Annotated in this window: 99 protein-coding genes, 7 tRNA genes, 1 other RNA gene and 2 pseudogenes (1 of these 109 running past the window's edge); 35 read left to right on the plus strand and 74 right to left on the minus strand. The window is 40.1% G+C overall.

Annotation, left to right across the window (positions count from 1 at the left end; genetic code table 11):
* Positions 1-493 precede the first annotated feature (493 nt).
* The 3 genes from BG00_RS00780 (at position 494) to BG00_RS00790 (ending at position 3,046) form a co-directional block, all read left to right on the plus strand.
* Positions 494-925, plus strand: coding sequence for an acyl-CoA thioesterase (locus tag BG00_RS00780; protein ID WP_024601547.1), 432 nt, complete (start codon positions 494-496; stop codon positions 923-925).
* 12 nt (positions 926-937) lie between these two features.
* Positions 938-1,990, plus strand: a complete 1,053-nt coding sequence (locus BG00_RS00785) for an aldo/keto reductase (protein ID WP_036979928.1) — start codon at positions 938-940, stop codon at positions 1,988-1,990.
* A 123-nt stretch (positions 1,991-2,113) separates the two neighbouring features.
* A complete protein-coding gene (locus BG00_RS00790) occupies positions 2,114-3,046 on the plus strand; it encodes an ABC transporter substrate-binding protein (protein WP_036983301.1) in 933 nt (310 codons plus the stop codon).
* Here the strand turns inward: BG00_RS00790 and BG00_RS00795 are convergent.
* The 5 genes and pseudogenes from BG00_RS00795 to tnpA form a co-directional block, all read right to left on the minus strand.
* Positions 2,979-3,599: a fumarylacetoacetate hydrolase family protein gene (locus BG00_RS00795; protein ID WP_036979931.1), complete on the minus strand. Its 621-nt coding sequence runs from the start codon at positions 3,597-3,599 to the stop codon at positions 2,979-2,981. The genes BG00_RS00790 and BG00_RS00795 overlap by 68 nt on opposite strands.
* Positions 3,600-3,842: 243 nt before the next feature.
* Positions 3,843-4,817, minus strand: a complete 975-nt coding sequence (locus BG00_RS00800; protein ID WP_051498215.1) for a putative glycoside hydrolase — start codon at positions 4,815-4,817, stop codon at positions 3,843-3,845.
* A gap of 3 nt (positions 4,818-4,820) precedes the next feature.
* Positions 4,821-6,344 (minus strand): annotated as a pseudogene (tnpC, locus tag BG00_RS00805) (IS66 family transposase).
* A gap of 119 nt (positions 6,345-6,463) precedes the next feature.
* Positions 6,464-6,601, minus strand: coding sequence for an IS66 family insertion sequence element accessory protein TnpB (tnpB, locus tag BG00_RS18515; protein WP_445322838.1), 138 nt, complete (start codon positions 6,599-6,601; stop codon positions 6,464-6,466).
* A complete protein-coding gene (gene tnpA, locus BG00_RS17590; protein WP_036979937.1) occupies positions 6,550-6,783 on the minus strand; it encodes an IS66 family insertion sequence element accessory protein TnpA in 234 nt (77 codons plus the stop codon). Before tnpA ends, tnpB begins: the two co-directional genes overlap by 52 nt.
* Positions 6,784-7,058: 275 nt before the next feature.
* On the opposite strand from tnpA, the gene BG00_RS17920 reads away from it, so the two are divergent.
* A complete protein-coding gene (locus tag BG00_RS17920) occupies positions 7,059-7,319 on the plus strand; it encodes a substrate-binding domain-containing protein (RefSeq protein WP_253861343.1) in 261 nt (86 codons plus the stop codon).
* Positions 7,320-7,351: 32 nt separating this feature from the next.
* On the opposite strand, the gene BG00_RS00820 is transcribed toward BG00_RS17920, so the two are convergent.
* From BG00_RS00820 to BG00_RS00840, 5 genes are read right to left on the minus strand one after another with little or no spacing between them, the layout of a single operon-like run.
* Positions 7,352-9,313, minus strand: coding sequence for an ATP-binding response regulator (locus BG00_RS00820; protein ID WP_036979940.1), 1,962 nt, complete (start codon positions 9,311-9,313; stop codon positions 7,352-7,354).
* Positions 9,314-9,338: 25 nt separating this feature from the next.
* Positions 9,339-9,800, minus strand: a complete 462-nt coding sequence (locus BG00_RS00825) for a response regulator (RefSeq protein ID WP_036979943.1) — start codon at positions 9,798-9,800, stop codon at positions 9,339-9,341.
* A gap of 1 nt (position 9,801) precedes the next feature.
* Positions 9,802-11,286 (minus strand): sensor histidine kinase, encoded by a 1,485-nt coding sequence (locus BG00_RS00830; RefSeq protein ID WP_036979946.1) that lies wholly within the window; start codon positions 11,284-11,286, stop codon positions 9,802-9,804.
* An 18-nt stretch (positions 11,287-11,304) separates the two neighbouring features.
* Entirely contained in the window at positions 11,305-11,514 is a 210-nt protein-coding gene (locus BG00_RS00835) for a hypothetical protein (protein WP_028834349.1), read from the minus strand.
* 17 nt (positions 11,515-11,531) lie between these two features.
* Complete coding sequence (locus tag BG00_RS00840; RefSeq protein WP_036979949.1) at positions 11,532-12,872, minus strand: sigma-54-dependent transcriptional regulator; 1,341 nt, start codon at positions 12,870-12,872, stop codon at positions 11,532-11,534.
* 226 nt (positions 12,873-13,098) lie between these two features.
* On the opposite strand from BG00_RS00840, the gene BG00_RS00845 reads away from it, so the two are divergent.
* The gene (locus tag BG00_RS00845; RefSeq protein WP_036979951.1) at positions 13,099-13,614 is read left to right on the plus strand and encodes an NUDIX hydrolase; all 516 of its coding nucleotides are present in this window, start codon (positions 13,099-13,101) and stop codon (positions 13,612-13,614) included.
* 39 nt (positions 13,615-13,653) lie between these two features.
* Here the strand turns inward: BG00_RS00845 and BG00_RS00850 are convergent, their stop codons facing one another.
* From BG00_RS00850 to BG00_RS00860, 3 genes are all read right to left on the minus strand, one after another.
* The gene (locus BG00_RS00850; RefSeq protein ID WP_036979954.1) at positions 13,654-14,151 is read right to left on the minus strand and encodes a YgjV family protein; all 498 of its coding nucleotides are present in this window, start codon (positions 14,149-14,151) and stop codon (positions 13,654-13,656) included.
* A 62-nt stretch (positions 14,152-14,213) separates the two neighbouring features.
* Complete coding sequence (locus tag BG00_RS00855) at positions 14,214-14,780, minus strand: Crp/Fnr family transcriptional regulator (protein WP_036979957.1); 567 nt, start codon at positions 14,778-14,780, stop codon at positions 14,214-14,216.
* Positions 14,781-14,786: 6 nt separating this feature from the next.
* Positions 14,787-15,821, minus strand: coding sequence for an NAD(P)H-dependent flavin oxidoreductase (locus BG00_RS00860; RefSeq protein ID WP_036979959.1), 1,035 nt, complete (start codon positions 15,819-15,821; stop codon positions 14,787-14,789).
* A 200-nt stretch (positions 15,822-16,021) separates the two neighbouring features.
* Here BG00_RS00860 and BG00_RS00865 point away from each other — a divergent pair, with 200 nt between their 5' ends.
* A complete protein-coding gene (locus tag BG00_RS00865; RefSeq protein WP_036979962.1) occupies positions 16,022-17,398 on the plus strand; it encodes an NAD-dependent succinate-semialdehyde dehydrogenase in 1,377 nt (458 codons plus the stop codon).
* A gap of 70 nt (positions 17,399-17,468) precedes the next feature.
* Here BG00_RS00865 and BG00_RS00870 read toward each other — a convergent pair whose 3' ends face one another.
* The 4 genes from BG00_RS00870 to BG00_RS00885 form a co-directional block, all read right to left on the minus strand.
* Positions 17,469-18,005, minus strand: a complete 537-nt coding sequence (locus BG00_RS00870) for a DUF924 family protein (protein ID WP_036979965.1) — start codon at positions 18,003-18,005, stop codon at positions 17,469-17,471.
* A 130-nt stretch (positions 18,006-18,135) separates the two neighbouring features.
* Positions 18,136-19,215: an endonuclease/exonuclease/phosphatase family protein gene (locus BG00_RS00875; protein ID WP_036979968.1), complete on the minus strand. Its 1,080-nt coding sequence runs from the start codon at positions 19,213-19,215 to the stop codon at positions 18,136-18,138.
* A 9-nt stretch (positions 19,216-19,224) separates the two neighbouring features.
* The gene (locus BG00_RS00880; RefSeq protein ID WP_036979971.1) at positions 19,225-19,608 is read right to left on the minus strand and encodes a hypothetical protein; all 384 of its coding nucleotides are present in this window, start codon (positions 19,606-19,608) and stop codon (positions 19,225-19,227) included.
* A 72-nt stretch (positions 19,609-19,680) separates the two neighbouring features.
* Positions 19,681-19,929, minus strand: coding sequence for a TIGR03643 family protein (locus tag BG00_RS00885; protein ID WP_013464176.1), 249 nt, complete (start codon positions 19,927-19,929; stop codon positions 19,681-19,683).
* Positions 19,930-20,072: 143 nt separating this feature from the next.
* Here BG00_RS00885 and BG00_RS00890 point away from each other — a divergent pair, with 143 nt between their 5' ends.
* Together BG00_RS00890 and BG00_RS00895 are read left to right on the plus strand one after the other, a co-directional pair.
* Positions 20,073-20,729: a YoaK family protein gene (locus BG00_RS00890; protein ID WP_036979974.1), complete on the plus strand. Its 657-nt coding sequence runs from the start codon at positions 20,073-20,075 to the stop codon at positions 20,727-20,729.
* A gap of 56 nt (positions 20,730-20,785) precedes the next feature.
* The gene (locus BG00_RS00895; RefSeq protein ID WP_036979976.1) at positions 20,786-22,855 is read left to right on the plus strand and encodes a TonB-dependent receptor; all 2,070 of its coding nucleotides are present in this window, start codon (positions 20,786-20,788) and stop codon (positions 22,853-22,855) included.
* On the opposite strand, the gene BG00_RS00900 is transcribed toward BG00_RS00895, so the two are convergent.
* Positions 22,843-23,637 carry an AraC family transcriptional regulator gene (locus BG00_RS00900; RefSeq protein WP_036979979.1) on the minus strand — a complete coding sequence of 265 codons (795 nt, stop codon included), beginning with the start codon at positions 23,635-23,637 and terminating at the stop codon, positions 22,843-22,845. The two genes, BG00_RS00895 and BG00_RS00900, sit on opposite strands and share 13 nt — an antisense overlap.
* A gap of 114 nt (positions 23,638-23,751) precedes the next feature.
* Here BG00_RS00900 and BG00_RS00905 point away from each other — a divergent pair, with 114 nt between their 5' ends.
* A complete protein-coding gene (locus BG00_RS00905) occupies positions 23,752-24,945 on the plus strand; it encodes an MFS transporter (protein ID WP_036979982.1) in 1,194 nt (397 codons plus the stop codon).
* A gap of 48 nt (positions 24,946-24,993) precedes the next feature.
* On the opposite strand, the gene tyrS (BG00_RS00910) is transcribed toward BG00_RS00905, so the two are convergent.
* The 4 genes from tyrS (BG00_RS00910) to BG00_RS00925 form a co-directional block, all read right to left on the minus strand.
* Positions 24,994-26,256 (minus strand): tyrosine--tRNA ligase, encoded by a 1,263-nt coding sequence (gene tyrS, locus BG00_RS00910; protein WP_036979985.1) that lies wholly within the window; start codon positions 26,254-26,256, stop codon positions 24,994-24,996.
* Positions 26,257-26,340: 84 nt separating this feature from the next.
* Positions 26,341-27,147: a LuxR C-terminal-related transcriptional regulator gene (locus BG00_RS00915; RefSeq protein ID WP_036979987.1), complete on the minus strand. Its 807-nt coding sequence runs from the start codon at positions 27,145-27,147 to the stop codon at positions 26,341-26,343.
* Positions 27,148-27,171: 24 nt separating this feature from the next.
* On the minus strand, positions 27,172-28,161 hold the full coding sequence (locus BG00_RS00920; RefSeq protein WP_036979989.1) for a fatty acid desaturase: 990 nt from the start codon (positions 28,159-28,161) through the stop codon (positions 27,172-27,174).
* Positions 28,162-28,480: 319 nt separating this feature from the next.
* Positions 28,481-28,565, minus strand: a tRNA-Leu gene (locus tag BG00_RS00925).
* A gap of 271 nt (positions 28,566-28,836) precedes the next feature.
* On the opposite strand from BG00_RS00925, the gene BG00_RS00930 reads away from it, so the two are divergent.
* Positions 28,837-29,334: an RDD family protein gene (locus tag BG00_RS00930; protein WP_036979992.1), complete on the plus strand. Its 498-nt coding sequence runs from the start codon at positions 28,837-28,839 to the stop codon at positions 29,332-29,334.
* A 108-nt stretch (positions 29,335-29,442) separates the two neighbouring features.
* On the opposite strand, the gene lptG is transcribed toward BG00_RS00930, so the two are convergent.
* Together lptG and lptF are read right to left on the minus strand one after the other, a co-directional pair.
* A complete protein-coding gene (gene lptG / locus BG00_RS00935; RefSeq protein WP_036979994.1) occupies positions 29,443-30,510 on the minus strand; it encodes an LPS export ABC transporter permease LptG in 1,068 nt (355 codons plus the stop codon).
* Positions 30,507-31,619 carry an LPS export ABC transporter permease LptF gene (lptF, locus tag BG00_RS00940; RefSeq protein WP_036983304.1) on the minus strand — a complete coding sequence of 371 codons (1,113 nt, stop codon included), beginning with the start codon at positions 31,617-31,619 and terminating at the stop codon, positions 30,507-30,509. Before lptF ends, lptG begins: the two co-directional genes overlap by 4 nt.
* Positions 31,620-31,926: 307 nt before the next feature.
* On the opposite strand from lptF, the gene pepA reads away from it, so the two are divergent.
* The 3 genes from pepA to BG00_RS00955 all read left to right on the plus strand — a co-directional run bounded on the left by pepA (position 31,927) and on the right by BG00_RS00955 (position 36,971).
* Complete coding sequence (gene pepA / locus BG00_RS00945; protein WP_036979996.1) at positions 31,927-33,438, plus strand: leucyl aminopeptidase; 1,512 nt, start codon at positions 31,927-31,929, stop codon at positions 33,436-33,438.
* A 172-nt stretch (positions 33,439-33,610) separates the two neighbouring features.
* Positions 33,611-34,057, plus strand: a complete 447-nt coding sequence (locus BG00_RS00950; RefSeq protein WP_036979998.1) for a DNA polymerase III subunit chi — start codon at positions 33,611-33,613, stop codon at positions 34,055-34,057.
* Between the two features lie 58 nt (positions 34,058-34,115).
* Positions 34,116-36,971, plus strand: a complete 2,856-nt coding sequence (locus tag BG00_RS00955; protein WP_036980001.1) for a valine--tRNA ligase — start codon at positions 34,116-34,118, stop codon at positions 36,969-36,971.
* A 113-nt stretch (positions 36,972-37,084) separates the two neighbouring features.
* Here the strand turns inward: BG00_RS00955 and BG00_RS00960 are convergent, their stop codons facing one another.
* Positions 37,085-38,338, minus strand: a complete 1,254-nt coding sequence (locus BG00_RS00960; RefSeq protein ID WP_036980005.1) for an outer membrane protein transport protein — start codon at positions 38,336-38,338, stop codon at positions 37,085-37,087.
* Positions 38,339-38,620: 282 nt separating this feature from the next.
* On the opposite strand from BG00_RS00960, the gene BG00_RS00965 reads away from it, so the two are divergent.
* Positions 38,621-38,944 (plus strand): hypothetical protein, encoded by a 324-nt coding sequence (locus BG00_RS00965; protein WP_036980007.1) that lies wholly within the window; start codon positions 38,621-38,623, stop codon positions 38,942-38,944.
* A 991-nt stretch (positions 38,945-39,935) separates the two neighbouring features.
* Here BG00_RS00965 and BG00_RS00975 read toward each other — a convergent pair.
* From BG00_RS00975 to BG00_RS01010, 8 genes are all read right to left on the minus strand, one after another.
* Positions 39,936-40,883 carry a bifunctional Delta(1)-pyrroline-2-carboxylate/Delta(1)-piperideine-2-carboxylate reductase gene (locus tag BG00_RS00975; RefSeq protein WP_036980012.1) on the minus strand — a complete coding sequence of 316 codons (948 nt, stop codon included), beginning with the start codon at positions 40,881-40,883 and terminating at the stop codon, positions 39,936-39,938.
* A gap of 1 nt (position 40,884) precedes the next feature.
* Complete coding sequence (locus BG00_RS00980) at positions 40,885-41,970, minus strand: M24 family metallopeptidase (RefSeq protein ID WP_036980015.1); 1,086 nt, start codon at positions 41,968-41,970, stop codon at positions 40,885-40,887.
* Positions 41,967-43,013 carry a proline racemase family protein gene (locus BG00_RS00985; RefSeq protein WP_036980018.1) on the minus strand — a complete coding sequence of 349 codons (1,047 nt, stop codon included), beginning with the start codon at positions 43,011-43,013 and terminating at the stop codon, positions 41,967-41,969. The genes BG00_RS00980 and BG00_RS00985 overlap by 4 nt, the downstream gene beginning before the upstream one ends.
* Before the next feature lie 165 nt (positions 43,014-43,178).
* On the minus strand, positions 43,179-46,172 hold the full coding sequence (locus tag BG00_RS00990) for a TonB-dependent receptor (RefSeq protein ID WP_036980020.1): 2,994 nt from the start codon (positions 46,170-46,172) through the stop codon (positions 43,179-43,181).
* Positions 46,173-46,486: 314 nt separating this feature from the next.
* Positions 46,487-47,158, minus strand: a complete 672-nt coding sequence (locus BG00_RS00995; RefSeq protein WP_036983306.1) for a GntR family transcriptional regulator — start codon at positions 47,156-47,158, stop codon at positions 46,487-46,489.
* 120 nt (positions 47,159-47,278) lie between these two features.
* A complete protein-coding gene (locus BG00_RS01000; protein ID WP_036980022.1) occupies positions 47,279-48,775 on the minus strand; it encodes an aldehyde dehydrogenase (NADP(+)) in 1,497 nt (498 codons plus the stop codon).
* A gap of 13 nt (positions 48,776-48,788) precedes the next feature.
* Positions 48,789-49,790: a 4-hydroxyproline epimerase gene (locus BG00_RS01005; protein WP_036980025.1), complete on the minus strand. Its 1,002-nt coding sequence runs from the start codon at positions 49,788-49,790 to the stop codon at positions 48,789-48,791.
* 3 nt (positions 49,791-49,793) lie between these two features.
* Positions 49,794-50,009 (minus strand): hypothetical protein, encoded by a 216-nt coding sequence (locus BG00_RS01010; protein WP_036980028.1) that lies wholly within the window; start codon positions 50,007-50,009, stop codon positions 49,794-49,796.
* Positions 50,010-50,277: 268 nt separating this feature from the next.
* On the opposite strand from BG00_RS01010, the gene BG00_RS01015 reads away from it, so the two are divergent.
* Both BG00_RS01015 and BG00_RS01020 read left to right on the plus strand, forming a co-directional pair.
* Positions 50,278-51,525, plus strand: a complete 1,248-nt coding sequence (locus BG00_RS01015; protein WP_036980031.1) for an NAD(P)/FAD-dependent oxidoreductase — start codon at positions 50,278-50,280, stop codon at positions 51,523-51,525.
* 42 nt (positions 51,526-51,567) lie between these two features.
* Positions 51,568-52,782, plus strand: a complete 1,215-nt coding sequence (locus BG00_RS01020) for a M24 family metallopeptidase (protein ID WP_036980034.1) — start codon at positions 51,568-51,570, stop codon at positions 52,780-52,782.
* Between the two features lie 75 nt (positions 52,783-52,857).
* On the opposite strand, the gene BG00_RS01025 is transcribed toward BG00_RS01020, so the two are convergent.
* From BG00_RS01025 to BG00_RS01035, 3 genes are all read right to left on the minus strand, one after another.
* Positions 52,858-53,826: a dihydrodipicolinate synthase family protein gene (locus tag BG00_RS01025; protein ID WP_036980036.1), complete on the minus strand. Its 969-nt coding sequence runs from the start codon at positions 53,824-53,826 to the stop codon at positions 52,858-52,860.
* Between the two features lie 169 nt (positions 53,827-53,995).
* Positions 53,996-56,365 carry an alpha-glucosidase gene (gene ygjK / locus BG00_RS01030; RefSeq protein ID WP_036980038.1) on the minus strand — a complete coding sequence of 790 codons (2,370 nt, stop codon included), beginning with the start codon at positions 56,363-56,365 and terminating at the stop codon, positions 53,996-53,998.
* Positions 56,366-56,369: 4 nt separating this feature from the next.
* Entirely contained in the window at positions 56,370-58,118 is a 1,749-nt protein-coding gene (locus BG00_RS01035) for an MFS transporter (RefSeq protein ID WP_036980041.1), read from the minus strand.
* A gap of 65 nt (positions 58,119-58,183) precedes the next feature.
* Between BG00_RS01035 and BG00_RS01040 the strand changes: the two genes are divergently transcribed.
* A complete protein-coding gene (locus tag BG00_RS01040) occupies positions 58,184-60,664 on the plus strand; it encodes a hypothetical protein (RefSeq protein WP_036980044.1) in 2,481 nt (826 codons plus the stop codon).
* 384 nt (positions 60,665-61,048) lie between these two features.
* Here the strand turns inward: BG00_RS01040 and BG00_RS01045 are convergent, their stop codons facing one another.
* Together BG00_RS01045 and BG00_RS01050 are read right to left on the minus strand one after the other, a co-directional pair.
* Complete coding sequence (locus BG00_RS01045) at positions 61,049-63,823, minus strand: collagenase (protein WP_036980046.1); 2,775 nt, start codon at positions 63,821-63,823, stop codon at positions 61,049-61,051.
* A gap of 400 nt (positions 63,824-64,223) precedes the next feature.
* Positions 64,224-64,298: transfer RNA gene (locus tag BG00_RS01050), tRNA-Arg, on the minus strand.
* Positions 64,299-64,534: 236 nt separating this feature from the next.
* On the opposite strand from BG00_RS01050, the gene BG00_RS01055 reads away from it, so the two are divergent.
* Positions 64,535-64,717, plus strand: coding sequence for a hypothetical protein (locus tag BG00_RS01055; protein WP_036980049.1), 183 nt, complete (start codon positions 64,535-64,537; stop codon positions 64,715-64,717).
* On the opposite strand, the gene BG00_RS01060 is transcribed toward BG00_RS01055, so the two are convergent.
* From BG00_RS01060 to BG00_RS01070, 3 genes are read right to left on the minus strand one after another with little or no spacing between them, the layout of a single operon-like run.
* On the minus strand, positions 64,714-65,517 hold the full coding sequence (locus tag BG00_RS01060; protein ID WP_036980052.1) for a phosphotransferase family protein: 804 nt from the start codon (positions 65,515-65,517) through the stop codon (positions 64,714-64,716). The two genes, BG00_RS01055 and BG00_RS01060, sit on opposite strands and share 4 nt — an antisense overlap.
* A gap of 3 nt (positions 65,518-65,520) precedes the next feature.
* Positions 65,521-66,144 carry a nicotinamide riboside transporter PnuC gene (gene pnuC / locus BG00_RS01065; protein WP_036983308.1) on the minus strand — a complete coding sequence of 208 codons (624 nt, stop codon included), beginning with the start codon at positions 66,142-66,144 and terminating at the stop codon, positions 65,521-65,523.
* Positions 66,145-66,174: 30 nt separating this feature from the next.
* A complete protein-coding gene (locus tag BG00_RS01070; RefSeq protein WP_008110382.1) occupies positions 66,175-66,426 on the minus strand; it encodes a hypothetical protein in 252 nt (83 codons plus the stop codon).
* A 100-nt stretch (positions 66,427-66,526) separates the two neighbouring features.
* Here BG00_RS01070 and BG00_RS01075 point away from each other — a divergent pair, with 100 nt between their 5' ends.
* The gene (locus BG00_RS01075; RefSeq protein WP_004588463.1) at positions 66,527-66,766 is read left to right on the plus strand and encodes a DUF2960 domain-containing protein; all 240 of its coding nucleotides are present in this window, start codon (positions 66,527-66,529) and stop codon (positions 66,764-66,766) included.
* Positions 66,767-66,836: 70 nt separating this feature from the next.
* Here the strand turns inward: BG00_RS01075 and alr are convergent, their stop codons facing one another.
* From alr to rpsF, 9 genes are all read right to left on the minus strand, one after another.
* Positions 66,837-67,916 (minus strand): alanine racemase, encoded by a 1,080-nt coding sequence (alr, locus tag BG00_RS01080; RefSeq protein ID WP_036980054.1) that lies wholly within the window; start codon positions 67,914-67,916, stop codon positions 66,837-66,839.
* The gene (gene dnaB, locus BG00_RS01085; RefSeq protein WP_016900130.1) at positions 67,916-69,295 is read right to left on the minus strand and encodes a replicative DNA helicase; all 1,380 of its coding nucleotides are present in this window, start codon (positions 69,293-69,295) and stop codon (positions 67,916-67,918) included. The genes alr and dnaB overlap by 1 nt, the downstream gene beginning before the upstream one ends.
* A 112-nt stretch (positions 69,296-69,407) precedes the next feature.
* Positions 69,408-70,346, minus strand: a complete 939-nt coding sequence (locus BG00_RS01090) for a DUF4097 family beta strand repeat-containing protein (protein WP_036980056.1) — start codon at positions 70,344-70,346, stop codon at positions 69,408-69,410.
* Between the two features lie 9 nt (positions 70,347-70,355).
* Entirely contained in the window at positions 70,356-70,835 is a 480-nt protein-coding gene (locus tag BG00_RS01095; protein ID WP_036980058.1) for a hypothetical protein, read from the minus strand.
* A complete protein-coding gene (locus BG00_RS01100; protein WP_036980059.1) occupies positions 70,828-71,379 on the minus strand; it encodes an RNA polymerase sigma factor in 552 nt (183 codons plus the stop codon). The genes BG00_RS01095 and BG00_RS01100 overlap by 8 nt, the downstream gene beginning before the upstream one ends.
* A gap of 221 nt (positions 71,380-71,600) precedes the next feature.
* A complete protein-coding gene (gene rplI / locus BG00_RS01105; RefSeq protein WP_008110407.1) occupies positions 71,601-72,053 on the minus strand; it encodes a 50S ribosomal protein L9 in 453 nt (150 codons plus the stop codon).
* Positions 72,054-72,089: 36 nt separating this feature from the next.
* The gene (gene rpsR, locus BG00_RS01110; protein WP_002962753.1) at positions 72,090-72,317 is read right to left on the minus strand and encodes a 30S ribosomal protein S18; all 228 of its coding nucleotides are present in this window, start codon (positions 72,315-72,317) and stop codon (positions 72,090-72,092) included.
* 12 nt (positions 72,318-72,329) lie between these two features.
* A complete protein-coding gene (gene priB / locus BG00_RS01115; protein ID WP_008466122.1) occupies positions 72,330-72,647 on the minus strand; it encodes a primosomal replication protein N in 318 nt (105 codons plus the stop codon).
* Between the two features lie 43 nt (positions 72,648-72,690).
* Entirely contained in the window at positions 72,691-73,032 is a 342-nt protein-coding gene (rpsF, locus tag BG00_RS01120) for a 30S ribosomal protein S6 (RefSeq protein ID WP_036980061.1), read from the minus strand.
* Between the two features lie 367 nt (positions 73,033-73,399).
* Between rpsF and BG00_RS18445 the strand changes: the two are divergent.
* Positions 73,400-74,589 (plus strand): annotated as a pseudogene (locus BG00_RS18445) (alpha/beta hydrolase).
* 160 nt (positions 74,590-74,749) lie between these two features.
* Here the strand turns inward: BG00_RS18445 and BG00_RS01130 are convergent.
* From BG00_RS01130 to BG00_RS01145, 4 genes are read right to left on the minus strand one after another with little or no spacing between them, the layout of a single operon-like run.
* Positions 74,750-75,916, minus strand: coding sequence for an FAD-dependent monooxygenase (locus tag BG00_RS01130; protein ID WP_036980063.1), 1,167 nt, complete (start codon positions 75,914-75,916; stop codon positions 74,750-74,752).
* Entirely contained in the window at positions 75,913-77,100 is a 1,188-nt protein-coding gene (gene ubiH, locus BG00_RS01135; protein WP_036980065.1) for a 2-octaprenyl-6-methoxyphenyl hydroxylase, read from the minus strand. Before ubiH ends, BG00_RS01130 begins: the two co-directional genes overlap by 4 nt.
* Positions 77,101-77,114: 14 nt before the next feature.
* Positions 77,115-78,437, minus strand: coding sequence for a Xaa-Pro aminopeptidase (gene pepP / locus BG00_RS01140; protein ID WP_036980067.1), 1,323 nt, complete (start codon positions 78,435-78,437; stop codon positions 77,115-77,117).
* 36 nt (positions 78,438-78,473) lie between these two features.
* Positions 78,474-79,037 carry a UPF0149 family protein gene (locus BG00_RS01145; protein ID WP_036980068.1) on the minus strand — a complete coding sequence of 188 codons (564 nt, stop codon included), beginning with the start codon at positions 79,035-79,037 and terminating at the stop codon, positions 78,474-78,476.
* A gap of 225 nt (positions 79,038-79,262) precedes the next feature.
* Between BG00_RS01145 and ssrS the strand changes: the two genes are divergently transcribed.
* Positions 79,263-79,446, plus strand: a non-coding RNA gene (gene ssrS / locus BG00_RS17215) — 6S RNA.
* A gap of 164 nt (positions 79,447-79,610) precedes the next feature.
* Here ssrS and BG00_RS01150 read toward each other — a convergent pair.
* From BG00_RS01150 to BG00_RS01185, 8 genes are all read right to left on the minus strand, one after another.
* A complete protein-coding gene (locus tag BG00_RS01150) occupies positions 79,611-82,694 on the minus strand; it encodes an efflux RND transporter permease subunit (RefSeq protein ID WP_036980070.1) in 3,084 nt (1,027 codons plus the stop codon).
* Positions 82,691-83,887 carry an efflux RND transporter periplasmic adaptor subunit gene (locus tag BG00_RS01155; protein ID WP_036980072.1) on the minus strand — a complete coding sequence of 399 codons (1,197 nt, stop codon included), beginning with the start codon at positions 83,885-83,887 and terminating at the stop codon, positions 82,691-82,693. Before BG00_RS01155 ends, BG00_RS01150 begins: the two co-directional genes overlap by 4 nt.
* The gene (locus tag BG00_RS01160; RefSeq protein WP_036980074.1) at positions 83,884-85,293 is read right to left on the minus strand and encodes a TolC family protein; all 1,410 of its coding nucleotides are present in this window, start codon (positions 85,291-85,293) and stop codon (positions 83,884-83,886) included. The genes BG00_RS01155 and BG00_RS01160 overlap by 4 nt, the downstream gene beginning before the upstream one ends.
* 306 nt (positions 85,294-85,599) lie before the next feature.
* Positions 85,600-85,675 (minus strand) — tRNA-Phe (locus tag BG00_RS01165).
* 48 nt (positions 85,676-85,723) lie between these two features.
* Positions 85,724-85,799 (minus strand) — tRNA-Thr (locus BG00_RS01170).
* A 60-nt stretch (positions 85,800-85,859) separates the two neighbouring features.
* Positions 85,860-85,935: transfer RNA gene (locus tag BG00_RS01175), tRNA-Phe, on the minus strand.
* A gap of 48 nt (positions 85,936-85,983) precedes the next feature.
* A tRNA-Thr gene (locus tag BG00_RS01180) sits at positions 85,984-86,059 on the minus strand.
* Between the two features lie 72 nt (positions 86,060-86,131).
* Positions 86,132-86,207 (minus strand) — tRNA-Phe (locus BG00_RS01185).
* Between the two features lie 306 nt (positions 86,208-86,513).
* On the opposite strand from BG00_RS01185, the gene BG00_RS01190 reads away from it, so the two are divergent.
* A complete protein-coding gene (locus BG00_RS01190) occupies positions 86,514-89,297 on the plus strand; it encodes an ATP-binding protein (RefSeq protein WP_036980075.1) in 2,784 nt (927 codons plus the stop codon).
* 57 nt (positions 89,298-89,354) lie between these two features.
* Here the strand turns inward: BG00_RS01190 and BG00_RS01195 are convergent, their stop codons facing one another.
* The gene (locus BG00_RS01195) at positions 89,355-89,627 is read right to left on the minus strand and encodes an oxidative damage protection protein (RefSeq protein WP_013464143.1); all 273 of its coding nucleotides are present in this window, start codon (positions 89,625-89,627) and stop codon (positions 89,355-89,357) included.
* Positions 89,628-89,660: 33 nt separating this feature from the next.
* On the minus strand, positions 89,661-90,722 hold the full coding sequence (mutY, locus tag BG00_RS01200) for an A/G-specific adenine glycosylase (protein ID WP_036980077.1): 1,062 nt from the start codon (positions 90,720-90,722) through the stop codon (positions 89,661-89,663).
* Positions 90,723-90,872: 150 nt separating this feature from the next.
* On the opposite strand from mutY, the gene trmB reads away from it, so the two are divergent.
* From trmB to arcA, 4 genes are all read left to right on the plus strand, one after another.
* A complete protein-coding gene (gene trmB / locus BG00_RS01205; RefSeq protein ID WP_036980079.1) occupies positions 90,873-91,598 on the plus strand; it encodes a tRNA (guanosine(46)-N7)-methyltransferase TrmB in 726 nt (241 codons plus the stop codon).
* A gap of 36 nt (positions 91,599-91,634) precedes the next feature.
* Positions 91,635-92,660, plus strand: coding sequence for a methyltransferase (locus tag BG00_RS01210; RefSeq protein ID WP_024601261.1), 1,026 nt, complete (start codon positions 91,635-91,637; stop codon positions 92,658-92,660).
* Between the two features lie 183 nt (positions 92,661-92,843).
* Positions 92,844-94,448 carry an ATP-binding protein gene (locus BG00_RS01215; RefSeq protein WP_036980081.1) on the plus strand — a complete coding sequence of 535 codons (1,605 nt, stop codon included), beginning with the start codon at positions 92,844-92,846 and terminating at the stop codon, positions 94,446-94,448.
* Between the two features lie 447 nt (positions 94,449-94,895).
* Entirely contained in the window at positions 94,896-95,612 is a 717-nt protein-coding gene (gene arcA, locus BG00_RS01220; RefSeq protein WP_008110444.1) for a two-component system response regulator ArcA, read from the plus strand.
* A 7-nt stretch (positions 95,613-95,619) separates the two neighbouring features.
* On the opposite strand, the gene arcB is transcribed toward arcA, so the two are convergent.
* The gene (arcB, locus tag BG00_RS01225; protein WP_036980083.1) at positions 95,620-97,938 is read right to left on the minus strand and encodes an aerobic respiration two-component sensor histidine kinase ArcB; all 2,319 of its coding nucleotides are present in this window, start codon (positions 97,936-97,938) and stop codon (positions 95,620-95,622) included.
* A 207-nt stretch (positions 97,939-98,145) separates the two neighbouring features.
* On the opposite strand from arcB, the gene folE2 reads away from it, so the two are divergent.
* The 5 genes from folE2 (at position 98,146) to BG00_RS01250 (ending at position 102,984) form a co-directional block, all read left to right on the plus strand.
* Positions 98,146-99,066, plus strand: a complete 921-nt coding sequence (folE2, locus tag BG00_RS01230) for a GTP cyclohydrolase FolE2 (protein ID WP_036980085.1) — start codon at positions 98,146-98,148, stop codon at positions 99,064-99,066.
* A 102-nt stretch (positions 99,067-99,168) separates the two neighbouring features.
* Entirely contained in the window at positions 99,169-99,765 is a 597-nt protein-coding gene (locus tag BG00_RS01235; RefSeq protein WP_036980088.1) for a DUF2726 domain-containing protein, read from the plus strand.
* Between the two features lie 109 nt (positions 99,766-99,874).
* A complete protein-coding gene (mtnN, locus tag BG00_RS01240; protein ID WP_016900621.1) occupies positions 99,875-100,582 on the plus strand; it encodes a 5'-methylthioadenosine/S-adenosylhomocysteine nucleosidase in 708 nt (235 codons plus the stop codon).
* The gene (locus BG00_RS01245) at positions 100,583-101,545 is read left to right on the plus strand and encodes a cobalamin biosynthesis protein CobD/CbiB (RefSeq protein WP_036980089.1); all 963 of its coding nucleotides are present in this window, start codon (positions 100,583-100,585) and stop codon (positions 101,543-101,545) included.
* A gap of 110 nt (positions 101,546-101,655) precedes the next feature.
* Positions 101,656-102,984, plus strand: a complete 1,329-nt coding sequence (locus BG00_RS01250) for an IS4 family transposase (protein ID WP_051498217.1) — start codon at positions 101,656-101,658, stop codon at positions 102,982-102,984.
* Positions 102,985-103,025: 41 nt separating this feature from the next.
* Here BG00_RS01250 and tyrS (BG00_RS01255) read toward each other — a convergent pair whose 3' ends face one another.
* Entirely contained in the window at positions 103,026-104,225 is a 1,200-nt protein-coding gene (tyrS, locus tag BG00_RS01255; protein ID WP_036980091.1) for a tyrosine--tRNA ligase, read from the minus strand.
* Between the two features lie 489 nt (positions 104,226-104,714).
* Here tyrS (BG00_RS01255) and BG00_RS01260 point away from each other — a divergent pair, with 489 nt between their 5' ends.
* On the plus strand, positions 104,715-106,028 hold the full coding sequence (locus BG00_RS01260) for a peptidoglycan DD-metalloendopeptidase family protein (RefSeq protein WP_036980092.1): 1,314 nt from the start codon (positions 104,715-104,717) through the stop codon (positions 106,026-106,028).
* 81 nt (positions 106,029-106,109) lie between these two features.
* Here the strand turns inward: BG00_RS01260 and BG00_RS17755 are convergent, their stop codons facing one another.
* From BG00_RS17755 to BG00_RS01280, 5 genes are all read right to left on the minus strand, one after another.
* Positions 106,110-106,286: a hypothetical protein gene (locus BG00_RS17755; RefSeq protein ID WP_171034712.1), complete on the minus strand. Its 177-nt coding sequence runs from the start codon at positions 106,284-106,286 to the stop codon at positions 106,110-106,112.
* Positions 106,287-106,342: 56 nt separating this feature from the next.
* Entirely contained in the window at positions 106,343-107,314 is a 972-nt protein-coding gene (locus tag BG00_RS01265) for an aldo/keto reductase (RefSeq protein WP_036980094.1), read from the minus strand.
* Between the two features lie 136 nt (positions 107,315-107,450).
* Positions 107,451-108,581, minus strand: coding sequence for a sodium ion-translocating decarboxylase subunit beta (locus BG00_RS01270; RefSeq protein ID WP_013464130.1), 1,131 nt, complete (start codon positions 108,579-108,581; stop codon positions 107,451-107,453).
* Between the two features lie 14 nt (positions 108,582-108,595).
* On the minus strand, positions 108,596-110,377 hold the full coding sequence (oadA, locus tag BG00_RS01275; RefSeq protein ID WP_036980096.1) for a sodium-extruding oxaloacetate decarboxylase subunit alpha: 1,782 nt from the start codon (positions 110,375-110,377) through the stop codon (positions 108,596-108,598).
* 12 nt (positions 110,378-110,389) lie between these two features.
* Positions 110,390-110,635, minus strand: coding sequence for an OadG family protein (locus BG00_RS01280; RefSeq protein ID WP_013464128.1), 246 nt, complete (start codon positions 110,633-110,635; stop codon positions 110,390-110,392).
* A gap of 522 nt (positions 110,636-111,157) precedes the next feature.
* Between BG00_RS01280 and BG00_RS17220 the strand changes: the two genes are divergently transcribed.
* The 3 genes from BG00_RS17220 (at position 111,158) to BG00_RS01295 (ending at position 112,208) form a co-directional block, all read left to right on the plus strand.
* Positions 111,158-111,331, plus strand: coding sequence for a DUF1328 family protein (locus BG00_RS17220; protein WP_036980098.1), 174 nt, complete (start codon positions 111,158-111,160; stop codon positions 111,329-111,331).
* A 46-nt stretch (positions 111,332-111,377) separates the two neighbouring features.
* Complete coding sequence (locus tag BG00_RS01290; RefSeq protein WP_013464127.1) at positions 111,378-111,569, plus strand: hypothetical protein; 192 nt, start codon at positions 111,378-111,380, stop codon at positions 111,567-111,569.
* 171 nt (positions 111,570-111,740) lie between these two features.
* On the plus strand, positions 111,741-112,208 hold the full coding sequence (locus BG00_RS01295; RefSeq protein WP_008115132.1) for a YcxB family protein: 468 nt from the start codon (positions 111,741-111,743) through the stop codon (positions 112,206-112,208).
* 55 nt (positions 112,209-112,263) lie between these two features.
* Here the strand turns inward: BG00_RS01295 and csrA are convergent, their stop codons facing one another.
* The 3 genes from csrA to alaS form a co-directional block, all read right to left on the minus strand.
* The gene (csrA, locus tag BG00_RS01300) at positions 112,264-112,455 is read right to left on the minus strand and encodes a carbon storage regulator CsrA (RefSeq protein ID WP_004587515.1); all 192 of its coding nucleotides are present in this window, start codon (positions 112,453-112,455) and stop codon (positions 112,264-112,266) included.
* A 90-nt stretch (positions 112,456-112,545) separates the two neighbouring features.
* Positions 112,546-113,763 carry an aspartate kinase gene (locus BG00_RS01305; protein WP_036980100.1) on the minus strand — a complete coding sequence of 406 codons (1,218 nt, stop codon included), beginning with the start codon at positions 113,761-113,763 and terminating at the stop codon, positions 112,546-112,548.
* A 6-nt stretch (positions 113,764-113,769) separates the two neighbouring features.
* Positions 113,770-115,343 carry the 3' portion of an alanine--tRNA ligase gene (alaS, locus tag BG00_RS01310; protein WP_036980102.1) on the minus strand. Its footprint extends 1,027 nt past the window's final position, so only the last 1,574 of its 2,601 coding nucleotides appear in the window; its start codon lies beyond the right edge, outside the window; its stop codon occupies positions 113,770-113,772.

Below are 115,343 nucleotides of genomic sequence, written 5' to 3' on the forward strand. Positions count from 1 at the left end.
TTAAAAAGAGCGTTTACTTTTCTTTGGCTTATTAAAACAATACATCCAAAATAAAATTTCTAAAGAAAAGCCTAATAAAATCAAAACAATTGCCCCAGCCTCATTACCCATAGCGTAACAAGTAAACGACGCTATAAAAACGGTGCATGCCAATAACCAATTAATTATATCCTGCATAGTTATCTCCTTGTGTGTTAATAGTTACTATAGCCATGAATTTAAAGAGGTACAATTTTTACTCAAGGGTTTTTATTTAGCACTGTTGTTCTTTTAAGGTTAAGGTTTGTTCAATCTGAGGCAGTTTACCCGCGGCGCAAGGTTTATAGCCTAATGGTTTAAATAAAAAAGGCGCAAAGCTTCCATGTTCTGCTTACGTCCCTTATTTACATCCATGAGGGCAATACAGAGTAGCTCCACCCCTAGTTATAATTCCCTTGAGCTCATCCGACCATATTGCTAATCTAAATGCTTTAAAACTAAGAGCAATAAATACATGGAAACGTTTAAACAACAACACCCTATTCATACCGACATTACTGTAGCATGGGGCGATATGGATGCCCTACAGCATGTTAATAACTGTGTTTATCTTCGTTATTTTGAAATAGCCAGAATCGACTTTTTAAATAAATTAAATTTATTTGATACTATCAATGCTAAAGCCACAGGCCCTGTGATCAGTGAAAATAATATTCGTTATAAGCGTCCCGTTACCTTTCCCGACACATTAAGCGTAGGTATTACCATTAGTGATATTAAATCTGACCGCTTTGTAATGAACTACAGTGTGTTTAGTCATGCGCAAAACGCGATAACAACCACCGGCATGTCAAAAGTGGTGATGTTTGACTTTAAAACAGGCCAAAAAGCCACGATCACTGAGCCATTGTTATCGGCTTTAAAAGCAAACTCTCAAACCGAATAATTAGGATTAGCAATGCAATATAGTCAATTAGGCAGCAGTGGGGTTAGCGTTTCAAGAGTGTGTTTAGGTAGCATGACCTGGGGAGTACAAAACACCCAATATGATGCCGACCAACAGATAGCCTATGCGCTTGAGCAGGGTGTGAACTTTATTGACACAGCAGAAATGTATGCTGTTCCTCCCTCTCCCGATACCTACGGTAAAACAGAAGAAATTATAGGCAATTGGATAGCACGTAATTCACAAAAACGAAAAGACATTGTTATTGCAACTAAAATTGCCGGTAATGGGCTTTCTTGGATCCGTGATGGCGGCAATATTACCCGCCAAGCTGTTATTGATGCGGTTGATCATTCTCTAAAACGCCTACAAACCGACTATATTGATTTATACCAGCTACACTGGCCAAATCGCCGTACCCCTCACTTTGCTAGGCAATGGCCTGGTATGCTTAAATTTACCGAGGTAGATGCAAAACAACACACCGCTGATATGCTTGATATTTTAGAGGGGTTAGATGCGTGTGTTAAAGCAGGAAAAATTAAACATTGTGGGCTTTCTGATGATACGCCTTGGGGAATTAGCCAATTTTTAAATTTATCAAAAGAGCATAACTTGCCAAAAATGGTGTCTATCCAAAACGAGTTTAGCCTAGTACATGCCAAAGATTGGCCTTATTTAATAGAACAATGTGTACATGAAGATATTGCTTATTTACCTTGGTCACCATTAGCCGCAGGGCTATTAACCGGTAAATACCTAAATGGATCGCGCCCTGAAGGCTCTCGCTGGACATTTATGCAGCGTAACGGTATTTTTCGTGATACGCCACAATCACAAAAGGCGACCAAAGAGTATGTTGAACTTGCCCATGCACACGCTATCACCCCAGCTCAATTAGCGCTGGCTTGGTGTAATCAAGTTGATGGAGTGACATCATCTATTATTGGTGCCACTACTATGGCGCAATTAAAGGAAGACATTGATGCGTTTGACCTAACACTGAGCGATGACGTGTTATCAGCGATTGATATCATATTTAGAAATAATCCAATGCCTTACTAATGAAATCAAGCAAAGGGTAAATGTTATTCAATAATGTTGATTCTTTGCTATTTTTTATGTTTATTTTTTAAGCGCCAAGGTATAATTAAATACAGTCATTTAATAAAGAATTATCAGCTTTTTATGGATACAGCTCGTTATTTCTGCCTGCTATTTTTAATATTCTCGAGTAACAGTATTAGCCAATCTAAAAATCAGCTCACTGAAATTTTATGGCTACAAAGCAACACACCGCCTTTTCACTTAAACTCAGAGAATACTCAAATGGGCTTGTGTGACAATTTAACTAAGCAACTAATCAGTAGTATAAAGGATGTAAAACATACTCGATTATTTGTTCCACAAAAACGAATTAATAAATATATCAAAGAAGGCAAAAATGTCTGCTTTCCATGCGTAATCCATAAAAAGAGCACCAACGAAGTCTATACATACTCACGTCCTACCTCTATTTACCCTGAGTTTAGTATTATTACAACTAACCAAAAAGCAAAAACACTTACTAAAGCACATGGTAATCCTATAAATTTAATTAGTTTACTTAGCGATGAACGCTTTACCTATGGACAAGCCGCAGCACGACGTTTTTCACCACACATAAATATGATTATTGAAAACTCTTTGAGCCATCATAACGTGTCCTTGAGCTTAAGTAGTGATAATGAGAGTGGCGTTGTGATCGATAGGTTGAGGCATGGCTTTTTAGACTACTCGCTCGATTACCCTTTTATGGCCAGTTACTTTAACCAGCAACAACACCCTATAAAAATAGTTAGTATACCCATAGCTCAAAATACGCGCTCATTAATCAAAGGAGCTGTAGGCTGTGCGACTAATGCGCCTAATGATTTTGCTAATCAGGCAATTAAGAAAATTAATGCGGCATTAGAAAGTACCATACTAGAATCAGCTGCTCATCAACTAAGCCAGCGACACTGGCTAAGTGAACATATCGATAATTTTGATAAACAATATTATCAACACATAATTAACTTTGACTCACAGACCAATGATGCTCCAATAAACACTGCTGACCAGAATAAAGAGCAACGTTAAACTCTCGTCCAGTATTAACCATCCCTACGCCAGCAGGCGTGCCAGTCATAATAATGTCGCCTTCTTCGAGGCTCATAAACTGACTAACCTCAGCCAATATTTGTGCAGGTTGGTGCAACATAAGTTGGCTATCACCATGTTGAACCGGCTTGCCATCAATATGTAATTCAAATATAAACGATGTCATCTCTGGCGTTAATTCAATAAACTCACTAAATAAAACTGAACCGTCAAATGCTTTAGCACGCTCCCACGGCAGGCCTTTTTCTTTTAAGCTGCTTTGCAAAGCGCGTTTAGTCAAATCAAGTCCAATGCCCACGCCCACAAGTTGTTTATTTTTAACCGCAAAGCATAACTCTGTTTCGTAGTGCAATGTATCGCCAAGATGAGTAGCGAGTAAGGTATCAGTGATCGCGCTATTAGGCTTATTAAAAACCACCATTTGCTCTGGGTGTTCGTTGTTTAATTCAGCTATATGCGCACTGTAATTACGCCCCACACAGACTATTTTTGAAGGTTGTATGCTCTGCGAAGCCAGCTTTATTTGATTCATTTTCTCACCTGTTAATTACAAAACGCGTTTAATATTTTGGCATACTCTCAAATTATTAACGCAAAAGCGAATACAGTTTTATCATGCTTTTATGACTACTACTGAGCTAAATATAATCAATGATACAGACTGAAATAAAAAGTAGACGTGTATAATTTGGTAGGTTTTTGTATACCCGTTTTTAAAGCAATAAACAGGTACATTTAGTACCTGCTTATTGATAGATTATTAATAGGTTATTGACTACTTACAAGTAACACTACTTTGCTCGGCAGCATTTGCTGTAATAGCCAGCTTAGCAATAGATACATGCCAATCACCTTGCGAGCTTAACTGCCAAGGGGGGAACACTTGTGCTAAATCAACACCTTGCTCTGCAAAACAACTTAAGTTGATGTTTAATGTTTGCCATTGACCTGATTGCTCAAGGTTATCAGCAATATCAAACTTACCCTGACAATTCTCACCACACCCCATACCAACCCATAACGGACTAGCTGCGGCTTTATCTACTTTAATTTGCATTTGCAGTTGGCCATTGTTTTCAACGTATGAACGTAAGTCAGATGGAAACGCAGCCGCTAAATTAACCCCAGCCATCGCTTGGCCATTAAAACGAATTGCACGGGCATCTTCTTGCACCTCTTTATCAAATGTTTGGATGCTCACCGCACCTAATGACTCGCGACTGCTCGCCACCGTTTTTTGTTGCTCACCACTTTTTAAAACCAGTGACCACGGTGCTTTAATTGCACGCTCAAACAATACTAAATCATCCAGTTTTTCAGTCTGTTGAGTTTGCTCCACCAGGTCATCTTTTAAGACATTACTATCGTTGTAAGTTAAACCAAAACCATAAGGAAGTAATGGACTGTAACCTCCGTCGTTACGGTTTTCATTATCGATTGGATTATTCGGCCAGGAAAACGATAGCTTGCTTTTAAAGTCATGATTAATTGAACCGTCTGCATTTTTAAACAAGACATCACTAATTGCATCGCCTTCACTACCTAGAAGCCAAATAGCAACGAACGCATCACTGGCGTTAAGCTCAGCATTAACCCACATAGGGCGACCGCTTATAAATAATGAAACAACAGGGATTCCCGCATCTTTAAACTTACGCAGTAGCGCTAAGTCGCTTTTATTACCGCGCTGGTATTCGAGGTTATCAACATCACCATTAACTTCTGCGTATGGTAAACGTCCGGTGATCATCACCTAGATATTGACATTCCAAGGCAATAATTGTTCTATGTCTGGCTCAGGCTGACAAAGCTCATCGAGGCAATGCATGATGTAATCAAATGGCGTTAAGCCGTTGGATCTTGCAGTTTCGATGATGCTGTATAGGTGAGCGCTTGCTATTGCGCCGCGTGAGGTTTGGCTAAACATCCAGTTCTTACGGCCAATAACAAATGGTTTGATAGCGCGCTCGGCGCGGTTATTGTCGATATTAAGCTGACCATTTTCAATGGTAAACTATAAGCTTATGCCATTGATTAGCGAGATAGGTTGCTGCCTCTGCTAACTTGTTTTTCCCGACTAAACGTGGCTGATTTTGCTCTAGCTATTTATGCAGTTTATCGATAATAGATTTCGCTTGCTCTTGCCTTATTTCATGCTTTTGTGCTGGTGTTTTATCGTTGAGTTTTGATTCAATGCCGTACAGTTTTTGAATAAGACTCAAGACTACGTCGGCTTTGCCTGTCTTGTTTTTACCCTGCACGTGTTTTGCTTCTATAAATTTACGACGTGCATGGGCCCAGCAACCAACGAGTGTTGATTGCGTTTGTGTATACGCTTGATAACCATCAACCTGTAAATAGCCCGAATAGCCATCCAGATAATTAACCACACAGGAAGCAGCCCGGCTGGTTTGATAGTCGTAAAGCACAATGTTTGGTATTGGGTTGTGTTTATTTATAGCCGATGGCGAATCCGTGCCGGTACAATATAGTCACATGTAACTTTTTACTTTGTCGGCGTTGAGCACATTGACCGTCGTTTCATCGGCATGTATCGCAGGCTGTTTAAGTAACGCGTGTTTCAGTCGTTGTATCAGCGGTTCAAACAAGGTAGCGGATGCGAGTACCCAGTCACTCAGGGTTTTACGGCTAAGCTCAATGACGTATTGCTTGAACATCGACTCTTGTCTGTGCAGTGGCAGTGCATATTGATATTGGCTGGTGATGATTTGACTTAACAAACTGGACGTGGCCATGCCTTTGTTGATGGCCATGTTTGGCATCTTGGCTTGTTTAATACTGTTATTCGACCCTGACTTATCACATTCACGACACGCGTACTTTGGGCGAATATGCTCAATGACTTTTATCTTTGCGGGGACGAAGTCGAGCTTTTCGCTGACGTCTTCACCCATTTTATACAACTCATTACCACAGCAGTTACACACCTTGTCTTCTTCGGCAATGTCATGAATCACTTGCTCACGGGGTAAGTCTTTGGGTAATGGTTTGCGCTTTGGTGTTTTGCGAGTGTAGCTAATCTCTTGTGTAGCAAGCTATCAGGTTGCTCAATGATGTCTTCGGCTTCATTAAACAATTCACTTTGTGCGTCAAAGACTTCGGCACTTTTACCAAATTGTTTTTGTTGCGCTAGGCGGAACTGTTCCTCTAGATAACGGTTTCTTGCAGTCGCTTGCGCTAATTTTTCAGCGTGCTCTGCCAGCAGCTTTTTAAGCAAAGCCGGATCGTCTGCAAGGCAGTTAACATCAATATTCATCCTTTTATTTTATAATGTTTTTTACCGTAAACTAGCGTAATGCAATGGTTAATATTGATCCCGCGACGATCTAAATAATGCTAGCGTTTTCGATGTTGATTTGTTGATGCCCTATGACATCATACCCAGATAATAACCAGTGTAATTGTTGCTCGGTTAAGTTTAGGGTACAGGGCAAAGCCTGTGTTATCCCAATACAATATCTTCAGCTTATCTCGGCTTTTATTACAAAAAACAAACACGGCACCGGATAGCACTGACAGTTCGAGTTCACTTTCAACAATTTAGGTGCTTTTGCAGCGTCTTGTAACTTAGACCGATATTTATAAAAGTTTGAAGTGGGTAACATGTTTTCTTTACAAAATGCGACAATAGATAAGCCGCTGGTTTGTTGCTGCTCAATCAATTTTTGCCAGTCATTAAGGGTTCTTTTTTGCATAATACCTCCAGTAGAAACTGACGGTATTTTCAATTAATTAAATCCACTCAGGTGTCGTTGCTCGGACGCTTACCTTACATTAGCGGTCCTTTATGAAAAAAAGACGCTCAAGAGCGTTTAAACGGACATAAACAAGCACTTGCTGAACACGACATTGAGTTTAATGAAAACAGTTTGTATGAAGGCGACTTTATAGAGGACAGCGGCTACGAAGGATTTACTGCTCTTTATAAAAAAATCCCTCCATTACCGCCTTAGTGTGCGCCAATGACGAAATGGCAACGGGTGCAATGGTCAGTGCCAGAGATCATGGCATTGAACTACCCGCACAACTTTCAAGAATAGGCTACGATAACGTGTTCTTTACCCGCCATGTATACCCCCTTTTAAGCACTATTAATTACCCAATAGATGAAATGGGTAAAGTAGCTGCACAGTGGGTACTGAGCCATGTATATCAAAAAAGCGTACAGCCTATTCAAACTTTATTTCAGCCCGAATTAGTCATACGCCAATCGGTCGTTAATATTACCTAGCTAATTATTATATAAATTGGCAAATAGTGGCGTTAAACAAGTTTACTTAATAGCGCCAAGTTTATTGGTTTAAGCAAAACTTGCTCTATTTCTAGCTGCCTAATGTGTACGGCATCAGGCTCCATTCCACTAATAATAACTCGTTGAATATCGGGATAGTGTTCTTTAATAAACCCAGCAAGCTCTAAACCTGAACCATCGGGTAAATGCATATCGAGTAATACTTTGTCGTAATTACTGTCTTGTTTAAGCGCTGTACAACACGCCTCTATACTAGTTGCAATAGTGGTTTCTACATCCAAGCTTTCTAATAAAAGCTGAGTTATTTGTGCGGCATCAGCATCGTCTTCCACTAATAAAAAACGCTTTATGCTAGTATTATGTTTTGGCGTTGGTTGTATCGATGAAACACGCTGTGTTTTTTTCCCCAGCGCTGACTCTAAGCATTGGTAAAGTAAGTTGGAATCCACAGGTTTAGCAATCATATCATCAAACCCTAGCGCGGTTAGTTCGTTATGAATACCTTTCATGGTGGCCGCGGTTAAAGCAATAATCGCCCCTTTAAACCCTAACTTTCTAAGTTCAATGGCAGCTTCTTTTCCACCCATCACCGGCATATGAATATCTAAAAATATAATATCGTAAGCGGCGCGCCCCTCTGCGAGTTGCTTTTTAACCTTATCAAGCGCTTGTTTGCCATTATCAGCATAATCTACATCAGCACCCGCTGAGCCAATTAAATGGCCAACCAACACGCGTAAATCGCGTAAGTCATCCACCACCAACACTTTACCACTTACTTCGCATGGCGCTACTTTTTGCTGCATGTTGGGGGTTAAATCAAGTTTTAATAAATTGCGCTCTACCTGTCTGATATCACCAGGGTATAAGGAAATGGTAAACGTTGAGCCCTCACCTACATAAGAATCTAATGAAATAGTACCCTGCATACGACTAAGTAGCTCAGAACAAATAGCTAATCCCAAGCCCGCACCACCTACTGAGCGCGACTCTACATCTGCAATTTGCTCAAAAGGCTTAAAGATGAGTGCTTGTTTTTCTGGAGCAATACCCAAGCCTGAATCTTTAATGCTAAAAAAGAGCATTTCACGATCAGCCTCCGTCTCTGTCCATGCGTTAACGATAATTTCGCCTTGCTCGGTAAATTTTATCGCATTATTGATCAGGTTAATGAGAATTTGTCGAACCCGAGTAGCATCTACACGAATAACTAATGGCAAAGGCTCCAGTGATTCAAATTTTAATGATAAACCTTTATCAAGGGCTGATACACGCATTAGCGTAAACACGTCGGCCATTAGGCTATCAAGATTAACATCCCCCAAGCTTAGCTCAAGCTTATCGACTGCAATTTTAGATAAATCTAAAACATCATTCAGTAAGCTCAATAAGTGCTTGCCATTACGATAAATAACACCCAACTCATTTTCAGCTTGCTTGCTAAAATCACTGAGCATAAGTAGTTCGGTATAGCCTAAAATAGACGACAAGGGAGTTCGTAGTTCGTGGCTTAAATGCGCTAAAAAGCGGTCTTTTGAACGGTTTTCAGCCTCCGCTTTTAAACGTTCAACTCGCTCATCTTCTACATCGCGGCGCGCTAAAGCATAACGAATAGAACGGGCAAACCGGCTACCACTCATTTCACTTTTAACTAAGTAATCAACCGCACCAGCATCAAGCGCAGCCGAATCTAGCGCATCGTTAGATTGCCCCGTTAACATGATAATAGGCCCACAAAAGCCATTCTTAATTGCTTGCTTTAAAACACTTAAGCCATCTGAGGCACCTAAGCGATAGTCAAGCAGGCAAATATCATGCTCATTTTTACTTAGTACATGTATTGCCTGCTCAGGAGAGCTTATCCACTCTATGTTAAACACATGGGAACTGAGCTGCTCTAAATAGTCACGAGTAAGAATATAATCATCTTCATCATCTTCAACCAATAGCAGTTTCGTTGCCTTTGCTAACATAGCGTCTCCTATTTTAATTATATGCTTAATCGTTAAACGTGCTTGGTAGCTCTACAAATTCAACCCAGTATTTACCTAACGTTTTCATCAACTCAACTAAACCATCAAAAGTTACTGGCTTGGTAATATATGACGCCGCACCTAAATCGTAACCTTTAACCATATCCTCTTCTTGCTTTGAAGTAGTTAAAATAACAACGGGAATACCTTTTAAATTAGGGTTGGCTTTAATCGCTTGAAGTGCTTCACGTCCATCCATTCTCGGCATGTTTAAGTCGAGTAAAATCAAGCCAGGTCTTGGTGACAGGGTTTTATCTTCAAACTTGCCTGTACGCTCTAAATACTCTAAAAGCTCTACACCGTCTTCAACAAAGTGTAATTCATTTAAAACGCGACTTTCAGCGAGAGCCTCTTGGGTTAATAAACGATCATCTTCATCATCGTCTGCCATTAAAATTATAATGGGTTTTACGTTTGTTAATGGCATATTATGCCTCTCCTTGTAATGTGAATAACTCTGCATCCACAGGTAGTTTAATAATGAAGGTTGCGCCTTCGTTAGGGGTGCTTATTGCTTTAATAGTTCCTCCATGTCGCTCTACAATTCTGCGACATACAGATAATCCAACGCCGGTTCCTTTATATTGAGAACGCCCATGTAAACGCTGAAATGGCACAAATATTTTATCTGCATACTCAGCTGAAAAGCCGATACCATTATCTTTTACAGTAATAACATGCCAACTTACTTTACTATTATGGTCTTCACTAAACTCGCTAATTCGTTCAAAGCTAATATCAATAACAGGGTTTACGTTAGGCGCTCTAAACTTAACAGCATTTGAAATTAAGTTTAAAAACAGCTGATGCATTTGACTCGGATCAGCCTGAATGATTGGCATATCAACCGTTATCACTTGCGCATTAGACTCGTTAATGGCTATTTCTAAATCGCTTAAAACATCATTAAGTATGCTATTTAGATTGGTGTCGGTAAAATCTTTACCTCGAGTTGTTACTCGAGAGAACTCTAATAAATCATTAATTAAATTAGACATGCGCTGCGCAGCATTTTTCATTCGAGCAATGTAGTCAGTTCCTTTTTCACCTAACTCGTCTTTAAACATGCTTTCAAGACGATCGCTAAATGCTTGAATTTTTCTCAGCGGCTCTTGCAAGTCATGACTGGCAACAAAAGCAAACTCTTCTAACTCACGGTTACTGCGACTTAACTCATCAGAATATAACGTAAGTTCTTGGGTACGTTCGGTCACTTTACTGGCTAAGGTTTCGTTTTGCATTTCGAGCTCAGCTCGATATACCGCCGCATTTTTTAAGTTAAGCCGCGCAAGTAAAAACATACCACCAATAAGTAAAGCACTCGTGATGGCTGTAATTGCAAAAGTAATTTTTGCCTCGTTTTTTATTTGCGCTAATTTAGAAAAGTGACTGACTTTAAATAACAGCTCTCGATCTTGAATATCATTAACAAGTACACGAATCTCTCGGTATAGGTCACGCCCTTTATGAGAGTTGAGTATGAGCATTGCACGTTCTTCTTTGTCATTTAATGCTAATTGAACTGTGCTTTTAAGCTCAGCAATTTTACTATCAACTAATAAAATTAACGTTGCAATACGCTCAGCTTGCCCCTCAATTTCAGAGTTTAAAGAGCGAACATAATCGGTTTGCGATTCAATTTGTGCAATCGCATCGTAATATGGAACTAAGTAATCATCGTCCTGCGTTAATAAATACCCGCGCTGCCCTGATTCAGCCTGCACTACAGAGAGATGCATTTGCTCAATGGCTGTACTTAGCATATTAGTATTATCTAAACTTTGCTGAGTACGCGTTAAGCCTTGTATGGTATTAACCGCTAAAAATGCATTACCTACAATAATGCATAGTATTATGGAGATAAATAACGCCCATATAACATTTGCTTTGCCTTGCTGTTTGCGTTTAATCATTTATCGTCCTGGTTTTTATTATTTTGAGTCTGAAATAAGCTGTAAACTGTCACTACATGCTTGGCAATTAACAATTATTTTATCGAGTGCCTCGAGTGCTTTTTCGACGGGCATATCGTTTTCAAGTACTAGCTTGATAAGCTCAGCATTCATTGAAATACGATTTAACGGTGCTCGCGCATCATGTACTAGTTCGTTTAAAGGCTTTATTTGTTTAGTTAATGCCATACTATCCTCATGTTGTTTTATTTATATTCGCCAATGCCACCATATGCGTTAAGGCGGTTATAAAGCGTTTTAGTACTTATACCTAACATTTGTGCAGCCAATGTTTTATTACCTTGTACTTTATCGAGTGTTGCATGAATAAGCTCTTTTTCAACTTCTTCAATGGTTTGCCCTGCAGAAACCTGATTTTCCTGAGCTTGATTATTTACTCGTGAAAAAGGTGACTCTAGGTTATTTGGCAGTGCCACATCGCTTGTTTGTGGATCGCTCATAATAAAAGCGCGGTGAATAGCGTGACGAAGTTCGCGTACATTACCTGGCCAGTCGTACGTTTGCAGCTCTTTAAGTTGCTCGTTCGTCCAGCTAAAAGCAGTGCCATTTTCGTCATTTAACTGCTCTAAAAAAACTTTTGCCAGTAATGGAATATCGTCTTTTCGTTCACGTAATGGCGGTATATCAATAGGAAATACGGCAAGCCTAAAGTAAATATCTTCACGTAAAATATTATTTTGGGCTAAATCGATTAAAGAACGGTTGGTCGCAGAAATAACGCGGCAGTTAGTTGGAATTTCTCGGTTGCCACCTACCCTTGTTACTTTTTTTGTTTCTAATACGCGCAATAAATTAGGCTGCATGCCAATGGGCATTTCAGTGACTTCATCTAAAAATAAGGTGCCATTATTTGCCTGTTCAAACACGCCCTCTTTGCGGGCTATCGCCCCTGTAAAGGCACCTTTTTCATGACCAAATAATTCACTGCCAATAAGCTCTTTTGAAAGGGCGCCACAGTTGCTAGCAACTAAAGGTCCTTCGCATTGACTGGCATTATGAATCGCTTGTGCAACCACTTCTTTACCGGCACCACTTTCACCTACTAACATTACGTTAGCCTGTGTTTTAGCAACACGTTCTATCATAGTATAGAGCTTTTGCATTGCCTCAGATTCACCAATTAAGGTATCAAAATGATGGGTGATAGCGTTTTTCTTAGCTTTTTTAACAGTTTTTTTAGAACCATTTAAAACCAGTTCTAAATCTTCTCGCTGCAGCGGCTTTAATAAATGCGTTACATTGGGCTCACACATATCGGCTAAAATCCCCTTAACCGATGGGTGCCCTGAAATAAGCGTGACTTTAGGAGATTGACCAATCATTTTCAAATGATCTAATAAGTGCAAGCCGCTACCATCGGGTAACATGAAATCCAGTAATATATGATCAAAGGAATTATTCTCAAACCACTGATGCGCTTCTTCTAAACTGGTTGCAGTTTGAATATTATGCCCAAGAAACTCAACAATGTGACAAATAACATCACTAAATTCGATGTCGTCATCAACTAAAAGTATATTTAACATGATTAATCCCTATGCTTTTTTATTATTCTACTCACCCCTTTCAACAAATGAAAGATATACAGAGCATGGTCAAAACAATGACATTTTATTTTTTTATAATTCGCTATTATAACTAAGATATATGTATAAGCGCTGAAATTAACAAGCTTTGCAGCTAATTACTTTTTAACAATGAAGTAATTAATATAACCAGCTGATATAATTTACCTTTATTGCTGGAGTCGTTATGCGCTTATTAAAAACCACTATTCACCCCACTATTAATATTACTCATGGTTGTCAGTTTACTCGCCCTACTGCTCGCGCAATTGTATTTAAACAACAGCATATTTTATTAATGTACACTCAGCGCTATGACGATTTCAGTTTACCCGGTGGTGGCATAGACTCAAATGAAAGCATTAAACAAGGACTTATCAGAGAGCTCAATGAAGAAACTGGCGCGCAAAATATAAAAATTTGCAGTGAGTTTGGCCTCTATGAAGAATATCGTCCTTGGTACAAAGATGACTTTGATATTATTCATATAAAGTCATACTGTTATGTATGCGAAATTAACGAACAACTCGGCCAAGCACAGCTTGAGCACTATGAGCAACAAAATGGTATGCAAGCTAAATGGGTAAATATTTTTGAGGCGATAGCTCACAACGAACGCACATTAGCTAATAGCGATAAACAAGGATTGTCGATTATTCGAGAAACCTTTTTATTAAAAGAAATTGCCAAACAGTTCTTTTAATAAGTTTACATTGCTGCATTTTACGTTCCTATTTGAGGTTCAGCAAGACTTTTTTTTACTAATATAAAATCGATATAAACCAAATAAGTTACTACTTAAAAATAGGCTTTCCATAATTATTGCCACAGGGGAGCCAGCAAAAATATTATGCGTTATCCAAAAAGAGGTTCCCACCACCATACATAACCTTAAGTGCAAGTCTCTATTTTGAAATGAAGCAATGGTTTGTATTAATGTCGCCACCAGCGCAAAGCCACTAAACCAATCTTGCCATGTTAAATAAACGGCTAAACAACTCACTGCCATAAATCCAAACATGACCCAAGTATGCTTAAAGTATATGCAGTAAAAATAACGTAACGCGGCAATAAGCATTAAGCAGGCGGCACTGTTATAACCCAAAATAAAAAAGTGGACTGAGGTTAATAACACAGAGGTAAATAAACAACATAAGATAATACGTCGAGACTTAAACTGAAATGAAGCTAAGTCGAGTAAAGTCGCGACGGCAACCAATGATTGGGCAATTAAAAACATAACACTCCAAGGCACTTAAGGCATAAAAATGAGGAGTGTATAGTGCTTTATATAAACAGCACTTAACTTAAGTTAAGTCGCTTACGAATTCGTGATAACGAAATGGCCGAAATACCTATATACATAGCCACTTGGCTTAAACTTAACTGCGCCAACCAATGCGGTTTATGTTTAAGCAAGTAACAGTATCGCTGCTCGGGGCTGTTGAGTAATAAAAATGCTTCTTTGGCTTCTTTAAATATTAGTTGCTGCGCAATGAGCTGCTGCTTAATGAGTTGGTACTGTGCTTGCTCAAATAGTGTTAGCGGTACTTTAATTACACTTGCCTCATTAATTACTTTTAATTGATAAAAAGCGGGGCTTGAGGTCATCCAATTGGCAAACAGCAATGCAAACTCATTTTTAAAATAAAACTCTTTGCATTTTTGCCCGCCATCAATATCATCATGAATAGCACCTAAAACCCCCTCCATAATTAAATAGCCATAACGCTGTACATCGCCTTGGGGCAATAACACGGTATTGCGCGCGACAAGCTGTTGAGGGTAAATACCTGCCAATTGTGATTTAAGCTTATTTATAAGCACTTCGTAACTATCGCCAAGCGATAAAAGTGGGTTGTCAGACATTAAACATTACCATTTTTCCATTAAAATATGCGTAATATCCGCAGCTGATACCCCCACCCGAGGCACATACTTCTGACCACACCATAAAGGCGAAAAATCACTTTGGCCTGCTTTTTCAGCGCATGTTCTTAATGCTGTTATTGCGCTACTAGCATGAGGAAACGAAGGCACGCCCTCAGGCATAGTACCTAACTCGAGCATGACGCGGTTTTGAATACCCCGCGCGGCTCGACCAGAGAACAAAGTAGTAAGCGCGGTGCTATCTTGAGCCTGCTCTAAAATAGCTTGCTGATGTAAAGCAGATGTTTTTGCTTCTTTACATAATAAATAAGCGCTACCGACTTGAACTCCACTTACCCCCAGCGCTTTCATATGCTTTACATCATCTGGCATTGCAATACCTCCTGCAGCAATAATCGGTAATGATAAATGCTCAACACAACGCTTAACTAACTGCTCAGTGGTTTGTTGCAAGCTTAAATCCATTGATAAAAAATGCCCTCGATGCCCACCAGCTTCTAAACCTTGAGCAATAACAGCATCAGCGCCATTTTCACTGAGCCAAATAGCTTCATCTAAAGTGGTCGCCGTTGAAATTACTTTAGCGCCCCAGTTTTTTATTTGCGCCACAATAGCGTGCTCAGGTAAACCAAAATGAAAACTCACAACTGCAGGTTTATAGGGAGCAATAATATCTACAACGGCTTGGTTTATAGGCTGACGGGATGCCTCTGCGGTTAAACTTTGCGGGTCAATTTCATACTCTGCAAAATAAGGGGTCAGCATATTATGCCATTGCTGCTTTTGTTGGCTGGTGTAATCTGTAACCGTGTGACAAAAAAAGTTTAGATTAAATGGTTTATCTGTTTTTTGAGTAAGCAAGTAGAGCTGTTCAACTAACTGTGCTGGCGTTAACATAGCGCAAGGCAACGACCCTAGCCCACCAGCTTCACAAACGCTTGCAGCCAACTCAACGCTTTGTACGCCCGCCATGGGCGCTTGAATAAGAGGTAAATCGATATTAAACAATGACTGTATCATCTAACTACTCCCTGTAACTTTTTCAACAACTTGCAGTATTTACAGAACCATAGCAAAAACAACGAACAAACAAAATCTAGATTTTTGTATGAAGTAATATAAAAACCATTATTAACAAAAAGTTATGAATTATTATAAACTATCACCCAACTGGCTTTGGTTTTGCACCTACCCTATTACATAATTTGTTAGGAGGTAAAATGAGTAACACAGTAGATACGATCAATCCAGCAACTGAGCAAGTCATCAATAGCTATACGCTGCTTTCTCAAGCTCAAGCAGAACAAGTGATCGAAAAGTCTCATGAAACATACTTAACATGGCGATTAACCTCGTTTACTGAGCGCGCTAAATACCTGAATAAGCTAGCCTCTTTATTTGAAGAGCAAAAAGAAACGCTTGCTAAACTGATGACCGAAGAAATGGGTAAAGTGTACGAACAAGGCTTTCAAGAAGTGCAGCTTTGTGCTGACATTTGCCGTTATACCGCAGAACATGGCGCCGATATGCTGAGCGACGAAGAACGCGATATGCAAGGCGGTCGTGCAATTATAAGTTATCGCCCCACTGGCGTGTTGCTAGGTATTCAGCCATGGAACTTCCCACTTTATCAAGTTATTAGATACAGCGCCGCAAATATTATGGCGGGTAATACCACGGTATTAAAACACGCGGGCAATGTGTTTGGTATGGCTGAAAAAATAGATACCTTATTTAAACAAGCTGGGTTCCCTGAGCATTGCTTTAGTAACTTACTAATTGACGGAAAAACAGCCAGCGCACTTATCTCTCATAAACACATTAGTGGCGTTACCTTCACAGGAAGTGATGGCACAGGCAAAAAAGTAGCTGAGCAGGCCGGTAAGCACGTTAAAAAAACCGTACTAGAACTGGGTAGTAATGACGCTTATGTTGTACTTGATGATGCTGACCTCGCACTGGCAGTTAAAACCTGTTTGCAGGGCCGCATTATTAACAATGGCCAAACCTGTGTGGCTGCCAAGCGTTTTGTGGTAGTTGACTCATTATACAATGACTTTAAAGAAGCACTGAGCCAGCAATTTAAAGCAATTAAAATGGGCGACCCTATGGATAAAGATACTGAACTGGGCCCTATGGCACGAGAAGATTTACGCGACAAAATTCATCAGCAAGTGCAAGACTCGGTAAATGCAGGCGCAAAAGTAATTGTAGGCGGCGAAATTCCGAAGCAAACAGGCTATTACTACCCACCTACAGTACTAGAAAATTTATCACCAGGGATGCCTGCATATGATGACGAATTATTTGGCCCTGTGGCATCTTTGATTAAAGCCAAAGATAATGACGACGCTATGCGTATTGCCAACGACTCCCGTTATGGACTAGGCGGCGGCATCTTTTCAAAAGATGAGAAAAAAGCCATTGAGCTGGCTAAAAAGCATTTTGATACCGGTATGATCAACATAAACGGTTACGGACTGGCACAACCGAACCTACCATTTGGCGGTGTTAAAGACAGTGGCTATGGCAGAGAACATGGCGGCTTTGGTATTCGCGAGTTTGTGAATGTTAAAAGCATCATGATTAATAGCTAATATCAGGTATCTGGTTAATAAAACTAAACACCGCGCTTGTAATAAGCGCGGTGTTTTTTGCCTGATAAATCTAAAAACCTGAATTGGGCTGTTTTAAAAACTCGCGTTCTTCTTCTGTAGACTCCCGCCCCAGTATTTTATTACGATGCGGGTAACGATTAAATCTATCGATAATCGCTTTATGTTGATACTCAAAGTCTAAGTTATTTTGAATACCTAACGCCTTAAATAACCGGACTGCTTCCTTATGAATTAACTGCGATTCGCTGTGCATAAAAGGCATATACAAAAATACTCGCTGCTCATCCGTCAACTTCTTATCAAACCCTTTTGTGATGGCCGATTGTGCTAACGCTAAAGCCATTGAATCACAGGCGAATGATGCTGGCTTGTCACGATAAATATTTCGCGAGAACTGATCAAGCACGATAATTTCAGCTAGGCTGCCTAATGCACTCTCACGCCATTGAAATAACTCACTCGCACTCGCTTGCTGGTGTAATTGGCCAAAACGAGCCTGAATCATCAAATCAAACGCCTCGTCTTTTTGCCACCACTGCTTTGGCTCAAGCTCTGTAAACCAAAAGTCGATAATTTTATTAAACATAATGAATCTCTTTGTTAATTAACACTCAACTAAATAGCTCGCTATATAATCCCGCAAATTTAAAAGCACGACCCTAATGTATTAACTTTGCCTTTCGCCTAAAGCCTTTAACCTAACACCTGTACTTAATCTAGCCTTTTTCAAACCTAGGCACTTTACGTTTATCGGCTTTGCTCATAGCAAGCTCTTGTATGTCTTGCTGTTTAAGCTCGCTGGGCTTTGTTTCGAGTGATTGCTGATTAGCATCTTCATAAACAAGTTCGGTAAGCAGAGCAAAGTGATCGGAGCCATATTTAGCAAGACGTTTGATACGCTTTACGGTAAAACCTGTAGAGTGAAATAAGTGATCGAGCGGCCAGCGCATAAAAAAGTAACCAGCATGAAAAGTGTTATAAAAGCCCCGTCCTTTACGTGGGTCTAAAAAGCCACTGATTTGCATAAATAAACGGGTGCTGCGTGACCAAGCTACATCATTTAAATCGCCGGCGACTATCGTTGGGCGGCTTGGATTTTTAAGCGCTTTAGCCACCATTATTAGTTCGCTATCGCGCGGACGCGATGAATCTTTTTCTGTTGGGCTTGGTGGCGCGGGATGAATAAAATGCCCCTGCATTTTTAGCCCTTGGTGGTTTTCAAATAAAATATGAATAGAGGGAATATTATCTTCTATGAGTTCACAAATTTGTGCATCGAGTATGTTAAATTTACTAAATACATGCATGCCGTAACGGTTATCTTTTGGGCACTGTACTTGATAAGGGTAGTTTTTTTTAAGCACAGATAACTTATCTTGCCACCAGCTATCGCTTTCTAAGGTGATAAGTAAATCGGGCTGATATTTATCGACTAAGTTAATTAACTGCTCACTATGTCGATTCGACATCAGTACATTAGCGCATAAGATTCTGATGCTATGATCACTACTTTTTGGCGCTGTTAATACTTCTTTTTTAGCAAACCAAGTGTAGGGATAAATCCACTTAGCTTGCAAAACTAAAATAACAAAAGCGACCACCGCTACGAGTGAGTAAGCAATTAAGCCGCTTTGCCACATACCTATTAGTGCAACGATAATTACAGCGCTTGCTAGGTAGCACACCTGCAAGCGCACAAAGTCGCAACTACGTATCAAGTAATGCTGACTGTATGACAGGGGTAATAAGGTTATTAATAACAACAAGCCAGTAACTATGACCAATACAGTGAGCATTTATAAATCCTAATAGCGCTGTAAAATAGAGAGTATTTCACGAGTGTCGTGCACTAGGTGAATAATAGTGCGATCAATTTCAACTCGCACTGTGTCTCTTTCTCGGTCTATTACTCTAGCACGCTTATAAATGTCATGCCCAAGGATATCACCTTGATGATAAGATCTGTGCCACCCTGGTGGAGTCCACCCTTGACGAATTAACTGCTTGGCTTGTTTCTTAGAAAGCCATTTTTTATTATGGTCTTGGTTATTTTTTTGCTTTTTCCAGTGATGCTTGTTTGCGTGTTTATTCACATGCTTACCTGCATGTTTGTCTTTGTGTAGTACAGCAAATGCGTTTGTTGCCGTTAGCGCAAAAACCATTAATAAAATACTGATTAATGTTTTCATGGCTGTTCTCCAGTGTGGTTATTACTGAAGATTATTAACGCTTAAGCCTGAACAACACATGAAACCCTAAAGTTAGCGCTGTTTGTACTGTGTTTTACAATGACTGCGCATAATCGCGGGGTCGCGCAACTTTAGGTGTTTAGTTTTACGCCCGGCATGGCGCTTACGCCACACTTTAAATGAGCCACTAGATATGTGGTCACGCATAAAATTAACTAATTGTGAGTAATTTAGCCCATAAAGATTTTCAATGGCTTCAAACGGCGTTCTGTCTTCCCATGCCATTTCTATAATGCGTGATTGCTGTTCTTGGTTAAACATATTTATTCCAAATTCTGTTGATACGCAAAAGTTAAACTTAGCGATCATCACTTGCTTGTGATGTTAAAAATATAACCTCTTTTCATTTATTAACTTTAATTAAGTGTATGATTAATCTACACACTGAAACCGGAGCTAAAAGGATGTTTACAAAACTACCTAAGTGGGTCGAATATGGTGCGTTTACCCTCGCTTTTATTGCCGGTATGGTAAACGCAGTAGGTTTATTAGGGTTTGAACAGCAAGCAATTTCTCATGTTTCGGGGTCGGTGACTTCATTAGCTATTGAACTTACTACCAACATCAATGCAGCGTTATTTTTAATTGCGATTGTACTGAGCTTTATATTTGGCTCGGCATTAACAGGCTTAATGCTCTCAGGCGGGTCACTTAAGTTAGGACGCCATTACGATACGCTCTTATTTATTGAGGGTATTTTACTACTGGTAAGCGCACAGCTACTTCAACATTCATATCCTTACGCACTTACACTCGCCTCTGCCGCCTGCGGCTTACAAAATGCTTTAGCCACTAACTACAGCGGTGCTGTAGTGCGTACCACTCATTTAACCGGTATTTTTACCGATTTGGGTTTGATGTTTGGTAAAGCCCTAAAAGGAGAAGCTTTTGACAATAGAAAATGCTTGGTCTTTACATTAATTGTTGCCGGTTTTTTAACCGGTGGAGTGGTAGGCGTATTGCTATTTAAACATTACTCAGTGCTCACTTTAGTTTTTCCGGGTATTTTTTGTATTGTTTTATCGATTACTTATCGGGTTTATAGGTTGAGTGTGCTTTAACCAATTCACAAACTCCCCTACCCTAAACTTATCAACTTGCCGATGTGCTGGAATTTATGAAATATTACTATTTACCCTCTTTATTGTTATGCAGTCAGTTAAGTTTAATTAATAGTGCGTGTGCTGAAGATACCGCGCAATCAATTGAACGTATCACCACCACAGCATCACGTAGTGAAGCGCTCTCCACCCCATTACCTTTGGTGATCAGTGTATTAAGCGAATCACAACTTGAGCTTATAGCCCCTACCCATGTAGAAGAAGCACTGCAACGCGTTGCAGGTGCCAATATACAACGTGGTAATGGTCAAGAATATTTACCCGCCCTGCGCTCGCAGGTGCTTTCTGGTACGGGGGCTTGTGGAGGGATTTTAACTGCTGAAGATGGTATTGCACTTCGTGCAGCTGGGTTTTGCAATATTAATGAGCTGTTTGAAGCACATAGCGAAATGGCACAGCGTATTGAGGTATTAAAAGGCCCAGGCTCTGCACTGTATGGCTCAAATGCAGTGCATGGCGTAATTAACGTCATTACACCAGACACGACCCAAGGTGGTGGTTTACTGGGTGTTGATTATGGCTCTTACGGTTATGCTCGCTATAAATTGCGTGCAGGCCATGCTATGGATAATTCAGGGTTCGGTATTAATGCCAGCTTTACCGATGATGGCGGTTACCGAGATGATGAAAGCGTTAAACAACAAAAAATAAATGTGCGACATCGGTACGCTAACAACAACTTAAGTTTAATATCGGGGTTGACCTATACCGACTTAGACCAACAAACCGCAGGGTATATTAGTGGCTTTCAAAGCTATAAAGATGAATATATTGCACAGCAAAATTTTGATCCTGACGCCTTTAGAAAAGCCCGTTCGCTTAGGGCTTGGAGTAAAGCAAGCTGGCAATTAGGTGAGAACACACTGGTTGTTACTCCTTATATTCGTGACCAAAGCATGGACTTTTTCAAACACTTTTTACCCGGTACTCCGCTCGAAAAAAACAGTCAAACGGGGTTTGGCCTACAATCGCTTTATCAACATTATGTGAACGACAATACGAACTTAAAGCTTGGCTTTGATGGTGAGTTTACCCAAGCCGATTTTTTACAAGCCCAAGATAACCCCACCCAAGGCTCTGCGTTTTTAGTAGCCACTGTGCCGCAAGGTAAACATTACGATTACCAAGTCGATGCAACCTTATACGCTCCATTTGCCGCTATTGATTGGCAGCTTAATGACTGGCTTATTACCGCTGGGCTGCGTTATGAGCACATGCAATATGACTATCAAAATAATATGCTTGCAGGGCGTACAAAAGAGGATGGCAACGAATGTGGTTTTGGTGGCTGTCGTTATAGCCGCCCCAAAAGCACTAAAAACAGCTTTAGTAATCTTTCGCCAAAACTCGGGGTGAGCTATCAGCTTAATACTAACAATACATTATACGCTAATTTTTCAAGAGGCTATCGAGCCCCCCAAGCGGCTGAACTCTATCAATTACAGCGCGAGCAAAGTACTGCCGACTTAGACGCAGAAATAGCTAATAATGCTGAGGTGGGTATTAAAGGGATGTACAACAATACTCGCTATGGCTTATCGATGTATGCGATGAGCAAGCACAATACCATCTACCGCGACAGTGACTTTTTTACTGTTAATGACGGCCAAACTCGGCATCGCGGTATTGAGCTTGAATTAGCGCATAGCTTTAATCAGCATTTATCTGTTAATTTTGCAGGCACCTATGCCAAGCATACGTACTCGAATGAGCAAATTATTGGCAGCATTAATATTAAAGGTAACGATATTGATACCGCACCTCGAAAGGTTGCTAATATCGATTTTAACTGGCAAGCCAACGAGAGTATTAGCCTTGCGTTGCAATGGCACTATGTGGGCCGCTACTTTACCGACCCTGAAAACTTACATGAATATCAAGGCCACGATATTTTAAGCTTGCGCGGCCAGTGGCAAATTAGCCCACATTTATTACTCAGTGCGCGAATAATAAACCTAACAGACACTGCTTACGCTGAGCGCGCCGATTACACCAGTTTTACTGGCGAGCGTTACTTCCCAGGAAAACCGCGTAATGCCATGATTTCGGCAACTTATAATTGGTAGGCAACTAGTTCGCTCATGTAACGCATGGGCGATTTTTTCATTACCTTTTTGAACATAGTAATAAACGCACTCACCGATTCATAACCTAATAACTCTGATACCTGTTGTACACTTTGCTGATTAGATAACGCCTGCAGTGCAATTATAATATGCAATTGAGTACGCCATTTACCAAAGGTCATGCCTGTTTCTTTTTTTATCAATCGCGCTAAAGTACGCTCAGTTAAAGCAAATTGCTGCGCCCATTGTGGTAATGTTTTGCGGCTATTAGGCTGACTAATAAGCTGATCACTCATGTTTTTAATCACACTATTTTTTGATAGTACAAAATCTAAAGGTTGAATTGGCATATCCACTAATTGATCAAATAATACTTGTGCAAGCCGCGCGGTTTTACCTATTAAGCTATAGTTTTGCTGGTTACCTGCCAAACTAAGCATTAATTCTTTTACAAGAGGACTGATAGTTAATGTACAGGCTGTAGCTGGCATTCCTTGTAAGTTTACATCAATAAATAAATGGCATAAATGCGCATTATCAGATGCCCTATTACTGTGCTCTACATTTGCTGGGATCCAAATAGCACTGTGGGTAGGTACCATCCACATTTTTGTTGCTACTTCACAAGTAACATAGCCGTATAGAGCTAAAATTAACTGCCCTTTTGGGTGTGTATGCAGTGGAATTTCACGGCTAAGCTGGGCATATTCTATTTTTGCAATAATCGGCTGCGGCATGATTTCAAAGTTTATTATTTCATTCCAATCTTGGGAAAGCTGCATTTTGTCCGTTTTTAGTTATTTAATGTCTCTTTTACTAAATTATAGTGATGATTAAGCCTTTATACTAGGCTCAATTGCCTCTTGCTAAATAACTAACCTGCTAGGACATTTACCTTGTTAATCCAACAACCTCAATCTCGTTTATCTTTCGCATTATTAATACTGGGTATTTTACTTATTGCTAGTAACTTACGTGCGCCGGTGACTGGTTTAGCGCCTGTATTGGACCAAATAATTCTTAGTTTTAATTTAAGCGCATCACAAGCCGGTATGCTTACCACCTTACCTTTAATTGCATTTGCTGTAGCAAGCCCATTAGCAACTAGTATAGCTAAAAGACAAGGTTTAGAAGTATCGCTATTCATTGCTCTTATTTTGATTGGCCTAGGCTTAGCATCACGCATGATAGATTCTGTGCCGATACTCTATTTAGGCACCGTTGTCATCGGGGGAGGCATTGCAATAGGTAATGTACTGTTACCGAGTTTAATTAAGCGCGACTTTGCACATAAAGTAGCAGTAATGACCTCGGCGTATGTACTTGCTATGGGTATTTTTGGTGGTAGTTACTCAGCGTTAATTATTCCACTTGCAGAATATAAACAAATGGGTTGGCAAATCGCTTTGGCCAGTTATGCGTTAATTACTTTACTAAGTTTATTTATTTGGTTACCGCAATTAAAGCTACGCACCAAACCAACTAAAGATCTAGTTGAAAATACCGATGAGGTTAAAGTGTGGCACCAAGCGCTTGCGTGGCAAATTACCTTGCTACTTGGCTGTAATTCGTTATTTACTTATATAATTATTGGCTGGTTACCAAGTATATTAATTGACAGCGGCTTCAATGCACAGCAAGCGGGTGCATTACAAGGCTCATTTCAGGTGGCTTCGGCATTGCCTGGTATTATCTTAATTCCTTTATTAGCAAAACTGAAAGATCAGCGTGTACTCACCTTTGCCTTAGGAGTATTGGCAAGCCTATCTTCAATAGGACTACTGTATATGCCAGTACATGCGTTTGTGTGGTCAATTACTATGGGGTTTTGCTCGGGTGCATGCTTTATATTGGGCTTGTCGTTTATAAGTTTACGTACTCACGACTCACATCAAGCTGCTGCCCTTTCAGGTATGGCGCAGTGTATTGGTTATTTACTTGCCGCTACGGGGCCTATTATTGCAGGTGCACTACATAGTTATTTTGGTAACTGGACATCTACTTTGTGGTTTTGCGCGAGTGCGAGTGCACTAAGCGCTATGTTTGGCTATTTAGGCGGACGGAATATTACTATGCGCAACAAGGCCTAAGTGTAAATTAAAGGTGGGCCGTGCAATCATAAGCCCACTGTTTATACTTTAAACTAGTTTAATAAGCCTGAATTGCTTTTTGCCACGCTGCATTATCCAAAAGCGTTCAAACAACGAAATATCAAGCTGCGCATGCTCGTCAGTAACGACCATACTGTTAATTTTAATCGCATTAGCTGTTATTAATTCACGCGCCTGTCGCTTTGAGCTGGCCAGTTTACTTTTAACTAATAACTCAGCAATACTTATTTGCGTGTCGCTAATAGTGTTCACGGTTAGCCCATCTTGCTCTAACTGTTCAAGCTCTGCCAAGGTGAGTGTTTGCACCTGACCATTAAATAACAACTCAGTGATACGCTGCGCACTTGCCAAGCCTTCTTCAGCATGAACAAAACGTGTTAATTGCTCAGCTAAAATGCGCTGTGCTTGAGGCTTTTGGCCGCTTATCTTATCGTTTGCTTCTATGGCCTCAATTTCTTTAACTGATAAAAAAGTATAAAAACGCAAAAAGTTATACACATCAGCATCTTCACAATTTAACCAAAACTGATAAAAGCGATACGGTGAGGTTTTTTTAGGCTCGAGCCAAATAGCACCGCCCTCAGTTTTTCCAAATTTTGTGCCATCTGACTTAGTAATAAGTGGCAGTGTTAAACCAAACACTGTTTGCTGGTTTAAACGGCGGGTTAAATCAATTCCACTGATAATATTACCCCACTGATCGTTACCGCCTATCTGCAAAGTACAATTTAACTCACTATTGAGCTTAGCAAAGTCATAAGACTGCAATAAGGAGTAACTAAATTCAGTAAACGACAACCCTTGGTCTGGACGTTGCAAACGTTGTTTTACTGACTCGCGGTTGAACATGGTGTTAATTGAAAAGTGTTTACCTACATCACGAAAAAAGTCTAATACATCAATACAGCTAAACCAGTCAGCGTTATTTTTTATTTGCAGTGGCTGGTTTAAATGCGGACCAAGTAAACTCTCAACTTGGTTTGCAAGCGCATCCACCCATTGCGACACCGTTTGCTTGGTGTTTAGACTGCGCTCAGTGGCTTTAAAACTCGGGTCACCAATCAACCCTGTAGCACCCCCAATTAATGCCACACCTTGATGCCCTGCATCCATAAAACGCTTTAGCATTATTAATGGTACTAAGTGCCCTATGTGTAAGCTACCTGCGGTAGGATCGAAGCCACAGTAAACCACCTGTGGAGTTTTAAGCTTATGGGTTAATTGCTCAATATTACTCACTTGAGAGACTAAACCACGCTGCGTAATGTCATTAAGTAAATGTGCTGTCATCGTATTTCTCAAAATTATCTATAAGAAAAATACTAATTAAACTCAGCGATGGGCACTATATCCCTAAAGGGACATAATCGCGTTTTATTTTGTGTGCATTAAATGATTTAAAAACAATCGAAAAAATTCACTCAGTGAAGCAACGTTTAACTGCGAATATATACGTTTGCGATGGTTTTTAACTGTACCTAGGGCAATCCCAAGCTGAGCAGCAATATCTGCGGAGTCGCAACCTTGCACAATTAAACAAGCCACTTGATGCTCTCGTTGAGTAAGTTGTAGGTTAGCAAATGATGTGAGGGCATTTTCTATAAGCTGCCCAGTAACTGAATTATTAAATTGATTTAATAGTAATTTTTGGCTACCCCAATGTTGGCTACACAGTGCTTTTATTAAATTAAAATGTGCTATTAATTGCTGCTTTTGCAACGCAATAAAGCGTTGGTTATTGGATAATAAACCAAGGTAAATAACAATCGAGCGACCGTTACCTATATTAGTACAAATACTGAGCTCATCAGTCCAGCCAGTGTGAGTATAAAACTGCTGTTGATATGCTTTAAAGGTCAGTTCATCTTGGTAACGAGCTATATCAGCGAGCCGAAATACTCCTTCCTCAGCTTTACTAACCAGTTCAGTATAAAAAGGGTCGTTTACAAACGAGTTAGTAAGGTAGCGCTGAAATAAAAGTTCACGCTGTTTCTCGATAGAATCGAATAAATAAATGGGATGCTTATTTACTCTGCAAGCCAATACAACCGCACAATCAAACTCAACAATAAGGGCAATGTAATTAACCAGCTTTTGCGCAAAACTGGTCCCCTTTATAGCTTGTACACATTGCGCTAACGCATCTTGCTGAGTTAATTGCTGCTGCGAGTCCGACTGCATTATGATGCCATTTTACACTGAGTATTACTGATACAAGTTTGCTTGCTTAATACTGGCAAAATCATTAAAACGCACGCCGTGTTGGCGCATCACTTCAAGGATTTTTTTACTGATCATTTGTCGTAAATAAAACGGCTGATTCGGCACAAAATGATGAATAGTATGAGTATGCCCAAAGTTAAAGCAAAATAAATTAAATGGCATAAACAAACGGCTGGTGATGACGTGAGTTTGTTCAAGCATATTATTAACACCGCCGTAATAATGCATACTTGAAGTAACAAAATTAAGTGAGCTCGAACGCACAATATTAGGCACAATCAGCACCACCATTAGAAATTCAAACACATTCATTACATCAAGCAGCAATACAGGTGAATTAGCAGCCAATGGAGTGAACAAATTAACTAAGTGAAACACAATTACGCTATATAAAATGGCGAAATACGCAGTGGTAATTGGAAAACCTGCATTAAACACTTTAAAGAAGCTAAACCCATTAATTTCTTTACTAAAACGTTTTGCATTAATTAATAAACCGAGTAATCCATCAACAATTACCAAAGCACGTAAAAACGGATTTTTAATACCATTACCTACCAAACGTTCTTCTAAGTCTTGCTCAGTACCCGACGTTTTATGATGATGTAAATGTATCTTGCGACGGTACCATGGGCTTATGGTATTAGGACGCATCAGCCACACGGTTAACATCATAAAATTATGCAAAAATGGTTGGTTGCTAAAATACTGTTTGTGGATTAAGTCATGCTCAAGCTCATGGGAAATTGAGGTAGCAATCGCCGCTAAAATAATGCATAGCCAAGCGGGAATAATAGCAAAATAATACAGCGTGCCAATTCCGATTAATGCACTCAAAGAAAGTAATAAAATAGTCATTCCTAAGGTATTTTGATGCATTAATAGCGGGTGTTTTTTACGCAGTAATGCTTCTTCAGCCTTAATCGCTTTTACAATGGCTTGAATATTCTGTTTTGCGGTTAGTTGAGTCATGGTGTTTTATTCGCAACAAGAGGTTGAGGTATATAATACCCGAGTCAAAACACATTGCATAACTTGTCACACCCGTATCAATGAAAAATACGATTAAAGTAGGCACGTGTTTACTATATAACCATAGTTCTGGATAAGAAACCTATCTCAAGCAGGGCTTAAGGTTAGGTAAACCAAAACGTTTACTGGGCAAGTTTAGATCAAAACCTACTGCTTATAAAAGTAGCAATGTTGGACACATTTTTTGTAATTAAAATCCGGCAACTCAAATCTTAGGCATAAAAAAACCCCTGCTAAATCTAGCAGGGGCTATAAAAAGTGGTACCAGCGGCCGGACTTGAACCGGCACGCCTTGCGGCAGGGGATTTTGAATCCCCCATGTATACCAATTTCATCACGCTGGCATCATTTTTCTTTAACCTTCTAAACACGAGAAGATAAAGAAAAACCACTTAAGAGTGAAAGATTATGTACCCTCTTCCATCTCATTGCCTAGCATTATACAAACAATAAGCAAAGCGGCAAGCGTTTTATGTATTAAGCGTGATCGACCGCTTAACATTTAGGCAACCATTAACATTTGAGCCAATATCGAGTTAAGCACGTAGCGTAATAGGTAGTATTTAATGGCTTATTTGCTAAACTATCGCGCACATTAACAGTGAGAGTATATTTATGTCGGCTGAGTTTCCACGAGCAGGGTTTTGGCGTCGTTTTGCGTCATTGGTGTACGACACATTAGCTATTATCGCTTTTGCGATGCTAGCGGTGGTATTGTATTTATTTGCTATCCAAGGACTTATTTCCCTTGATGTTATTGCCCTCAATGGCGCTGAAGATGTATCTGCACGAATTCAGGATTCACTATTACTTTCTGGTATTCGCAGCTCGCTGCTGGTGCTTGTTGGCTTGGTCTTTTTTGGCTATTTTTGGACAAAAAGCGGGCAAACAATTGGTATGCGCGCATGGCGCTTAAAAGTGCAAACCAGCCAAGGAAGTTTAATTAGCTGGCCACAAGCTATTATCCGCAGTATCAGCGCATTACTTGGTTTAGGGAATTTAATGGTATTAGTCGACTTTAAAAATAAAAAAGCACTGCAAGATTACTTATCAAAAACCGAAGTAGTTACGCTCACCAAAGAAGAAAATAAACGCGTGTATCGCGAACTATGATATCAATCCGCAATAATACTTAATTAAGCTAATTGGTATAACCTCAAGCTAAAGCATAAAAAACGCGGCACTTTTAAAAAAGGCCGCGTTTTTTAATAAAGCTACAAATTAAACCCGCTTATTCATCAAATAAGCTGCAAACCCAGTAAATAAAATGCTCGGTAGAACGGCGCCTACAATGGCTGGAATTTGATATACCATTACCACTGGGCCAAATATCTCATTGGTTAAGTGGAACACTATCCCCGTTACCACTCCCATAATAATTCGTGCACCCATAGTTACAGTTCGTAGCGGACCAAATATAAACGATAAGGCAACCAACAACATCACAGCAATAGACACGGGCTGCATTAACTTACGCCATAACGCTAAATCATAGGTACTGGTGTCTTGTTCATTTTGCTGTAAATAAGCTAAATATGACCACAATCCGGAAAACGACAAAGACTCTGGTTTTACTGAAACCACGCCAAGTTTTTCCCCGGTAAGCTGCGACGGATAAAACTCTTCAGTAACTTGCTCCGTGGTAATAAGCTCTTCACTGATCAATACTTTATTCACATCGCGCAGTAACCAGCCATTATCACGCCCTACCGCTTCTTTTGCTTTAGTAATTTGTGTAAGTAGTAACGACTTATCAAAGTGGTACATATTTACGCCGCGGAGCATGCCGTTTTGGTCAACGTCTTCAATATTAATAAAGTTACTGCCATCTTTAGCCCACACGCCTTTTTGAGCATTAAATACATCCCCACCATGAATAGCTTGGTTACGCATTTCCTTAGCGTGCAATTGAGCTGCGGGCGCCCCCCACTCACCTAATGCCATTACGCACAGCGCCATAAAAATTGCGGTTTTCATTACCGAGCCAATAATTTGTAAACGCGACATACCCGCTGCTTGCATCACTACCAGCTCACTATTAGAGGCCAAAGCACCTAGCCCTGTTAAGCCACCGATAAGTGCTGCCATTGGGAAAAACACCACTAAATCGCCGGGCATACTATAAATGGTATATAGCAAGGCGGTCATAATATCGTAACTACCACGGCCAACCGATTTAAGCTGCTCTATAAATTTTATTAAAGTACTGATCCCCACCAATACCATTAGTGCAAATCCAGTCGTTTGCATAATGCTACGGCCTAAATACCAATCAAGCGTTTTCATCATATGTGTTGCTCCCGTTTAGTCACGACAGCTTTTAGCCAAACACCTAATGGGCGGCCTTTAATAATTAATAAACTACCTATAAATAATGCACTTAGGTGAATCCACCATAGGCCAATAGAGGGCGGAATTTTCCCATCTTCTACCGCAAATTTAGCCGCATTGAGTAAAATGAAATACCCTAAATATAAGCTCAAAGCAGGCACTAATTTAGCAAATTTACCTTGGCGTGGATTAACAACGCTAAGAGGTACTGCTAGTAAAGTTAATAATGGAATAGATAACGGAATAGCTAAACGCCATTGCCACTGTGCAATTGCTTCGGGAGTATTAATTGACATAAGTTCACGAGTTGGCACAGCTTCTAACTTACGCCGCTGATGTTCTATTTCTTGTTCGCGAATCTGTACGCTGTAGCCATCAAACTCAGTTAAGTTAAGTGAAGGCGCTTCGCCGTCAGTTTCGTAGCGCTTACCGTCAGTAAGTACTAACTGCTGCTCACCATTTTGTGCTTCAATTACAACGCCTTGCTCAGCGTATACTAAACGCGCTAAATCGCCTTTTTCACTATCTGGCAACTGTGCAACAAATACTTTATTAAGTTCTTTGCCGCCATTTTCAATATTATGAATAAATACCACGGCTTTTTCATTACCGGTTTGTTGAAAACGCCCAGCTCTAAGCGCCGATAATCCAGCATCCGCCTTTGCTTGCTCTTTTAATTGATATTCTTGCTCGCTAGCCCAAGGTGCAACATACAAGGTAAGTACCGCGGCGAGTAACGCTAAGATGACACTAGAAATAAGCGTAATGCGCACCACATACCACTCACTCACGCCACAAGCTTTAAGTACTGTCATTTCACTGTCAGCGTAAATACGGCTATAAGCTAAAATAATTCCTAAAAATAAGCTCAGAGGTAAAATTAATGATGCTAACTGTGGCAACTTAAGCGCAATCATGGCAAACACAAGCTTTGCTGGGATGCTCCCCTCTGAGGCATCACCAAGAATAACAACAAACTTTTGCGACAAAAATATGGTCATTAAAGTTAAAAATACGGCGACCTGCGATTTTAAAACCTCAGTGGTCAAATAACGGAAAATTAGCAACATTCGCCCCTGTTAAACATGGAATTTCAATATAATAATAAAAAACGATGAGTGAACTAGTTAATTCACTCATTTTAAATGAGTATTAAGCACATATTATAAGCCATCAATATTAATTATCCTACCTAACATCACGATATAATGTTGCATTAGTAACCCTTAAGCATATAAAGTTCAAATACACAGTAAGAGTCGAGTAAAATCTACTAATATTAGCGCTAGACCTAAAAATTTAGGTAAAAAGACTAGAAAACACATTTTTAGTCCCAATTTAGCTTCTATAGATGACTCAAAATCAGGAGTGACAATGGAATTCAACGTAAAAAGTGGTAGCCCAGAAAAACAACGCAGTGCGTGTATTGTTGTGGGTGTATATGAACCACGCAGGTTATCCCCCATTGGTGAACAACTTGATAAAATCAGCGATGGTTATATCTCAAATTTATTACGTCGTGGCGACTTAGAAGGTAAGCCAGGGCAAGTATTACTATTACACCATGTACCTAATATTTTAAGCGAACGTATTCTACTCGTTGGCTGCGGTAAAGAACGCGAACTAGACGATAAACAATATAAACAAATTATTTCAAAAACTATCAACACCTTAAATGAAACAGGCTCGATGGAAGCAGTGTGCTTTTTAACTGAGCAACACGTTAAAGGCCGTGATACCTATTGGAAAGTGCGTCAAGCGGTAGAAACAACCCAAGACTGTTTATACACCTTCAATCAGCTAAAAAGTAAGAAAGTAGACCCTCGTCGTCCACTACGTAAAATGGTATTTAACGTTCCTACGCGCCGCGAGCTGACTATAGGTGAAAGTGCCATTGAGCATGGCCTAGCGATTGCTGCTGGCAGCAAATTGTGCAAAGACGTTGCCAATATGCCGCCTAATATTTGCAATCCAGCGTACCTTGGCGAGCAAGCCAAAGAACTGGAAGCTAATTTTGACAACATCACTGTTGAGCTAATTGGCGAAGATAAAATGGCCGAACTAGGAATGAACTCATACCTAGCAGTTGGTCGTGGTAGTGATAACGAATCAGTTATGTCAGTAATTAACTACAAAGGCGCAGGCGATGACCAAGCGCCTATCGTATTAGTTGGTAAAGGCTTAACCTTTGACTCAGGCGGTATTTCATTAAAACCAGGCGAAAGCATGGATGAAATGAAATACGACATGGGGGGCGCAGCTGGTGTTATTGGCGCTATGCGCTCGCTTGCACAAATGCAGCTACCTATAAACGTAATTGGTGTTTTAGCCGGCTGTGAAAACATGCCAAGCTCAAACGCCTATCGCCCAGGTGATATTTTAACCACTATGTCTGGACAAACGGTTGAAGTACTTAATACTGATGCCGAAGGCCGTTTAGTGTTATGTGACGCGCTAACCTATGTTGAGCGTTTTGAACCAGAAACCGTGATTGATGTGGCTACATTAACCGGTGCGTGTATTGTTGCTTTAGGTGCCCACGCTACGGGTTTATTAGCAAACCATAATCCACTGGCGCATGATTTATTAAAAGCGTCGGAGCAAAGTGGCGATCGTGCATGGCAACTGCCATTATGGGATGATTATCAAGATCAACTAGAAAGCCCGTTTGCCGACTTTACTAACTTAGGTGGCCGAGCTGCAGGCACTATTACCGCGGCCTGTTTCTTATCTAAATTTACTAAAAAGTATAATTGGGCTCATTTAGATATTGCCGGTACGGCATGGCGCAGCGGCGCTAAAAAAGGCGCAACAGGTCGTCCTGTTCCTATGCTGACTCAGTATTTATTGAACCGAGCTGGTATTAGCGAAGCGACTCACGACTAACAAACCAACACAGGGCTTCACAGCTCAATGTAGAGTATTAAATAAGGCGCTTTTAAAGCGCCTTATTTATTGGGTATTAATTGAAGCAACCCCCGTTATATGGCAAAATCCCCTTCTTAATTTGTGTGTATTTAATAACAGCACAATCAATGTCATGGGAAATCCCGATACAATGAACATGAATGCCCAGTTTTTCATTTTAAAGCAACAAGATGAGTCATTAGCTAAAGCCGATGATCACTTTACTTTAGCAGCTCAAATAGCTGGGCAACAGTATCGGCTTGGTCAACGCGTATTTATTTTTGTAGATAGCGAAGAAACCGCCAACAGCATTGACGAAACTATTTGGACATTTGATGCCGACAGTTTTGTACCTCACAATTTACAAGGCGAAGGCCCAAAAGGCGGCGCACCTGTAGAAATAGGCACAACACCACCCGTTGGTAATCGTAAAGTATTAATTAACTTGGCCAATCACTTACCGGATTTTATTCGTCGGTTTAACCAAGTTTTTGATTTTGTACCCGTAGAGTCCGTAGCCAAACAAGCCGCTCGTGAGCGCTTTAAAAAACTACGCCAACTCGGTGCCAATATCACCACGCAAGATATTAATCGCTAACGCTCACTGCGTACAAAGCTAACTAACTCATTTAAGTACTTATTTAAGGTTCTGTGTAATGGATAAAACCTACAATCCGCAAGATATTGAACAGTCTCTCTATCAAGACTGGGAACAAAAAGGCTACTTTAAGCCATCTGGCCAAGGCACCCCATATTCAATTATGATCCCGCCGCCAAATGTCACAGGTAGCTTACACATGGGCCACGCTTTCCAAGATACCATCATGGACACCTTAACACGCTTTAAACGTATGCAAGGTAACAATACGTTGTGGCAAGTAGGTACTGACCACGCAGGTATTGCCACACAAATGCTAGTAGAGCGTAAGCTTGCGGCAGAAGAAGGTAAAACACGCCATGATTTGGGCCGTGATGCATTCATCGAAAAAATTTGGGAATGGAAAAACGAGTCTGGTGGCACAATCACTAAACAACTTCGCCGCCTAGGTGCTTCTGTTGATTGGGACCGTGAACGTTTTACTATGGACGATGGCCTATCAGAAGCTGTTAAAGAAGTATTTGTACGCCTTCATAAAGAAAACCTAATTTACCGTGGTAAACGCCTAGTAAACTGGGATCCAAAATTACACACGGCGATTTCTGATCTTGAAGTTGAAAATAAAGACAAACAAGGCCACATGTGGAACTTACGCTACCCACTGGCTGATGGTGTAAAAACACAAGACGGTAAAGACTACATTGTTGTAGCCACTACGCGCCCAGAAACAATGCTGGGTGACTCTGGTGTGGCCGTAAACCCAGATGACGAGCGCTACCAAGACCTAATCGGTAAAGAGATTTTACTACCGATTGTTAATCGTCGTATTAAAATTGTTGCCGATGAACATGCCGATAAAGACAAAGGCACGGGCTGTGTAAAAATCACGCCAGCGCACGACTTTAACGATAACGAAGTAGGTAAACGTCATCAAATGCCGATGATTAATATCTTCGATAAAGACGCGGCTATTTTAACTAAAGGTGAAACCTACACCTTTGATGGTAAAGAACTTGAATTTGACGCGCCAATTCCTGAGCGCTTACATGGCCTTGACCGTTTTGACGCACGTAAAGCGATTGTGGCTGAATTTGAAGAGCTAGGCCTACTTGAAAAAATTGAAGACCATGGCCTAACTGTTCCTTACGGTGATCGCTCTGGTGTGGTTATTGAACCACTACTTACTGACCAATGGTATGTACGTGTTGCACCACTTGCTGAACCTGCAAAAGACGCAGTTAAAAACGGCGACATTCAGTTTGTACCTAAGCAATACGAAAACATGTACTTTTCGTGGATGAACGACATACAAGATTGGTGTATTTCACGCCAGCTTTGGTGGGGTCACCGTATTCCAGCTTGGTACGATAGCGAAGGCAACGTATACGTTGGTCGTGATGAAGCGGAAGTACGCCGCGATAACAATATTGCAGATAGCGTAGCGCTTAGCCAAGATGAAGACGTTCTTGATACTTGGTTTTCATCAGCACTGTGGACCTTCTCAACCCAAGGTTGGCCAGAAAATACTAATGACTTAAAAACCTTCCACCCATCTGACGTGTTGGTAACCGGTTTTGATATCATTTTCTTCTGGGTTGCACGTATGATCATGATGACGCTGCACTTTATAAAAGATGAAAATGGCAAGCCACAAGTTCCGTTTAAAACCGTGTATGTAACGGGCTTAATACGTGACGATAACGGCGACAAAATGTCTAAGTCAAAAGGTAACGTACTTGACCCTCTAGATATGATTGACGGCATTGAGCTTGAAGACTTAGTACAAAAGCGTACTGGCAATATGATGCAGCCAAAACTTGCTGCAAAAATCGAAAAAGATACCCGTAAAGTATTTGCAAATGGTATTGAAGCTCATGGTACCGATGCACTTCGCTTTACCCTTGCTGCGATGGCATCTACCGGTCGTGATATTAACTGGGACATGAATCGCCTTGAAGGTTACCGTAACTTCTGTAATAAACTATGGAACGCGAGCCGTTACGTATTAATGAACACAGAAGAGCAAGACTGTGGTTTTGCAAATGATGCTGAAAAAGAGTTCTCGTTAGCTGATCGTTGGATTTTAGGCCAATATGAAGCAACAGTTAAAACCTACATTGAGCACCTTGATAACTACCGCTTTGATTTAGCCGCTAATACACTTTACGAATTCACTTGGAACCAGTTCTGTGATTGGTACTTAGAGCTAACTAAACCCGTATTATTTAAAGGCAGTGAAGCACAACAGCGCGGTACACGTAATACACTTATTACAGTACTTGAGAGCTTACTACGCCTAATGCACCCAATGATGCCATACATCACTGAAACGATTTGGCAACGTGTAGCACCACTTGCAGGCCTTGAAACTACAGGCACTAGCATTATGGTACAAGGCTTCCCTGTTTATAATGAAGCAAGCGTTGATGCACAAGCGATGGACGATTTAGAGTGGGTTAAACAATTCATTTTAGCTATTCGTAATATTCGTGGTGAAATGGATATTAGCCCAAGCAAACCGCTTAGCGTATTACTTGCCAACGCATCAAGCGATGATGTTCGCCGCATTGAGCAGAACAAATCATTCTTAGCATCACTTGCTAAACTTGAAGAGTTTACAATGCTTGAAAACAAAGACGGGGCACCTGCGTGTGCAACCTCTTATGTTGGCAACCTTGAAATTATGATCCCAATGGCGGGCTTAATTGATGTTGAAGCCGAGCTTGCACGTATTAACAAGCAACTCGAAAAAGCAGAAAAAGGCCTAGCACAAGTGCAAAACAAACTAGCAAACGAAAAGTTTGTAAACAATGCACCTGAAGCCGTACTTGCAAAAGAAAACGCTAAATTAGCTGAATTCACCGATGCTAAAACTAAGCTACTTGAGCAAAAAACTAAAATAGAAAGCTTATAAGCTTTCATAAAATGCCTATTAACACTATTTAATAGGCATTAAAAAAGCCGCTCACTTTAATTAAAGTGAGCGGCTTTTTTGTGCCTTGCATTTAACTACAAAGCACTTCTACATTAGAACTTGTAGTTGTACTGAGCGCCAAGTAATACCGCATGGCCTTTAGATTCAAACTCAAATCCTTCTTCTTCAAAGTTTTGAGTTTTACCACGGATAATACTTACACCAAGATCAACGTTTGAGTTTTGATCAATTGCATAGTTACCACCAAACGAGAACCAAAAACGATCTGTATCTGGGATTGAGATAGATAAGTGGTCTTGTGATACAGGAGACTCATCAAATGCTACACCTGCACGTAACAATAAGTTTTCACTGTATTGATAATCAGAACCGATTGCGTAGCGCATAGAGTCAGAAAAGCTTTCGTCTTTTTCAAATCCAATAAACTTATCGCCTGTAGGAGCTGTTACTTGTGCTTCTAATGATTCAAAGCTGCTCCAACCTGTCCATAATACACTGTAATGTAAGCCTAACTTGTCATCTAACTGATGAGAACCAGAAAATTCGGCTATTGCAGGAAGTGTAATATCAACAGAACCAGGGTATTTCACCCCATCAGTACCACCAAAACTTGTAGATAGAGCACTAGAAAAATCGCCATCAAATGTGATGTCTGTTTCGCTGCGGTAATTAAAACCAAAGCGGCTATTATCGTCTAATTGATACATTAGACCAACATTTAAACCGAAACCAGTATCATCACCTTTCAAGTTTCTAGCTTCAGTTTGAGCTGGCAAAGGTAGTGGAGTCTCGCCTAAATGTCTAACAATCTCAGCCTCTGCATAAATCACATTTAAGCCAATACCGTAGCTAAATTTCTCGGTAACTTTATAGGCAACGCTTGCATTTAAGTTAACTGTGAAAATTTCTGTTTTACCAGCAATTTGACCTGCTGAGTAATCATCTTCAAAATCTGTTGATAAACCAAAGTTAGAAAACGCACCAAAACCAATTGATACTTTATCGTTGTAAGGCATAGTGAAGTAAGCTGCTGGCACGACTGCACTTGGTGCGATGCTGTCGTCATCTAATGATGACTCATCAATACCTGTTGGCGCGCCTTCACCTTCTAAGCTTACATCTGGAATTACGCCAATAGCAGCAACACTTAGCTGCTTGTCTTTAAATAAAGTCATTAATGCTGGGTTACGTGCAACTACAGACGCGTCGTCTGCGATAGATGCTTCACCAGCATATGCACGGCCTAAACCCGATGCATTTTGCTCTGATAATTGAAACGCGGCTGCAAAAGTATCAGCTGAAACAAATGCCAGCGATGCAGCAATAAGAGTTTTAGTAAATTTCATTGTTGTGTCCTTAGCCAAACTTACTGTTTGGATAGCTATGTGTGTTGTTATTAGAGTTTCAAACCCGCGTACACTACCTTAATTTTTTATAAAAAACCCTACTAAAACGTTAAAAAAGGCCAAAAAACACGTTTTTTAACGACAATTTAACAACTATTTAAAACTCATCGGAGCAGAAGTATGGTATTAGAGTATATACTCTAATGATATTAATTCTCATTTGCATTGACTTGAAATACTTTGCAATTTACACTGCCAATAAAATCATCAAGGGAGAAAACAGTGATCATTTTACTTATTGTTACAGCGCTTACTTTTTGTGGCTTAAGTGTTTATTTCTTTTATAAAGCAAATTATTGCGCGTGTACGCAGGCAGGTAAATGTGACAACCCAGTTAATCTCTATTGGTTAGCAGCCATTAGCATGGCAATTATTTCTTTGGTTTTTTGCTGCTTAGCGCTGCATGTAGAATTAGGCACATTACTGTGGATAACGTTAATGGGTAATTGCTTTTTAGGTGGGTATATTTCTGCTAAAACAAACAGAAAAAGACGATGCAAAAATACTAAAGCAGTAAATGCTCTTTTAAAAGTCGAGGTAAGTTAATTTTATAATCAGCGGGGGATCTCTCAAGTAACATAGCGCTAAATTCTCAAAAAGGTGTTTGGCTTAGCAGCAGAGAAGCGTTGAAGCACCTTAAAATATCAGGCTGTGAGCTAATGCAACTCCTTAGCTAGATGTAAAAATGTGCTAGTTAGAGTATTAGATTAACACTTTTAAAAATTAATGGTGCTTTTAAGTCAACGTTTTTAACTTGGTCACACTCAGGTCACCATTTACTTGGATGTTAGTATTTACTATCAATAAAAGATAACGGAGCAAATCGCGCTCTCGGCAGGGATCGAACCTGCAACTTAGCCTTCGTAAAAACCTATACCCTGATAATCGATTATAGGAATAAAATATGTCTAACCTTTAAATTATTAATTACAGGTATACCCTAAATATTTAATACTTATGAGTCCCTTTTATTTGCATCACCGCTTTGAGAAAAACTATAGTCAGCTAATATTTAAAAGAGAAAAAAGCTTTCCAGTTGTCGTAAGCCATTTTAACTTTTACAAAATAAGATACATTTTTTAAAAAGCTAAACTACACACTTTAAGCAAACACCTTAACCAGCTCTCTTATTTACCCAATTCAGATGTGGATTAAGAAACTTAAAGCTATAAGAATAATGCCCGAAAAAAACCAAACTCCACAGTATTTCACCCAGTAATTACTATTAAGATAAGTGACATTAGGATTGTTAGAGTCAATTAAAATTGTACAATCAATCCCATTTTTAAACTGGGCTATAAGCTGCTGATCAAAAGCAACAAAAACACTATAAAAATTACCTTTAAATTTATAGCTGACTAATATCCTCTTGTAGTGCAAAAGCTCTAAATTGCGCACGTTATTATCAATTACATTGTTAATGTTTACAATTTTGCAAACTCGCCAATGGTGCTTATCATAACGAATCCTGAGCCATCTTATAAATGTTAGTAAGCTCAACATAACGAAACAAAGCCCTAATAATAAAAGTAATAAGCTATTCATTTTTTAATGACTTATAAATATAATGTGCAGTTATAAGATCACTTAACGCTGTGCCAACAGACTTAAATACTGTTATATCGGATTCACATTTTCTCTCATAGTTATTTTTTTTAGCTAGCTCCGCAAGCTCGCCGGATATATTAGCTTCATCAAAAACTCCCTCAGAAATAGGAATCAACAATTCACCAGCTTCAGCAAGAACATTTTCCTTGCTATCTACATATACCTTACTTTGTGCGATAGTAACACTGTCACATTCGCGCGAGTCGCAGCGATGATTACCAATCAAATCAACATGCGTACCAGGCTTTAACCAACCACCTTTAAATAATGGCGTTGGTGAACCTGTTGCGCAGCTGATCACATCGGCACTTTTAATAACTTTTTCACAACTTTGTCCGATAACAAACTCAATATCAGTAAATGCACGCTGTAAGCTATTGTGTAAAACAGCAACTTTATCTTGATTACGCCCAATTAACGTTACACATTTAAAATCGCGCACACTCAAGTGTGCTCGAACCATATACTCAGCTAAATTGCCGCTGCCAAAAAACACTAAATGCTGGCTATCTTTTCGCGATAAATAGTAGCTTGCCAAAGCAGATACTACAGCTGTGCGCCAAAGTGTTACACGTGTACCATCAACCAGAGCAAGAGGTTCACCATGAGCGCGAGAGAACAGCATTATTTTTGAATAAAGTGACGCATACTCACTATCAGTATTACTTGGAAAGTAGGTAAATGCCTTTACTCCAATAACCTGTTCATTCCATGCTGGTAATACGGCAAATGCGTCATGGTTTGTGTCTGTTTTATCTAACTCATACACATGACGCTTGGGCATAGTAAACTGCTGAGCAAACCCTTTTTGTAAAGCAATGCGAAGCGAGTCAAAATCTAGGACAGCATCAATTTGCGTTTGATCTATTACTTTCATCCTACCCCTCCAATTCGAACGGCTTAGGGGCGTGGGTTAATACTTCATAACCATTTTGAGTTATTAAAATATCGTCTTCTATTCGTACACCACCAAAATTCGGAATGTAAATACCAGGTTCAATCGTGATCACATTACCTGCCTCTAATACATGACGGCAATTTTTATTAATAAAGGGCAACTCATGTAAAAACAAGCCAACTCCATGGCCCAACCCTTGCCCTGCCCATTTACCAAAACCAGAGTCATCGAGTACTTGCTGTGAGATGTTTTGTAAGTCTAGACAGTCAACACCTGCTTTGAGTAGGTTGATCGCTGCTTGCTGAGCATTGCTTACGCTTTGATAGATTGCTGATTGTTTCTTTGAAGCTTTACCAAGTACATAACTGCGAGTCATATCAGAGCGGTAACCATTCACCACTGCGCCAAAATCAAGAGTAATAAAATCACCTTTAGATAGAGTACGTTCACTCGGGCTGCCATGAGGCAGTGCACAACGCTCTCCAAACATTAAAATAGTGGCAAACGACATTCCTTCAGAGCCTAGTTTTTGCATTCTGAATTCAAGTTCCAGCGCTAGGTCTCGCTCTGTTACACCTTCTTTAAAATAGGGTAATGTTTGTCTAAGCGCTTCGTCAGCAATGGCTGCAGCCGCTTTTATTTGCTCGACTTCCCAATCATTTTTAACCATGCGTAAACGTTCAACCATACCGGTAACTTGTGTAACTGTATGACTAGTTAACTCACTTGCCACTTGCTGCCAAAGTGCAACATCAATAAAAGCGGCATCAAAACCTAATTGACTATTAGTCGTTAAAAAACGATTTATGCACTGACCTAATGTTTCACTATCACGATCACGGCTGACAACCTCAAAGCCAATAGACTCTTCTTGAGCTCGGCCAAAATAGCGATAATCGGTTATTAGTACACTTTCCTCCGCAGTTATTAACGCGTAAGCAGCATTACCGCTAAAGCCACTTAAGTAACGAATATTTTCATGGCCTAATACGAGTAGCGCTGTTAACCCATTTTTTTTTAATGCCTGCTTTAGTAATTGTTGGCGAGAGGTAAATTGATTTTTCATCGAAATATAAATCCTTGCTTTAGGGGATCATTTGGATCAATTAAAAAAGTATGTTTGCCAGTGACAAAGGCTTCACCGCTCACTCTAGGTATTACTGCATGGGTATCAGCTAACATGCGTTGCGCTTTTAGCTCAACTGAAAATATAGAGCCTAAAATACTCTCTATTTTTATTTGCTGTCCTAATTTAAGCCTGCCTTTTGCAAACTCTAATGCAGCTCTGGCACTCACGCCGGTACCCGTAGGGCTGCGATCTAATTCGCCCTCAGCAAAAATGCAGACATGGCGGCTAAATACAGAATGACTTTTTTGTGAATTTGAATAGAAAATCACCCCATATAAAAAGCTTAATGTATCATCGGTCGGGTGTTTTGGTTGGTACTGGCTATTAACATCCTGCTTAATGATTTTTCCTAAGCTAATAATTTGTTCATGATTGTTGGGCGCCAAACTTACATCCAAAGTATCAGCATCTACAAAAGCATAATAAGCGCCGCCATAAGCAATATCACAATTGACGGCACCAAACAGAGGTATTTCTATTGGCATATCAAGTTTTTCTGCATAACTTGCAACATTATTAAAACAAACACTTATTAGTTGGTTATTTCGAAGAGTAATATACGCCTTGATAAGCCCTGCTGGTGTATCTATACGTAACTCATTAACGCCTTCAATAAAGTTGCAAATGCTGCTATCTTTAGCTGCTGTGGCAAGCGCTATGATAGCGTGACCACACATTGTGCTATAGCCTTCATTATGTAAAAACAGTACGCCAAAATGGCTATCTTTACGTTCAGGTTTTGTGATCAACGCGCCGTACATATCAGCATGACCTCGGGGTTCGAACATCAGTGCTTTACGTAGGTGATCGAATCTTGTTAGGCAATCAGCTCGCTTTTCAATCATGGTTTGCCCTTGTAGTTCAGCAAACCCATCAATGATTATGCGTAAAGGTTCACCGCCGGTATGCATATCAAGAGTATCCACTTGCAGCCAACCATCTTTAGGCTGTTGCCAATGAGAATATAAACTGTTCGTCATAGTTAACCTTAAAATTTATACGAAAAATGCCAAGCAGTTTCCTGCTCAGCATTAAGGCTGTATGGCTCAAATGAGCATGTGCTTAAACATCAAAACAACACACTAATATTACCCTCAGATAAATAGCTTAGTAGGTTGTTTTCAAACAGCTGTTTCACCAGGGAGTTAAAACTCTATACGTGCAACTAAAGACACATAACGCGCGCCTTGACGCCCCGTCACGAGTCCATAGTCTGGATTCAGTTCTAAGCCATTATCACCGTACTGCGCACGCTCTTCATTGATTGACATAGCACTATCACCATCAAATAAGTTATAGACGGTGCCTTTTAAAGTCATATCGGTACCAAAAAAGTCCGTGTTATAAGTCAAAGACATATCGACATTCGTTAACCAAGGTAGGTTTCCTTTGCTACCACGAGGAGCTGGATTACCATTTTCATCGTAATGTGATGCTTGATCATAGTATTGGCTAATACACGCATCCCAAGGATTCCCCTCTGCACAGCTATCTACGCCCGCTGGATGAACTGAGAAGTAACTTTTTGGACGGCCTGATGTAGTGCGGGCAACAAGGCCTATGGTCAGAGCTTCGGTGATGTTATATGCACCACTGAATTTAAATGCATGGCGGTGGTCGTTAGGTAAATTACCGTAGCCGTGATCCATCAAATCGCCATAGTCATAAGAGGTTGTCCAGCCTGGGTCGGCTTGATCATTATCTGTTTTCACAAGCCCTTCGGTGTTACCATAACTATGTGACCAGGTATACGAGGTGTTAATACGTAAATCATCCGTCACATTACCATCTAGAGTAAACTCAAGTGCTAAGTACTTACGATGCGCCTCTGGTAAAGCAAGTTCATCAGCACTTAAATTAACCTCATCAACCTGACCATCACCGTCAAAATCATATGACATTTGAATAGCTTCACCTGGGTTATTCAGCACATAATAAGAGCCTTGACCCACGTTATCGGTAATACCCATTTCAGCCAGTTTTTTAGCTAATACCGGGCCGACATCAGTGTCTTCAACACTGCGTCCAAGGTCACGATAAATCGCGCGTACACCCGCTGACATAGTATCGAACACTTCTTGCTGATAGCCGATAGTAAATTCATCACTGTACATTGGTTTTAATGAAGATGAAGCAATCAATCCTGGTTCAGTAATACCACGCTGACGCCAACGCCTATCTCGTAGCATATCTCCTCTGCTTGGTGAGCCATCAGCCATCAAACTTGGTGCACCGTTTGCGTCTAATTCATCTAACTCAAAATACTCAAACCATTCAATTGAAGCTGATCCTTGGGTGATATTCATGTTCGCAGATACGGGTTGAAAATAGCGTCCATACGTAGCAAAGATCTTAGCACTGCCATCACCCGACACATCATAAATTGCTTGCAAACGCGGTGCTATTTGATTGTCAATATCAACGAAGGCACGCCCATCTGATACCGTGTTTTCAAACTGGCTATAGCGTAGCCCCATGTTAAACACTAAACTATCGGTTGCTTGCCATGAATCATTAATATAAAAAGCGAGTGAAGTTGTATCAGAATCGACTTCGCGACTTCGAACTCGTCTTTCTATAAAATCACTTCCCAAAGGTGCACCTGATACATCATTTTCACCGGCAGTTTTGACCGTCCACCAGCCCTCTGCATCACCAATGCCGTTTTGGCCTTCAAAGTAATCCACTTTTACATTAGTGTAATCGACACCAAACTGGATTGAGTGCATATCTAAATCCCAGTTGAAATCAATTCTTGCTTGGTCGCGCGTGAATTCTTGTTCTGTCACAGACGAGTTTGTATGTTGACTCAAAGTGACAAAGCCATCACGCTCATCCCAAACACCTGGATTTGGTGATGCAACCACATTTTCAACGTTTTCAGTCACTCGCCCAACAACTGCTGAAACAGAAAAAGTATCAGTTAGGTAGCCATTATAATTTAAGCTATATACTTTACCGCCATCTTCCCCTGGTGCATCCACACCTTGTTGCTCACCAATCACATTCTCTTGCCAGCTGTAAACAAAGGTTTTATCGGTCCAAGTGCGCTTATTGTTCATTGCTGAAAAGCCCACTGAGTGATCTTCATTTATAAACCAATCTACTTTAGTGAACCAGCGGTCTTCATCACGCTCAAAATCAGAAAAAGTTGTTTGTCCTGCGCCTGTAGACTCTTCACGGCGAGGTGCGAATAAACCATAAAAAAACAGGGTATCTTCGATAATTGCACCACTAGCCCATAACTGTAGTTCTTTAAAGTCGTAACTACTTTGCTGTGTATTGGTGCTAATTGTGCCATTTTCTTGATAAATAGAATCGTGCTGGCTACGTAAACTATCAGGATCCCAACGTACTTCTGCCCCGAAGTTAAAGTCATTTTCACCGGATTTAGACACTGCATTAACAATACCGCCAAGTGCTCCACCAAATTTAGGACTAACACCCCCTGTTTTCACTTGCGTTTGTGAAATAGCTTCCCATGGCAAGCGAATTGAACCCAGACCTGTACGAATACTGGTTACGTTTAAGCCATTAAAGTAATAACCATTTTCAGCTGCTGACGAACCACCAAAGCTCGATGCACCATTAAAATTTGCGCCGCCCGGAGCCGCAGTGCCTGGAGCTAGTAAAGCGATACTTTCAAATCCTGTGTTTACTGGCATTGCTTTTAATTCAGCATCACTGAATGTTAAACCCGAAGTAGATGAGGCCATATCAACACGGCGAATGGCTGATCCCGTAACAGCAATGCGCTCAATATCGCTACCGGCTTTATATAATTGTGCATCGAGAATAATGGATTGCCCAATCGTCACAGCGACATTTTCTTCTACTAACGGCTCAAAACCTTCTTTGCTTATAGTGACATCATATATCCCAACGGGCACATTGCGCAGTAAATATTCACCATCATTATTGCTGATAATGGTATACACTAAACCTTTACTTTTATGCTTTAAAGTTATTGTTGCCCCAGTTAAATCGTTGCCAGCGTGGGCCACCACATGACCTTTAACAACACTACTACCATCAACTGCTTTTGCTGTAGGGGTCATTATTAATGCAGCTGTTACCGCCGTTGCTAACAGCGATTTAATGCCTATTCCCCGAGTTTGCTTTTTATTATTTGTAAACATGTGAATGTTCCCTTGTTCCTGTTGGTTTTTAATGCCTATCTAACTTAGACAACAAAAAATATACACCTATTACATATTGTATACAATATTAAATATACACAAAATTCACATTTAAAAATAACCAACTGATCTTAATAGTAAAAAAATTTATGAACTTTCGACCCAACAGAAAGGAGCTATTTATGGTGCTAATTGGAATAATAAAAAGAGGGGAAAGGCATCACTTCTTTATTATTGCTGCTGGAAAGCTAAAGCGATGCCTAAAGTTATAAATTAGAGTTTAGTAGCCTGTACTTATTGCCAGATATATTTTTTTAATTACTATTTTCACCTTCTAATTTTATAAGTAATCTTTTTATATCGTTTTTAGCTTTAACAATATGATTTTTTAGAAATTCACAGGCATTTTGACAGTCTTTTTTTCTGCATAACTCGAGTAAAGTACGGTGCTCTTCAGGAGCTTTTGTTAAACCGCCTGCCAATAAAATATGCATACGTACATAGCGCTCTGAGTTTTTGCTGTACATATCAACCAACTCACGGGTTTGTGGGCGCGCGGCGCGGCTGTATAATTTAGCATGAAACTGGCTGTTTAAATCGCCAGTGGCAAGGTGGGTATCGCCGGCATCCATGGCACTTTCAAGCTCAGTTAAAATAAGCTCGGCATCAATTAAGTCTTGATCAGTTAAGCTTTGTATTGAATGTTTTAATAGCTCGGCTTCAAGAAGTGCTCTGAGGTCAAAAATCTCATCAATTTGCGATGCCGAAAGCTGTGTAGCAGTCGCACCTTTATGAGCTTCAAAATTGACTAGTCCTTCGGCTTCTAGTTGTAGCAAAGCTTCACGTACTGGAATCCGACTTACGTTTAGCTCAGTGGCTAATGCTGCTTGACGTAATGGATCTCCCGCTTTTATTTCACCTGAAAGAATTTTTTCACGGATAGCTTCTGCAACAAGCTGAGTTCGAGTTTTATGTTCTATGGCCATAGTAATTTCTATAAATTGCATTTGGTATACATTATACCTATAAAAACACGCATGCCAAGTTAGAATCCTTCACAATAAAGAGATAGCGGGAAATGCAATTTCCACTCCCGCTACAATTAACTAAGACTGATAGCAAATTGGTCGCAAAAATCTCAACATTGCATTTAACCCAACGGAAGTGCTACGTACATCTGTGGAGCTCGGAAATGGTCCACCATGGTTCATTGAGCTACACACTTCTACACCGGTTGGCATTTGATTGTGTATTAAACGCCCTACTTTGTATTGTAGCGCTTCAATGACTTTTTCTGCACTAACGAAATCATCACTACTTCCATGCACACTTGCTGTCAGCTGACCTTCAAGCGCTGCGACTAGTAAACTTAACTGCTCCATGCTTTCATACCGAACCAATAAAGCGGCTGGGCCAAATACTTCTTCACGTAATGCAGGGGTTGCTAAATAGGTATCAACATTACAGGCAAATACATGGGCATTACCATGAAAGTCTTCTGTAAGTGCGCCTTTTGCAATAAGCTCTACGTTTTCGAGCTCACTGCGCTGGCTAACTTGCTTTTTAAAGGTCTTCACAATACCTGGGGTTAATAAAGTATCTGAGGCGGCTGCACTAATGCAGTTGGCTACCTCGGCTTCTAATTCATCACAGCCCGTTGGTACCAGCCATAAACCAGGACTGGTACAAAATTGGCCATTACCCATTAGCATTGATTGGCAAAGAGCTTCAGCCATAGCTTTACCTTCATTTTGCGCTCTATTGGGTAAAACTATTTGTGGGTTTATGCTACCTAGCTCACCATAAAATGGAATTGGTTCTTGGCGTTTCGCTATAGTAGCTTGCAGTAAGTTAGCCACATTAAACGACCCAGTAAAACCGACTGCTTTAATGGCCGGAGCTGCGACTAATTGATGCGAAATATCGTAAACATCACTTTGCAGCACTGAAAATACACCTAGCGGCATATCACATTCTTTAATCGCAGCAAGCGCTGCACGAGCCATTAGCTCCCCTGTGCCTGGATGCGCAGTATGATTTTTAACAATCACTGGGCAGCCTGCTGCAAGTGCGGCGGCGGTATCCCCCCCGAGTGTTGAAAATGCATACGGAAAATTAGACGCACCAAATACAGCTACAGGCCCAAGCGGTAAGTAATTAAGCTCTGTACGAGGTTTAGGTAGTGGCGAGCGATTACTATCAGCTTCATCAATCAGCTTTAAACCTAGTGGTGAATCTGGGTTTTCACGCAGTGCACTGGCAAATGCTTTTAACTGATTAACCGTGCGCATTCGCTCACCTTGTAAGCGTGCCATAGGTAAATTGGTTTCTTGCGCGGTTTGCGTTAGTAAATCATCGCCAAGTGCTAAAATTTGCTCTGCAATACACTCTAAAAAATCTGCACGCTGACTAAAACTCGTTTTTCTGTACTCGATAAAAGCATTATCAGCAGCATCAACTGCCGTATTTAACTGAGTACTCGTTACATTAAAGTAGCGTGTCGATAATGGTTGATTTTTAGCCGGTGAAAAGGCTTGAAATTCACCTTGCTCAGCGCGACCTTGCCATTGTCCGGCAATTAGGCTTTGTCCTGTTAATGTCATGCTTTTCTCCTCGTTAAATTACTTGAAACCCATAGGCATATGGGTCGTCGTCATCTACTGTAATGGTGCTCGTTCCGGTTACCCGAGACCAGCCGCGAATGCTAGGTAAAATAGCAGTTTGACCTGCCACTTCAGACACCTGCTCTATACAGCCAATAAACTGGCTGCCAATATAACTTTCATGAATAAATGCATCGCCTTGCTGCAATAAGCCTTTACTAAACAACTGAGCCATGCGGGCGCTAGTGCCTGTTCCGCATGGTGAGCGGTCAATGGCTTTATCACCATAAAAAACCGCATTAGCGGCGTCAGAACCAGAGTTTTTAGGTATACCTGTCCACAACACATGGCTAGCACCTTGAACGGTAGAATCAAGTGGATGTATACATTGTATTTTGGCGTTAATGGCATCGCGCACTAGGGGGCTGTACTTGAGTATTTGCCCCGCGCTTAAATGTTCAATGCCCTTAAAGTTACCCTGTGGCTCGACAATAATATAAAAGTTACCACCAAAAGCGATATCAACCTTTAACTCACCCAACTCTGTGATATTGATATAAATAGACTGATGCGCCAAATAAGCAGGCACATTATAAATTTTAACCCACTGTACTTTGCCATCCGTCATTTCATAATTGACCTGAACTCGTCCTGCTGGCGTATCCAGTTTTAAAGTACCGGGGGTTTTAGCATGTAGCAAACCATGCTCTAAGGCGAAGGTAACAATACCCATTGTACCGTGGCCACACATGGGTAAGCAGCCGGAAGTTTCTACAAATAAAATGGCTGCATCACCATCTTCGCTAGTAGGTGGGTATAAAAAACCGCCCGACATCATATCGTGACCTCTGGGCTCAAACATGAGCGCTTGACGGATCCAATCATGGTTAGCTAAAAAGTCTTGGCGCTTTTCACTCATGGTATTGCCCTGTAACACAGGATGGCCACTTGTTATAAGCCGCACAGGGTTACCGCAAGTATGGCCATCTATACAAAAAAATGTTCCTTTGCGCATCACTTAATCCAATTTAGGTTTATTTACATCAACACAATACGCTTTCGCAGTATCGTTAAGCGTTGATGAAGAAGTTTTTTCATTTACAACCAGTAGTTTAAAATCTGCTATAGCTTTTACTATAGCGCTGCCAACTAGTTGCCATGTAGAGCTAACTAACTCATCACTATAAAACTGAGCGGCCATTGCTGGGTTTATACCATGCCAATTGGTTTTCATTTGCCTATTCCGAACTGAATTTATGCTTGATATGATAAGTATATTGTATACAATAATCAATATCCTATTTTAATATTAAATTTATAGGTACACACCCTTAAAAGATTACAAATAACAAATTACACATAACTAATTGAAAGTTATAACTAAAAATGACTTAGAAAGAGCTTGTAGAGTTTTTTTCTTACTACTTGTCAGTAAATACAATATCGATTTATTTTTTAAAAAACGTATAGCGTTTTACTTTTATCATCAGGGGAAGGTAGTTTTGGCCAATAAAAAAACACAAAGAGTCGCTGTGATCGGTGCTGGTGTAATTGGTATTTGCACAGCTTTACAGTTACAACAAGCTGGCTTTGCAGTGACGCTATACGATGAAAATGGCCTAGCGCAAGGCTGCTCAAAAGGTAATGCTGGGCACTTTGCCACCGAACAGGTATTTCCTCTAGCGCAGGTAGCATTATTAAAAAAATTACCTGCTATGCTTTTTAACCCATTAGGGCCATTGCGCATTGATTGGCGCTATGCAATAAAAGCACTTCCTTGGTTTTGGCAATTTATTAAAAATATGCCAAGCGCCAAATTCATTTCACATACACGCGCTCTCAAAGCCTTAAATGAACATGCGATCCATGCTTATGAAAGATTATTAGCAAACTATCAGCTTGACCACCTGCTTACTAAACAAGGGAGTTTACTTACCTTTGAAAAAACCCCATTGGTTGATGTGCAGCGCACCTTGGCTATGTACCAAGCACAAGGAATTAAGGTAAAGCTACTTGATGCAAAGCAAGTACATGCTCTAGAGCCCAGTTTATCCGACAAAATAAATCACGCTTTATTATTTGAAGACGTTGCTCATAGTATTGAACCACATTTATTTTGTATCCAATTAGCGCAAAAGTTCAGTTTATTAAAGGGGCAATTTCGTCAACAGAAAGTAGTTGCTATCACGCCTAAAAATGAAGGTTTTATGGTGAGTGATGAACAAGATAGTCTCAATTTCGATAAAGTCGTGATCGCAGCGGGTGCTTGGAGTGCCTCTCTCATCGAGCCGCTTGGATACACAGCACCTTTAGATACCGAGCGTGGTTACCACTGTATGGTTAATATTAACCATGGCCTAACACGGCCCGTAGCTTCTGCTGAACGGAGTCTTATCATGACCCCGATGAGTCAAGGGTTAAGAGTGGCAGGCACAGTGGAGTTTGCGGGTATAAATAGAAAGGCTAACAATAAACGTGCATTAGCTTTACTGCCCCATGCACAAGCGTTATTAGCTAGCCAGCCTCTTAGTGCCACGACTACATGGATGGGCTGTAGGCCATCATTGCCTGACTCATTACCCATAATAGGCCAAGCCCCCAATCACAATAACCTGTACTTTGCCTTTGGTCATCAGCATTTAGGGTTGACACAAGGAGCCATAACTGCCGAGTTAATTACAGATTTGTGTCTCAATAAAGCCCCCTCCATAAATTTAGAGCCATATTCTATAAACCGGTTTATGCGCTAATTCTTTAAAAATTATAATTAAACAAATACATAGGAGAACCTAATGATGACCAAAGGTATTAGTACTCAAACGAAAGAACAAGCACTTGCTAGTCTTTCCAATATGACTCGCGATTTAATTCCCATTCAAGCTGATGAGCATCTAGCCCGTATTGCCCGTGCTCAAGAGTATATGCAAGCCAATAATATTGATGCCATTTACTTAAATGCAGGGACTAACCTTACTTACTTTACGGGTATGCGCTGGTACGCAAGTGAGCGCATGGTCGGTGCTATTTTACCCGCGAAGGGCGAAGTACAATATATAGCCCCTGATTTTGAAATTGGCTCTCTCAATGGCTTTAAAGTTATAGAAGGCCCAATTCGCGGCTGGCTTGAACACGAAAGTCCTTATGCATTATTTGTCAAAGTGCTCACCGAAATGGGCATTGCTGAGAGTGGCACTGTAGGGATTGACGAAAGCGCGCAGTTTTTCATTTTCGATGGCATAAATAAAGCGCAAACAGGCTTAAACCTCGTTAATGCACAGCCTGTTACAGCTCATTGCCGCATGCATAAGTCAGCCAATGAACTAATGCTAATACAGCGTGCGATGGATATGACCTTAAAAGTTCATCAGGCCACAGCTAGCATGCTATATGAGGGTATAAGCACAACTGAGGTAGAAGAATTTATTAAACAAGCGCACAAAAAAGTTGGCGCGCCTGGTAACTACTTTTGCATCGTTTTGTTTGGCCTCGCTACATCATTTCCTCATGGTGTCAAAGAGCCACAAATTCTTAAAAAAGGAGATATGGTTTTAATTGATACTGGCTGTAAAGTACACGACTACTTATCAGATATAACTCGCACTTACGTATTTGGTGAAGCTACAGACCGCCAACGCCAATTTTGGAATTATGAAAAAGCCGCACAAATGGCCGCTTTTGATGCAGCTCAAATAGGTCAAAGTTGTGAGAGTGTCGACAACGCTGCCCGCTCTTACTTAGCAGAGCAAGGCCTTGGCCCTGAGTATCAAACACCTGGCTGCCCACACCGTACCGGTCATGGTATAGGCTTAGACATCCATGAATGGCCTTATTTGGTCGGCGGTGACAAAACATCTCTAGCCGCTGGTATGTGCTTTAGTAATGAGCCAATGCTCGTTGTACCTGGTGAATTTGGTGTGCGTTTAGAGGATCACTTTTATATGACTGAGAATGGTCCAAAGTGGTTCACTGAACCCGCTCATAGCCTCGAAAACCCATTTGGGTTATAAGATAAATATACTCATTGCTGCACGGCGAATACTTACCGTGCAGCTAATTAGTACTTGAAAGAACTAGACAACGAATTAGCCTAACAAGTCCAAAGCTTTAAGCCTCTCTCGTGCTAAAAGATATCTTGCACGAACGTCATCAATTTGCTGTTGAGTTAATTTATTACCGAAAGTACGAAGTCCACCATCCTTATCGTCATGATGAATTCCAAATGCGCACTTAAGGTACTCCATAAGTAGCGGTTGAGCATCCAAGTAAGAGATGGAATTCATAGCCTGAGAAATTTTGTTAGCCTCAGCCCATTCCCCTTTATTTACATACTCCTGCATCGTCACACTCGCTTTTGGAAAGATACAACCTACACCTGTGATCCCGCCACATGCTCCTGCTAGTCCGGCATGCACAGTGACAGTGTCTACACCTGCCAAAATTTTTGCATCTTTGTTTTCTAGCATTATCGTCTCAATGATTGAAACATCTGACGTCGATATTTTTAACGCAGTTACTTCAGGAAGCGCAGCAAGTTTTTTAAGAAGCTCGGTTGAGAGCGCATGGTAGCCAGCTGCATCTGGGTTGTTATAAGGCATAATTGTAATGCCAGCCTCTTTAGCTGCTGTTGCACAAAGCGCATAATATGCATACATATCTTCATCACTAGGTGCTTCTTTGGTTTTTGGTGGCATAACCATGACAGTATCTACGCCAACAGATGCAAGTTGCTTTACAATTTCAGCTATTTCTTCTTTCGTTTCTGCCGCTGCGCCACTGATCAGTGGGACACCATATTCTTTTGCAACATCAGAAAGAGCTTCAAGTAAAGAAAGACGCTGATCAACACTTAGATAACTATTTTCACCTAATGTGCCTGAGCCAACAAGCCCCCCCATTCTACTACCGCCTTTCCCTTGTACTTTTAAAATTTCTGCAGCGTACTTTTTTGTTGTATCAAAATCAATTTCAAGTACCCCAGATTCAGGCTCTTTTAGCCATGTGAATACGGCCGGCATAACTGAAAAGCGCCAATCTGTGTTCGTTGTTTTCATCATATTTCCTGTTGCTTAAAGGTAACTCCTATAAATACTAACACAAATAGAATATTGTATACAATATTCTATTTGTGTTAGTTCTCTTGTGATTTGTGAAGCTTAAGCAGTGGTGATTAATTTATGCCATAGTGTGATTAGTCTGGTGAACTGAATTAAACAGTGTCAATTATTGGCACCATTTACCTTGCTTTTGAGCAATTAGTAATAAGTGTGCTGCGCTCCATGAAAAGTTAGGCGCTCCTTGTTGCTCACCATTAAGCGGATTATAGTTCTCACGTATTGGTGCATTAGAAAGCAAACCATTGGCATGATTTAATAGCTTTTCACTTAGTTGCTGAGCTTGTTTGCAATAACCGTAATGACTCATACCTACTAACCCAAAGTAAGCTTGATCAAGCCATACACGTCCACGCCAATAAATATCCGCACCGAAAGCCGGGTTAGTCAGCGCAGCACTGCCAAGCGGAACGTAAGTATTAAACTCATTGTTATCAAGCATTGTTTTTACCACATCACTGGCCTGTTCCATACTCGCTACTTGATTAAACAACGGTGACCACCCTTCAGGACCTTTGCCTCTTTTTACTAAAGTCCTCCCAGCGCAACCATTCGCTAAGGGGGTATCTGCTATTTCAATGTCGTAGTAGAAGCCTGTATTTTTATCAAACATGCACCGATTGATATAATCCCTTAACTGAGCGGCTTGCCTTAAAAAATAACTTGCTTGGTGCGGTAACTTAAGCTGCTTCGCTATTTTACTTAAATAACGGTTATCAGCAGCCATATAAGAGGCTTGATCCACAGATTCTTGCAATAATGAATACCCAACTAATGTACCTGTATCATTACGATTTTCTGCAAAACCAACGTGCCAGTCACCACGAATCCCGCCGTTTTTTATATAACGATTTAACTGTTGATTATTTATAAAACCAAACACAGCAGCATCATCACGACCAGATTCCCAAGATGCGGCTGTTTGAGCCGGAACTTTAATTTCTAAGGTTGCTTCATCGCTTAGGTAAGTCCTATAGTTTTTTAAGCCACTTTTTGTTCGCCAACCTGCCGAGGTTTTTACTTTAAACAATAACTTACCGTCACGAGTATTATGAGCTTTATCAATAGTGGCACCATACTCAGGCACACCGTTTTTGTTATGATCACGGTTGCGTAACCACCATTCACGATAAGCAACTAGTTTAGGATACATGCGTCTGAGCCACTGAGTATCGCCTGTATTTTCAAACACCTGCCACACAGCCCAAGCTGCCAAGCTTGGCTTAGTATTACGCTCATTCCAATTTGTGCCGTCACCACCGCGTTTTGCACTAAAATTATAGGCCACTAAGTCAGGTATAAATCCAGCATCCCATGGCCTGACAGCATCGTTTGGCGTTATTTGATGCTCAAACACAGCATTCAAATTTTGTTTTGCAAGCTCTGGATTAAATGTTACCAGTGCATATGCCTGCTTGTAACTATCCCAAGGCCAAGTTTGATTACCTGAAAACCAGCGACCGGTCACGGCAGGACTAACGGTATCAAAACCTACTGCACCAGCTTTACTGCGCCAATTTCCAATTAACGTTTCAACACTTTTTACCGCAAGTTTTTGTAGAGCTGGTTGCTTGTTACTAATTGGCTGTGTGGCTTTATTTATATACTCTTGCCAACGTAATTTACTACGTGATAAATAGTGTTCGGGTTGCTTTAAAATTTCATCAATAATCTCTCTTTCACGTACCGCTTCTTGATTATTTAATAAATATGAATAGCTTGTGTAGAATGTACGATTGTTTTTTATGTGCGTTGTGCTTGAGTAACTTAGGTCGTCATGACGTGTTCTAACCGCTAACGTTTTTTTAAGCAATAACTGTGAGCTCCCCGAAGTGAGTATGTGTCCATGCGCCCTTACTTTGCCAAAACTAATCGCAATACTATTGTTGGTGACTTGCCATTGGGGATTTAATTCCGGATAAACCACAAATGGCGAACGCCCCTCTCTTTCAGTGCCATTGTTAGCACGTAAATGGTTTATAAGCTTTCCTGTGAAATGTAATGTAACAGGCTCAGTGGTTTTAATCTGTGTTTTGACTAATGAAGTGCGATTTGTCACAAAGCGCAAAGTAAGTATTATGTTTACCCCGTCACCGCTTAGCTCTTGTACTAACGCGCCGGGTAAGCTGTAAGCCCGCATTGCTAGTTTCACTTTATTGGCCTCGTCAATTTTCTGGCCTTTATAAACAGTCAGCTTTTCCAAATAAGGTGCTATAAAATTTAAATACTCCTCAGTAACAATAGCAGGCCCGGTGAACGCGCCGGCATTTTCATCTGTTGGTAGCAAATGTCCATGCCATGCGCCTAAATCAAAAAGAGGGCTAAAACGTTGGTGGCCGCCTTGCTCAAAGTCCTGCATATAATATGGGCTTCCGGTTCTATCTATTAAGTTTTTATAATCAACCACCTCACTAGCAGCAGCCTCACAATGACTGATTAAAAGCACGGTGATTAAAATAAACAGATTTTTAAAAATCATTTATTTAGCCCTTTTTGTATCGCGCTAATAAATAAAAACCAAATCCGGTAACTAGTGCAATGCCTGCAAATAATAGCCACATGATTTCGGGGGACTTTATCTCTTTGACTAGGTAACCATAACTCCACCCAGACAAAAATCCAGCAAATAAAAAGCCTAATGCCATAGACACAAAGTAATAACCCATAAACATCGCAGCACTGCCTTTTGGAGCTATGCTGGCAACATACTCTTGGCTTTTTGGTGAGGTGAGCATTTCACCAAAAGCAATTAATAATATAACCGTTACCACTACTAAACCTCCCAACTGGCTTAGTAATACCCCCGCACTCATTAATAACAACACTAAAAAAGCACCTGCTGTGACAAGTAAACCGCTTATTAAGACAGATATAACTTTAAAATGCTGACATTTAACACTTACTATTATTTGTAACAGAACAATAGCTGCAAAATCTAAATTAATCAGGTATTCAGGGTTTACCTGTCGGTATTTAAGCCACTGCTGCGCCACTTGCATACTTTGCTCAGCTGAAAAGTTAGAAGCACTAGCTTGTTTAAAAAATAACGCTATTTCAGCAACAGGAACATTGACTTTTAAGTGGACTAACTCTAGACGCACTGCCTCTAAATTTATCTCTTTGACTGGTGTTAGACTTTGAGTAGCAGCCAGTGTTTGCAGTTTGTTACTTAAAGCTTGAATATCAACATAAGCAAAAAAATCCACTGCTGATTGACCAAAGTAACTCAAGAGTGCAACTAAATCTTGAGTATCAATATAGTCACGTATAAACAGAGGTAGAGTATAAAAAAGTTGGTTATATACCGTCCAAAACCCCGTTAATATTGCTAAATATAGTGCAAAACTACGATTGCTAACCCTCACCGGTTGTAGATACCATTTAGACGCTTTTTGCACGCTTACGCACTTATCCCATAACCAGTTCGCAGCTAACCAAATCGTAATTAGCGAAAAAGCTTGAGTATATGTTAACCAGCTAACTCCCCCCGTCATTAAAATAATTACACTGGTAAACAGTAATAATGCGAAACGGCTGTTACCCAAAACATGTTGAGCTTGCTGTAAAACCGCTGCCGCCCCTATGCTGCTACGTAGTTTGCTGCTTGACTCACGGTAAAAGAGCAATGGAATAAAATTAACAACTATCCAAGATGCCGACATAATAAATACCGCATCCCAACTAATAGTCCGTAAATACCCAGCCACTAACGGGCCTATGAAGCCCCCCAAATTAACCATAGTGTAAAAAATACCAAAGCCTAAACCCCGGTTACTGTCGTTAGTGTTTTGACTTATAGTGCCAACTACCACAGGCTTAAAGCAGGATGCACCAAAAGCGACTAACATTAAAATCATAAAGAACGAATTAAAGTCTGTCACTTGACCCAAAAAGTAATAACTCGGCGCCATCACAATAAATGAGCATGTAAACATTTTTTTATAGCCATAGCGATCGGCAAAAGCCCCAGTGATCACAGGTAATAAATATAAAAAAAACGGAATTATCCCCTGTACTGCACCTCGCTCTGCATCACTAAATCCGACCCCCCCTTGTTCAACGGGTGTGGTCATATACACCGATGATACAGCAAAGAAACCATACCAGGCTAAACGCTCAAAAATTTCCATGGTATTAGCCAAATAGAAACCTAACCCAAAGCTACGCCAAGTTTGTTTATTTTTATCGATTCCCTGCTGTGCTGCTGATTGTAATTGTTGGTTATTATTCATAGTTTACTTTTTCAATTAAACACAGTATTTTATATTGCATACAATATACACTTAAAGCAAATAAAATGACAAAAATTATATCTCTCACATTATTAACTTTACTACTCACGGCCTGTCAGCCCACGCCTAATTCTAGTGCGAATAATAATAAGCCTAGTATTGGCAATATAAAAAGCAGCTCAAGTAAAATGCAAGCAAACATTACCGTGCAGGGCTATACCAGCACACTCAATAATATCGATATAGAGTTTTTAGGAAAAAAAATTCCATATACATATAGCGATGGCAAAATAGGAAATAGTCGGGGCTACAACTGGTGGGTAAGTAAGCACTTTGCGCTAAAAAGTGATCTACCTAAAGAAAAAGTCACGCTATACTTAGAGTTACTTGAAATGGCATATCCACATTATGTTGCTTTATTTGGTATGGCTCCCCCTAATATTGAACGCCAACGCATTGCCGTTGTTTATGGTAGTAGTCGATCCCGTGTTCGAGAAGCCATGCTTGATGATGGTTTTTTACGTGGGGTACATAAAACTGCCGGTGGTGAAACCATGTTTTATAACCGTGCCGGATATAATTTCCCCAGCCACCGTGAGCACCACCAGCGCTATATAGTTATTCACGAAACCATGCATGCTTTTCATATGGCATTAAACGGCCATTCAACGTGGGCACCTAATTGGATCACCGAAGGTTTAGCGGATTCGATTGCTCACCATGTTTATGATCCTAAGCAAAAACAACTCACCGTCATGGTATTTGATCGCGCCCCAATGAATTACATTGAAACCGGTTTAAAACAATATTACAGTGCAAATAAACCTACAATTGAAGAAATAAATGACGATCCTGCACTAAAACGTGGACTTAATTTTTTTATAATTCATTACCTTTTAAGCTCTCCTGAACGGGCACAGTACTTTGCTCACTTTATTGAAGAGCTAAGACTAGCGAACCCACACAGCGAAGCCACACTTTCAACAGCTAACTCACTGCTTAAAAGTACTTTTAAAAATTGGTCGGAAATAGAACAAGGTTTTGCTGATTTTGTAGAAAATATCCAGCCTAGCTTCCATATTGTATCAGGACCTTGGGAGCAAGACGGTAACGCTTACTGGCTACGTAATACTCAATCAACGGCGTTATCACGATTAGATATTAATCCCCCCGCAACTGCCAACCACCCAGTCATGGACTTTCCAGCGCCAAAGCCGAGTTCGCTCATTGATGTGGTAAATAAAAACCAAGTGGCCGCGTTAATCGAATTTGAAGCTGCTCAATTACATCGAGGAAACATTGGCATAGCATTACAAGGTAAGCGTAACCAAAAAAACCAAAAATATCGCCGTACTTTTGTTGGTGAAGAGCAGGCAAGTGATGATCAATTGCTGATGCTGGTTGTTGAAGATGGCAGTCACTTAATTATAAATGCACAAAACTACGATAACTTTAAAACAAAGCAAATAGCCCTGACACCTGAGATAAAAGGTGCATTAATTGCAGATAAGAAACTTGCAATAAATCTAACGCTCGAGCAAACACAGTTACGCGTTAACTTACACGCTCAAAGTGACAGTAAAAAAGTAACCCAACAATTTTCTATTCCCCTGAATAAGCAAATGATTTCAACACTTAACAGCGAAAAGATCAGCTTATTAGGTCAAAATAACAACCATAAAATCACCCCGTACTTATTTAACCCTACCCCCACTCGCTTGGTGTCTGTCACAGCAGAGAATGCGCTTACAAACCCTTGGCTTTTTAAAAATTATGCTCTATTAAACCGAGTGTTTAAAACCTGCCAGCAACACGAGAGATTTATACCACAATGCGATCTTGAATTGAGTAATATTTTGGCAAAACTCCCCTCTATTGAGCTGCACGATGAAGCCAGTTCTGAACTAGAGTTCTTGGAAAATCAATATATAGCCACATTAAATAATACTGGTTTTAGTACTCTATCCGGGGTTAAATCTGATATTTATTATCACCAAAAAAGGCCTTTTTTAAGAGTGGTCAATCCAACTGGTTCCCCTTTAGAAATTACTGCACAAGTAACACTCATAGATAGCGCTGATAAGCTAATCAAAACTCATCAGCTCAAACGCAACTTGACTCTAGGAACACATAATATCTCACTGCCAACAGAAATAAATGCTGATAAGATTACTATTGCGCAAACTCTCAAATGGAAGTCGTTAACGCACCAAACTTCGCTCTCCAAACGAGTAACCCCGTTTAATGGCGTTGAGTTAAATATAGTAAAATCGAAAGAGCATGAAGACCATTGGTTAGTAGAGCTTAATTTATCTGGGCCTTATTCTGGAGATACAATTGGTGACATTATTCTAACCTCGACATCATTCGAGCAAGCCACTCCCGCAAAATCTCAACAGAAAAGTGTTGATTTAGCACCTTATGAACAAAAAACATACATCTTCAAAGTAACAAAAACTGACAAACCACAACAGATTTCTGTAAAGGCCATTTTAAATGTTGATGGTGAGCCTATTCGTCTTATTCAAGAGCTAACTTTGTCCTAAGCTTAACAATAGGACAAACGCCACTTTCGAAAGAAAGTGGCTTTAAGCTTCTCTTTAGATAACCATTATTTAGTCCAGCGTTAACTGAGTTGCTTCCTTTCTCTTCATACTCAGCCACCTATGCCCTAATTTAATTACCTTTCAATGTACTCATCAATATTGAAGTTGTCAGCTTTATCGACACTTTTGCAACGTAAGTACAATTGAATGTTTATTTATCAACTTTACATCCAAGTAGTTCAATTTATAAAAAAGATAAAGGGGTGTTTTGACTTTGAAGAAATGAGCCTTTGCATTTGTTTCTTTATAAAAAAAGAGCCACCAGAAAACTGATGACTCCATTATATAAAATACGTGAGATCACGCTTTAAGTTTATATATTAACTAACGACACCCTTGACTGTTAAAGTCGACGACTAAGCTTGCACCAGTGCTATTACCAGCTACTTTTAGGTAGCCCCAATATTCACTCTGGCCTGAAATATAAATACACTCTCCATTTCCGCTATTATTTGACTCAGCCACTTCGTTGTTACCATTTGGCCAACCACTTGCAGCGTAGCTTAGACTTAAATCACCACTACCATTAGCGGTGGTGATCGCAATACCATTTTGGCCTTGAACATCTGCAATGCTAAACCACATAGGATCGCTATTACCTAGACAAATTACTTCGCCATCATTTAAGCGGCCACGGCTTCGGCTGCCTTGACTAGCACACACATCTGGCACGTTAGAAGTCACTTGGGTAAATGATGCTGTTAACTGAACGTTATCAAATGCATTATAACCTCTAACCATCACATGGTATCGGCCTACTTGTGCAGGGTTTATAGCACACGACTCTTCGTTACCACCAATGTAAGGGCGACAATCATATATAGCTTCACTCGGTGCTGCTTCAAAACTTACATATAAATCCGCATCACCTGTACCACCAGTTAAATTAAACATAAGGTCGCTGGCGCCTGAAGGAACATCAAAAGTGAAATATAAAAATTCATCTTGAGCGCCACTGATGTTAATTGGCTGGCTATTCAATAGCACACCATCATCAACACTACTGTCAGCTTCGATAGTTGCTACTGTAGTGACAGTTTGGCTTGCACCTTCATTATCAACCACAGTTAATGTTATGGTGTATTCTCCTGCACTTGTGTAACTATGAGTAGGATTGGCCAGATTTGAACTGCTACCATCGCCAAAGTTCCATTGATAACTGGCGATACTACCATCGCTATCATTACTACCATTACTCGTGAAGCTAATATTGTTATTTTGCATGCCAGAATATGGGCCATTAATTTGTGCTATTGGTGGGGTATTAGTGCTCGTACCTGCCACTAAGTCATCGCACCACTGTACAAATTCATTCTCATAGTTATTGGCCCACTCTACAGTTTTTGATTTATAGGCACTCCAATTACCAGTGCGGGTATGAGCCAACATGGCATCAAGTTCGTTGTTGTGACGTTCAAACATAAAGCGAACAGCTAAGTAACCCCAGCGATAAATTCGATCTTGATCAAATCCATCATAGGTGGTGTCAAAAATTTGCGCTAGTGTATAGCGCGAGCCATCACTAATAGTGGCTTTTGCAGCATCGTTGTTATTTAAATTAGCAACATACTCTGCAACCCCCTCTGACCACCAGACAATATCTTCTGTGGGTGCGTTAAAGTCACCATATAAGTCGAAACGGCCATCTAAATAGTGAACATACTCGTGCTCTAAGTTCCATACATAGTGCTCTGCATTGGCATAACTTGCTTCATATGCTACGAAATTAGCTTGGTTACCAACTACAGATGGGGCACCTTCTAAATACATACCGCCATTGTTAGTATCTATACCAAAGATAGCACCTGCGTACTTGCTATAATCGTCACTACTGTCAAAAATATTTACTTGTAAAAAGTTATTGTTGTCATCAGCTACAGGGGTGTTATTTGTGGCTAGCTTATTATGAAAAAGCCCTTCTTCAGCGCCCATAGCATCACATGCTGCTGCATGTTGAATAGCCGTCATATTTTGCGAGCGAATTTTTATAGTACTACTACAGCTATAATTTTGTGACAACACTTGTTGAGTTAGTTCATCAACAAAGCCACAAATACCGTAGTCATTACAATCTGCGTAATAACTTACAGAATCAGCTGCTGCAAGCCATACTGCATCACCATAACCAAAACTGTTATAGGTGCTAAAAATAGCTTTCAAACCAGTATCAACACTTGCTTGTATTGGCGTGCCTGAATATTGTTTTAAACGAGCTAGTTCACTGGCAGCGTTAACAATTAAGTATTGTGCATCTGAGTCTATCATCCACTGCTTTTGAGTAAATGCGCTTAGCTTAGCAACTAAGTCAGTATCAGTGCCGATAGCGGTTACAAATGCATCATTCCACTGGCCACGATAAAGTAGCGTGAAAATACCATTAACAGCACTACGCATATTCCATTTTGCAGCATAACTCTCATTGAAGCGCGTTAACCACTGCTTTACCACGTTTAAGTAACGATGCTGCTGCTCAGCACTATCCATAGTTATGATAACTTCAGCAAGTGTTTTACCGTGTCCATCATTATCATCATAAAAGTGGCTATTGTTTACAAATGCATCTATAGCATCAACTACTGCAGGCTGTACCCAAGAACTAAAATTCACGTCACCGTTGTAAAACTCAACATAAAAACCCGCACGCAAATATAAAAACAGCGCTTCTAAGTCAACATCTCCACCTCCAGCATAAGTCTGTGAGAGTGACTTAGCATGATTTGCAACGGCATACATGTTATCTGAACTGTAAACTTGACTCTGAATAGAGGATGGCGCACTAAATAGTTCATTAATACAACTAGTACCTTGGCTTTTAAGTTCAGTGATAATTGTACTAGTGCTTGCACTTGCCATCGCAGCTAAATCACAACTGACAACGGCGGCTTGGCTGCGCATCATAAATTGATTAAGTTGTTGTGGCTGCTTTTGCAACTCAGCTATAGGGGCTTTTTCATTATTTTGGTGATCTACACCGTGATAATGTGTGCGCTCAACTTCTGCATTTTTTGGTGTAAACAAGCGCTCTTGCAGGTTAGCTGATTGAGCTAAAGAGCTTGCTCCAAGTATAGGTAGCGCCAGAATTAATGTTTTAATTTTCATAATTTACCTTTGATAATTATTGTTTTCTCAATCCAACTCGAAAAGAGAAATACTTTTGTAACATTAAATTATCATTGTATACAATATATTTTATATTTAAATAACAGTGTAAGTAGCTCCTGTTGATGGTTTGACGAAAGAAATAAGGTCTGAAGTTAATCTATATTTCAACTAAGAAAACAAAGTCATTAAATATTTAGGATGAGAAGTATGGCTAGAAAGGACAAAGCTGTAGATATGCGTAAATGTAAATACACTCTAAATTTAAGATAAACTTTTATTACGCAAAAGTAACGAAATTGTCAGCTCTTAAAATTAAAATAGTTTTAAGTTGGCCACACTCAGGTCATCATTTGTTTAGATATTAGTATTTACTATCTAGAAAAGGAAAGGGACCAAATGGCGCTCTCGGTAGGGATCGAACCTACAACTTAGCCTCCGGAGGGCCACGTGATATCCATTTCACCACGAGAGCACATTTGTTGCCTCCACATCAACTCGCGATATCAATGCTTTAGCATGCGCAATAATAAAGGCATCTTTGTATAAATACCAGCATGATTCGTTTACATGTCTATAATTTGAGCTAATCACTTAACAAAAGGTAAAAAAAGCGCTATTTATTTATATCCTATAAAAAACAGTAACGCTTTAGACACATATTATCTATTATTGTCACTGGACGGAAAGATTAAATACGAGGAAGTAATTATGAAGATAATGTCAACAGAACAAGTTGCTGAGTTTTTAGGAGTTAAAGTCGAGCGAGTTAAACGCCTTGCTCGAGAAAGCCTATTAATCGCTAAATCAGAAGATGATAACGGCGAAAAGCAATTTGACGCTGATGAAGTAGCAAAATACAAAGAGCTTGCGGAACGCTTTGGCGGACTTTAACCCTCCATTAAAGCAATAAGCTCATCCAGTTGCGCGCGCAATACAACAACCTGATTGTTTATAGCGCGTTGCTCATACCAACCTATACATAACAGTAAATAAACTAACTGATAGCAATTGAGTTTGTGCATAGATAAATAAAATTGTTCTGATAGGGTGTGCGTTTTGTAATTGTTAAGCAGAGCCTGCTTGCCTGAAGCATCTAATTTAAAACTAACCGCTAACGCAGCAAGATCAAAATACACATCATTTGTTTGAGCATACTCAAAATCGATTAAATAAACACCTTTCGGGTTTACCACGATATTTTCTTTGACTAAGTCGTTATGGCAAAAGCCGCTATCTACGGGCATGTTGGCTATGCTTTTTAATGTCTTGTTTATGAGCTTTTCATACTGTTTAAACACTAATAAATGCTGATAGGCTTGCAATTCCAAAGCTATATTCATTGCCTCATTATTAGTTGTATACGCATGAAGCTTAACAAGTTTAGTCAGTAGCGGCATCGCCAAATAAGACTCTGCAACCTCTCCCTCTATATAGTTAAAAGCTGCGCGCTTATTTTGCTTATCGAGCCATATGGGGGCAGAGCAAACTTGTTGTTTACTGAGCTCATACTGAGCATGTAACCCTACTTGTGGCCAATACGATTTATAACACTTTAATAAATAAGCTTGGCTGTCAGTACGGATCAAAAAGTTATCGTTGCTTAGACCGTTAACCAAATACTCTGTTGCGGTTATTGTGCTCGGTACTAAAAACGCGCTACAAATATTAACTAACTGAGAATGCTGATTCATAGATTAAAGTTGCGCCATGGGCTTGGCTTGGCTTTGCTCGTATTCTTCGTACCACGTTTTAAACCCCCATGCTGCCATAACGGTATAAAATACAAATAAAACAAGGGTTGGGTAATAGCCTTTTTCATAGTACAAATACATAGAGGCCGCATCAATGACTATCCAATAGAGCCAATTTTCTAGTACTTTTTTAGCTACCAGATACGTAGTAACCACAGCAAAGCAAGTTGTGAAACTATCAAGATAGGCAAAATCTGCATGCGTATAGTTTTGCATTACATAGCCAATTGCTAATGACACTAATGTAGTGAGTACAATTAAAATAATATGTCGGTTTACCGGCCAGGATGTAATTAGTCGCTGCGCTTGATTAGTCTTGCCTTTGCGCCACACGACCCAACCAAACACCGCCATATACATATAATAAAAGTTTAGTAACGACTCCATTAGCAGCGCGCCATTCCAATACATAATGGTATAAATAAGCGTACTAAAAAAAGCCGCAGGCCAGCACCATAAGTTCTCTTTAATGGCCAGTAATAAATACGCCATCGACAAAGCAACCGCAATATATTCCCAATGCGACATAGCAGTAAAACCACTGAGTATTTGCGTTACAAAATCCATCATTATAAAACGACCGTGTTTGTTAAGAGGTTATTCGGGAGATAAATCGCCCGAAATAAATTTACACACAAATATAGCTTTACCAAATTGCTCATATGAATGTTTAATTTCTGTGCTGATCACTTGCATAACTAGATCATAATCACCAAATATTTGGGTTGACATCGTATTCGTGATCACTTTGAGTTCTTCGTAAGCATTAACTCTGTCGATAAAGCCTTTAATAAAAGGAATGTAATCTTGGTGGAGCGGGTATTTACTGATCTCTACTGATAATTTCATTTCAAACTCACCTTTTTAATTATTTGATTTCAACTAATCATTCAACGCAACTTAAATACAGTGTAAAATTACACTAACACTCAATTTAAATGAGCTCATTATGGCACGCAGAATTACCTACACTTTTAAAAATCAACCGCGCGAAATTAACTTCGCCAAAGATAAATACCACGATATGTATCAGGCTATTGCGGCTGCCGAAGGTATCGATTTAACTAACTACTTAAACATGGTACGCCAAATTGAAATGACCTCTAAAGGGTCATCGGCTGTGCGTAACTTTCGTGATCAAGAATTTGCTCGCATGGGCTTTAGCGATATTTACTTTATAAAAGAGTAACGATACCGATTAAGTGAGCATCACGATCATTCTAGCAATGTAAACTTAATGGGTATTTTTAAAATAAATATTAGCGCTGGTACTCATAACTTACGCGCGGTGTAATATTACACAATAACTCGTAAGATATAGTATCAGCACATTGTGCAATTTCTTCTACCGGTAACTCGGGGCCCCACATCACCACCTCATCGCCTACTTTGATGCTATCAGCATTTTCACCAATATCAACACTGATCATATCCATAGAGATGTTGCCAGCAATACCATAACGTTTGCCAGCAATCACTACAGGGGTACCATGTTTAGCATGACGCGGATAGCCATCACCATAGCCCATAGCAACAACTGCAAGCTTAGTCGGCTGAGCACTTTGCCATCTACCACCATAACCAACACCTTGCGCAGCATCAACATCGCGAATTGCAATAACCTTAGTGGTTAAGCGCATCACCGGCTTAAGCTGATGATCTTTTCCAGAAGTGTTAAGCATTGGTGATACACCATACATCATCAAGCCTGGACGCACCCACTCGCCATGACCGGCAGGCCAAGCAATAATACCGGCCGAATTTGCTAAACAATGTGCTTGTTGTTTGCCTTGCACTAATGAATCAAACAAAGCAATTTGCTCTGCTGTTTTGGGATCATTAACATCATCGGCACTGGAAAAGTGCGTCATTAAATTGATTGCATCTTTAGCGTTATTAGTCGCTTGCAAGCGCTGATAAAAATCATTCAATTGCGTTGGTGCAACCCCTAAACGATGCATACCCGTATTGATTTTTAACCAGCAACTGATTGGTGCATCGAGCTTTGCATTTTCAAGTGCTCTGAGCTGGTTTTCATCATGGATTATGGTTTGAAAGTTATTGGCTAATAAAATCGGCAACTCATCTTGATGGAAAAAACCTTCCAGCAACACAATAGGCTTGGTCAGCCCGCCAGCTCGCAGTGCGAGCGCTTCATCTATTCGTGCCACTGCAAATGCGTCGGCATCATTAAGGTGCTGCGCTATTTTTACTAAACCATGACCATAAGCATTGGCTTTTAATACCGCCATTACTTTACTGTTAGGCGCAAACTGTCGCACTTGCGCTAAATTATGAGCAAGTGCTTGTAAGTTAATTTCGGCAATAGCTAAGCGCATTAGTAATCATCATCTACAGCAGGCCCCGCGTAATTATCAAAGCGAGAGAATTGACCTTGGAAGGTTAGGCGCACTTTACCAATCGGACCGTTACGCTGTTTACCGATGATAATTTCTGCAACACCTTTATCAGTACTGTCTTCGTTGTATACTTCGTCACGATAAATAAACATGATTAAATCGGCATCTTGCTCAATAGAGCCCGACTCACGCAAATCTGAGTTAATTGGGCGTTTATCAGCACGTTGCTCTAGGGTACGGTTAAGCTGCGATAGTGCAACAACCGGACACTGTAATTCTTTTGCTAATGCTTTAAGTGAACGTGAAATTTCGGCAATTTCTAAGGTACGATTATCTGACAAGCTAGGTACGCGCATTAATTGTAGGTAATCGACCATGATCATACTTATCCCACCATGATCGCGGGCAATACGACGTGCACGTGAACGTACATCAGTGGGTGTTAAGCCTGAAGCGTCATCAACATACATTTTGCCTTTTTCCATGAGTAACCCCATGGTTGATGAAAGGCGCGCCCAGTCATCGTCATCTAGCTGACCAGTACGTACTTTGGTTTGGTTAATTCGGCCAAGGGACGCCAGCATCCTCATCATAATTTGTTCAGAGGGCATCTCTAGTGAGTAGATAAGTACAGGCTTGTCTTGGGTCATTGCTGCATGCTCAGCAAGGTTCATCGCAAAGGTAGTTTTACCCATCGATGGACGTGCTGCTACAATAATTAAATCTGAGGGCTGCAGACCAGTCGTCATTTTATCTAAATCAGCATAACCTGTGCTTACACCGGTAACACCATCTTGTGGTGACTGATAAAGCTCTTCTATTTTATCAACGGTTTTTTCAAGTATGTTGTGAATGCTTTGCGGGCCATCACTACTTTTTGTACGTTGCTCAGCAATTTTAAATACTTTGCTCTCAGCAAAGTCGAGTAAATCGTGACTTGTGCGCCCTTCAGGGTTAAAGCCTGCCTCAGCAATTTCATTGGCAACACCAATCATTTCACGCACAACTGCACGCTCGCGTACAATGCTAGCGTAAGCATCAATATTAGCAGCACTTGGGGTGTTTTTAGCTATTTCGGCTAAATACGCAAAGCCGCCAATCCCTGAAAGCTGATTATTTTTTTCTAAACTTTCAGAAATAGTAATTAAATCAATCGGATCACCAATTTCAGCCAGTGCTGTCATTGCCTCAAAAATAAGCTTATGGGTACGGGTATAAAAGTCCTGTGACACAACAAGTTCAGCTACGCGATCAAATGCTTGATTATCAAGCATTAAACCACCTAAAACAGATTGTTCAGCTTCTATTGAATGGGGAGGAACTTTAAGAGTGTCGACTTGCTTATCTGGTTTGGCCATAACTTCACAGTACTAAAATTGAATGGCTCTATTCTATCGACTTGGCAGGGCTGTGCAAATAGCAAAGCAGGAAATCTTTCCTGCTTTTTGTAACTTAAAATAAAATGGATGATTATTGGCGCTTAAGTCCAATCGTCCCACTTATGGTATTCATTTCTACACTGGCATCGGTGCCATTAGCATTAAACTTAATTCCACTAGCTGGGCCATACTTGGCTTTTTGCACTTGGTCGCTCGTTAGCTGGTTGTCAATTTTACCGCCGGCATGGGCTTGCACTTCAAATTGTGCCGATAAATCAGCTGGAAAGTAAAACTCAGCATTGCCACTTACAGATTCAAAACTTACATCAGCATCACTTAAAAGGCGATTAATACGCACTTCAACTTCGCCATTTACAGTGCTTATTTGTAACTCTTTGATTGCATCGAAGGTAAGATTGATATCACCGTTTACGTTTTCTAAGCGAATATCATTAGCAGTCGAGTTTGATTTTATATTCCCATTAACCGCATTAAAACGAACTTCTCCGTTTGATTGCTGATCATCAATTGCGCCATTTACAGTTTCAAATTGCACTTTACCACTGAGGTTTTTTGCGTTGATGTCACCGTTAACACTAGTAAGCTTAATATCGCCGTTAAGATCATTTACTGTAATGGCGCCATTGACTACATCAATTTCAGTGCCTCTTTTTAACTCTTTTGCAGTTACCGAAGCGTTAACCCCAACATACTCCAGCGCACTGCTTTGAGGCATGAAAATAGTTAGCGTTGAGCCATTATTGTTATTATCCCAATTTGAAAGATCAGGCATTTTTACAATAAACTGAGTTTTATTACCCTGTGTTTTAAGAGTGTAGCCTTGTGCTTTATCGTCAAGCTCGCCGCTCACTTTAAATTGATTTTTCTCCCAGCCCATAATATTTACATTGCCGCGCTGATTTTCTATATGAATAACGCCACCGTTTGGTACTTCAATTTGTTGTTCTATTTTTTCACCGGCAAATACAGCCATTGGTAATAAAGCTATTCCAAGTATTATTGCTTTCATTTATTTCTCCTAGATTTGTTGCCAACGCGGTGCATGCACCTTGTTAATTAAGTCGAGTTGTTGTTGATATACTTGCGCTAACATGGACAGTAGCGCCTTATTTTGTGGTTCATTTTCAAGTGTTTGCTTTATAGCCTGCTCAGCATCTTCAAGTTCTTTTAGCTGCACTTGCCAGTTATCTGTTAATGCCGCTTGGCTTTGGTATTGAACAAGTAAACTTTGTTTTTGCTTAGTAAAAAAATCACTCATCGCCACAGCGGTATTTGTCTCTGGAGATGTAAAAAACACCATAGTGCTAACCAAAGCAGCCACACAACATGCCGCAATGGCAGTTAGCTTCGGCCAAACTACACTCTTAACTGTACTTGCCTGCTTATTAGTCATTATGGCGCGCTCAATCCCATCCCAGAGCTCTTTATCGGGTGTTATATTTTTATTTAATTGTGTTAGCGACTCATTTAAGTAGTCATCAAAATTTGTTTTACTCATTTTCGTACCACTGTTTTAATAATTGCCTTGCACGATGATATTGCGCCTTACTAGAGCCTACAGCCATGCCTAGCAAGGTTGCTATTTCTTCATGCCTATAACCTTCAACGGCATACAGTACAAATACCATTCTTGCACGCTCAGGCAGCCTAACGATTAATTTATCTAAGCCATTTAAGCCATTGCAGTCATTTGCAGATTGCTCATCCATACCGCTTTGTTCAAAGCTAATAACTTTATTAAACCAATGTTTTTGCTTACGCACATAGCTAATAGCAATATTACTGGTGACACTGTAAAGCCAGGTAGAAAATTGCGAACGCCCATCAAATTGCGCTATTTTGTGCCATACCTGTACAAATACTTCTTGAGTTGCATCTTGCGCATGCCCCTCATCGGCTATTAGTCTCAGGCATAAGCCATAAACTTTTGCTTTATGCATGTCATAGAGCGCTTTATAGGCTAACTGGTCGCCGTTTTTAACTTGATCAATAAGCATTTGCTGCACTTGATCAGTTATTGGCTGATTAGCGTCCATTAACATCGCAAATTTTTCCTGTTTATAATTATGTAATTGCAATTTAACTTATTAGACGCGAGGAGAAATAGAAAGGTTTAAATGAAATAAATTTTTTTGAAAATAAAGGTTTAACTTAGAAAAGTGTTTGATTTAATCCACAGCAAACAATTTATTGTTTTGAATTACAAATTTTAGATACAAAAAAACCGTGCAAAGCACGGTTTTTTTTAACTTAATTTTAAAAATTAAGCTTCAGCAATAACGATTACTTTAATAGTAGCTGTTACGTCTGAGTGTACTGCGATTGCAACGTCAAATTCGCCAGTCTCACGGATAGTACCTAGAGGTAAACGAACTTCTGATTTAGCAACTTCAACACCAACAGCTGAGATAGCGTCAGCGATGTCACGAGTACCGATTGAACCGAATAATTTACCTTCGTCACCAGCTTTAGATACTAATGTAACTTCTGCTAATGCTTCAAGTTTGTCAGCGCGTGCTTGTGCTGCAGTTAACTGTTCAGCGATTTTTGCTTCTAGTTCTGCGCGACGTGCGTCAAACGTTTCAATGTTTGCTTTAGTTGCAGGAACTGCCTTACCTTGTGGGAAAAGGAAGTTACGTGCGAAGCCAGATTTAACAACAACCTGGTCACCTAGGCCACCTAGGTTAGCGATCTTATCTAGTAGAATAACTTGCATGTTTCTACACCTTTTAAAAACGTGTTAATCCGCTGCTTACTTATGTAAGTCAGTGTATGGAAGAAGGGCTAAGTAGCGAGCACGCTTAATAGCAGTTGCTAGCTGGCGCTGGTATTTAGCGCTAGTACCTGTGATACGGCTAGGTACGATTTTGCCACTTTCTGTAACATAGTTTCTAAGAGTAGCTAGATCTTTGTAATCGATTTGTTGTACGCCTTCCGCTTTAAAGCGGCAGAACTTACGACGTCTGAAATAACGTGCCATGAGATTAATTCCTCAAATAATTCTTTCTATATGCTGAGCATGCAAAACCAATTGGCTAAGGCCGTTACGACCTTCGTGGCGATTTAAAAAACCACTCACTTGCAATGCCTGCCCAACGTGCAAATGTTGAGTCTGTTGTTGCATTTGCTTACCACTGGCAACCACCTGAAGCCTCACATAACTATTACGGTTAAGATCTGCTTCAACTTGCATTGATTTATGTTCTACAACAAAAATACAATGCGGTATACCCGCGGGGCTTTGGCTAAACTTGGGTGTTTTACAAACAACCCCCGATATAACCAGCTGATTCGTATATGGGCTAACCATTATAGTAACTGCTGACTACGTGCCATGCTAGGACTCAAAACAATTAAGCAGCTGGTGCTTCTTTCTTCTCTTCTCTTACAAGAGGAGACGCTTCAGTTACAGCGTTTTTAGTACGCATAACTAAGTTACGAAGCACTGCATCGTTGTAGCGGAAAGTAGTTTCTAGCTCGCTGATTACTTCAGTTGGTGCTTCAACGTTCATAAGAACATAATGAGCTTTATGAAGCTTGTTGATTGGGTAAGCCAGTTGACGACGGCCCCAGTCTTCAAGACGGTGGATAGTACCACCTGCTTCAGTGATAGAACCAGTATAACGTTCGATCATACCAGCAACTTGCTCACTCTGATCAGGGTGAACCATGAATACGATTTCGTAATGACGCATGGATATTCCTTACGGTTAATAGAGCCTTCTACCGTTTCGGCCGGTCGGTTTAAGGCAAGGAATTAATAGTTTAAAAGCCGAAATGAGCGCGCATTTTACGCCTAGTAGGATAATTAAGCAAGCAGGTTTTTAAGCTTTGATAGATAAGCGTTAAAGGCTTCGGGAAGACATTATTAGATGCTCCCTTTATATCAATAAGTAAAATAAAGATAAGTGTTCAATATTTACTAGGTAGGCGTGAGCTTGCTCGCTTGAAAAGCGAAGCTTTTAATTACTTAAGCCCTACATTTTCCCCTAAAATATAAACATTTACTCAAATCTAAAGCCGTGCAATTATTAGACAACACATTATTTAATAAGGATATTTATGAAGCTCTTACTATCGTTTGTGTTAATAGTTACTTTTAGTACACCTTTTTTAAGCTATGCAGACACCGCTACAACCGACATAACCGTGGGTAAAAAGTCATTCTACAATCAAAAATACTTAACGAAGACAGACCTATCAGAATATTCATACCTGACAATGTAAAAGATGATCAGCCGCTCTATGTTATTTATTTACTTGATGGTGTTGAGCACTTTCATACGGCATCTGGCGTTATAAAATCCCTCATTGATTACGAGCAGATACCTAATGCAATGCTTGTTGCTGTTGATACAACCAACCGCGTTCGTGATTACTTACTTAAAGTACAAGGTGAGCCTAAAACGGAGTTTCAAACCTTTGTTAAAAATAAATGGCCTGACGCAGGGCAAACCGATAATTTTTTAAAGTTTGCGTCTGATGAACTCATGCCCTATATAAATAGCAACTACCCAACTAATGGTTACAACACCTTAATTGGTCATTCTAATGCTGGTACATTAGCGCTTTATACTTTAGTTAATCAACCGGCACTATTTAACAACTACATAGCTATAAGCCCAAATAGTTGCTGGAGTGATGAAGAGTTAAAAAGTAATATTATTAAATACACTAAAAACCCTAAAGGCGGTCAAGCGTTATTTATTAGTGTTGCAAGTGAAGGCGCACGCTTTTATACCGGCATATTAAATACTTTAGTAAATTTAGAGCAACAAATGCCCACGCAGCTAAAATGGAAATATAAGCATTATCCCACTTTTACTCATATGGGCACCATACTTCCAGCACTAGCGATAGCCTAATTCACTTATTTAGCGACCTAATATTTAAAGTGACTGACGAGCACGGAAAATTTGCAGATGCATCATTGATTACCGGTTACTACCAAGCACTTAGTGATAAGTACGGATTTGAGCTTAAAATTCCACACGATGTGTACGTAGAATTTGCCCACAGCTAGCAAGAGTTTGGTAACACTAAAAAAGCTACTTAAACACTTTACTAACAATTACCCTAATGCTGCTTACTCTCACATGCGATTATCGCAAGGCTACACTGCTAATAAATAGTTCAAAGAGGCATTCACTAGTATGAAACACGCACTAGAGCTTGCTAAACAGAACTCGCGTGACCCGCTGTTAATCGATGCACTGCAAGATATGGTGAATGAATCACAAGAAAATTTGTAGCTCATTAATTTAAAAGCATTACGAGCTTTGCTCGTCGCGTCAGCAAGCTGTACGAATACACTAAAAAAAGCATTAGCCTATAAAAAAACCGATGCTTAAACTAAACATCGGTTTTTCTTTGGCTGAAAGCTGACAGCTAAAAACTGACCGCTTATCTTTATCACTTCCCTATCGCTTCTTTAGCGAATAGGTGTTTGATTGGGCCCAAGTTATCAACGAGTGAAAGCCCTACTCCACGAATCAGCTTTTTAACAGGGTTTGCACCTTCAAATAGCTCTTTTAGCCCTTGCATCATGGCAATGTGTTTTTGTGCATCGAGTTTACGGGTGCGCTCGTAATCACGCAGTGTGCGCGTACTTGCAAATTCTTTGGTGTCTTGACTTAGTAACTCGATTAAATAAGCCGCGTCTTTTAGACCTAGGTTCATACCCAGCCCTGCCAATGGGTGAATGGTATGCGCTGCATCGCCCATTAGCACCACGTTGCCACTTACCCATTGCTGGGCATAACGCATTTTAAGTGGGAACGCGACGCGCTTACTTTGCACTTCACATAAACCGCATTGGCCATCTATTGCAGCCATAACTGCTTTATTAAAAGTGGTGTCGTCCATTGCTAACAATTCATCACAATGATTCGGGCTGGTAGACCACACAATTGAATGAGTATGCTCATCGCTCAATGGCAAGAACGCTAGCGGCCCTGTAGGTAAAAACACTTGGCGTGCGGTATTTTTGTGTGACTCTTTGGTTTTAACTGTCGCTACTAACGCATGATGATCGTAATCTTTAAAGCTCAGCGCCATATTAAACTGTTTACGAATCGCTGAATTTGCACCATCAGCCGCCACCAGCAACTTAGCAATAATAGGCTCACCAGTTTTTAAATTAATAAATACATCAGACTCGCTTTGGTGTATTTGCTGATACTCGGTATTAAACATGAGTGTGGCATTACTTTGCTGCTCAAGCTCTTTTATTAGTGCAAAGCGAATAATGTCGTTTTCAACTATGTGCCCTAAATGGTCAAGCTCAAGTTGATCGTTATTAAAGGCTATTTTTCCAAAGCTATCGGCATCACGTACATCCATGTGCGTATAAGCACAAGCACGCTCAGCTATTATGTGTGGCCATACATTTAACTGCTCGAGCAAGGTTTGGCTGGCAATACTCAATGCGCTTACACGTAAACCATAGTCATCGCTCGGTGGAGCTTGAGTTGGCGCTGCATCTAACACAACCACACTGACATTCGCTTTAGCAAGCCCTAGCGCCAGCGTTAAACCTATGCAGCCACCACCCACTATACAAACCTGTACTTGTTTCATAAACGTGTACCTTGTTTAACTTGTCCCATTAACTGTTTAGCCAATGGGGCTTTGAATGCGGGGAATAAATCCATCGAAAACAACCCAATACTGCGACCCAATGCTAACACCCGTGATGAATTTGAAAAAAGTCGAACCAAGGCATCGGTCAATGTCATTACCGTTTTTATATCATCACTGCGCTTAACTGAATATTGACGGGTAAAGGCATAACTCCCTAAATCATGTTCACTGTTTGCTATTAAGTCACTAAGCACTTGTACGTCGCGCAGCCCTAAATTAAAGCCTTGACCTGCAATTGGGTGAATGGCGTGTGCCGCGTTACCTATTACCACAGTACGGTGCGCCGTCAACGATTCGACTTGCCCATAAACCAGTGGATAACTGGCGCGCATCCCTACTTTTATAAACCGCCCAGCACGATAACCAAAGGTGATTTGCAGTACGCTTAAAAAGTCTGACTCACTTAATGTCATATGCTGCTCAATATGCTCTTGGCGCATACACCATACTAACGAATAGCGGTTATTGCTCATGGGTAATAAAGCCATAGGACCATTTTGGGTAAAACGCTCAAACGCATGATGGTTATGTCCACCAGCCACTTCTATATTGGCAATAATCGCGCCTTGTTCGTAAGGCTGGGTATTAAAACCTAGGCCTAGCAAGTGACGTGTTGGCGATTGTGCACCGTCGGCAATCACTAACAGCTTAGCGCTTAGTTTTTCACTACTTTGTAATGTCAGTTCATTACTATCGGCGTTTTGTTTTATCGCCGTTACGCTATCAGGGCAAAAAAGCGATATATTTGATTGCGTTAAACGCTGATGCAGCGCTCTACCAAATGGATTTACCTCAACCACATAACCTAATGAGGATTTAGTAAACTCATCACTGTGTATATGGGTTTTACCAAAATGTCCTTTGTCTGATACACTGACTTTTTTTATGGCTGCCGCATAGGGAGCGTTTATTTCAAATAAATTGAGGCTTTGTAAATACTCCACCGACTGCTGTGCAAGCGCTATGCTTCTGTCGTCAAAACTTGGGTGATAATCTGTGGTTACTTGGTTTGCTTCAACCACGGCAATATGTAGGCTGGGATTTTTTTTACTTATGCTCAGTGCGCAACTTGCGCCCACTAAACCACCGCCAATAACTACAACATCAAACTGCTTAGTCACTTTTATCTCCAAGCTTATACGTTTATAGCGCTTTGCATTAACGCTTCTATTTCGCTAATTTTTTTAGGCACGGTAATCGTTAAGTTTTCGTGACCTGACTCCGTTACTAATAAGTTATCTTCAATACGAATACCTATGCCTTGGTATTTTTTGGGTGCGTTTGAATCTTTACTAATATAAAGCCCAGGTTCAATGGTCAGTACCATACCAGGCTCAAATGCACGCTCTTCATTATTTACTCGGTAATCGCCTACATCGTGAACATCGAGTCCTAACCAGTGGCCAAGACCATGCATATAATATTCTTTACATGCCCCTTGCGCCATTAGCTCATCAAAGTCGCCGGTTAAAATACCTAAATCAAGTAAACCTTGGGTTAGCACTTGCATAGCTAATTTATTAGCCTGCGATAAGTAGCCACCGGGCTTTACTTCGTTAAATGCCACTTCTTGCGCTTTAAGCACAATATTATAAAGCGCAGCTTGCTCGGTGCTAAATTTACCATTAACAGGGAAAGTACGAGTAATGTCAGCCGCATAACCTTGTAGCTCACAACCTGAATCAATCAGCACTAGGTCACCATTGCTTAATACATCGCTATTTTGGGTGTAGTGCAAAATATTAGCATTATCGCCACTCCCCACAATGGTGCCATAAGCTGGATATGGCGCACCGTTCATTGCATAGTGATGATGAAGCTCTGCCTCTAATTGAAACTCGGTTGCGCCAACGTGGGAAAAGCGCATAGCACGCATGTGTGCTCGAGCACTTATTTCGCAGCCTTCACGCATAATGTTAATTTCGCTTGGCGATTTAAATAGGCGCATTTCATGTAATAACGGACGAATATCTTTAATTGTACTCGGTGCTGTATCGCCTTTTTTGGGAGCACTGCGCAAAGTATTGAGCATTGAAAATACTTTGCCGTCAAAGGTAGGATACGTCCCTTGTGCATAAAATAAAACCTGTTGGCCGTTCACCAAACTCAATAATTGTTCGTTTAGTTCACTTAATGCATAAGTTTTGTCGAATAAGTATTCGCTTTGCGCTTTTTCAAAACCAATGCGCCTGCCGTGCCATACCTCTGCAAGTTTATCTTTATCTAAACAAAACAATATAGAAGGCGTATCACTGTCTTTGCATAACACCAATACCGCATCGGGTTCGTTAAAACCAGTTAAGTAAAAAAAGTCACTGTCTTGTCTAAACGGGTAGTGAGTATCTCGACTACGTGTGAGCTCGGTTGAAGCAGGAATTATCGCAATACTGTTGCTATCCATTGCCGCCAATAAACGCTCGCGGCGCGCTTTAAACTCTGACTTTTGTATTTCAACCATTAATAACTAACCCATTACTTTTGTTGTATTGCTAAATTAATGCAGTGTTTTTTTGTTACTTTGTGGGTTTTGCTCTTTGCCAAGTTCAGCAAAACACAGTAACACCGATACGCGTACGTACTCAATCACTTCATGCAGTGCTTGGTTATCTTCTTCGGTTTCTTCAAAGGTTGTATCAAGGCGCGTAATTTCGCTAAAGTCGCTAATCACTTCTTTTACATCTGCCGACAGCTTGCCGTAGTCTTTTTGCTTTAAGCCAAAGCCCAGCATAAACCCAGCTACCCATGATACGAGCCCATTGGCTTGATCGATGAGTGTTTCGTCATCACTCGGTAAAAACAAATCAAATTGAAACTCTTCATGGTTAAAGCTTTCAACAACTTGTTGATAAACTTTACCAAAAAACTGTTTTAAATCGTTGCTAAACGAATCGCCATCATTAAATACGTCGCTCAGTAAGCCTAAGTATTCTTTATCGTCAATGCTTAGCCCACAAGCAAGTAAGCCGCTAATAACGCCATGCGCTTCAGCAGGTGATACAAATATTTCATTTTTCTCTAAAAGAAGTTGGGCTTTTTCGTAATCTGGTAAGTTATTCATAATGACGTCTTCGCTTTGCTAATTAAAGCAATGCTACCACTCGATAAAAAGCAACTCCAATGAATTCTATGACTGAGGTCAAAAGCAAGCGATTGAAAAGCTGATTAAGTTCAAAAAGCAATCTTAAAAGTAAATACAAGATTAAATTTGCAGGAAAACTGAGCGAACGGTTTAATTTTTTGCGTTTGGGGTTTAAGGATTGGAATATGTCTTATATACTGAATTTGTTCCCTGGGGTGCAGGAGCTTGGTTAAGTCCCTGAGCCGATAAATTTTATACCAGGATTTTTGTTCGTCTACTATTGTGCAAGCTCGGCATGTACCGAGAAGCCTACGGTAAACCGCAGATTTCCGCCCTGAAACCTCAAGGTTTCAGGACTGACACCGGGCACCGCATTCTCGGGGAACACCTCCAATAACTTAAATCCCTCAGCAATTACTTTTATACCCTTGTTTTATTAATCACCTAGTTATTATAAAAAAACACCGAACTGAATTTTTACAGTCCGATGCTTTACTTACTAGTACCTGAAACTTAGTGTCTGAGAACTCTACTTATCTATGTAGTCTGCACTTACTTAAACCAACCTTGAAAGCGCTCCATCAGCATATAGTTAACCGGAACGAGTAATAAAGTTATAAAGGTCGCAAATATAATCCCAAAACCTAGGCTTACTGCCATAGGAATTAAAAACTGAGCCTGAGTTGCCTTTTCAAACAGCAGCGGCATTAAGCCTATAAAAGTGGTTAAACTAGTTAGCATAACCGGGCGAAAACGCGCTACGCCGGCGGTTTTAACAGCTTCCATCAAATCAAGCCCTTCACTGCGCTTTTTATTAATAAAATCAACCAATACTAACGAGTCGTTCACCACGACCCCAATTAACGCGAGCATTCCCAGCAAACTCATAATGGTAAGCTCCATAGCCATGATCCAATGGCCGATTACTGCGCCAATCATACCAAAAGGAATAATGCTCATCACCACCAGTGGTTGTAAGTACGATTTAAAGGGAATTGCGAGCAACCCATAAATTACAAAAAATACAAATACCATTCCCCACAGTAACGAACCAAACGATTCGCGCTGCTCTTTGGCTTCACCTTCTAATGAATGGCTTACACCTGGGTATTGTTGCACCAGTTCATCTAAGTAGGTTTTTAAATCAGCTTGAAGCACGGTCATATTGGTATCGGCTTTTTCTACATCCGCCGACACATTAAGTGTACGGTAACGATCAATACGGGTAATGGTTGATGGGCTTTGACCAGGTACTAAAGTGGCCACGTGTGACAGCGGCACTCGCCCACCATTAGGCGTTTGTATTAATATATCTTTTAAATCAGCAACTGAGCGCCTTTCATCTATAGGTAAGCGCACCATAACGCGCACATCATCACGCCCGCGTTGAATGCGCTGTACTTGTACACCAAAAAACGAGTTACGCACTTGTCTTGATACATCAACTCTATTTAATCCAAGTGCAAGCCCTTGCTCTGTTAGCTCTATTTGTAGCTCTTCTTTACCATCAGACATGCTATCGGCAATATCAAACACGCTTGGATAAGTGGCCAATCGTTGTTTAATTTGCTCAGCAACTGTTTGCAGTGTGGTTATGGAATTACCCGATAATTGAATATCAATTGGGTTTGAGCTTCTACCTATTTCTGCTCTAAATGTGAGACTTTCAGCCCCTGGGATCACCCCTATTAATTGCCGCCACTCTTTTACCAACTCACGCGAACCAATATCAGACTCTCGTTGTTCTGCTGGGGTGATTTCAAAGCGCACACTACCCGAATTAGCCGCACCGCCTCGCCCGCCAGTGCTGGCTAAAATATTAAGGATAATACTTTGCCCTGTTTCTTCATCTTGATACTTACGCTGAAGCTCTCTGGCTTTATCTGACATATCAATAATGTATTTATTCGTGACTTCAAACGGTGTTCCCGCAGGAAAAGTTAAATTAACCCGAACTGTTTCACTGGGAATACGTGGGAAGAAAATAAACTTAGTCCAACCACTGGTGAGCATGGTTAAAATAATTAAAAACACGCCCATAAATAAACTGACTGTGGCCAGTTTGTTGCGTAGCGCTAGCCCTAATACGGGTTGGTAATATTTTAAAATGGCATGCTCAAAACCATCTGCAAAACGTTGTTGGAGTTGCTCTAATTTAGAACCTTTGCCTTTTTGCTGGCGCAGTTTGATATATTTTAAATGCGCTGGCAGCACAAATTTAGATTCAATCAATGAAAACAATAATACCGGGATAACCACCACCGGAATTTGCGCAAAAATAGCGCCTCGTGCGCCTTCTATAAAACCTAACGGTAAAAAAGCGGCCACGGTGGTTAACACGCCAAATGTAACTGGCGTGGCTACTTCTTGAGTTCCTTTTATAGCAGCCTCTTCGCCCGATTTGGCGGTTTTTAAATGGGTATACACGTTTTCACCGGTAACAATGGCATCGTCCACCACAATCCCTAGCACCAATATAAAACCAAATAAGCTGATCACATTTATGGTCACGCCAAAGGCGGCCATTGCCATAAACGCACCCATAAATGAAACTGGAATACCAATAAATACCCAAAACGCGATGGCAGGTCTTAAAAATAATGTCAGTAACCCCAGTACCAAAATCCCCCCCTGTAAAGCATTGCTAGTTAGGGTAGCAATACGGCTTTTTACTACCTCAGAGTCATCATCCCAATAGCTTAAATAAAACCCTTGCGGTAAATTAGCTTGCTCACTGGTAATATAGTTTTTAACTGCATCGGCCACTTCTATCGCACTTTGCGGACCAATGCGGTACACATCAATAAATGCGGCTTGTTTGCCATTAAAGCGGGTGCGCACGGGGGTTTCTTCAAAATCATCGTTAATGGTTGCAATATCACTTAAGCGAATAATAGTGCCATCGGCTTGATTTTTTATCACAATGCTTGCAAATTCATCTTTGCGGTAAGCTTGCCCTTTAGAGCGAATAAGTACATCGCCGCCCTCTGTTTTAAGGTTTCCTGCTGAAATATCAGAACTTGAATTGGCAATGGCACTGGATATTTGCGCCAAGGTTAAATCGTATTGGCGCAGCGTATCTTGGCTTACTTCGATTGCCAGCTCATAATTACGTACGCCACTAAGTTCAACTTGGGTAATCGCCGGAATACGCAGCAATTCATCACGGACTTGCTCTGCATATTCTAGGGTTTCTTTTTCGTTGTAGTCACTTGAAACAGTGACTGCTATTACTTCACGCTTACGCTGGATTAACCCTATTACTGGTTTTTCTGCATCGGCTGGAAAGGTATTAATGGCATCGACACGGCTCTTTATATCCGCTAACAATTCACGCTCGTCGTAGCCAGTGTCAACCTCAACGCTCACTTGTGATGACCCCTCAGAAGAGCGGCTCGATATTTGTTTAATACCTTCGAGATCTTGTAATGCTTCTTCTATTCGTATGGTGACCCCTTTTTCAGCATCTTCTGGGGTTGAACCACGTAAACTCACACTAATATTTATACGATCAGAAACAAACGAGGGAAACACCTCTAACGGTAACTTAGAAGACAGGCTGAATAGGCCGCCCAACACAATACTAATTAGCAGTAAGTTGGCAGCCACATGATTACGTGTAAACCAAGCGATCATGGCTGCTCTCCTGGTTTTTGTGCTTTAAGAGTCGCATCCATTATCTGCACTGGCGTACCTGAACTCACTTGACCCAGTGGCGTCAGCACTAATTGACTACCCGCTTCAAGACCTTTACTCACAATGCCTTGCAGCGCATTTTGCCACGCTAAAGCAATATTTTTACGCTGTAGTGTGCCATTTTCAACCACATAAACATAACTGCCTTGATATATCGCACTATTGGGAATAACGAGTACCTGAGAGGCGACTTTGCCATTAATTTTAGCTTTAACGTATTGCCCTATTTTTACTGGGTATTGATTATCACTGGTTGATTTATAAGGGTCATTAATTTTAGCCACCACATACAATTGCTGAGCACTTTCATCTATTGCGCCCTCAGTACGAATAAGTTGGCCTTGCCATTGTTGCTCGCCAATTAAATCTGAAGTGAAATTAACCGCTGAGCCACGCTGATTTTTAGCACCATCTCGATATTGCTCAGGTAAATTAATAAAAGGCAGATCTTTATTCTTTATCGGTAAGCGTATTTCAACACTGTCGGTTGCATAAATTGTCGCCAACTGCATATTGTTAGATACCACCTGACCTAAGTCAACGCTGCGGTTTAATACTCGCCCAGCATAAGGGGCTTTAATTTTAGTACGTTCAAGATTTAGTTGCGCTCTTTCCAATTGTGCTTGTGCTGACAAAACCTGTGCTTGCGCTGCAGCTAGCTGTGGCTTTCTAAGTACTAAAATACTCGGTTCAGACTCATTGCCTAAACGTTGCCAATCAGTAAGCGCTTGTCGGCCTCGCGCTTGCTCTTCTAATAAGTTTTGCTCGGCATTGAGCAAATTAGCTTGTGCTGATTTAACTTCTGCTTTTAAATCGCGATCATCTAACTGAAGTAACACATCGCCTTTTTCAAAAAAGCCGCCTTCGCGGAACTGCTCATTTATATCAATAATCAGCCCAGAAACCTGAGCCACCAACATACTTTGAGTTCGTGGTTTAACCGTACCAAAGCTATCAATTTCAACGGGGTAGTCAATTAACTGCAATGGTTTTACCGCTACATTAATTTTTGCTTTTGGCGGTGCTGAAAAACGTGATGCTTTAGGCGGGTTTCCTTTAATAAACATCACCGAAAAAATGGTCGCTATAATAATAGCAGCGGGAACAATTATTTTTTGTTTGTTGAGTTTCATAGTGCTTGCTCATCCTGTGCGGATCTTGATTTTGCAAAGTCGCCCCCAAGAGCAACATGTAATTTAATGCGATTTGTGAGTAATTGGTTTTTAATTTCAATCAGTGAACTTTGTGCATCAAACGAGCGTGCTTGTGCATCTAATACGGTGGTGTAGCTCACTAAACCACTTTGATATTGTTCAAACGATAATTGCTCTGCTGCTAAGGCATTTTCTTGTGCCTGCAAGGTGCTTTGGTAGCGTGCCTTTAAAGATTGTTGTAGGGTAATAGCATTTTCAACATCACCAAATGCATCATATAAAGATTGCAGATAGGCTTGCTCTTGCTTTTGCGTTTGTAAACTGGCTATTTCCTCGTTCGCAGCAAGTCGCCCAGCGTCAAAAATAGGCGCTGAAATGCTACCAATAAGTGACCACGCAAGACTTGAAGCAGAAAATAAGTCGCTTACCCTGTTAGTGCTATCGCTTAAACCTGCCGCTAAATTTAAACTCGGAAAACGCTGTTTATGCGCATACGCAAGCGAAGCGTCGCTGGCTAATAACTGATACCAACTAGCACGCAACGCAGGTTTGCGAGTAATAAGCTCCGATGGTAAACCAAGGGGCATGTCGTCATTAATTACAGGTAGGTCGTTATTCGCTGCTATCAATCCTTTTGGATACTCCCCCAATAAACGCTCAAGGCTACGTGCAGCTTGAGTCAAATTTGCTTTTTGGGTTGCTATACGAGAGCGTTCATTGTTTAACTCATTGCGAGCTAAATAAACATCTAACGCTTCATTTAAACCTTGGCGATAACCCGACTCAATAATCTCGAGGTTTTGCTGGGCGTTAGCTTCTCTGCGCTTAAACAAATCAAGTAATTGCTCTGCACTGATTAAGTTAAACCAATTTGTTATAACATCTGCAATAAGCTGTTGTTTAGTTTGCTCATAGCGAGCTTGCTGAGCAAGGTAGTTGAGGTTGTCTCTACGCTTTGCATCCGAGAGTTTACCCCATAAATCAATTTCATAACCTAACTCTAACGATACAGAGCTTGAGTTATTATAACTAACCGGACGATTATCTTTGCTTCGCCCTACTCGCGTTGAAATATCTAAACTGGGCCATAAAGCGGCACCGGTGACAATTAATTGCTGTTTTTGTATTTCTACATCAAAACGGTTTTGCAATAGTTGCTGATTGTTTTTTAGCGCTTGAGTAACTAGCTGCTTTACTGTTGGTGAAGCAAGTTTATTAAACCATATGTCGTTGACAGCAACTACTGATTCAACAGCTGTTTGTTGCCACTGATCTGGGAGTGTATTCGGTGCTTGCTCACGTAGTTGCGGGTTTAAGTTACTCGTACAACCACTCAGCAGCATAATACTTATTGCCAATAAAGATGGCTTATATTGCCACATCATGTTTAAACCTGATTAATGCTATTTATGAATGTTATTCAAGCACTTTAGCAAACGTTGCTCAATTGACTTTACATAACATTACATACTTTGCGATGAAATTATAAGTGCCGTAGATACGCCAATCATTAACATATTGATCACAAATCAATAAACAACCTAATTTTTAGCCAAAAAAGCTGAATAAAGTTCTCAAAGAGGTATGAAAAGGACAGAGGGACTTACTGTTTATGACGTGCTAGAAAAATAGAGCAGGATAGAAAAAACTTAGAAACAAAAAAGCCCCGCATATGCGAGGCTTTGTATAAATGGTGCCTCGACCCGGAATCGAACCAGGGACACGAGGATTTTCAATCCTCTGCTCTACCAACTGAGCTATCGAGGCACTTAAACAGTGCTAGTGAACTACTTTGAGCAATATCACTTTTATAAATGGTGCCGACTAACCGAGTCGAACGGTTGACCTACTGATTACAAGTCAGTTGCTCTACCAGCTGAGCTAAGTCGGCACACTAAACTGTGTGCTAAGGCACTTTATCAATTTTAAAGATTGATAACTTCTTTGTAAATGGTGCCTCGACCCGGAATCGAACCAGGGACACGAGGATTTTCAATCCTCTGCTCTACCAACTGAGCTATCGAGGCACTTAAACAGTGCTAGTGAACTACTTTGAGCAATTTCACTTTTATAAATGGTGCCGACTAACCGAGTCGAACGGTTGACCTACTGATTACAAGTCAGTTGCTCTACCAGCTGAGCTAAGTCGGCACACTAAACTGTGTGCTAAGGCACGTGTAATAACGTTTAATCTTATGATTTGAAACACTATTACTTTAATAATGGTGCCTCGACCCGGAATCGAACCAGGGACACGAGGATTTTCAATCCTCTGCTCTACCAACTGAGCTATCGAGGCACTTAAACAGTGCTAATTAAAAATCTTAACTGATTTTTAATGCAATTCCCAGCTAGCTCTACTAACTGGCTATCTGGGCGTGCGGCGTATTAAACGAGTTTTGCCCCTACAAGTCAACTTTTTTTTTATTCTTTATAATCGTTTGAACGGTTTTCAAACAACTCGAGGCTATTTTCGTTAATACAGTGTATTTATCCAACAAAAGAGTTTAAAAAACGTAGTGAATTATTTTTTTTAGGTGTTACGATTGAATAATAACTTTCGGTACAGGCTTACCGTTTTAATAATAAGACCACAGGAAAACTCATGCAGAGCAAGCCCTCTTCAGCAATAAAAGGCCTACTACCTTTATTCTTAGTTAGTAACCTTATAATAACCGCATTATTTGTAGTCGCCTTTGTGCTTTATTCACAAGGCAATGCTGATAACAACGCATCTGCTCCAACCTCTAATGTATCGTTAACAAAACTTGCTGAGCGTCTTGATCAGCCCTTAGCAGAAGCATTAACAATATACGAGCAAGACAAGGTCACGCAATTACTCGATATGACCACCTTACTCAATGATGATTATAAATATACGCTCCACCGTTTTAATGCCAATAATCAAGCCGAGTTAGTTTATAGCAATAACAGTAAAGCAATTGCGCCTTTAGCTGTTAATAAATATATTAAAGAACAAAATACTCTTCATCATTTAATCTCATCAGAGGGACAGGTAATTGGAGAGCTTATTATTGAGCAAACACAGTCCTCAGTTACACAATCAAATCAACACTCACCACTAAATGCCTATATTGTAGTCTTTGCTGCACTGGTAGTGCTGTTTGTATTAGCATTCATGCTGAATAAATACATTAACAAGCGATTACATAAAAATACAGATTCACTTACTCAAGAACTAAAAGAAATTACGCAAAACGATAACTATCAAAGCACCCTAAATGAGCAACTAGAGGGTGGTTTAGAAACGGTAGCTCAACAAGTTAATTTGTTACTCAAAAAGGTGAGTAAGGTTCAAGCTGACGATCAAGCGGCGAAAAAAGAATTAAAAAAATTACAAACAAGCCTTGAAACAGAAGTACAAAACAGAACCTTTGAGTTAGAAAAACAAACGCAAAAAGCGCTAAAAGCCAGTGAAACTAAAACCACCTTTTTAGCCACTATGAGTCATGAAATAAGAACACCAATGAATGGCGTAATTGGTACCATTGATTTACTTCGTCAAACAGAACTTGATGGTGCACAGCAACGTTTAAGTACAATTATTCGTGAATCTGCATTTTCGTTACTCAGTATCTTAGATGATATTTTGGATTTTTCTAAAATTGAAGCAGGAAAGCTCAATATAGACCCGACTCCCTTCTCTGTTGCAGATACGCTAGAAGAAGTTGCAAAGGTGTTATCGTCTGTTGCAAAAAACCGTCACCTAGAACTCGATTTATCAATTGCACCCGATATTCCTAATAACCTTATGGGCGACTCAGTCAGGGTTCGCCAAGTACTTTATAACTTATGTAGCAATGCCATTAAATTTACCAGCACTAACGGCTCTACCCAAGGTAGAGTGAAAATATCGGTTGAAGTGGCACATAACACTGCCGACCATTTTACACTCCGTTTTTGTGTAGTTGATAATGGTAAAGGAATGAGTCAGTCCCAATTAAGGAAAATATTCAGCCCATTTACTCAAGCTGAAAGCTCAATTACCCGAGAATTTGGCGGTACAGGACTTGGGCTTTCAATTTGTAAAAGCTTAACCGAGCTAATGCTTGGTACTATACATGTTACAAGCCATGAGGGGATTGGTAGTGAGTTTACCGTTGAACTGCCTTTTTCAACGGCAGGTAAAACTGAATTTGCCCATAAAAATACACTCAATGGTAAACATGTCGTTGTTGTTAGTGACAATGCTGAACGCGGCAAGGTAATTTATCGTTACTTATCATTTATGGGGGCTAAAATAACCTATGCCCATGAGCAAAATGATATAGAAAATCATCAAGACACAAAGGATATTATTTGGGTTGTTGATGGTATTGACGACATGAGCAGTATTAGTACCTTGCTAAGAAGTTTACTTTACTCACTAGAAGATAATAATCAGCAAATGGTGGTGTTAAGTAAGCTGGATGAAGCCGTTATTAATCATAAAAATATTTTTTATATTAATGCTTCACCACTGTGTAAATCTAACTTTATGCTTTCAATTTTGGTTGCGGCGGGCTTACATAAACCTAAGCAAATAAAAAAAGCTAAAAGCATGAATCATTACTTAAATTCAGAAGAAGCACTCGCTGCAAATAGGCTTGTTTTATTGGTAGAAGATAACTTACTAAACCAAGAGGTACTTACCGAGCAGTTACACATACTAGGGTATAGTGTGGAAGTAGCGAATAATGGTGAGGAAGGCATAGAGATGTGGCGTAAAAACAGCTATTCGCTCATCCTAACCGATTTACATATGCCGAAAATGTCTGGCTACGATATGGTTGAAAAGATTAGAGAGGAAGCGGCACTGTTAGAAGCAATCGATGCTCAACCTTATATTATTGCTGTAACAGCCAATGCCTTAAAAGGCGAAAGAGAGCGCTGCTTAGCTGTGGGAATTAATGACTTTATAACTAAACCGATTGAGTTAAATGCGCTTGAGGACATATTAAATCAATGGAGCGATTTAGATAATAAACAGCCAAAACAAATTAGCTCAGCTGAAAAGCCAGCCATGCCTATTAACATGGAGTCTGCCAACAAATATATAAATGGCGATGATGCTAAAAAAATTCGCTTCTTTAAAATGTATTTAGAGCAAAGCCAAGAACAAATTAAATCAATCAACTTTGCGGTACTACAAAAGAGTCAAAGTGAAATTATAGCTGCCTGCCATCAATTGAAATCTATATCAAAAACAGTGGGGGCTAATATTGTGGCTGATTTAGCGCAGTCATTTGAGGATAAGTGTAAGGCTGATGAAATCAATGCCGATGAGTTAATTGAGATGAGAGATGAGCTCGAAATTGAATATTCAAGAGCAGCACAATTTTTAAAAGAACAAATTAGAAACCACGATCAACAAGATGACTTGATTTAACTAAACTGATCATAGGTATGCACAACAAAAAAGGGCTTTTTAGCCCTTTTTTAACGATTATTTTTCTACTGGCTTATAGCCTTCAATCTCAACCTCTTTTCCTTCAAATAAAAAGCCAACCATTTGCTCTTCTAAAAAGGTACGATGTTCTGGGTCCATCATATTTAAATGCTTTTCGTTGATCAGCATCGTTTGTTTATGCTGCCACTGTCCCCATGCTTCTTTAGATATATTATTAAAAATCTTTTCGCCAATTTCCCCAGGATAAAGTTGAAATCCAAGGCCTTCAGCTTCTTTTTGTAACTTTTGACAAAATACAGTACGTGCCATGATTTATTCTCTCTAACGCTAAATGCTGCTAGTTTAACCTATTGGGCTCATTTGTTTAACCAACTTTTTAGTCGGTGCAGCTAAACCCACCTCTATTGATTGATCAAGTGGATACCATATTAATTGCTTGTCGTTCACCACATCAGGGATTTGCTGAACATTGAGCACATGTGGGTTTATGGTTAGCTCAAAATGTGAGAACACATGGCTAAAAGGTGCTAATATCTCAAGCTCACTTTTTAGCCCTTGCTGTGCTAAAAAAGTATCAAGCTCACTGTGCTCATTAAATTCAAAAAATCCAAATAACCCCCCCCAAATGCCACTACTTGGGCGTTTTTCCATGAGTACTTTGTCGTTATGTTTAATAATTAACTGATGACAACTTTTTTTAGGCACTGCTTTTTTAGGTTTAGAATGTGGGAACTCTTTAACCTTACCCGCATTAAAAGCACCACATTGTGTTTTTAACGGGCATGCTTTACAGTCAAAACGACTTCGTGAACAAAGGCTTGCCCCTAAATCCATCATAGCTTGATTAAACTCAGTCACATTATTTTTAGGGGTGAGTTGTTCACTTAAATGCCACAGCTGATTTTCTACCTTTTTGACGCCATACCAACCTTCAACCATGAAAAATCGCGCAAGCACTCTTTTAACATTACCATCAAGAATAGGATGATGCTGCCCCAAAGATAAAGATAAAACAGCACCGGCAGTGGAGCGCCCTATTCCGGGTAAATCCATTACCTCTTCAAGTGTGCTGGGAAACTGGCCTTGATATTTGTCTCGCACTATTTTGGCCGTTTTATGTAAGTTGCGCGCGCGTGCATAGTAACCTAGACCAGTCCAGTGATGCAGAACCTGATCTTCATCAGCATTTGCTAAAGCAATAATATCGGGAAAGCTTTGCATAAACTTTTCGAAATAAGGAATAACAGTCACAACTTGGGTTTGCTGCAGCATCACCTCAGACACCCAAACTTTATAAGGTGTTTTAGCTAATTGCCATGGCAATGTTTTGCGCCCATGGAGATGATACCAATCAACTACTTGGTTAGAAAACCAATCAGACTGCTGCTTTTTTAAATCCAACATATTTACTTTTTTACTAATGCTTAATGGCGGCTCAGTCTATTGTAGTTGTTGAAAAGATCAAGCTATAACGCCCTAGAGCTTGTCAACCCCGCGCGGGTCAGGGATAATACGCAACCATTTTTAAACACATTGTTTTGTCAGGCCAATAATATGAGTGAATCAAGTAACAACAACCTTGAGCAAGCTAAGCAAGAAGGTAAGTATATCCGCACTATTCGTAGTTTTGTAAAACGCGAAGGCCGATTAACCAAAGGCCAAGCCGCTGCAATCGAAAAATGCTGGCCAACAATGGGGCTTGAGCATAAAAACGGCCTACTTGATTTAAACGCAGTATTTGGAAATGACAATGATGTAGTGTTAGAAATTGGCTTTGGTATGGGCAAGTCATTGGTTGAAATGGCAAAAAATGCACCACATCTTAACTTTATCGGTATAGAAGTACATCGCCCAGGCGTTGGCGCGTGCTTAATGGATGCCGACGAAGCAGGCGTTACTAATCTTCGTGTATTTGAACACGACGCCGTTGAAGTCCTTGCAGATTGTATAAGTGATGAAAGCTTATCGACCTTACAATTGTTCTTCCCTGATCCATGGCACAAAAAGCGTCACCATAAGCGCCGTATTGTACAAACTGAGTTTGCAGAAAAACTACGCTCTAAATTAAAAATTGGCGGCGTTTTTCATATGGCAACCGATTGGGAAAACTATGCAGAGCATATGCTTGAAGTAATGCAAGCAGCACCTGGTTACAAAAACCAATCAGAGACTAACGACTATGTACCTCGTCCTGATTCACGCCCGCTGACTAAGTTTGAACAACGTGGCCACCGTTTAGGCCATGGCGTATGGGATTTAATGTTCGAACGTACTAAATAACCGTTAATTTAATAATCAAGTAAGGTAAAGCCATTTATGAGCGTATTAACCAATCCGAGCCTATTATTACTTCGCAACAGCGAGGAGCTAAAAGGTAAATCAATATTGGTGGTCAACTTTGTTCAAGATGGCTTTTTAAATGAGCTAAAAACGCTCAACCCACAAAGTAAAATAACGGCTTTTAGCTATAACCATGCAAATGGTGAATTTGCTAAAAACATATCGGGTATAAATGTAGAAGTTAATCACACGATTAGCGCCGGTGAATATGATTTAGTAATTCTTTATTACCCCAAGTCTAAGCCCGAGCTATTAATGGCATTAGACAACATACGTGCAGTGATAAGTAAAGAAGCTGAGCTGCTAGTCGTTGGCGAAAACAAAAGCGGTGTAAAATCAATTGAAAAGCAACTCGCCAATAAAACTGCGTTTAGTAATAAAATTGACTCTGCAAAACACTGCGTTTTATATTCATTTTCAGAAATAACCCTGAATTCAACATTTGATATTAGTACTTACCACAAAGAGTTTGTGGTAAACGTAAGTGATATTGAGTTTACTGCTGTAAGTATTCCCGGCGTGTTTAACCATGGCGGCCTTGATGCAGGCACTAAAATGCTATTAGAAAATGCACCAAATATAAAACACGGTAACGTTCTTGACTTTGGTTGTGGCGCGGGGCTTATTGCTACGTTTTTAGGGCTAAAAAATCCGGCTCTTACATTTACATGTAGTGATGTAAGCGCACTAGCTGCCTATGCAACAACACAAACGCTTAAACTTAATAACGTTAATGGTGAAGCCGTACTGAGCGATGGTTTAAACAGCATTGCAGGTAAGTTTGATTTAATTATTAGTAACCCACCATTTCATACCGGTATTGCGACCGATTACACAGTAGCCGAATCGTTTTTAAATAATGCCAAACAGCACCTAACTAAAACAGGTAAGCTCACTATTGTTGCTAATAGCTTTTTAAAATATCCACCTATTTTAGAAGCCCAATTTGATAGTTATCAAACAGTGTTTAAGAATAATAAGTTTGCTGTATACAGTAGCTAAAACTAATTATTAATCCCCTATCAAAATATAGATATGCGGTATATTAGCCGCATATTTACTTTATGACGTAGATTAACTAAAAATAAATAGTGTAATTAAGCTAATCTTTTTGCTTCACTTTTTCCTGTTTTTGCTAAACTAATATTTATTACATTCACAATTGACACGGATGACCCTCTCGCAATGCCTAAAACTGTAGAGCAAAATAGCATTCGTAGTATATTGTTTAAAACCATCATGCTTATAACAGCCATCTGTTTGCTATTATCTCTTTCTATTTCTACTTACTTAAGTACACAAGAGCAAAAAAAGCAGCTCATTAGTAAACTTGTGCTGGTGTCAGAGATCATTGCCTTTGATGCAATGCCGTCATTACTGAATAAAAATAGACCTGCAGAAGAAAGGCGGTTAAAGCTTCTTCAACAAGTCTCATCGGTCACAAACTTACATATTTATGCGCTAGATGAGCAAACAAATAAACCAGTATTTTTTACCAGTTTTAATGCTCAAAAATCGCCACCTGTACCAATCAAAACAGACAGTATTAACGACTTTATAGAACCCCAAGTAGGTGATGAGTTTATTGAGTACATTACTCCAATACTCAATAATGATCAGTTACTGGGTTATGTGTATATTAGGGGCAGCTTGGATAACTTAAATAAGTTTATCACTAAAAAAATTATAGTTGATATTGCCATTATCGCTTTAATACTTATTTTTATCTCTTTGATTATTTTAAGGCTACAAAAAAGGATAGCCAGCCCAATAGAAAACTTAAGCTTGTTACTACAAAATATAGCTAAAAATCATAACTACTACGCCCGGGCGCCTTTAACAAACTTAACTGAAATAACCAGGCTTTCTAACAGCTTAAATGTAATGCTGGCGCGAACACAAAGACAAATAGAGCGCCACGAAGAAGATAAAAAAGAAATTAAGCTACTAAACTCAAATCTTGAAGAAAAAGTAAGCCAACGAACCATCGCGCTCAGAGAAGCAAATAAAGAGTTGCTATCTACACTTGAAAAGATGCACCAATACCAAACTCAAATTGTCGAAAACAAAAAAATGGCTTCATTAGGGCAAATGGTGGCAGGTGTAGCTCATGAGGTAAATACCCCTATAGGGCTTGGGATCACCGGTTCTACTTTACTAAGGGATAAACTCGCGGAGCTACAAATTAACTTTCAAAATAAGTCATTGACTGCCAGTCAATTTGAGCAATTTACTAACGATGGCATTGAAAACTTAGATCTCATCTACAGTAGTTTAAACCGTGTCGCAGAGCTTATTTCTAACTTTAAGAAAGTGGCCGTGATCAAAGATGATGAAATCACTAGCACCGTTCACTTTCAGCAGCTCATAAACGATACATTATTGTCTATGGGGCAAGAATTAAGAATAAAAAATCCTAAAGTTCTTATAAATTGTCCAGCAGATTTAACCGTTGAAAGTAAAAAAGGGCCACTGCAGCAAGTTTTCCATCAACTAATTTTAAACTCCCTACTACACGGATTTGTAGCTGGCGGTGACAATGTAGTGCAAATTGATATTGTGGCAACAAGCACAAAAACACAAATTACCTACACCGATAACGGCCTAGGTGTAGAGAGCAACATAAGAGCGAAAATTTTTGACCCTTTTGTTACTTCAAAACGCGGTCAAGGAGCCAGTGGATTAGGCATGCATTTAGTTTACAACTTAGTGACCCAGGCTTTGGCTGGAGAAATTGTATTAGATACTGAGTATCAATCAGGAGCACGATTTATTATTACGCTATTTTAAAAAGTGAAATAAATCCGTTGTCTGCTCTTGAATTACGACTTTATGACCATACTAAGACAGCACTCATTGAACAGCTGTATCATTAATGCTGTATTTTCACATAATTAATGAACTTAATTGTGTTTAACATATCACATACATTGATGAAAAATTGTAAAGTGATATAATTTCGTTTTGAATTAGTCTGATTATTTTAAGTATCTTTAGGTGGTTGATGGATGTATCAATTATTAAAGGAAATGGCTTCGACTTTATAATTCAAGTTATACATCCAACGTTAAGTATCAATTAAGCCGCGGTTTTTAATAATAGTTTAAGCGCGCAGCTGTTTTTATCTAATTTGTTTTTACTTGTTAACATTTAGATATAATCCTATAATTCTAGTAGTCGGTTTTGATGATCACACCGATTTTAAAATAAAACACTCTACAAAAAGGTTAATTAAAAATGCAAACGCCAGTCATTCTGATCGTAGAGGATGAAGACGTAACTAGACTAAACCTCGTTAGTTTATTTGAAGCCGAAGGTTACAAAGTTATTGAAGCCATTGATGGCGATGATATGCATGATAAGCTTACAAATAACGATGACGTCAATCTTGTAGTTATGGACATCAATCTGCCAGGTAAAAACGGGCTTATTTTAGCTCGCGAATTACGCCAAAAACGCAAAGTTGGTCTTATTTTCTTAACAGGCCGTGACAACGATGTAGACCGTATTTTAGGTCTTGAAATTGGTGCTGATGACTATATTACTAAGCCCTTCAACCCGCGTGAATTAACTATTCGTGCTCGTAACTTAATTACGCGTACTGCATTAGGTGGTGAAGAGTCTGCTATTGAAACAAATGGCGTGATCACCTTTAACGGTTGGGAACTTGACGAAAATAGTCGCTGCCTTACTTCTCCAAACGGAGACGCGAAACGTCTACCTAAAGGCGAATACAGAGCACTGCGTTTAATGCTTGACTCTCCGGGTCGTATATTTAGCCGTGAGCAACTAATTAAACACATGACTGGCCGAGAGCTTCGCGCTAACGACCGTACGGTTGACGTAACAATTCGTCGTATCCGCAAACACTTTGAAAGCGACAACTCAACATCTGAGTTAATCAGCACCATCCATGGTGAAGGTTACCGTTTCATTGGTAAAATCGATAGCTAATTAGTTATTACTCTAATTGCTGTAAAAATAAATGAAGGGCCTGTTGTCCTTCATTTATTTTATCTGTTAACTCCTCAAGCCACACAGCTAACACTTCGTCACTTTGCTCCAGCGCCCCATGCTCCATTTGCTTTGCATGCAACTGAACATCATTAAGACCGACCGAACCAGCCGCACCTTTTAACTTATGCGCAACCGATTTGTACTCTTCTCTATCAGCAGCGTTTAACGAAGCTAACAGTTCTTGTTGGTACTGCGGATTTAGCTTTGCGAACAACTGGCTACTGCGTTTAAATACTTCAACGCCCATCGAATTTACAAAGTCTTCAATGGTTTCAACATCCAACAAGTCAGTATTAATTTGATTTAATAACGCTTGATTGACCACTCGTTGAGGAGCCTCGGTTTGCACTTGCTTAATGCCAAAGAGTTCAGCGAGCATATTATCTAACTTGCTTGTGTTTATTGGTTTAGCTAGTGCGCCTTGAATAGAAATACCCTCAAGCTCCTCTTCAGCACTGCGTACATTGGCCGTTAATGCCACTATTGGAAGCTGATCAAAATGACTTTGAGCGCGAATTTGTCTTGCCACTTCGTCACCATTAATATCAGGCAACTGCATATCAAGTAAGACTAAATCTAAGTCATCTTCAGTTTCGACAAACGATAAAGCATCTTCACCCGTTTCAGCCCACAGCACTTCGTGTCCACGTTGCTCTAGTAGGTTAGTAGCAATTTCAGCATTAAGTGGCACATCCTCCACTAATAAAATATATAAGCTACGCCCAACATAACTATGTTCGGTAGGAGCACTACATAAATTCAGCGGAATTTGTACCGTAAAGCAGCTGCCCTCTCCTGGGGTACTATTAACCGTTATTGTGCCTTTCATTGCGCTTACTAACGCTTTGGTGACAGCTAAGCCAATACCTGAACCAATGGCATTGGTGCCTTTAAGATCTGGCGCTTTATAGTACATGTCAAAAATGCGTGTTAGTTGCTCTTGTGGAATGCCTTCACCGGTATCGAGTATTTTAATAATAAGCCAAGGGCCATCTTCACGGTTTTCTCTGGCACAATCTAAGGTTACGCTCCCTTGTTGAGTAAACTTAACAGCGTTATTAATTAAGTTCCACACCACTTGGCGTAAACGGGTCGGGTCAAGCAAAGCATATATGTCAAGCATGCCAGAACGCTTCACTTCAAACGAAAGCTCTTTTTGCTCAGCAATAAGGCCTGCAAAGTTAACTACATCGTTGATAAAGTCCGAAACATTAATTTCGTTGGCGGCAATATCTAACTGCTCACGGTCAATTTTATCTAAATCTATAATATCGTTGAATATATTACCTAGTGTTTCGGCGCTTGAAAACACGGTATTACACCAACTGCGTTGCTGTTTGTTTAGTTCGGTATCCAGTAGCATGCGCGTTAAGCCCACAATACCATTAAGCGGTGTGCGTAACTCATGGCTTAATGTGGCAATAAATTTCCCTTTATCTTTATAAGCTGTTTCTAGTGCCTGCGCAGCTTCTTTACGACTGGTAATATCACGGCCAAACGCAAGTAAACCAATGTAATCCCCTTGTTCATTAATAAAGGGAAGTTTACGCAATTCAAACCACCTAATTTCACCGTTTACTGAGTACTCCACATCTATAGTTAAACCTTGGTGCGTACGCTCAACCTGCTCATCGGTTCTGAGTACTTCTGATAAAAAGTGGCTTGGGAATATTTCTTCTGCGGCTTTACCAATAAGTTCACCACTGGTTTTACCCATCACCTCTTCAAACATTTTATTACAACCAGCAAACACCCCGTTGTTATCGCGGTAATAAAATAAATCCGGCGAGGAGTCTACAATTGAGCGCAGTAACATGCCTTGCTGTGCGAGTTCTTGTTGTGTTTTTTTACGCTCTGCAATTTCACGCCTAAGCTCTTCTATTGCTCGGTGTTTGGCATGAAAAGCCATTTTACGTTCGTCAATTTCAATGTTTAAGCGATTAATATTGTCTTTGAGGGTTTGATTTAAAAGCTTCTCTTGTTTTGTGGCACTATCTAAATAAGCATAAGAGGCATCAAGTTGCCGAATAGAGTTTAATAATATGCTGATAACTAAAGGAGAAACAACCGAGGTAAAAAATACCACGGCGAGTATATCAACCAAGTTTACTTCGCCTATGGCAACGTAATAAAACATACTTGATAAAACCAGCGATATTGTCAGTAATAATGCATAGCAAATAGCTGCAGTTTTAAACTCACCAAAACGAGTTATTGAACTGGAAAGAACTCTAACCCACGGGTTCAAAGAAGAATCAGTCATATATCAGTTTTTCTCTTAGCTAAATGCTTAGGGTCTGTTGACCTTTCAAGGTTAAAGGCTAATTTTAGCATTTTCTATCAGCTATTTTCATGTTGTGCGACAAAAACAATAAAATTTCATGTTTGGTGTTATTTGCTGCATTTCAGCAAATCTTTATTTAGTGTAAAATGCGGCGTTTTAAATATTGCAAATAACGAGTAACGTATCATGCAAAAAACTATGCCAGATATTGCTAACACGGCTGCCGCATTACAAACAGGTAAATTAGACTGGGTAGGTATGGGCGATATAGAGCTGCCTTTTATTTTTGAATCTCTTGATTTAGCTCCAGTTACCGTTAATGCAAAAGCACGCGCCTTTGTTAATTTACACAAAGAAGATGCTAAAGGCATTCATATGTCGCGACTATTTTTAGCGTTGGATCACCTCTCAACTGAGCAACAGGTCAATCCAGAAACCTTAGCACAAGCCTTAGATACCTTTATCACCAGTCATGAAGGCTTAAGTGATAAAGCACACATTGAATTTAAATTTGAATTGCCGCTACGTCGTAAGTCATTACTTAGTGGTAAAGCAGGTTGGAAAAGCTATCCCATTGTACTTACCAGCACTATAAATCAAGGCGTTATTAGTTTTGAGCTCAGCGTTGATGTGACTTATTCATCAACTTGCCCCTGCTCTGCAGCATTGGCTCGCCAATTAATTCAAAACGCATTCAGCGAAAATTTTTCTCAAGAAACACTCACTCAATCAGAAGTTTTAGAGTGGCTTGGAACAACTCAAGGCATTGTAGCAACCCCGCATTCACAGCGTTCAATTGCTAATGTTAAAGTTAAATTAGCAAATAACATTAAACAGTTTGATGTGGTTAACTTAATAAACTTACTAGAAGATGAGCTAAAGACACCAGTACAAGCTGCGGTAAAACGTGAAGACGAACAAGAGTTTGCTCGCTTAAACGGTCAAAATTTAATGTTTTGTGAAGACGCAGCACGAAAAATTAAAACGACGCTAGAGTCAAAAGAGTTTACCGATTATTTCCTGCAAATTAACCATTATGAGTCTTTACATGCTCATGATGCAGTTGCGATTGCCGTAAAAGGTATTGAAGGCGGTTATAAAGCATAATAGTGCTCATCCCCACTCGTTAATAAAACAACCATAACAACTATTTGGGCACATAAATTGCTTTAGAAAAGCAGTGTCAATTTGTTGTTATGGAGTTACCGTATGGAATTCGCTTTATTATTAATATTAGTGCTAGTTGTTGGGGCATCTGTCGTTGCGTCAAAATTTAATGATGACGGCGGAAACCCTTATCCTTTTACTCGTAAGCAAAGTGTATTTACCCAAGTAGAAGGGGCGTTTCTGAATTTATTAGAGCGCGCCGTTGGCGATCAATATAAAATTGTTAGTCGCGTTAAACTAATCGATGTGATTGACTGTAAACAAGGCCTGTCTGTTAAATCTAAACGTGCGGCAATGGCTAAAGCAAAAAATAAGCAGCTCGACTTTGTTTTAGTAGATAAAGAAAAAATGACCATAGTGGCTGCGGTTGACTTAGTTAATAACGCCAATAAAGATGGCCACAAAGCACAGCGCGACTGGTTTGTTAATGGCGCATTGGAAGCCGCAGGTATTCCACATATTCGTATGAAAGTGAAGGCAGGCTACCACCCAAGCGAAGTACGCGATGCAATTATGTTTAAATTAGGTAAGCCAGCGGTATCTAAATCTTCACGACCCACGCGTGTTAGAGTTCATAAACCTGCGGTATTGTCTCCTTCTCAAGCAAAGGCACAATCAACAGCCCTTGCTGAAATATAATCAATAAGTTTATAAAGTGCGGGCTTTTTAAGCTCGCATTTTTGTTTGTTTTACCCCACGTTATTTTTTGCAGTATAATCACCGTATTCAAACTCAGGAATTTAACACTATGAATGTTGGTATTATTGGCGCAATGGAGCCAGAAGTTAAAATTTTGCGCGAGGCGATGCAAAATCCACAAGTTTTAACCAAGGCTGGTTTTACTTTTTACACAGGCGAGCTTGCAGGCAATACCGTCACTTTAGTGCAATCAGGTATTGGTAAAGTCGCTTCGACAATCGCAACCACATTACTTATCGATAACTTCAATCCAGATTGTGTTATTAACACTGGCTCTGCCGGTGGATTCGACCCATCACTAAACGTTGGCGATGTAGTAATTTCATCTGAAGTACGTCATCACGATGTTGATGTAACAGCGTTTGGTTACGAAATTGGCCAAGTACCACAAATGCCAGCAGGTTTTACTGCTCACCCTAAACTTGTAGAAGCCGCCGAGCAAACAATTGCACAAATTAGTGAAGTAAAAACCCTTGTCGGTTTAATTTGCACCGGCGACTCGTTTATGTGCGACCCTGTTCGTATTGAAAAAGCACGCAGTGACTTCCCTACAATGCTAGCAGTAGAGATGGAAGGTGCATCAATTGCGCAAACGTGTTTTGCACTTAATACACCATTTGTTGTTATTCGCTCAATGTCTGATATTGCAGGCAAAGAGTCGCCGCAATCATTTGAAGAATACTTAGAAACAGCCTCTATAAATTCATCAAAAATGGTCGTAGCTTTACTTGAGAAATTAACGGCGGTTACGCTGTAAATGCTCAATAATATTGTTCAAAATCATTTGGACTTTATTGTATTTATTTGTGCGCTCCTTGCTGAGCGCTTTTTACCTTTAGTAAGTTGGTATCACCCTAACCACATACTCTCTGCTATTTTTAGCGCTATAAGCCAGCGTATTTATAAAAAAACAGACACCAAGCAATATCATTACTTAGCAGCCTCAATGGCAAGTACGCTTATACTTAGTACTGTGCTTATTATTGTAGTTTTACTGCTTCAGTTTGCCTTTTACCCCGAGCTGTTATCAGGTCTTATTCTATATTTATGCCTAGAAAACAGTAACCTGAATAAAAAAGCGATACGCATAGCTAGGCTAGTCAAAAAAAATCAAAAATCGACAGCACGCGAATTATTAAAGCCACTAGTAGCCCGAGAAGTTATTGCACTTTCAAGCCCCGGGATTATTAAAGCCATTATGGAAAGTGTCATACTTAGAACGGCGCGTCATTACTTTGTGGTAATTTTCATATTTTTAGTATTGGGCCCCGTCGCCGCTCTAGCCTATCGTTTAATCACTTTAATTCAACAGGCGTGGCGAAGTGATATAGCTCCAAATAGCTCTTTTTTGATGCCGCTTAAACTGGTTCTTTTTATTGTTGAGTACATTCCCATACGTTTACTCGCGCTGACAATTGCCTCACTAAAGGCCAGTAAAAAAAGCATGCATTATATTAAGCATTATGGCCGACACTTCTATCAAACCAATACAGGCTGGTTACTTAGTGTATGTTCTGCATCTTTGGGGGTACAACTTGGTGGGCCTGCTATTTATAATACACAGCGTTTTAATAAAATGCGTGTCGGTGTAGAGCGTCTTCCCAACGCCGATGACGTACCACAACTACTCAATACACTTAACCAAACTCGCCTTTTTTGGTTTCTGATTATTATTAGCGTTGAAGTTATTAAGGCTGTTCTCGTTTTTAAGTTCGCATAAAAAAACCAGCCGTAGCTTAATGCAGATCAGTTAAGAATATTTTTATGATCACTTGACTGATCTTTCCATAGCTTCAAAATCCGATATTAGAAATAATATCGGATTTTTTTATGTCTCTCATTCAGCACTTCGATAACATGTCTTCATTTTTAAATGATGTACATACACTAGATAAACTTAAACAGGTTCTTGACCCTGGTATTCTTGAACAAGCATTTAAACATGCAGGTGTTGCTACTGTGCGTAAAAGGCGATTACCGCTAGAAGCTATTATGTGGTCTGTAATTGGAATGAGTTTATTCCGAAACGAAACCGTTTGGGATATCGCTAATAGACTCGACATCTCTTTACCCGGAAAAAACAAATTAGTCGCGCCAAGTGCGCTAGTTCAAGGCCGACAAAGGTTAGGCTATGAGTCAGTCCAACATACATTTCAATTACTTGCACACAAAACCTTTTCCACCCAGTCTTTTGAACAATGGTGCGGACTTAATTTACTCGCTGTTGATGGCGTTAGTTTTCGAACTCATGATAATCAAGATAACAGAGAAGCATTTGGCAGTGACAGTAATCAACATGGAGAAGTAAGCTACCCACAAGTACGAATGTGTAGCCTTATGGAAGTATCTAGCCATTTACTGTTAGATAGCAGCTTTGACTCCCGTCGCATAGGTGAAATGAGCTTAGCTCAACGACTATTACCAGCCGTACCAGATAATTCTCTTACCTTGTTTGACCGCGGCTATTACTCATTAGGACTGTTGCATCAGTGGCAAAACCAAGGAGATAACACTCACTGGATGTTACCCGCGAGGAAGGATTTACAGTATCAAGTTGAACATAGTATAAATGACAATGATAAAATAGTGATTTTGTCCACAAGTCCTCAAGCCAGAAAGAAATTTGAGTCATTACCAGAGACCTTGATGGCAAGATTAACCACCTATAAAGTGGATGGAAAAAGCTATCGTGTTCTCAGCTCTCTCATTGACCCTTTACGATTTCCATATGAAGAATTAACAGAGGTTTATACTCAACGCTGGGAAATTGAGCTGGCGTTTAGAGAAATAAAGCAGGGATTGAATCATAGCAAACACACGTTACGTAGTAAGAAACCAGACATGGTACGTCAAGAGTTATGGGGGTTATTACTCGCTTACAATTTAATACGTATCGTCATGCTTGATGCAACTAAAGGTGAGGATATTTTGCCTACACAGCTAAGCTTTAGCCAATCTATGCGACAGGTTATCGCTTTCTTTATGTTTACGCCAATACATAGTGCAAGTAAGTTGCCTATTCATTACGATGAGTTACTAACAACACTTAGATTGTTTATTTTACCCGATAGGTTACCAGATAGGCATTATCCAAGGGTGATAAGAAAGAAGCCGAATAAGTACCCCTATAAAAGAAAATGCCAGTCAGTTCTTAACTGACTGGCATTAAGCCGTAGCTGGTTTTTATAATGTCCGAAGTTTTAAGCTACGGTGATATTTGCAAATTTGCGTTTACCTACTTGATAAATAGCCGTTGTGCCTTTTGCAATTTCCAATTTGGTATCTGTAATTTTGTCTTCGCCGTTAAGCTTTACAGCACCTTGTTTGATCATCCTCATGGCTTCTGAGGTACTCGCCACTAAGCCCGCTTCTTTAAGTAAGTTAGCGATTAAAATTGACGCTTCATCAATATTAACTGTCAGCTCAGGGATTTCATCTGGCAAGGCTTTTTTCTGAAAACGCTGGATGAAGTCATCATGAGCAGCTTGCGCATCAGCTTCACTGTGAAAACGCGCAATTAGCTCTTTAGCTAATTCAATTTTAATATCGCGCGGGTTAGTGCCCTGCTCTACACGCTGTTTTTGCGCTGCAATTTGCTCAATAGAAAGGCTACTTAGCAAATCGTAGTAACGCCACATGAGTACGTCACTAATTGACATGATTTTACCGAACATATCTGAAGGCGTATCAGTAATACCAATATAATTACCGAGTGACTTCGACATTTTCTGAACGCCGTCAGTTCCCTCAAGTAAAGGCATCATTAATACTGTTTGTGGTTTTTGACCTTCATCTTTTTGCAGCTCACGACCCATTAATAGGTTAAAACGCTGATCGGTGCCGCCTAGCTCAACATCTGACTCTAATGCGACTGAATCCCAGCCTTGCACCAGTGGATACAAAAACTCATGAATCGCAATCGATTGACCGCCAGCATAGCGCTTTTTAAAATCATCACGCTCAAGCATACGCGCCACAGTTTGACGCGCGGCTAATTTTATCATCCCCGCAGCGCCTAATTTCTCCATCCACGTAGAGTTAAAAGCGACGGTTGTTTTAGCCGGGTCTAAAATTTTGAACACCTGCTCTTTATAGGTTTCGGCGTTGGCAAGCACGTCATCACGTGTAAGTGGTTTACGGGTCACATTTTTGCCCGTTGGATCGCCAATCATACCGGTAAAATCACCAATTAAAAAAATAACCTCATGACCTAAATCTTGAAAGGTTTTCATTTTATTAATGAGTACAGTGTGACCTAGGTGTAAATCTGGAGCCGTAGGATCAAAACCAGCTTTAATTTTTAGCTTTTTCCCCGACTTTAATTTTTCAACCAACTCATCTTCAATTAATATCTCTTCTGCACCGCGTTTTATCTCTGCTAGAGCGGTTTGTAAATCCACTGTGTGTTACTCCAAAAATTCTGACAACGAAGGGGTGTAATATGCTCACGGTTTATTGCTAGCGCGTTATCACAAAGCAAATAAAACTATTTAGCTAACATAACAAATTTCCACCTAATTAGAACAACTTTTTTAACTAATCGCAGCACCAACCAAATTGCAGGGTGTACGTTCTAAAAGGGGATATAAACGAGCGATTAATAATACGCCAAAAGTGTTTATCACAAACTAAAAACAGTTTACAAATTAATCACTTCTCGTAATTAAACCGTTTTATAAACTAATATAACATTATGATGAAAAAGCAAAGTATCCAAGAATATAAAATAGTGTAACAGTTCAACTTTAAACACAAACAGCCTGAATACCCTACGATTTTAGCCTAATTTAACTCGAGTTTAAATCTACAAAATACTAGTATTCACAGATTATTCGTTATATCCTGCAATATAACCTATTTATTATCTTGACAGCAGAAAAAGGCACGTTATGGTTCACGTGGTTAACACGCTCCCCAAAAAACACAAAATGCTTATTCTAGGTTTGGTTTCTGCTATTGTTGCCTTAGCCTTTCTTCCTTCTGAAAAAGCCACTGCATCCAAAGACAATAGTGAAAACACACTAGAAATTGGTAAGCGCTATGAATTACAAATTAAAGTAGGTGAGAACGAAAAACTCACTGACCTAAATTCAGAGCAGGCAGCACAAAAACTTCCAGAATATGATTTTGTCGATCACCAAGTTAAAAATGGTGACAATTTAGCGATTATTTTTAAGCGCGCTGGTTTTTCTGCACAAACGCTGCATAAACTTGTAAACACCAACGCTGAAACACGTAAGCTAACTAAAATTCACCCAGGTGAAACGTTAAGCTTTGCTACCGCCGAAGACGGTTCATTAGCTCAATTACGCTACGTTATTTCTAAAACGGATACGCTATTCGTCACACTTAATGACGAAGGCCAATACGACACCTCAATTGACAGCAAAGAAATAGAAACACTGAGCAAAACAGCCGGTGGGGAAATTTCAAGTAGCTTTTGGACCTCTGCAATTGCAGCAGGTTTAAGTGAACGCCAAATCATGAACTTTGCCGATATATTTGGTTGGGACGTCGATTTTGCAAACGACATCCGCAAGGGTGACGAATTTGGCTTAATTTATGAGTCTCATTTTGTTGACGGTGAGTTTATTGGCACCGGTAAAATAATTGCCGCTGAATTTATAAACCAAGGTGAGCGTTACACCGCTATTCGTCACACAGACGGTAACTTTTACACCCCTGAAGGCCGTAGTATGAAAAAAGCCTTTTTGCGGGCGCCTGTTAATTTCAAATATATTAGTTCAAGCTTTAACCCTCGCCGCCTACACCCCGTTACAGGACAAGTGAAAGCACATCGCGGCATTGATTACGCTGCACGTACCGGTACGCCAGTTGTATCATCGGGTAATGGTAAAGTAATTAAAGCAGGCTATAGCAAATATAATGGTAATTACGTATTTATTAGCCATGGTACTCAATATGTTACTAAGTACTTACACCTTAACAAGCGCCTAGTCAGAACAGGGCAAAAGGTAAAACAGGGAGAAAAAATAGGTACTGTTGGCTCAACTGGTCGTGTAACCGGTGCGCATTTACATTATGAGTTTTTGGTTAACGGCGTTCACCGTAACCCTAAAACCGTAAAACTACCTAAGTCTGAACCATTACCTCGTTCAGAGCTTGCTAAATTTAAGCCTATTGCTGATAACTTTATCGCACAACTAGAGCGCAGTCGTGAGCTACAACTAGCACTTAGATAACCACTTCACTGATTAAATAAAAAAGCCTTTGCTGGGGTTACCCGCAAAGGCTTTTTTGTGTGTGATATTTAAGTTTCAAACTTAATTTACAAGTACGTAAATTAGCTGCACAACCAAAGATATCATGACTAATGGCCAAATATACTTGCTGTATTTGGTAGCACCCTCTAGCCCCATTCTACTTTGGTACTTTTCTAGCAAAGGAATAATGATCACCAAAGCAATCACTAAGCTAATTAAAATGACAAATATATTCATATCAACACCTTTGTATTATACCAATTCGTTCAAATAATATTGAAACGGGTATTAACTCACGGCAAAGCGCAGCCTTTCGCGCTAATATATAACTCATACCAATGCTCTCGACTTAAATTAATATTAATTGCATCACTCGATGCCTTAATACGATCTACATTAGTTGTGCCTATAATTGGCTGAATCGATGCAGGATGGCGAAGTAGCCATGCCAATACAATAGCTTCTGCACTTGTGCCATATAAAACAGCAAGCTTACTAACTAAAATACTCGTGTTTACATCCGCTTGTGACGCTTTTGACAGGTCACCGCCTGAGTATAAACCTTGGCACAAACTGCCCCAACTCTGAATTTGAATGTCATGCTCACGACAATACTCAACACACCCTGGGGTAAAGTTAATATCTTTGCCATCGGCATTACCCACATAAATGCCCTCATCAACCCACTGATGTTTTTGTAAACTGGCCTCTATTTGATTTGCCACAATTGGCATATCTAAAGCGCGCTGCAAAAACCTTATTTGATGTTGAGACATATTTGAAACTGCAAAATGACGCACTTTGCCACTTTCTTTTAAACAGCTAAATATTTGCGCAACTTCCTCCACCTCCATTAATGGATCAGGGCGATGCAACATAAGCACATCTAAGTAGTCGGTATTTAATCGTTTAAGTGAGCCCTCAACAGAACGCTCAATCCAATCAGCAGAAAAATCATAACGCTGCGGGTTTTTCTCATCAGCAAAGCGAATACCACACTTAGACTGAATATACATTTGTTCTCTAAGCTCAGGGCGCTCAGCCAACGCATTACCAAAAACGTGCTCAGCTTTGCCTAAAGTATAAATATCAGCGTGATCAAAAAAGTTAATCCCGCTTTCCAATGCTGCGTCTATGCATGAATGGGCTTGCTTTAAGTGCCCACTGTTAATGGCGTCTTTATTCCAAGCACCTCCTAAACCCATACAACCAAATACAAGCTTACTAACCTTGGGTAAATATTTTGCCAGCGGTGTGTGTAACATTTGACAGCCCTTTAAAAAAATGAAGAGTGATTACTTTAAACAAAAAACCCTATACAAGAAACCGCTTAATCTAAAACATTAAATTTTAGGCAAAAAAAAGCGCAGTAAACTGCGCTAATGGTTGGATTAAATATTACTAGCCAACAAGTGCTAATAAAATACCTGCAGCAACAGCACTTCCCAGTACGCCAGCTACATTAGGCCCCATGGCATGCATCAGTAAAAAGTTGTGCGGGTTATTTTCAAGACCGACTTTATTAACTACACGAGCCGCCATAGGAACAGCCGATACACCCGCTGCACCAATTAATGGATTAATTGGGGTTTTTGATATTTTATTTAAGCCTTTTGCCATAAATACACCTGAGGCCGTACCAATAGCAAACGCCATTGCGCCCAGTACTAAAATACCAATGGTTTCCACTGTTAAGAACTGCTCGGCAGCAAGCTTAGAGCCTACCGCTAGTCCTAGAAATATGGTGGTTATATTAATAATTTCGTTTTGAGCACTGTTACTTAGCCTATCGACCACACCCGACTCACGCATTAAGTTACCTAAACAAAACATACCAACCAGTGGAATGGCGGCTGGTAAAAAGAGCGCAGTTAAAGTAAGTACCATCAGCGGAAAAATAATTTTTTCCTTTTTTGATACTTTACGCAGTTCTGGCATTTGAATTTTACGCTCTTCAGGCGTTGTAAACGCACGCATGATAGGCGGCTGAATAATAGGAACCAACGCCATGTATGAGTACGCAGCCACGGCTATAGCACCTAATAAATCAGGCGCCAGTTTTGACGCTAAAAAGATAGCGGTTGGCCCATCAGCGCCACCAATAATGGCAATTGCTGACGCATCTTGTAAACTAAACTCAAACCCTGGGATAAAGTTAAGTAAAATAGCCCCAAATAAGGTAGCAAAAATACCAAACTGCGCCGCAGCACCTAATAACAACATACGCGGGTTGGCAATTAACGCACTAAAGTCAGTGAGCGCGCCCACTCCCATAAATATTAATAACGGAAAAATTCCGGTATCAATACCTACATAGTAAACATAATAAAGTAAGCCACCAGGGTCAGATAAACCTGCCACAGGAATATTAGTTAAAATAGCACCAAAACCAATGGGCAGTAATAGTAGCGGCTCAAAGTTTTTAACTATAGCTAAAAATAATAACAAACAACCAACGGCAATCATGATCAGCCCAGGAAATGTAAAGTTAGCAATGCCTGTGGCATGCCAGAGGTTTAAAATACCATCCATCCTCTAATTACTCCTTAAGCTAATGCAATCATTGCATCGCCGGTTGACACTGAATCACCTTCAGAGACAAGCACGTCTGCAATTGTACCGGTATGCATGGCGCGTACTTCGGTTTCCATTTTCATGGCTTCCATAATAATCACCACATCGCCTTCATTTACTACCTGACCTGGCTTTACTTTAATTTTAAAGATATTACCGGCAAGTGGCGCATTAAGAGTTTCACCTGAAACAACTGATGCCGACTGCGGAATATGCTCAGAGTCTTTTAGCGTCACCTCTTTAAGCTCACCGCCTTGAGCAACCACGACATCGTATACTTTGCCATCTACTTTAACGCTGTATTGCTCAGCCTTAACGCCTTTATTGTTTGCCGCTGATTTTTCAGGTGCTTTATTTGAGCTATCATCAGCGCTGGGAACAGGTTCAAATGCGTCAGGGTTATTACGGTTTTTAATAAACTTCAAACCAATTTGTGGGAATAAGGCATACGTGAGCACATCATCAATTTGCTCATCAGCAAGCGTTAAGCCTTGCTCTTGCGCAAGTTTACTTAATTCAGCTTCTAAAGTTTCAAGTTCAGGTTTAATAATATCTGCAGGGCGACAGGTAATTGCTTCGCTGCCATCAAGTACACGCTCTTGTAACTCTTTATTCATAGGAGCAGGTGTTGAACCATACTCACCTTTTAATACGCCAGCGGTTTCTTTGGTGATGGTTTTATAGCGCTCGCCAGTAAGCACATTAAGTACTGCCTGAGTACCAACAATTTGCGAGGTCGGTGTAACTAATGGAATAAAGCCCAAATCCTCACGCACCCGTGGAATTTCAAGTAATACTTCGTTTAGTTTATCAGCAGCGCCTTGCTCTTTAAGCTGATTTTCCATGTTAGTTAACATACCACCTGGCACTTGGGCTAATAAAATTCGGCCATCAACACCTTTTAAACTGCCTTCAAACGCAGCGTACTTTTTACGTACGTCTCTAAAGTAAGCTGCAATTTCTTCAAGGTGGTTTAAATCAAGCCCAGTATCACGCTCAGTACCTTCCACGATTGCAGCAATTGTTTCAGTTGCTGAATGACCATAAGTCATACTCATAGACGATACAGCCGTATCGAGCATATCAATACCGGCATCAATCGCTTTTTGATACGTTGCGGTACTTAAACCCGTTGTTGCATGACATTGCATGGCAATAGGAATTGAAACCGTTTCTTTTAAGCCTTTAATCAGTTTTTCTGCATCATAAGGCTTAAGCAATCCCGCCATATCTTTAATACAAATTGAATGACAACCTAATTCTTCAAGTTGCTTAGCAAGTGTTAGCCACATATCCAATGTGTGTACTGGGCTTACCGTGTAAGAAATCGTACCTTGGGCATGCGCGCCTACCTTAACCGCCGCTTTTATAGCAGTTTCTAAGTTACGTACATCATTCATGGCATCAAAAATGCGAAATACGTCTACGCCATTTTTGTGTGCGCGCTCAACAAACTTTTCAACAACGTCATCAGCATAATGGCGATACCCCAATAAGTTTTGACCGCGAAGTAACATTTGCTGGGGTGTATTTGGCATCGCCTTTTTAAGCGCGCGAATACGCTCCCAAGGATCTTCGCCTAAATAACGAATACATGAGTCAAAGGTAGCCCCACCCCAAGACTCTATAGACCAATAACCTGCGTCATCAATTTTTTTTGCAATAGGTAACATGTCGTCTAATCGCATGCGGGTAGCTAAAAGCGACTGATGGGCGTCTCGAAGTACGAGTTCTGTTATTTTTAATTTAGCCATTGGTATGCTCCTCTAATTATTATTTGTTTTGTACTGAGCAATGGCAGCACTAATTGCAGCGATGTGCTCATTTGGCACACCTTGAGATTTAAAAGATGGTGTTCTCTGTGATACTTCAAGTTCTGGCTGAGAAAATTTGCTAGCCAGCTTAGACATAACTGTCACTGCACCAATCAATAAAGAAAGAAATACAAACACACCCACCATACCGGTTAGCATTAAATTGCCTGCAGTTGTAAGCAAAGCCCCTATATCCATAATTCTCCCCTGTTCAAAACTGAATACATAAAAAGTCAGTTTATTTAAATAAATATTCACCAATAGTAACAAAAACTACTCTTTTGTCTACACATTGTAAATTGGTAAAACCAATTAATCTAAAAGTAACATATCACCAATAAGGTTAACACCACCTAAAATAGCTTATTTAACCTATATATATAGATGGTAAAAATGTTCGTTATAAATAAAGAATATATAAAAACCCTAATATTCTGTAAAAACACATAAAAATATACCAAATGAGCTAATCCACTAAAAACTGCCAAAGCAAATGCTAATTGGTCTTACCAAAATAACGACTGTAAAAACTATTTATTATCTCATCAGACACCACTGTGAATAAGTTACAGATAAAACCGTAAAAATTACCAACCTAATATAAAGCCAAATTCAAAAAGATAAGTTAAACTATTGATTTAAAACAAAATAAAATACTGGCATATTACTCGCTTATATAAAAACAACACTTTAACACTTAGATAAATCAAGGAGATGACAATGTTACGCTGGACAATTACATTTTTGGTGATCGCACTAATCGCAGCCGTTTTAGGATTTGGTGGTATTGCAGGAGCCGCAGCAGGAATTGCTAAGATCATATTTTTTATCTTTATAGTTTTACTGGTTATTTCACTTGTCTCTGGCGCTTTACGTGGTAAAAGCCCCAAGTAGATAAGAAACAACGAACTTTTTAAATTTATATACAAGGAATTACATTATGAAATCATCAACACTTAAAGCAGCAGCTATTGGCCTATTCGCAAGTGCATTTATTATGGGTTGTGAAGACAATCATGCAGAAGAAGCCGGTGAACGCATCGACGAAGCCGTGACAGATGTTCAAAATAAAGTAGAAGATGCCTGTGAAGAAGTAAAAGAAGGTGTCAACGCTGAAGAAACAAATTGCTAATTCAGCCCCCTTTTTAAAAAGCGACCATTTGGTCGCTTTTTTTTGTGTTTAGTATTAGTCGCCAAGTTGCTACCCATTAATTATAAACTCTGAACTATTAATTCTTTTTAAGCTGCGCATTTACCACATAGCTTGCTAAAATGATAAAAAATAGCTTTTAAGTATAGATGCATGGTATTTACGACAACCTATAAACTCGATAAACCTTACTTTTATGAATGCTTCGACCAATCGCTGCCTTATAGTAAACGCGCGCAACCTAAATATTTTTTATTAGCACTGCTTGTTGTATTGGGATTATTTGGTATTTATGGTTTAGGAGATCATTACCTAGGTACATTTTTGCTGATGCTAGCCCTACTCGAATGCATCGCCTTTTACTATCGCCGCCCATGGTGGGTTACCAGGCAAATGCTAAGCAGAGCGTCTGGTTCTGAAGTCACTCTCACCTTCGACGAAGACGGAATAAAATCAACCAATCATTACAAAAATTACCAGTTAGCTTGGCACGACATTAACGAAATTATTACTACAGATTGTGGACTATTGTTAAAAAGTAAAAGCGGTATGCAATACATTTCTAAGGCAATACTCGACGAAGAAACGATTGATTTTATAAACAAAAAAGCCACTCAGTGAGTGGCTTTTACAAATGTCATAGTTATATTAACTAGCACATTTTATACTATGTTGATTAAGCATTGCCCGGATTAGGGTTAGACTTTTCAGCTTGTATGCGCATGTAAATTTCTTCACGATGAACTGATACGTCTTTAGGTGCGTTAACACCGATACGAACTTGATTTCCTTTAACACCCAGAACAGTAACGGTTACTTCGTCACCAATCATCAGGGTCTCGCCTACTCTACGAGTTAGTATTAGCATTCTCTTGCTCCCATGTTCCAATAAAATTATAAGATTCCGAACAAACATTTTAATTAAAATTAGACTAAAAAGTAAGTAAAAACCCTCAATCTATTCATTTTCTGTTAAAAATGTCTTATGTAATGCACGAACAGCCAGCTCGAGGTATTTTTCATCTATTAAAACTGAAATTTTGATCTCTGAGGTGGCAACAAACATCACATCAATGTTTTCTTGTGCTAACGAATCAAAAAATAAGCTCGCTACCCCGGAATGAGATTTCATCCCCATACCCACCGCTGACACTTTCGCCACATTGGTCGATCCGTCAATTGCCTGTGCATCAAATTGCTGTTGCTCAGCCGTTAACAAATCAAGTGCGTTTAAGTAATCATTTAAATGCACAGTAAAAACATAGTCGACTTTTTCAACTTTATGATTAATTTGATTAATCATATCTATTTCGATGCCATTATCAGCAAAAAGTTTCAAAACTTTTGCAAGATGTTTGGTGCCTTGCGGCATTCCATGCACCTTAATTAAGCACTCATCTCGATTAAATGCAATACCCGATACGACATTGCTTGTCACGTCGCACTCCTCAAAACTAATTAACGTGCCTTCATCGGGTTTAAAGCTAGATAACACCCGCAGAGGAACATTGTGTTTACCAGCAGATTCTACAGAGCGAATATGTAACACTTTAGCGCCTAAACTTGCCAGCTCAAGCATTTCGGCAAAGGTGACATGACTTAAACGTCGTGCGTTAGGTTCCACACGCGGGTCTGTAGTATATACGCCATCAACATCGGTATAGATCTGACACTCATCGGCTTTTATTGCACCCGCTATTTCAACCGCAGAGGTATCGGTACCACCACGCCCAAGTGTCGTCACATTACCCTCAATATCGCGCCCCTGAAAGCCGGCAATAATAGCAATGCGGTTGTGTTCAAGCTCATGTTTTAAACGCGTTGCAGCTACGTCTTCCACCCGCGCTTTACCGAACATGTTATCGGTTAATATATTCACCTGATCGGCTAACAAGCTTACCGCAGAATGACCGCGTTTAATAATCGCCATCGCTAATAAAGCTATAGAGACTTGTTCACCGGTACTCAGTAATACATCGAGTTCACGACTACTCGGGCGAGAGTCGATTTGTTTGGCAAGATTAATTAAGCGATTGGTTTCTCCCGACATTGCCGAAAGCACCACAACCACTTGGTGGCCTTGTTGCTTAGTTTTAACAACAAGGTCGGCGACCGCTTCAATACGCTCTATTGAGCCTACCGAAGTGCCGCCAAATTTTTGAACTATAAGTGCCACTTAAGCTTAAGTACGCTCAGTTAACCAAGCTGTTACGCTATCAAGTGCTGCTGTTAAATTTTGTGGCTCAGAACCACCCGCTTGCGCCATATCTGGACGACCGCCGCCTTTACCACCGACTTGGCCTGCCATGTGATTAACTAACTCACCCGCTTTTACTTTGCCAGTTAAGTCTTTAGTTACACCCGCAATTAGGCTTACTTTGTCGCCGCTGGCAACACCTAAGGCAATAACACCTGAGCCAATTTTATTTTTAAGGTCGTCAACCATACCGCGAAGCGCTTTTGATTCTGTGCCCTCAACGTTGGCCACTAACAATTTAACCCCGTTAATTTCAACCACTGAATCAAGTAACGATGCACCTGCCGCACTGGCTAGTTTATCGTTAAGCTGGGCAACTTGTTTTTCAAGCCCTTTCGACTTTTCAAGCAAGGCAGTTACTTTTTCAAGCACTGACGTATTGTCACCTTTTACAAGCGCTGCAACATCAGCTAATTGTTGCTCTTGCTCGCTTACATAAGCAATTGCCTCTGCACCTGTTACCGCTTCAATACGACGAACACCGGCAGCAATACCGCTTTCAGATACAATTTTGAATAAACCAATATCACCCGCACGCTCTACGTGTGTACCACCACAAAGCTCAATTGAGTAATCACCTATGGTTACTACACGTACTTCGTCATCGTACTTTTCGCCAAACAATGCCATAGCACCTTTTGCTTTAGCATCATCAATTGCCATTAGCTCAGTATTAAGTGCAAAGTTACGACGAATTTGGTCATTTACTACACGTTCAATTTCGCGCAGTTCTTGTTTGGTCACAGCTTCAAAATGAGAGAAGTCAAAACGCAGACGATCTGGCTGCACAAGTGAGCCTTTTTGCGATACGTGCTCACCTAAAAGCTGACGCAGTGCTTCATGCAAAATATGTGTAGCGGTGTGGTTTTTCTTAATGCTTTCACGACGCGCATCGTCAATGGTCGCATCCACTTTATCGTTAACGCCAATACGTCCTTGAACTGTTCCATGATGAGCAAAAGCATTACCCAATTTAGTGGTATTCGTTACATTAAACTCACCACCGGCAACAGTAATTGTTCCGCTATCACCAATTTGGCCGCCTGATTCAGCGTAAAACGGAGTACGGTCTAAAACAATAATACCTTGCTGACCATCTTCTAATAACGATACCGATTCGCCACCGGCAAAAATTTCTACCACAGTGCCACGGTAATGATTACTATCATAGCCTTTAAAATCAGTGTGCTTATCTGATTTTAATTGCTCATTATAATCTGCACCAAATTTGCCTGCTTGCTGTGCTGTTTTACGTTGCACTGCCATACATGCTTCAAAACCTTTATGGTCAATGGTCATTTGGCGCTCTCGCGCTACATCGGCTGTTAAATCGGCAGGGAAACCATAGGTATCGTAAAGTTTAAATACTAAGTCACCTGGGATCACATCCCCGGTTAAATCACTCAAGCTTTCTTCTAAAATAGCTAAACCACGCTCAAGCGTTTTACCAAACTGCTCTTCTTCAATACGCAGTACTTTTTCAATAATTTCTTGTTGCT

This window comes from Pseudoalteromonas sp. SCSIO_11900 (genome assembly GCF_000576475.1).
Classification (GTDB): domain Bacteria; phylum Pseudomonadota; class Gammaproteobacteria; order Enterobacterales; family Alteromonadaceae; genus Pseudoalteromonas; species Pseudoalteromonas tetraodonis.

Coding starts and splice junctions, on each gene's coding strand:
- BG00_RS00790 (WP_036983301.1), top strand. CDS start 2,114: ATGGATACAGCTCGTTATTTCTGCCTGCTATTTTTAATATTCTCGAGT.
- BG00_RS00885 (WP_013464176.1), bottom strand. CDS start 19,929: ATGTTTAACCAAGAACAGCAATCACGCATTATAGAAATGGCATGGGAA.
- BG00_RS01245 (WP_036980089.1), top strand. CDS start 100,583: ATGCTCAATAATATTGTTCAAAATCATTTGGACTTTATTGTATTTATT.
- BG00_RS00785 (WP_036979928.1), top strand. CDS start 938: ATGCAATATAGTCAATTAGGCAGCAGTGGGGTTAGCGTTTCAAGAGTG.
- BG00_RS00825 (WP_036979943.1), bottom strand. CDS start 9,800: ATGCCATTAACAAACGTAAAACCCATTATAATTTTAATGGCAGACGAT.
- pepP (WP_036980067.1), bottom strand. CDS start 78,437: ATGGTTGAAATACAAAAGTCAGAGTTTAAAGCGCGCCGCGAGCGTTTA.
- arcB (WP_036980083.1), bottom strand. CDS start 97,938: ATGACTGATTCTTCTTTGAACCCGTGGGTTAGAGTTCTTTCCAGTTCA.
- BG00_RS00955 (WP_036980001.1), top strand. CDS start 34,116: ATGGATAAAACCTACAATCCGCAAGATATTGAACAGTCTCTCTATCAA.
- BG00_RS01090 (WP_036980056.1), bottom strand. CDS start 70,346: ATGAAAGCAATAATACTTGGAATAGCTTTATTACCAATGGCTGTATTT.
- BG00_RS01040 (WP_036980044.1), top strand. CDS start 58,184: ATGACAAAAATTATATCTCTCACATTATTAACTTTACTACTCACGGCC.
- BG00_RS00930 (WP_036979992.1), top strand. CDS start 28,837: ATGTCGGCTGAGTTTCCACGAGCAGGGTTTTGGCGTCGTTTTGCGTCA.
- priB (WP_008466122.1), bottom strand. CDS start 72,647: ATGGTTAGCCCATATACGAATCAGCTGGTTATATCGGGGGTTGTTTGT.
- BG00_RS00820 (WP_036979940.1), bottom strand. CDS start 9,313: ATGTTAGCAAAGGCAACGAAACTGCTATTGGTTGAAGATGATGAAGAT.
- rpsF (WP_036980061.1), bottom strand. CDS start 73,032: ATGCGTCATTACGAAATCGTATTCATGGTTCACCCTGATCAGAGTGAG.
- BG00_RS00985 (WP_036980018.1), bottom strand. CDS start 43,013: ATGACGAACAGTTTATATTCTCATTGGCAACAGCCTAAAGATGGTTGG.
- BG00_RS00855 (WP_036979957.1), bottom strand. CDS start 14,780: ATGTCTGACAACCCACTTTTATCGCTTGGCGATAGTTACGAAGTGCTT.
- BG00_RS01005 (WP_036980025.1), bottom strand. CDS start 49,790: ATGCGCAAAGGAACATTTTTTTGTATAGATGGCCATACTTGCGGTAAC.
- BG00_RS01295 (WP_008115132.1), top strand. CDS start 111,741: ATGGTATTTACGACAACCTATAAACTCGATAAACCTTACTTTTATGAA.
- BG00_RS00895 (WP_036979976.1), top strand. CDS start 20,786: ATGAAATATTACTATTTACCCTCTTTATTGTTATGCAGTCAGTTAAGT.
- BG00_RS01155 (WP_036980072.1), bottom strand. CDS start 83,887: ATGAAACTCAACAAACAAAAAATAATTGTTCCCGCTGCTATTATTATA.
- BG00_RS00830 (WP_036979946.1), bottom strand. CDS start 11,286: ATGATTAAACGCAAACAGCAAGGCAAAGCAAATGTTATATGGGCGTTA.
- mtnN (WP_016900621.1), top strand. CDS start 99,875: ATGAATGTTGGTATTATTGGCGCAATGGAGCCAGAAGTTAAAATTTTG.
- BG00_RS00860 (WP_036979959.1), bottom strand. CDS start 15,821: ATGATACAGTCATTGTTTAATATCGATTTACCTCTTATTCAAGCGCCC.
- BG00_RS00780 (WP_024601547.1), top strand. CDS start 494: ATGGAAACGTTTAAACAACAACACCCTATTCATACCGACATTACTGTA.
- ygjK (WP_036980038.1), bottom strand. CDS start 56,365: ATGATTTTTAAAAATCTGTTTATTTTAATCACCGTGCTTTTAATCAGT.
- BG00_RS17220 (WP_036980098.1), top strand. CDS start 111,158: ATGTTACGCTGGACAATTACATTTTTGGTGATCGCACTAATCGCAGCC.
- arcA (WP_008110444.1), top strand. CDS start 94,896: ATGCAAACGCCAGTCATTCTGATCGTAGAGGATGAAGACGTAACTAGA.
- BG00_RS00865 (WP_036979962.1), top strand. CDS start 16,022: ATGAGTAACACAGTAGATACGATCAATCCAGCAACTGAGCAAGTCATC.
- BG00_RS00980 (WP_036980015.1), bottom strand. CDS start 41,970: ATGAAAAATCAATTTACCTCTCGCCAACAATTACTAAAGCAGGCATTA.
- BG00_RS01035 (WP_036980041.1), bottom strand. CDS start 58,118: ATGAATAATAACCAACAATTACAATCAGCAGCACAGCAGGGAATCGAT.
- dnaB (WP_016900130.1), bottom strand. CDS start 69,295: ATGGCCAAACCAGATAAGCAAGTCGACACTCTTAAAGTTCCTCCCCAT.
- BG00_RS01250 (WP_051498217.1), top strand. CDS start 101,656: ATGTCTCTCATTCAGCACTTCGATAACATGTCTTCATTTTTAAATGAT.
- rplI (WP_008110407.1), bottom strand. CDS start 72,053: ATGCAAGTTATTCTACTAGATAAGATCGCTAACCTAGGTGGCCTAGGT.
- pepA (WP_036979996.1), top strand. CDS start 31,927: ATGGAATTCAACGTAAAAAGTGGTAGCCCAGAAAAACAACGCAGTGCG.
- csrA (WP_004587515.1), bottom strand. CDS start 112,455: ATGCTAATACTAACTCGTAGAGTAGGCGAGACCCTGATGATTGGTGAC.
- BG00_RS01190 (WP_036980075.1), top strand. CDS start 86,514: ATGCAGAGCAAGCCCTCTTCAGCAATAAAAGGCCTACTACCTTTATTC.
- BG00_RS00880 (WP_036979971.1), bottom strand. CDS start 19,608: ATGAAAACATTAATCAGTATTTTATTAATGGTTTTTGCGCTAACGGCA.
- BG00_RS01235 (WP_036980088.1), top strand. CDS start 99,169: ATGGAATTCGCTTTATTATTAATATTAGTGCTAGTTGTTGGGGCATCT.
- BG00_RS00835 (WP_028834349.1), bottom strand. CDS start 11,514: ATGGCATTAACTAAACAAATAAAGCCTTTAAACGAACTAGTACATGAT.
- BG00_RS01045 (WP_036980046.1), bottom strand. CDS start 63,823: ATGAAAATTAAAACATTAATTCTGGCGCTACCTATACTTGGAGCAAGC.
- BG00_RS01130 (WP_036980063.1), bottom strand. CDS start 75,916: ATGAAACAAGTACAGGTTTGTATAGTGGGTGGTGGCTGCATAGGTTTA.
- BG00_RS00960 (WP_036980005.1), bottom strand. CDS start 38,338: ATGAAATTTACTAAAACTCTTATTGCTGCATCGCTGGCATTTGTTTCA.
- BG00_RS01055 (WP_036980049.1), top strand. CDS start 64,535: ATGAAGATAATGTCAACAGAACAAGTTGCTGAGTTTTTAGGAGTTAAA.
- BG00_RS01010 (WP_036980028.1), bottom strand. CDS start 50,009: ATGAAAACCAATTGGCATGGTATAAACCCAGCAATGGCCGCTCAGTTT.
- BG00_RS00840 (WP_036979949.1), bottom strand. CDS start 12,872: ATGTTAAATATACTTTTAGTTGATGACGACATCGAATTTAGTGATGTT.
- oadA (WP_036980096.1), bottom strand. CDS start 110,377: ATGGCTAAATTAAAAATAACAGAACTCGTACTTCGAGACGCCCATCAG.
- BG00_RS01210 (WP_024601261.1), top strand. CDS start 91,635: ATGAGCGTATTAACCAATCCGAGCCTATTATTACTTCGCAACAGCGAG.
- BG00_RS01000 (WP_036980022.1), bottom strand. CDS start 48,775: ATGACATTAACAGGACAAAGCCTAATTGCCGGACAATGGCAAGGTCGC.
- BG00_RS00990 (WP_036980020.1), bottom strand. CDS start 46,172: ATGTTTACAAATAATAAAAAGCAAACTCGGGGAATAGGCATTAAATCG.
- BG00_RS01075 (WP_004588463.1), top strand. CDS start 66,527: ATGGCACGCAGAATTACCTACACTTTTAAAAATCAACCGCGCGAAATT.
- BG00_RS01265 (WP_036980094.1), bottom strand. CDS start 107,314: ATGTTACACACACCGCTGGCAAAATATTTACCCAAGGTTAGTAAGCTT.
- BG00_RS01100 (WP_036980059.1), bottom strand. CDS start 71,379: ATGTTAATGGACGCTAATCAGCCAATAACTGATCAAGTGCAGCAAATG.
- BG00_RS01095 (WP_036980058.1), bottom strand. CDS start 70,835: ATGAGTAAAACAAATTTTGATGACTACTTAAATGAGTCGCTAACACAA.
- lptG (WP_036979994.1), bottom strand. CDS start 30,510: ATGATGAAAACGCTTGATTGGTATTTAGGCCGTAGCATTATGCAAACG.
- BG00_RS01215 (WP_036980081.1), top strand. CDS start 92,844: ATGCCTAAAACTGTAGAGCAAAATAGCATTCGTAGTATATTGTTTAAA.
- BG00_RS00850 (WP_036979954.1), bottom strand. CDS start 14,151: ATGTTTTTAATTGCCCAATCATTGGTTGCCGTCGCGACTTTACTCGAC.
- BG00_RS01195 (WP_013464143.1), bottom strand. CDS start 89,627: ATGGCACGTACTGTATTTTGTCAAAAGTTACAAAAAGAAGCTGAAGGC.
- BG00_RS00890 (WP_036979974.1), top strand. CDS start 20,073: ATGTTTACAAAACTACCTAAGTGGGTCGAATATGGTGCGTTTACCCTC.
- BG00_RS00795 (WP_036979931.1), bottom strand. CDS start 3,599: ATGAATCAAATAAAGCTGGCTTCGCAGAGCATACAACCTTCAAAAATA.
- BG00_RS00845 (WP_036979951.1), top strand. CDS start 13,099: ATGCGCTTATTAAAAACCACTATTCACCCCACTATTAATATTACTCAT.
- BG00_RS17755 (WP_171034712.1), bottom strand. CDS start 106,286: ATGAATATATTTGTCATTTTAATTAGCTTAGTGATTGCTTTGGTGATC.
- BG00_RS00995 (WP_036983306.1), bottom strand. CDS start 47,158: ATGGCCATAGAACATAAAACTCGAACTCAGCTTGTTGCAGAAGCTATC.
- BG00_RS01025 (WP_036980036.1), bottom strand. CDS start 53,826: ATGAAAACAACGAACACAGATTGGCGCTTTTCAGTTATGCCGGCCGTA.
- tyrS (WP_036979985.1), bottom strand. CDS start 26,256: ATGACAGCACATTTACTTAATGACATTACGCAGCGTGGTTTAGTCTCT.
- folE2 (WP_036980085.1), top strand. CDS start 98,146: ATGCAAAAAACTATGCCAGATATTGCTAACACGGCTGCCGCATTACAA.
- BG00_RS01020 (WP_036980034.1), top strand. CDS start 51,568: ATGATGACCAAAGGTATTAGTACTCAAACGAAAGAACAAGCACTTGCT.
- BG00_RS00950 (WP_036979998.1), top strand. CDS start 33,611: ATGAACATGAATGCCCAGTTTTTCATTTTAAAGCAACAAGATGAGTCA.
- BG00_RS01290 (WP_013464127.1), top strand. CDS start 111,378: ATGAAATCATCAACACTTAAAGCAGCAGCTATTGGCCTATTCGCAAGT.
- BG00_RS00975 (WP_036980012.1), bottom strand. CDS start 40,883: ATGAAAGTAATAGATCAAACGCAAATTGATGCTGTCCTAGATTTTGAC.
- BG00_RS01260 (WP_036980092.1), top strand. CDS start 104,715: ATGGTTCACGTGGTTAACACGCTCCCCAAAAAACACAAAATGCTTATT.
- BG00_RS00900 (WP_036979979.1), bottom strand. CDS start 23,637: ATGCAGCTTTCCCAAGATTGGAATGAAATAATAAACTTTGAAATCATG.
- tnpA (WP_036979937.1), bottom strand. CDS start 6,783: ATGCAAAAAAGAACCCTTAATGACTGGCAAAAATTGATTGAGCAGCAA.
- pnuC (WP_036983308.1), bottom strand. CDS start 66,144: ATGGATTTTGTAACGCAAATACTCAGTGGTTTTACTGCTATGTCGCAT.
- mutY (WP_036980077.1), bottom strand. CDS start 90,722: ATGTTGGATTTAAAAAAGCAGCAGTCTGATTGGTTTTCTAACCAAGTA.
- BG00_RS01145 (WP_036980068.1), bottom strand. CDS start 79,037: ATGAATAACTTACCAGATTACGAAAAAGCCCAACTTCTTTTAGAGAAA.
- BG00_RS00915 (WP_036979987.1), bottom strand. CDS start 27,147: ATGCAGTCGGACTCGCAGCAGCAATTAACTCAGCAAGATGCGTTAGCG.
- BG00_RS01160 (WP_036980074.1), bottom strand. CDS start 85,293: ATGATGTGGCAATATAAGCCATCTTTATTGGCAATAAGTATTATGCTG.
- BG00_RS17920 (WP_253861343.1), top strand. CDS start 7,059: ATGGCAACGGGTGCAATGGTCAGTGCCAGAGATCATGGCATTGAACTA.
- BG00_RS00800 (WP_051498215.1), bottom strand. CDS start 4,817: ATGATCACCGGACGTTTACCATACGCAGAAGTTAATGGTGATGTTGAT.
- BG00_RS01270 (WP_013464130.1), bottom strand. CDS start 108,581: ATGGATGGTATTTTAAACCTCTGGCATGCCACAGGCATTGCTAACTTT.
- rpsR (WP_002962753.1), bottom strand. CDS start 72,317: ATGGCACGTTATTTCAGACGTCGTAAGTTCTGCCGCTTTAAAGCGGAA.
- BG00_RS01070 (WP_008110382.1), bottom strand. CDS start 66,426: ATGAAATTATCAGTAGAGATCAGTAAATACCCGCTCCACCAAGATTAC.
- BG00_RS00870 (WP_036979965.1), bottom strand. CDS start 18,005: ATGTTTAATAAAATTATCGACTTTTGGTTTACAGAGCTTGAGCCAAAG.
- BG00_RS00920 (WP_036979989.1), bottom strand. CDS start 28,161: ATGACTCAACTAACCGCAAAACAGAATATTCAAGCCATTGTAAAAGCG.
- alr (WP_036980054.1), bottom strand. CDS start 67,916: ATGCGCTTAGCTATTGCCGAAATTAACTTACAAGCACTTGCTCATAAT.
- BG00_RS00875 (WP_036979968.1), bottom strand. CDS start 19,215: ATGCTCACTGTATTGGTCATAGTTACTGGCTTGTTGTTATTAATAACC.
- BG00_RS01280 (WP_013464128.1), bottom strand. CDS start 110,635: ATGGATATAGGGGCTTTGCTTACAACTGCAGGCAATTTAATGCTAACC.
- BG00_RS01060 (WP_036980052.1), bottom strand. CDS start 65,517: ATGAATCAGCATTCTCAGTTAGTTAATATTTGTAGCGCGTTTTTAGTA.
- trmB (WP_036980079.1), top strand. CDS start 90,873: ATGAGTGAATCAAGTAACAACAACCTTGAGCAAGCTAAGCAAGAAGGT.
- BG00_RS01150 (WP_036980070.1), bottom strand. CDS start 82,694: ATGATCGCTTGGTTTACACGTAATCATGTGGCTGCCAACTTACTGCTA.